The organism is Paenibacillus stellifer (assembly GCF_000758685.1).
Classification (GTDB): domain Bacteria; phylum Bacillota; class Bacilli; order Paenibacillales; family Paenibacillaceae; genus Paenibacillus_AQ; species Paenibacillus_AQ stellifer.
Genome location: NZ_CP009286.1, coordinates 2,276,684 through 2,392,026, shown reverse-complemented (window position 1 = coordinate 2,392,026; position 115,343 = coordinate 2,276,684). Strand labels below are relative to the sequence as shown.

Annotated in this window: 108 protein-coding genes, 1 tRNA gene, 1 other RNA gene and 2 pseudogenes (2 of these 112 running past the window's edge); 38 read left to right on the top strand and 74 right to left on the bottom strand. The window is 54.1% G+C overall.

Going from position 1 to position 115,343, the window contains the following annotated elements:
• Nucleotides 1-806: the final stretch of an ABC transporter ATP-binding protein gene (locus tag PSTEL_RS10785; RefSeq protein WP_038695221.1), read on the top strand. It extends 955 nt beyond the left edge of the window; the window shows 806 of its 1,761 coding nt (coding positions 956-1,761); its start codon lies beyond the left edge, outside the window; the stop codon is at nt 804-806.
• A 234-nt stretch (nt 807-1,040) separates the two neighbouring features.
• Here the strand turns inward: PSTEL_RS10785 and PSTEL_RS10780 are convergent, their stop codons facing one another.
• Both PSTEL_RS10780 and PSTEL_RS10775 read right to left on the bottom strand, forming a co-directional pair.
• A complete protein-coding gene (locus PSTEL_RS10780; RefSeq protein ID WP_425415265.1) occupies nt 1,041-3,050 on the bottom strand; it encodes a serine hydrolase domain-containing protein in 2,010 nt (669 codons plus the stop codon).
• A 370-nt stretch (nt 3,051-3,420) separates the two neighbouring features.
• Nucleotides 3,421-6,108 (bottom strand): adenosylcobalamin-dependent ribonucleoside-diphosphate reductase, encoded by a 2,688-nt coding sequence (locus PSTEL_RS10775; protein WP_038695219.1) that lies wholly within the window; start codon nt 6,106-6,108, stop codon nt 3,421-3,423.
• Nucleotides 6,109-6,438: 330 nt separating this feature from the next.
• Here PSTEL_RS10775 and PSTEL_RS10770 point away from each other — a divergent pair, with 330 nt between their 5' ends.
• The 3 genes from PSTEL_RS10770 to PSTEL_RS10760 all read left to right on the top strand — a co-directional run bounded on the left by PSTEL_RS10770 (nt 6,439) and on the right by PSTEL_RS10760 (nt 10,676).
• The gene (locus PSTEL_RS10770) at nt 6,439-8,187 is read left to right on the top strand and encodes a DEAD/DEAH box helicase (RefSeq protein ID WP_052098360.1); all 1,749 of its coding nucleotides are present in this window, start codon (nt 6,439-6,441) and stop codon (nt 8,185-8,187) included.
• The gene (locus tag PSTEL_RS10765; protein ID WP_038695217.1) at nt 8,184-9,404 is read left to right on the top strand and encodes a YqhG family protein; all 1,221 of its coding nucleotides are present in this window, start codon (nt 8,184-8,186) and stop codon (nt 9,402-9,404) included. Before PSTEL_RS10770 ends, PSTEL_RS10765 begins: the two co-directional genes overlap by 4 nt.
• Nucleotides 9,405-9,539: 135 nt before the next feature.
• Nucleotides 9,540-10,676: a hypothetical protein gene (locus PSTEL_RS10760; RefSeq protein WP_156995845.1), complete on the top strand. Its 1,137-nt coding sequence runs from the start codon at nt 9,540-9,542 to the stop codon at nt 10,674-10,676.
• An 87-nt stretch (nt 10,677-10,763) separates the two neighbouring features.
• Here the strand turns inward: PSTEL_RS10760 and PSTEL_RS10755 are convergent, their stop codons facing one another.
• On the bottom strand, nt 10,764-10,964 hold the full coding sequence (locus PSTEL_RS10755) for a YqzE family protein (RefSeq protein WP_038695212.1): 201 nt from the start codon (nt 10,962-10,964) through the stop codon (nt 10,764-10,766).
• Nucleotides 10,965-11,138: 174 nt separating this feature from the next.
• Between PSTEL_RS10755 and PSTEL_RS10750 the strand changes: the two genes are divergently transcribed.
• Nucleotides 11,139-11,861: an N-acetylmuramoyl-L-alanine amidase family protein gene (locus tag PSTEL_RS10750; protein WP_084064948.1), complete on the top strand. Its 723-nt coding sequence runs from the start codon at nt 11,139-11,141 to the stop codon at nt 11,859-11,861.
• Here the strand turns inward: PSTEL_RS10750 and PSTEL_RS10745 are convergent.
• The 8 genes and pseudogenes from PSTEL_RS10745 to PSTEL_RS28715 form a co-directional block, all read right to left on the bottom strand.
• The gene (locus PSTEL_RS10745; protein ID WP_179944925.1) at nt 11,848-12,729 is read right to left on the bottom strand and encodes a divergent polysaccharide deacetylase family protein; all 882 of its coding nucleotides are present in this window, start codon (nt 12,727-12,729) and stop codon (nt 11,848-11,850) included. The two genes, PSTEL_RS10750 and PSTEL_RS10745, sit on opposite strands and share 14 nt — an antisense overlap.
• A 183-nt stretch (nt 12,730-12,912) precedes the next feature.
• The gene (locus tag PSTEL_RS10740) at nt 12,913-14,160 is read right to left on the bottom strand and encodes an MFS transporter (RefSeq protein WP_084064946.1); all 1,248 of its coding nucleotides are present in this window, start codon (nt 14,158-14,160) and stop codon (nt 12,913-12,915) included.
• 80 nt (nt 14,161-14,240) lie between these two features.
• Nucleotides 14,241-15,248, bottom strand: coding sequence for a dTDP-glucose 4,6-dehydratase (gene rfbB / locus PSTEL_RS10735; protein WP_038695210.1), 1,008 nt, complete (start codon nt 15,246-15,248; stop codon nt 14,241-14,243).
• 12 nt (nt 15,249-15,260) lie between these two features.
• Nucleotides 15,261-15,842 carry a chorismate pyruvate-lyase family protein gene (locus tag PSTEL_RS10730; RefSeq protein WP_038695208.1) on the bottom strand — a complete coding sequence of 194 codons (582 nt, stop codon included), beginning with the start codon at nt 15,840-15,842 and terminating at the stop codon, nt 15,261-15,263.
• Between the two features lie 44 nt (nt 15,843-15,886).
• Entirely contained in the window at nt 15,887-18,130 is a 2,244-nt protein-coding gene (locus tag PSTEL_RS10725) for a prenyltransferase/squalene oxidase repeat-containing protein (protein ID WP_038695206.1), read from the bottom strand.
• A 75-nt stretch (nt 18,131-18,205) separates the two neighbouring features.
• A complete protein-coding gene (locus tag PSTEL_RS10720; protein WP_169744567.1) occupies nt 18,206-19,492 on the bottom strand; it encodes a glycosyltransferase family protein in 1,287 nt (428 codons plus the stop codon).
• Nucleotides 19,483-20,091 carry an acyltransferase gene (locus PSTEL_RS28415; protein ID WP_052098357.1) on the bottom strand — a complete coding sequence of 203 codons (609 nt, stop codon included), beginning with the start codon at nt 20,089-20,091 and terminating at the stop codon, nt 19,483-19,485. The genes PSTEL_RS10720 and PSTEL_RS28415 overlap by 10 nt, the downstream gene beginning before the upstream one ends.
• Nucleotides 20,092-20,100: 9 nt before the next feature.
• A pseudogene (locus tag PSTEL_RS28715) lies at nt 20,101-20,187 on the bottom strand (acetyltransferase); the annotation flags it as partial.
• A 115-nt stretch (nt 20,188-20,302) separates the two neighbouring features.
• Here PSTEL_RS28715 and PSTEL_RS10710 point away from each other — a divergent pair.
• On the top strand, nt 20,303-21,754 hold the full coding sequence (locus PSTEL_RS10710; RefSeq protein WP_038692958.1) for an IS1182 family transposase: 1,452 nt from the start codon (nt 20,303-20,305) through the stop codon (nt 21,752-21,754).
• Between the two features lie 536 nt (nt 21,755-22,290).
• Nucleotides 22,291-23,091 carry a PaaX family transcriptional regulator C-terminal domain-containing protein gene (locus tag PSTEL_RS10705; RefSeq protein WP_038695204.1) on the top strand — a complete coding sequence of 267 codons (801 nt, stop codon included), beginning with the start codon at nt 22,291-22,293 and terminating at the stop codon, nt 23,089-23,091.
• Between the two features lie 155 nt (nt 23,092-23,246).
• Here PSTEL_RS10705 and PSTEL_RS10700 read toward each other — a convergent pair whose 3' ends face one another.
• Nucleotides 23,247-23,573: a winged helix-turn-helix transcriptional regulator gene (locus tag PSTEL_RS10700; protein ID WP_245625127.1), complete on the bottom strand. Its 327-nt coding sequence runs from the start codon at nt 23,571-23,573 to the stop codon at nt 23,247-23,249.
• A 128-nt stretch (nt 23,574-23,701) separates the two neighbouring features.
• Here PSTEL_RS10700 and PSTEL_RS10695 point away from each other — a divergent pair.
• Nucleotides 23,702-24,892, top strand: a pseudogene (locus PSTEL_RS10695) (NADH-dependent flavin oxidoreductase).
• Nucleotides 24,893-24,951: 59 nt separating this feature from the next.
• On the opposite strand, the gene PSTEL_RS10690 reads toward PSTEL_RS10695, so the two are convergent.
• From PSTEL_RS10690 to PSTEL_RS10680, 3 genes are all read right to left on the bottom strand, one after another.
• A tRNA-Leu gene (locus PSTEL_RS10690) sits at nt 24,952-25,036 on the bottom strand.
• Nucleotides 25,037-25,229: 193 nt separating this feature from the next.
• Complete coding sequence (locus PSTEL_RS10685; RefSeq protein ID WP_038695199.1) at nt 25,230-28,415, bottom strand: S-layer homology domain-containing protein; 3,186 nt, start codon at nt 28,413-28,415, stop codon at nt 25,230-25,232.
• Between the two features lie 308 nt (nt 28,416-28,723).
• A complete protein-coding gene (locus tag PSTEL_RS10680; protein WP_038695198.1) occupies nt 28,724-29,182 on the bottom strand; it encodes a GNAT family N-acetyltransferase in 459 nt (152 codons plus the stop codon).
• A gap of 162 nt (nt 29,183-29,344) precedes the next feature.
• Here PSTEL_RS10680 and PSTEL_RS10675 point away from each other — a divergent pair, with 162 nt between their 5' ends.
• The gene (locus tag PSTEL_RS10675; RefSeq protein ID WP_245625126.1) at nt 29,345-29,830 is read left to right on the top strand and encodes a YhjD family protein; all 486 of its coding nucleotides are present in this window, start codon (nt 29,345-29,347) and stop codon (nt 29,828-29,830) included.
• Between the two features lie 345 nt (nt 29,831-30,175).
• Nucleotides 30,176-31,231: a histidinol-phosphate transaminase gene (gene hisC / locus PSTEL_RS10670; RefSeq protein ID WP_038695196.1), complete on the top strand. Its 1,056-nt coding sequence runs from the start codon at nt 30,176-30,178 to the stop codon at nt 31,229-31,231.
• A 76-nt stretch (nt 31,232-31,307) separates the two neighbouring features.
• On the opposite strand, the gene PSTEL_RS10665 is transcribed toward hisC, so the two are convergent.
• The 3 genes from PSTEL_RS10665 to PSTEL_RS10655 form a co-directional block, all read right to left on the bottom strand.
• The gene (locus PSTEL_RS10665; protein WP_038695194.1) at nt 31,308-31,523 is read right to left on the bottom strand and encodes a hypothetical protein; all 216 of its coding nucleotides are present in this window, start codon (nt 31,521-31,523) and stop codon (nt 31,308-31,310) included.
• A gap of 259 nt (nt 31,524-31,782) precedes the next feature.
• Nucleotides 31,783-32,100 carry a hypothetical protein gene (locus PSTEL_RS10660; protein ID WP_038695193.1) on the bottom strand — a complete coding sequence of 106 codons (318 nt, stop codon included), beginning with the start codon at nt 32,098-32,100 and terminating at the stop codon, nt 31,783-31,785.
• Nucleotides 32,101-32,218: 118 nt separating this feature from the next.
• Nucleotides 32,219-32,791: a xanthine phosphoribosyltransferase gene (locus PSTEL_RS10655; RefSeq protein ID WP_038695191.1), complete on the bottom strand. Its 573-nt coding sequence runs from the start codon at nt 32,789-32,791 to the stop codon at nt 32,219-32,221.
• 174 nt (nt 32,792-32,965) lie between these two features.
• Here PSTEL_RS10655 and PSTEL_RS10650 point away from each other — a divergent pair, with 174 nt between their 5' ends.
• Nucleotides 32,966-34,084, top strand: coding sequence for a YkvI family membrane protein (locus tag PSTEL_RS10650; protein ID WP_038695189.1), 1,119 nt, complete (start codon nt 32,966-32,968; stop codon nt 34,082-34,084).
• Nucleotides 34,085-34,266: 182 nt separating this feature from the next.
• Here PSTEL_RS10650 and PSTEL_RS10645 read toward each other — a convergent pair whose 3' ends face one another.
• Nucleotides 34,267-35,403, bottom strand: a complete 1,137-nt coding sequence (locus PSTEL_RS10645; protein ID WP_038695187.1) for a glycosyltransferase family 4 protein — start codon at nt 35,401-35,403, stop codon at nt 34,267-34,269.
• 281 nt (nt 35,404-35,684) lie between these two features.
• On the opposite strand from PSTEL_RS10645, the gene PSTEL_RS10640 reads away from it, so the two are divergent.
• A complete protein-coding gene (locus tag PSTEL_RS10640; RefSeq protein ID WP_038695186.1) occupies nt 35,685-37,079 on the top strand; it encodes an RsmB/NOP family class I SAM-dependent RNA methyltransferase in 1,395 nt (464 codons plus the stop codon).
• A 126-nt stretch (nt 37,080-37,205) separates the two neighbouring features.
• On the opposite strand, the gene PSTEL_RS10635 is transcribed toward PSTEL_RS10640, so the two are convergent.
• The 6 genes from PSTEL_RS10635 to PSTEL_RS10610 form a co-directional block, all read right to left on the bottom strand.
• On the bottom strand, nt 37,206-38,006 hold the full coding sequence (locus PSTEL_RS10635; protein ID WP_038695185.1) for a Cof-type HAD-IIB family hydrolase: 801 nt from the start codon (nt 38,004-38,006) through the stop codon (nt 37,206-37,208).
• Between the two features lie 74 nt (nt 38,007-38,080).
• Entirely contained in the window at nt 38,081-38,845 is a 765-nt protein-coding gene (locus tag PSTEL_RS10630; protein WP_052098354.1) for a pseudouridine synthase, read from the bottom strand.
• Nucleotides 38,846-40,411, bottom strand: coding sequence for an RsmB/NOP family class I SAM-dependent RNA methyltransferase (locus PSTEL_RS10625; protein WP_038695182.1), 1,566 nt, complete (start codon nt 40,409-40,411; stop codon nt 38,846-38,848).
• A gap of 120 nt (nt 40,412-40,531) precedes the next feature.
• The gene (locus PSTEL_RS10620; RefSeq protein WP_038695181.1) at nt 40,532-40,993 is read right to left on the bottom strand and encodes a DUF309 domain-containing protein; all 462 of its coding nucleotides are present in this window, start codon (nt 40,991-40,993) and stop codon (nt 40,532-40,534) included.
• Nucleotides 40,983-41,795 carry a GTP diphosphokinase gene (gene yjbM, locus PSTEL_RS10615; protein ID WP_038695179.1) on the bottom strand — a complete coding sequence of 271 codons (813 nt, stop codon included), beginning with the start codon at nt 41,793-41,795 and terminating at the stop codon, nt 40,983-40,985. The genes PSTEL_RS10620 and yjbM overlap by 11 nt, the downstream gene beginning before the upstream one ends.
• Before the next feature lie 62 nt (nt 41,796-41,857).
• A complete protein-coding gene (locus tag PSTEL_RS10610) occupies nt 41,858-42,952 on the bottom strand; it encodes a quinone-dependent dihydroorotate dehydrogenase (protein WP_038695177.1) in 1,095 nt (364 codons plus the stop codon).
• 183 nt (nt 42,953-43,135) lie between these two features.
• Between PSTEL_RS10610 and PSTEL_RS27920 the strand changes: the two genes are divergently transcribed.
• Nucleotides 43,136-43,273 carry a hypothetical protein gene (locus PSTEL_RS27920; protein WP_169744566.1) on the top strand — a complete coding sequence of 46 codons (138 nt, stop codon included), beginning with the start codon at nt 43,136-43,138 and terminating at the stop codon, nt 43,271-43,273.
• Nucleotides 43,274-43,361: 88 nt separating this feature from the next.
• Here the strand turns inward: PSTEL_RS27920 and PSTEL_RS10605 are convergent, their stop codons facing one another.
• The 3 genes from PSTEL_RS10605 to PSTEL_RS10595 form a co-directional block, all read right to left on the bottom strand.
• Nucleotides 43,362-44,795 (bottom strand): L,D-transpeptidase, encoded by a 1,434-nt coding sequence (locus PSTEL_RS10605; protein WP_038695175.1) that lies wholly within the window; start codon nt 44,793-44,795, stop codon nt 43,362-43,364.
• A gap of 125 nt (nt 44,796-44,920) precedes the next feature.
• Entirely contained in the window at nt 44,921-45,163 is a 243-nt protein-coding gene (locus PSTEL_RS10600) for a ferredoxin (protein ID WP_038695173.1), read from the bottom strand.
• A 151-nt stretch (nt 45,164-45,314) separates the two neighbouring features.
• Complete coding sequence (locus PSTEL_RS10595; protein ID WP_038695171.1) at nt 45,315-46,610, bottom strand: DNA polymerase IV; 1,296 nt, start codon at nt 46,608-46,610, stop codon at nt 45,315-45,317.
• A 298-nt stretch (nt 46,611-46,908) separates the two neighbouring features.
• Here PSTEL_RS10595 and PSTEL_RS10590 point away from each other — a divergent pair, with 298 nt between their 5' ends.
• Both PSTEL_RS10590 and cimA read left to right on the top strand, forming a co-directional pair.
• Nucleotides 46,909-47,508 carry a DJ-1/PfpI family protein gene (locus PSTEL_RS10590; protein WP_218917580.1) on the top strand — a complete coding sequence of 200 codons (600 nt, stop codon included), beginning with the start codon at nt 46,909-46,911 and terminating at the stop codon, nt 47,506-47,508.
• A gap of 293 nt (nt 47,509-47,801) precedes the next feature.
• Nucleotides 47,802-49,421 (top strand): citramalate synthase, encoded by a 1,620-nt coding sequence (gene cimA, locus PSTEL_RS10585; protein WP_038695169.1) that lies wholly within the window; start codon nt 47,802-47,804, stop codon nt 49,419-49,421.
• Nucleotides 49,422-49,511: 90 nt separating this feature from the next.
• Here cimA and PSTEL_RS10580 read toward each other — a convergent pair whose 3' ends face one another.
• Entirely contained in the window at nt 49,512-50,111 is a 600-nt protein-coding gene (locus tag PSTEL_RS10580) for a TlpA family protein disulfide reductase (RefSeq protein WP_245625125.1), read from the bottom strand.
• Between the two features lie 194 nt (nt 50,112-50,305).
• Between PSTEL_RS10580 and PSTEL_RS26200 the strand changes: the two genes are divergently transcribed.
• Nucleotides 50,306-50,782 carry a M67 family metallopeptidase gene (locus tag PSTEL_RS26200; RefSeq protein WP_052098353.1) on the top strand — a complete coding sequence of 159 codons (477 nt, stop codon included), beginning with the start codon at nt 50,306-50,308 and terminating at the stop codon, nt 50,780-50,782.
• Here PSTEL_RS26200 and PSTEL_RS10570 read toward each other — a convergent pair.
• Genes PSTEL_RS10570 through PSTEL_RS10560 form a run of 3 tightly spaced genes read right to left on the bottom strand, consistent with a single transcriptional unit; the run spans nt 50,764 to nt 54,011 of the window.
• Nucleotides 50,764-51,513 carry an exonuclease domain-containing protein gene (locus PSTEL_RS10570; protein WP_038695167.1) on the bottom strand — a complete coding sequence of 250 codons (750 nt, stop codon included), beginning with the start codon at nt 51,511-51,513 and terminating at the stop codon, nt 50,764-50,766. The two genes, PSTEL_RS26200 and PSTEL_RS10570, sit on opposite strands and share 19 nt — an antisense overlap.
• On the bottom strand, nt 51,510-52,580 hold the full coding sequence (locus tag PSTEL_RS10565) for a DUF294 nucleotidyltransferase-like domain-containing protein (RefSeq protein ID WP_038700623.1): 1,071 nt from the start codon (nt 52,578-52,580) through the stop codon (nt 51,510-51,512). Before PSTEL_RS10565 ends, PSTEL_RS10570 begins: the two co-directional genes overlap by 4 nt.
• 45 nt (nt 52,581-52,625) lie before the next feature.
• On the bottom strand, nt 52,626-54,011 hold the full coding sequence (locus PSTEL_RS10560) for an ammonium transporter (protein ID WP_038695165.1): 1,386 nt from the start codon (nt 54,009-54,011) through the stop codon (nt 52,626-52,628).
• Between the two features lie 315 nt (nt 54,012-54,326).
• Between PSTEL_RS10560 and PSTEL_RS10555 the strand changes: the two genes are divergently transcribed.
• On the top strand, nt 54,327-54,743 hold the full coding sequence (locus PSTEL_RS10555) for a helix-turn-helix domain-containing protein (protein WP_038695163.1): 417 nt from the start codon (nt 54,327-54,329) through the stop codon (nt 54,741-54,743).
• Nucleotides 54,744-54,768: 25 nt separating this feature from the next.
• Nucleotides 54,769-55,446 carry a zinc metallopeptidase gene (locus tag PSTEL_RS10550; RefSeq protein WP_038695161.1) on the top strand — a complete coding sequence of 226 codons (678 nt, stop codon included), beginning with the start codon at nt 54,769-54,771 and terminating at the stop codon, nt 55,444-55,446.
• 47 nt (nt 55,447-55,493) lie between these two features.
• Here the strand turns inward: PSTEL_RS10550 and gltC are convergent, their stop codons facing one another.
• Nucleotides 55,494-56,408 (bottom strand): glutamate biosynthesis transcriptional regulator GltC, encoded by a 915-nt coding sequence (gene gltC / locus PSTEL_RS10545; RefSeq protein ID WP_038695159.1) that lies wholly within the window; start codon nt 56,406-56,408, stop codon nt 55,494-55,496.
• Nucleotides 56,409-56,457: 49 nt separating this feature from the next.
• Nucleotides 56,458-57,084 (bottom strand): rhomboid family intramembrane serine protease, encoded by a 627-nt coding sequence (locus PSTEL_RS10540; RefSeq protein ID WP_038695157.1) that lies wholly within the window; start codon nt 57,082-57,084, stop codon nt 56,458-56,460.
• A gap of 134 nt (nt 57,085-57,218) precedes the next feature.
• Between PSTEL_RS10540 and tpx the strand changes: the two genes are divergently transcribed.
• The gene (gene tpx / locus PSTEL_RS10535; RefSeq protein ID WP_038695155.1) at nt 57,219-57,737 is read left to right on the top strand and encodes a thiol peroxidase; all 519 of its coding nucleotides are present in this window, start codon (nt 57,219-57,221) and stop codon (nt 57,735-57,737) included.
• Between the two features lie 167 nt (nt 57,738-57,904).
• Here tpx and PSTEL_RS10530 read toward each other — a convergent pair whose 3' ends face one another.
• From PSTEL_RS10530 to PSTEL_RS10525, 3 genes are all read right to left on the bottom strand, one after another.
• The gene (locus tag PSTEL_RS10530) at nt 57,905-58,294 is read right to left on the bottom strand and encodes a DUF1499 domain-containing protein (protein ID WP_038695153.1); all 390 of its coding nucleotides are present in this window, start codon (nt 58,292-58,294) and stop codon (nt 57,905-57,907) included.
• A 192-nt stretch (nt 58,295-58,486) separates the two neighbouring features.
• Nucleotides 58,487-58,678, bottom strand: a non-coding RNA gene (gene ssrS / locus PSTEL_RS26915) — 6S RNA.
• Nucleotides 58,679-58,749: 71 nt separating this feature from the next.
• Nucleotides 58,750-59,601 (bottom strand): YesL family protein, encoded by an 852-nt coding sequence (locus PSTEL_RS10525; protein ID WP_052098352.1) that lies wholly within the window; start codon nt 59,599-59,601, stop codon nt 58,750-58,752.
• 173 nt (nt 59,602-59,774) lie between these two features.
• On the opposite strand from PSTEL_RS10525, the gene PSTEL_RS10520 reads away from it, so the two are divergent.
• Nucleotides 59,775-59,873 carry a hypothetical protein gene (locus tag PSTEL_RS10520; RefSeq protein ID WP_038695151.1) on the top strand — a complete coding sequence of 33 codons (99 nt, stop codon included), beginning with the start codon at nt 59,775-59,777 and terminating at the stop codon, nt 59,871-59,873.
• A 119-nt stretch (nt 59,874-59,992) separates the two neighbouring features.
• Here PSTEL_RS10520 and cshA read toward each other — a convergent pair whose 3' ends face one another.
• On the bottom strand, nt 59,993-61,624 hold the full coding sequence (cshA, locus tag PSTEL_RS10515) for a degradosome RNA helicase CshA (protein WP_038695149.1): 1,632 nt from the start codon (nt 61,622-61,624) through the stop codon (nt 59,993-59,995).
• Nucleotides 61,625-61,962: 338 nt separating this feature from the next.
• Here cshA and PSTEL_RS10510 point away from each other — a divergent pair, with 338 nt between their 5' ends.
• From PSTEL_RS10510 to PSTEL_RS10495, 4 genes are all read left to right on the top strand, one after another.
• Nucleotides 61,963-62,784, top strand: a complete 822-nt coding sequence (locus tag PSTEL_RS10510; RefSeq protein WP_038695147.1) for a YitT family protein — start codon at nt 61,963-61,965, stop codon at nt 62,782-62,784.
• A gap of 175 nt (nt 62,785-62,959) precedes the next feature.
• The gene (locus PSTEL_RS10505; RefSeq protein ID WP_084065415.1) at nt 62,960-63,148 is read left to right on the top strand and encodes a hypothetical protein; all 189 of its coding nucleotides are present in this window, start codon (nt 62,960-62,962) and stop codon (nt 63,146-63,148) included.
• A gap of 290 nt (nt 63,149-63,438) precedes the next feature.
• Nucleotides 63,439-64,698 (top strand): putative glycoside hydrolase, encoded by a 1,260-nt coding sequence (locus PSTEL_RS10500; RefSeq protein ID WP_038695145.1) that lies wholly within the window; start codon nt 63,439-63,441, stop codon nt 64,696-64,698.
• Between the two features lie 122 nt (nt 64,699-64,820).
• Entirely contained in the window at nt 64,821-66,200 is a 1,380-nt protein-coding gene (locus PSTEL_RS10495; RefSeq protein ID WP_038695143.1) for an MATE family efflux transporter, read from the top strand.
• Between the two features lie 104 nt (nt 66,201-66,304).
• On the opposite strand, the gene pfkA is transcribed toward PSTEL_RS10495, so the two are convergent.
• Together pfkA and PSTEL_RS10485 are read right to left on the bottom strand one after the other, a co-directional pair.
• Nucleotides 66,305-67,276, bottom strand: coding sequence for a 6-phosphofructokinase (gene pfkA / locus PSTEL_RS10490; RefSeq protein ID WP_038695141.1), 972 nt, complete (start codon nt 67,274-67,276; stop codon nt 66,305-66,307).
• A 24-nt stretch (nt 67,277-67,300) separates the two neighbouring features.
• Nucleotides 67,301-68,383 carry a tetraprenyl-beta-curcumene synthase family protein gene (locus PSTEL_RS10485; RefSeq protein ID WP_038695138.1) on the bottom strand — a complete coding sequence of 361 codons (1,083 nt, stop codon included), beginning with the start codon at nt 68,381-68,383 and terminating at the stop codon, nt 67,301-67,303.
• Between the two features lie 244 nt (nt 68,384-68,627).
• Between PSTEL_RS10485 and PSTEL_RS10480 the strand changes: the two genes are divergently transcribed.
• Together PSTEL_RS10480 and PSTEL_RS10475 are read left to right on the top strand one after the other, a co-directional pair.
• Nucleotides 68,628-69,911: an MFS transporter gene (locus PSTEL_RS10480; protein WP_084064940.1), complete on the top strand. Its 1,284-nt coding sequence runs from the start codon at nt 68,628-68,630 to the stop codon at nt 69,909-69,911.
• 57 nt (nt 69,912-69,968) lie between these two features.
• Nucleotides 69,969-70,616: a nitroreductase family protein gene (locus PSTEL_RS10475; RefSeq protein ID WP_038695136.1), complete on the top strand. Its 648-nt coding sequence runs from the start codon at nt 69,969-69,971 to the stop codon at nt 70,614-70,616.
• Nucleotides 70,617-70,820: 204 nt separating this feature from the next.
• On the opposite strand, the gene PSTEL_RS10470 is transcribed toward PSTEL_RS10475, so the two are convergent.
• Entirely contained in the window at nt 70,821-71,018 is a 198-nt protein-coding gene (locus tag PSTEL_RS10470) for a cold shock domain-containing protein (protein ID WP_038695124.1), read from the bottom strand.
• A gap of 169 nt (nt 71,019-71,187) precedes the next feature.
• On the opposite strand from PSTEL_RS10470, the gene PSTEL_RS10465 reads away from it, so the two are divergent.
• The 5 genes from PSTEL_RS10465 to PSTEL_RS10445 all read left to right on the top strand — a co-directional run bounded on the left by PSTEL_RS10465 (nt 71,188) and on the right by PSTEL_RS10445 (nt 75,192).
• Nucleotides 71,188-71,421, top strand: a complete 234-nt coding sequence (locus tag PSTEL_RS10465) for a hypothetical protein (protein ID WP_038695122.1) — start codon at nt 71,188-71,190, stop codon at nt 71,419-71,421.
• 2 nt (nt 71,422-71,423) lie between these two features.
• A complete protein-coding gene (locus PSTEL_RS27915) occupies nt 71,424-71,597 on the top strand; it encodes a hypothetical protein (protein WP_038695120.1) in 174 nt (57 codons plus the stop codon).
• A gap of 229 nt (nt 71,598-71,826) precedes the next feature.
• Nucleotides 71,827-73,617, top strand: coding sequence for an oligoendopeptidase F (gene pepF / locus PSTEL_RS10455; protein ID WP_038700616.1), 1,791 nt, complete (start codon nt 71,827-71,829; stop codon nt 73,615-73,617).
• Between the two features lie 135 nt (nt 73,618-73,752).
• Nucleotides 73,753-74,094 carry a LapA family protein gene (locus PSTEL_RS10450; RefSeq protein ID WP_084064939.1) on the top strand — a complete coding sequence of 114 codons (342 nt, stop codon included), beginning with the start codon at nt 73,753-73,755 and terminating at the stop codon, nt 74,092-74,094.
• 81 nt (nt 74,095-74,175) lie between these two features.
• A complete protein-coding gene (locus tag PSTEL_RS10445; protein WP_038700612.1) occupies nt 74,176-75,192 on the top strand; it encodes a M42 family metallopeptidase in 1,017 nt (338 codons plus the stop codon).
• 68 nt (nt 75,193-75,260) lie between these two features.
• Here the strand turns inward: PSTEL_RS10445 and PSTEL_RS10440 are convergent, their stop codons facing one another.
• The 12 genes from PSTEL_RS10440 to hemE all read right to left on the bottom strand — a co-directional run bounded on the left by PSTEL_RS10440 (nt 75,261) and on the right by hemE (nt 88,043).
• Nucleotides 75,261-75,737 (bottom strand): DinB family protein, encoded by a 477-nt coding sequence (locus PSTEL_RS10440; RefSeq protein ID WP_052098351.1) that lies wholly within the window; start codon nt 75,735-75,737, stop codon nt 75,261-75,263.
• Between the two features lie 145 nt (nt 75,738-75,882).
• Nucleotides 75,883-77,061 (bottom strand): MalY/PatB family protein, encoded by a 1,179-nt coding sequence (locus tag PSTEL_RS10435; RefSeq protein WP_038695118.1) that lies wholly within the window; start codon nt 77,059-77,061, stop codon nt 75,883-75,885.
• Between the two features lie 56 nt (nt 77,062-77,117).
• Nucleotides 77,118-77,702, bottom strand: coding sequence for a tetratricopeptide repeat protein (locus tag PSTEL_RS10430; RefSeq protein ID WP_038695117.1), 585 nt, complete (start codon nt 77,700-77,702; stop codon nt 77,118-77,120).
• A 27-nt stretch (nt 77,703-77,729) separates the two neighbouring features.
• Nucleotides 77,730-79,688: an ABC-F family ATP-binding cassette domain-containing protein gene (locus PSTEL_RS10425; RefSeq protein WP_038695115.1), complete on the bottom strand. Its 1,959-nt coding sequence runs from the start codon at nt 79,686-79,688 to the stop codon at nt 77,730-77,732.
• A complete protein-coding gene (locus PSTEL_RS10420) occupies nt 79,685-80,308 on the bottom strand; it encodes a TetR/AcrR family transcriptional regulator (RefSeq protein ID WP_342666578.1) in 624 nt (207 codons plus the stop codon). Before PSTEL_RS10420 ends, PSTEL_RS10425 begins: the two co-directional genes overlap by 4 nt.
• Before the next feature lie 93 nt (nt 80,309-80,401).
• The gene (locus PSTEL_RS10415) at nt 80,402-81,205 is read right to left on the bottom strand and encodes a DUF92 domain-containing protein (RefSeq protein WP_038695113.1); all 804 of its coding nucleotides are present in this window, start codon (nt 81,203-81,205) and stop codon (nt 80,402-80,404) included.
• Between the two features lie 35 nt (nt 81,206-81,240).
• Nucleotides 81,241-81,864 carry a fumarylacetoacetate hydrolase family protein gene (locus tag PSTEL_RS10410; protein ID WP_038700606.1) on the bottom strand — a complete coding sequence of 208 codons (624 nt, stop codon included), beginning with the start codon at nt 81,862-81,864 and terminating at the stop codon, nt 81,241-81,243.
• A gap of 39 nt (nt 81,865-81,903) precedes the next feature.
• Nucleotides 81,904-82,638, bottom strand: coding sequence for a glycerophosphodiester phosphodiesterase (locus PSTEL_RS10405; RefSeq protein ID WP_038695111.1), 735 nt, complete (start codon nt 82,636-82,638; stop codon nt 81,904-81,906).
• 193 nt (nt 82,639-82,831) lie between these two features.
• Entirely contained in the window at nt 82,832-84,298 is a 1,467-nt protein-coding gene (locus tag PSTEL_RS10400; RefSeq protein ID WP_038695109.1) for a CapA family protein, read from the bottom strand.
• A gap of 217 nt (nt 84,299-84,515) precedes the next feature.
• The gene (hemG, locus tag PSTEL_RS10395) at nt 84,516-85,964 is read right to left on the bottom strand and encodes a protoporphyrinogen oxidase (RefSeq protein WP_038695107.1); all 1,449 of its coding nucleotides are present in this window, start codon (nt 85,962-85,964) and stop codon (nt 84,516-84,518) included.
• A complete protein-coding gene (hemH, locus tag PSTEL_RS10390; protein ID WP_038695105.1) occupies nt 85,961-86,917 on the bottom strand; it encodes a ferrochelatase in 957 nt (318 codons plus the stop codon). Before hemH ends, hemG begins: the two co-directional genes overlap by 4 nt.
• A gap of 70 nt (nt 86,918-86,987) precedes the next feature.
• The gene (gene hemE / locus PSTEL_RS10385; RefSeq protein ID WP_038695103.1) at nt 86,988-88,043 is read right to left on the bottom strand and encodes a uroporphyrinogen decarboxylase; all 1,056 of its coding nucleotides are present in this window, start codon (nt 88,041-88,043) and stop codon (nt 86,988-86,990) included.
• A gap of 210 nt (nt 88,044-88,253) precedes the next feature.
• Here hemE and PSTEL_RS10380 point away from each other — a divergent pair, with 210 nt between their 5' ends.
• Nucleotides 88,254-89,480 (top strand): MFS transporter, encoded by a 1,227-nt coding sequence (locus tag PSTEL_RS10380; protein WP_038695101.1) that lies wholly within the window; start codon nt 88,254-88,256, stop codon nt 89,478-89,480.
• A 136-nt stretch (nt 89,481-89,616) separates the two neighbouring features.
• Here PSTEL_RS10380 and PSTEL_RS10375 read toward each other — a convergent pair whose 3' ends face one another.
• Complete coding sequence (locus PSTEL_RS10375) at nt 89,617-90,264, bottom strand: O-methyltransferase (protein WP_038695099.1); 648 nt, start codon at nt 90,262-90,264, stop codon at nt 89,617-89,619.
• 279 nt (nt 90,265-90,543) lie between these two features.
• On the opposite strand from PSTEL_RS10375, the gene PSTEL_RS10370 reads away from it, so the two are divergent.
• Complete coding sequence (locus PSTEL_RS10370) at nt 90,544-91,746, top strand: THUMP domain-containing class I SAM-dependent RNA methyltransferase (RefSeq protein WP_052098350.1); 1,203 nt, start codon at nt 90,544-90,546, stop codon at nt 91,744-91,746.
• Between the two features lie 133 nt (nt 91,747-91,879).
• Here PSTEL_RS10370 and PSTEL_RS10365 read toward each other — a convergent pair whose 3' ends face one another.
• From PSTEL_RS10365 to PSTEL_RS10320, 10 genes are all read right to left on the bottom strand, one after another.
• Nucleotides 91,880-92,704 carry an aldo/keto reductase gene (locus PSTEL_RS10365; protein ID WP_038695097.1) on the bottom strand — a complete coding sequence of 275 codons (825 nt, stop codon included), beginning with the start codon at nt 92,702-92,704 and terminating at the stop codon, nt 91,880-91,882.
• A 238-nt stretch (nt 92,705-92,942) separates the two neighbouring features.
• The gene (locus PSTEL_RS10360) at nt 92,943-93,182 is read right to left on the bottom strand and encodes a YuzB family protein (RefSeq protein ID WP_038695095.1); all 240 of its coding nucleotides are present in this window, start codon (nt 93,180-93,182) and stop codon (nt 92,943-92,945) included.
• Nucleotides 93,183-93,235: 53 nt separating this feature from the next.
• A complete protein-coding gene (locus PSTEL_RS10355; protein ID WP_038695093.1) occupies nt 93,236-93,538 on the bottom strand; it encodes a HesB/IscA family protein in 303 nt (100 codons plus the stop codon).
• Between the two features lie 88 nt (nt 93,539-93,626).
• Entirely contained in the window at nt 93,627-93,872 is a 246-nt protein-coding gene (locus tag PSTEL_RS10350; RefSeq protein ID WP_038695091.1) for a hypothetical protein, read from the bottom strand.
• A 164-nt stretch (nt 93,873-94,036) separates the two neighbouring features.
• A complete protein-coding gene (locus tag PSTEL_RS10345) occupies nt 94,037-95,239 on the bottom strand; it encodes a M14 family zinc carboxypeptidase (RefSeq protein WP_038695089.1) in 1,203 nt (400 codons plus the stop codon).
• A 132-nt stretch (nt 95,240-95,371) separates the two neighbouring features.
• The gene (gene racE / locus PSTEL_RS10340) at nt 95,372-96,193 is read right to left on the bottom strand and encodes a glutamate racemase (protein ID WP_038695087.1); all 822 of its coding nucleotides are present in this window, start codon (nt 96,191-96,193) and stop codon (nt 95,372-95,374) included.
• A 212-nt stretch (nt 96,194-96,405) separates the two neighbouring features.
• On the bottom strand, nt 96,406-96,792 hold the full coding sequence (locus PSTEL_RS10335; protein WP_052098349.1) for a YtxH domain-containing protein: 387 nt from the start codon (nt 96,790-96,792) through the stop codon (nt 96,406-96,408).
• A gap of 103 nt (nt 96,793-96,895) precedes the next feature.
• Nucleotides 96,896-97,543, bottom strand: a complete 648-nt coding sequence (locus PSTEL_RS10330; RefSeq protein WP_038695085.1) for a helix-turn-helix transcriptional regulator — start codon at nt 97,541-97,543, stop codon at nt 96,896-96,898.
• Between the two features lie 57 nt (nt 97,544-97,600).
• A complete protein-coding gene (locus PSTEL_RS10325; RefSeq protein ID WP_038695083.1) occupies nt 97,601-98,044 on the bottom strand; it encodes a DUF86 domain-containing protein in 444 nt (147 codons plus the stop codon).
• 138 nt (nt 98,045-98,182) lie between these two features.
• The gene (locus PSTEL_RS10320) at nt 98,183-98,470 is read right to left on the bottom strand and encodes a Dabb family protein (protein ID WP_038695081.1); all 288 of its coding nucleotides are present in this window, start codon (nt 98,468-98,470) and stop codon (nt 98,183-98,185) included.
• Between the two features lie 205 nt (nt 98,471-98,675).
• Here PSTEL_RS10320 and PSTEL_RS10315 point away from each other — a divergent pair, with 205 nt between their 5' ends.
• Entirely contained in the window at nt 98,676-99,266 is a 591-nt protein-coding gene (locus PSTEL_RS10315; RefSeq protein ID WP_038695080.1) for a helix-turn-helix domain-containing protein, read from the top strand.
• 124 nt (nt 99,267-99,390) lie between these two features.
• Here the strand turns inward: PSTEL_RS10315 and PSTEL_RS10310 are convergent, their stop codons facing one another.
• The 3 genes from PSTEL_RS10310 to PSTEL_RS10295 form a co-directional block, all read right to left on the bottom strand.
• Nucleotides 99,391-100,014, bottom strand: coding sequence for a class I SAM-dependent methyltransferase (locus tag PSTEL_RS10310; RefSeq protein ID WP_038695078.1), 624 nt, complete (start codon nt 100,012-100,014; stop codon nt 99,391-99,393).
• Nucleotides 100,015-100,243: 229 nt separating this feature from the next.
• A complete protein-coding gene (locus tag PSTEL_RS10300) occupies nt 100,244-103,711 on the bottom strand; it encodes a PAS domain-containing hybrid sensor histidine kinase/response regulator (RefSeq protein WP_038695075.1) in 3,468 nt (1,155 codons plus the stop codon).
• A 515-nt stretch (nt 103,712-104,226) separates the two neighbouring features.
• Entirely contained in the window at nt 104,227-104,796 is a 570-nt protein-coding gene (locus tag PSTEL_RS10295; protein WP_038695073.1) for a TetR/AcrR family transcriptional regulator, read from the bottom strand.
• Between the two features lie 206 nt (nt 104,797-105,002).
• On the opposite strand from PSTEL_RS10295, the gene PSTEL_RS10290 reads away from it, so the two are divergent.
• The 4 genes from PSTEL_RS10290 (at nt 105,003) to PSTEL_RS10275 (ending at nt 109,514) form a co-directional block, all read left to right on the top strand.
• On the top strand, nt 105,003-106,202 hold the full coding sequence (locus tag PSTEL_RS10290) for an MFS transporter (RefSeq protein ID WP_038695071.1): 1,200 nt from the start codon (nt 105,003-105,005) through the stop codon (nt 106,200-106,202).
• Nucleotides 106,203-106,423: 221 nt separating this feature from the next.
• Complete coding sequence (locus PSTEL_RS10285; protein WP_038695069.1) at nt 106,424-107,431, top strand: CobW family GTP-binding protein; 1,008 nt, start codon at nt 106,424-106,426, stop codon at nt 107,429-107,431.
• 106 nt (nt 107,432-107,537) lie between these two features.
• A complete protein-coding gene (locus PSTEL_RS10280; protein WP_038695067.1) occupies nt 107,538-108,533 on the top strand; it encodes a permease in 996 nt (331 codons plus the stop codon).
• Between the two features lie 33 nt (nt 108,534-108,566).
• Entirely contained in the window at nt 108,567-109,514 is a 948-nt protein-coding gene (locus tag PSTEL_RS10275) for a TIGR03943 family putative permease subunit (protein WP_038695065.1), read from the top strand.
• Nucleotides 109,515-109,601: 87 nt separating this feature from the next.
• Here PSTEL_RS10275 and rpsN read toward each other — a convergent pair whose 3' ends face one another.
• From rpsN to PSTEL_RS10245, 7 genes are all read right to left on the bottom strand, one after another.
• The gene (rpsN, locus tag PSTEL_RS10270) at nt 109,602-109,871 is read right to left on the bottom strand and encodes a 30S ribosomal protein S14 (RefSeq protein WP_038695063.1); all 270 of its coding nucleotides are present in this window, start codon (nt 109,869-109,871) and stop codon (nt 109,602-109,604) included.
• Between the two features lie 20 nt (nt 109,872-109,891).
• Nucleotides 109,892-110,977, bottom strand: a complete 1,086-nt coding sequence (locus tag PSTEL_RS10265) for a metal ABC transporter substrate-binding protein (RefSeq protein ID WP_038695061.1) — start codon at nt 110,975-110,977, stop codon at nt 109,892-109,894.
• Entirely contained in the window at nt 110,958-111,830 is an 873-nt protein-coding gene (locus PSTEL_RS10260) for a metal ABC transporter permease (RefSeq protein WP_038695060.1), read from the bottom strand. Before PSTEL_RS10260 ends, PSTEL_RS10265 begins: the two co-directional genes overlap by 20 nt.
• Nucleotides 111,776-112,480, bottom strand: a complete 705-nt coding sequence (locus PSTEL_RS10255; RefSeq protein WP_038695058.1) for a metal ABC transporter ATP-binding protein — start codon at nt 112,478-112,480, stop codon at nt 111,776-111,778. The genes PSTEL_RS10260 and PSTEL_RS10255 overlap by 55 nt, the downstream gene beginning before the upstream one ends.
• 251 nt (nt 112,481-112,731) lie before the next feature.
• On the bottom strand, nt 112,732-112,884 hold the full coding sequence (locus PSTEL_RS27910) for a hypothetical protein (protein ID WP_169744565.1): 153 nt from the start codon (nt 112,882-112,884) through the stop codon (nt 112,732-112,734).
• Nucleotides 112,885-112,952: 68 nt separating this feature from the next.
• The gene (gene dpaL / locus PSTEL_RS10250) at nt 112,953-114,197 is read right to left on the bottom strand and encodes a diaminopropionate ammonia-lyase (protein ID WP_038695056.1); all 1,245 of its coding nucleotides are present in this window, start codon (nt 114,195-114,197) and stop codon (nt 112,953-112,955) included.
• A gap of 27 nt (nt 114,198-114,224) precedes the next feature.
• A protein-coding gene (locus tag PSTEL_RS10245) for a YgeY family selenium metabolism-linked hydrolase (protein ID WP_038695054.1) crosses the window boundary here: on the bottom strand, nt 114,225-115,343 show its 3' portion. 96 nt of this gene lie beyond the right edge of the window; the window shows 1,119 of its 1,215 coding nt (coding positions 97-1,215); its start codon lies off the right edge, out of view; it ends in the stop codon at nt 114,225-114,227.

The window sequence follows — 115,343 nt, the reverse complement described above, 5'->3', positions numbered from 1 at the left end:
GTGTTTTTGAATTCTTAGAAGCCGAGGAAATGACCGATGAGAGCCGGAAGACGGTTCAGCTGGAAGCTGCAACGGGCAAAGTGAAGTTCGAGCATGTGCAATTTGCTTACGAGGGCACGGATCATCCGGTCATCAAGGACTTCTCTACCGAGGTTCAGCCGGGGCAAAAGATCGCCATCGTCGGTCCTACCGGCGCCGGCAAAACGACGCTGGTCAATCTGCTCATCCGCTTCAATGAACTGACCGGCGGAGAGATTTACATCGACGATACTCCGATCAGCAGTCTGACCAGGGAGAACATCCATGACCAGTTCTGTATGGTGCTGCAGGATACCTGGCTCTTTGAAGGAACGATTCGGGAGAACCTGGTGTACAACCAAACCGGCATCACCGATCAGGACATTCAGGATGCCTGCAAATCGGTGGGCCTGCACCATTTCATCCAGACCTTGAGTGCCGGTTATGATACCGTATTGAACGACAAAGTCAATCTGTCCGCCGGCCAAAAACAGCAGCTGACCATCGCCCGCGCCATGCTCAAAAATGCGCCGGTGCTCATTCTTGACGAGGCAACAAGCTCGGTCGATACCCGGACAGAGCTGCTGATCCAGCAGGCGATGGACCGGCTGATGGAAGGCAGAACCTCATTCGTCATCGCCCACCGGCTCTCCACCATCAAGAATGCCGATGTCATTCTGGTGCTGAAGGACGGCGACATCCTGGAAAGCGGAAGCCACAGCGAGCTGCTGGCCAAGAACGGCTTCTACGCCGAGCTGTATAACAGCCAGTTCGAGCAGGCTTCATAAGGCGCTGGATGAAACGAACTTGACCATCACAAAAAGGATCTGTCTCTAAAGCAGCTTGTAAAAACGCAGAGGCGCTACCTTCAGCAAGCATGAGAAAAAGCAGCCAGCTCAGTTATCTGGGCTGGCTGCTCTTTGTCCTAGACTGCCGCTGTTTCATTGTATTAACGTGTCTCGTTTCGAGGGAGTTGAATGTTCGCCTATTGGAATGAATCAAGGTGTTTTTATGGAAGGTTTTTACCTGAAATTCATCCAACTTCGCGAGGACATATTTACCTTAATGACTTTGCCCCCGTCTTTTTCGCTTATCGTATACCACCTGGCGTATCCGCTGGGCGGAATCGTAACGGTTGACTTCTTAGTGAAGTTAAAAGGCTTCACGGCGTCCTCGTTCACTAAGATGAATCCACCAACATTCAAGTACTCAACGCCGTCTTGTGTAAAGAACGTAAGACTTGAGAGATCCCGCCCGTTCGCTCCCGGAATTTGCAATTCGGAGACAGCTGAATTCGGGCTGGTTATTCGTTTATCCAAAACGTACCCTGGCAATTGTTTTGACACATTCAATTGGGTGATTATCGGTATTGTCAAATAATCAATCGAAGTATACTTCTCAGTTAACAGATAATACTTCTTCCCGTCGCGCTGCATCCATGCTTCCTGGGTCTCCGCCGGAAGATCTTGGGGCTGGAGCTTCTCAGCGTTGTACATGGATATAGCCACCTGCCCAAGACCCGTGAACGAAGCGTATTGACGAAGCCATTCGTAGGTGCGGCCGTTCTCCTCCGTCACGAAGCTGATCATCCCATCCCCCTTCGCACTCCGGAACGTCCCGTCTGCCGAATACTCGTAGATCTCGGCTGGATTATCGGGCGATTGCTCCGAAGTGATGGTCATGACGCCGCCTTCGGATATTTTGATGTTCATCGTTGTTCCTGTCGCGCCATAGATTCCCGAATACTTCAGCAGGGATTCTGGCATATCAGCTTTTACCGGCGCACCGTATGACTTCTCAGGCTTGATTTCAGCAATTGTCCCTTTCTCCTTCAGCGCCTGAAGCAGGATTTCATTCGCCAGAAGCTGATCGACTGTGCTGCTCCCGCCGGAAGTGACAACAGCAGCCGCCATGTCCTGTTCGGGAAGCACAACGAGCGAAGCGTGATAGAGAAACGTGTCCCCGCCTTTGGTCAATGCCTTTATTCCGTATTCGCTGAAGGGATATAGATCGACGCTGTCCCAGCCGAGACCGTATCCGATTGAGTTGTCCGCATCGTCAGGCCACAAAGATGTCTTGTACTCGTCTTGTGCGGTAGCCGCAGCCGATTTGCCGCCCAATACTTCTCCCGCTTCCCCCGTAAAAATGGTTGAGAACCGAGCCAAATCTTCCGCCGTGGAATAAATGCCTCCCGCTCCAATCACGTTGACCGTCTCGCCAGGAAGTTGTCCTGTATAGGTTGGATAATAGAGTCCCGCCATCTTCGCTGTGTCCGGAGAATCGAGTGGCGTCTTCGTATTGACCATACCTAGAGGTTCCGTAATATATCGATGGATATAAGAGGTAAAGTCCATGCCGCTGACCTTCTCGACCAGAATCTCGGCCAACGTAAATCCGTCATTGCTGTAAACCGAATAAGCACCCGGGTCCGCCTTCAACGTCTGTCCGGCCAGTTGCTTCAGCAGTGTGTCGTGGGCGTAAGTATCGTTATCTTCGAATAAAAAGGCGTCCGTAAACGACGATCCGTTCAGACCTGAAGAATGATTCAGCAGCATACGCGGTGTAATCTGCTTGTAGCGTTCATCCTTCATCGTAAAATCGGGGATATACTGGACAACCGGCGTATCGAGATCAATTTTTCCTTGATCGACCAACTGCATGACGGCAACCGTGGTAAAGATTTTACTCGTCGAGCCGATCCCATACATCGTGTCTTTCGTGAGCGGCCTCTGTTCCTGCTCATCGTTCTTGCCGGATTGGCCGGATACGACGATGTTGCCATGATCGATAAGAGCGTATTGCACGCTGTTTGTATCGTAAGTTGTCGTGAGGAGATCGGCTTTCTCCTTTGCAGCATTCCTGGTTGCTTCGTAGGTAATTAACGCCTCGTTCGAGGGGGAGTCCATTGCCGCCGCTGGCTCATATGTATTCAGCTTCCCTGGTGTGCTCTGCGTCTCTGCTGTGTTCTGCGTCTCTACCGGTGCATTGTTGCCGTCGTCGCAGGAGGCTAGCAGCAGACACGAAATTAACACAGCTAAGATTATCCGTCGACTTTTCATCATTTGAAGTCTCCTTCCGGAGTTTTGGTAGATATGACCGTAAAGTATTGATGCCAATCATCGATAGAGTGCTCTTCGACGTTCGCTGCAGAGAGTAGAAAAAAGAACGAATAAAACGAATACGCTGACCAGGCTGTTTGGTTTCAAACGAAGTGCTTGTCTTGCTAAGGCTCCTTCAGCATGTCCGGCGTTACCTCAGTGACATTTATATTAGGGAATCTGAATAATAAAGTAATTTACTGACATGAAAAAGCAAAAAAGCCTACAGAATAGTAGATTCTGTAGGCAAGAGATTATTTTAATTCACTTTAATGGGTTGTGACGGCCTCATCATATTTAATCCTCACCCGCAGCGGCTGTATCCGCAGTTGCTGCATGTTTTGCAGCCCTCGATGTTGATCAGCGAGGCGGAGCCGCAGGACGGGCACAGGTCGCGGGACTCGCTGGAGGAGTGGCTGTGCACATGGCCTCCGTGGCCATGGTCAGCCGCTGCTGTTGCTGCCGAAGCGCCGCTGGCCTGAAGCTCCGCGTTCAGCGCGCTCTCGAAATCTTCGACCGCGAGCGTGGCCGCGATCGGAGCGGATACATGCTCCTCATGTGCATTGTTCTGCACATGGGTCTCAAGCGCCTTCGCCACCGCATCGGCGATGGACTCGACGCGGTTCGCGCCGAAGCCGATGGCGCCGGAGCCGCCGATGCCCTTGAGATGCTTGATCAGCAGCTCCACCTTCTCGCCGTGGTCCCCGTACCGGAGGAACAGCGAGCAGACGCGGCCGAGCGCTTCCGCCATGGCGAACACGTCCGAGCCGGCTTTGCCGACATTCAGGAAGATTTCAGCCGGCGTGCCGTCCAGGTCGTTGATCGTGATGTACGCCATGCCAAACGGCGTGTTGATCTTATAGGTAGCGCCGCGCAGAACCTGCGGGCGCTTCTTGTACTGCTTGTCGACGACGCTGCCGGACGGCTGTACGACAGGTGTGGCAGGTGCAGCCAGTGCTGTGGCTGGAGCCGGTGCGGCCGCTTGAGGTGCAGCTGCCTCTTCAGCCTGATCAGACGGTTCAGCACTTTCCTTCAGCGGAGCGTCCTTCTTATCTTCCTTCTTCTCGGTCTGCAGAACCTGCGTGTCACGGCTGCCGTCGCGGTAGATCGTGACGCCTTTGCAGCCGAGGTCGAATGCGAGCTCATACAGCTCTTTTGTCTCTTCAATCGTGAAGTCGTTCGGGCAGTTGGCCGTCTTGGAGATCGAGCTGTCCACCCAGCGCTGAATCGCCGCCTGCACACGGATATGATCCTTCGCGGACAGATCCATCGAGGTTACGAAATAATCCGGCAGCTCTTCGCCCGGATGGGCTTCCAGATATTCCTGGGCGATCGGCACGAACTGCTCGTCGAAGCCGAGACGGCTCTGGCGGAAATATTTAAACGCAAAGTACGGCTCAATACCGGTCGAAGTGCCGACCATTGTACCTGTGCTGCCTGTCGGAGCCTGGGTAATAACAGTAACGTTGCGCATGCCGTTCTTCGTGATGGCTTCGCCAACTTCCGGATATACCTCAGTGATATTTTTCATGAAGCCGCTCAGCAAATATTTCTCAGTGTCGAACGCTTCGAAGGAACCCTTCTCGGCCGCAATTCCGGCGGAAGCCAAATACGCCTCACGGGCCATGAAGCCGTACAACTTGTCCAGGAATTCCAGCGATTCCGGGCTGCCGTAGCGGATGTTCAGCTTGATCATCAGCTCGGCGAGACCCATCGTTCCGAGACCAACGCGGCGTTCCTTCTTCTGGTTAGCTTCGTTCTCCGGGAAATGGTACGGTGTCTTGTCGATAACATTATCGAGGAAGCGCACCGAATAGCGGGTTGTCGTGCCCAGATCGTCCCAGGCGACATCATGGTTCTCCGCGTCATAGAACTTGGAAAGGTTGATGGCCGACAGGTTGCAGACGCCCCAGCCAGGCAGCCCCTGCTCGCCGCAAGGATTCGTGCAGATAATTGGGTTGAAGTACCAGCTGTTGGACATCTGGTTATAGTATTCCATGAAGACGACGCCCGGCTCCGCCGATTTCCATGCGGATTCGATGATCGTATGCCAGATTTCGCGGGCTTTGACCGTGCGATAATGGTTCACCTTGCGGCCGGCCTCTTTCCACTTGTCGAGATCGCCGTCCCATACTTCATTGTAGTCAGGATAGGTCGTATCCGGGAACACAAGCTCCCAGTCGAGGTCTTCCTTGACGGCTTTCATGAAGCTGTTGCTCACGCATACCGACAGATTGGCGTTCGTCACCTGGCCCATCGTCTGCTTGACGGTGATGAAGTCGAGCACGTCCGGATGCCAGTCGTTGATCATGAGCATGAGCGCGCCCCGGCGGCTTCCGCCCTGCTCGATCAGACCGGTCGTGTAGCTGAACAGGCCGCCCCAGGACACGGCGCCGCTGGAGGAACCGTTCACGCCCTTAACGACCGCTCTGCGCGGACGAAGGGACGACAGATTGATACCGACGCCGCCGCCGCGGGCCATAATCTCGGTCATTTCGGACAGCGTCTCCATGATGCCGCCGCGGCTGTCCTTCGGCGAAGGAATGACATAGCAGTTGAACAGCGTAAGCTCATCGCTGGCACCCGCGCCTGCCGCAATCCGGCCGCCCGGAACCAGCTTCCAGTCATCCAGAATGCTGCGGAATTTGTCCTGCCATTGGCGCTGCAGCTCCGGCGACTTCTCAACCGAAGCCATCGCTCCGGCGAGACGGTCCCACATTTCTTCAGGGGTCTTCTCAATATTAAGCGTCAGCTTCTCCACATCGGACTTCACGAGCTCGCCGCGGCGGGTCTTCACCGTCACGATCCGGCCCTCGCGCTCGACGATCTCGCCGACTTCCTTGGTCGGGAATTTGGGGTCGTCCTTCGTCAGAACGAGAACCACATCTCCCACTTTGGCGTTATTCGTGTCGGCATCTTTCCAGGCATATCGGTCCAAAAAGATTTTTTCGCTCAAGCCTTCCAGCCGCTGACTGTGTTCCACTGTACTCAATATAAACAACCTCCTGAAAGTAAAATGATTAGTCCGATTTCCCGTTACCAGCCAATAAACGCTTTCGCTGGTTTTCAAACGGGATTTTTCATTTTTTCACAATATATTGTGTGAAATAGCTTTTAAACTATACCATATCTTGTAGATTGTGTCCCAAGTCGAAAAGAACGGACGAAGCCCCGAAATCTCCTTTCTAGCTCGCGAAATCTCTTTGTTTCTCCTTTTTTTAGAGACTCGCGCCAAAAAGGCAATTGTTATGAATTCCGCTGCTTTAGCGCATACTGGTGATACGTTCCGTAAGTATATTCCAAGCGGGAGGAGACAGCCTGCATGAAGCAAGATCTCCGCATCATAACCGGCCCGGCTCCCGGTCGAGTCCCCGAGCCGCAGCTTCCCGTCCCATTGAACTTCGACCGGAGCTGGCTTGACGATCTGAAGGCAGGTCTGCAAAAAGGCGGACCCTGGGGCGAGCTGCGTCTCGCCCGTCTCGCCGTCGAAGGCGAAGCGTCCGGCCTGATTGAGAGCTTCGAAGAGCTGCAGTGCATGAAGCATCTGCCCTCACTGTCGCCGCTTCCCCATCAGCTGGACACCGCCCGCCGGGTGCTGTTTCAGATGTCGGGACGCGCCATTCTGGCGGACGAAGTCGGTCTAGGCAAGACGATCGAAGCGGGCCTTGTGCTGAAAGAGTACCTGGTCCGCGGGCTGGTCAGAAGAGTGCTGATCCTCGTCCCGGCATCCCTGGTGCTGCAATGGGTGCGCGAGCTGAACACCAAATTCGGCATTTCGGCCGTTGCCCAGAAGAAAGCCTATTCCTGGGACAACGATATCGTGGTCGCGTCCATGGACACGGCCAAAAGGCCTCCCCATAAGGAGCGCCTGATCCAGGACGAATATGACATGCTTATCATCGACGAAGCCCATAAGCTCAAGAACAAGAAGACAACCAACTACCAGTTCGTTCAGCAGCTTCGTAAAAAATACTGCCTTCTGCTCACCGCCACACCCGTGCAGAACGATCTCGGCGAGCTGTTCAACCTCATTACGCTGCTGAAGCCGGGACAGCTCGGCAACCAGGGTGATTTTGCCGCCAATTTCGTGGTAGATAAGCGCGTGGCAAAGAATGAGGAGCAGCTACGCGGCGAGCTGTCGAAGGTCATGATCCGCAACCGCCGGGGCGAAGGGCCGGTGTCTTTTACGAAGCGGAAGGTTCGAAACGTCTCGCTTACTCTATCGCCCGAAGAACAAACATTATATGACGGCGTCACAGCTTTTGTCAAAGACCAGTATGAGGAGTCCGGGGGCAACTTAAGCAGCATGCTGTCGCTCGTCACTCTGCAGCGCGAGGTGTGCAGCAGCCGGGACGCCGTCTTTGTCACCCTGGTCAATTTGATTAAAAAGCTGCCGGAAGACTCCCCGCGCCGTGAACGGATGATCGGGCTGCTTCAGCAGATCCGGTCCGTGAAAGCGAATACGAAGGCGGAGAAGACGATTGAACTGGTCAAGGATATGAACGAGAAGGTAATCGTCTTCACCGAGTACCGGGCGACTCAGGAGTATTTGCTCGGATATTTCCGCAGCCACGGGCTGCAGGCCGTCCCCTACTCGGGCGGAATGAACCGCGGCAAGAAGGACTGGATGATGGATCTGTTCCGGGGCCGCGCCCAGGTTATGATCGCCACCGAAGCGGGCGGCGAAGGCATCAACCTGCAGTTCTGCCACCACATGGTCAATTTCGATCTGCCTTGGAACCCGATGCGGGTGGAGCAGCGGATCGGCCGGGTTCACCGGCTCGGCCAGCAGAACGACGTTCATATTCACAACCTGTCGACAGCCGGAACGATCGAGGAGCATATTCTGCATCTGCTGCATGAGAAAATCAATCTGTTCGAGAGCGTCATCGGCGGACTCGACACGATTCTCGAACGGTTCGAGAAGAAAGAATCGCTGGAGAAGAGTCTGTACAAAGTCATGCTCGAGGCTGGAAGCGACGACGAGCTGCGCCGCAGGGTCGGCAGCATCGGCCAGACCTTGGCCGACCTGAAGGACGGCATTCAGGATGAAAGCGGGGCGGCGACATGACGTTAACACCGAAGCAGGTCCAGAGCCAGGTGATGGAATATTTAATGGCGACCGACTGCCAGATTATCGAAAAATCGCCGGTCCATGTTACGGTCAAGCTGTCACCCCGCGCAGACCGGATGCTGACCGACCGGCCCTATTACTGGGGGTTCGTGGAGCGTACCGGCGCGGAGCCGGAAACGCTGTCCTTCACGTTCGTCTTCGATCCGGAGACGTACGATGCCGTCCCCGGGCCGCGCAGTGCGGGGGGCCGCGCGGGAGGCCCGGGCGGCGCGGGAACGCCGCATGGCACAGGCGGCCCGGGCAGCCCGGCACCGGTGCCCGGGCCGCAGGCTGCGGGCGGGCGTAACCCCGTAGCCGGTTTTCCGGCCCCGGGAGTGCCGGCCGCACCGGGGCCGGGCGGTGCCGGCTCCCCGCCCGGCGCTGATCGCGCAGGCGCTCCCGCGCCTCAGCCGGGCACTGCGCCCGGTGTCTCCGCCGCTCAGCAGGCGGAGCTTCCTGCCGGCGTATCCCTGAGCGGGAACACGCTGGCAGGAACACCGCAGGAGGGCATCCTGTCCCGCTACTTCGGCGTCGCCCCCCTCCTGCCCAGGCTCGGTCCCGGCCTCATCCGCCGGGAGGATGTCGTCTTCGGCAGCAAGCGCCTCCGGCAGATTTGGGCAGCGGCCCGAAGCGAGGGCCGCTGCCTCTATCTCTTCGAGGAGCCGGGCGCCGTCCAGCGGCGCACGATCTTCCCGGCGGCCTATGAGCCCTGGCTCGCCGTCTGCTTCAAAATCGAGCTGAGCTGCGATTTGAAGCGGGAGGAGCTGCATTTCATCGGCGTGTCGCTGCTGAGCGGCGAAATCCGCGAACGCTTCGAGCACACGCTGGAAGAGATCCCGATGACTCCGCGCGTTCCGGAGAACATTCATGTTCAGCCGTCCGAGCTTACGCTGGACGAAGGGGCACAGCTGCTTGAACGGCATATCACCGCAGGGCTGGCGGTCCAGGATTACAGCTGGGCGATGGAAGCCCGTAAGCGTCTGGACGCTGAGCTTCAAATCATCGACGCCTATTATCAGGAGCTGATCCGGGAGACAGACGAGGAGCGGCGCGGGCAGGTTGAGGAGCAGTATCAAAGCCGCAGACGGGAGACCAGCTGGCAGTACAAACCCCATATTGCCGTGTCGCCCGTTGTCTATGGTTTGTTCCATCTTCGAAGCCGGCCGCAGGGCTGACCGCTACAAAGCGACCCCAGTCGCTAAATGGAGTCAAAAGTCCTTCGGACCGGCGCGACAGCATGCAACAGCCTTTTCAGAGCTTGTCCGCTACAATTAAGGCGAAATGAAGCGCCGAAAGACAGGTGAACCGAGATGAATAAGGATCAACGACCGGAGGCGTCCAGCGGACGTCTTCCAGTTACCGGGAATCGCAAGACCAGATTCAAGCGCACAGCCGCTCTCAAGAGAGCATCCCTACTATTGATCGTTGGGCTGCTGACGGCGGCTTCCTTTCCGCTGCTGCCGCACGGCTTGCCGGCATTAGCCGACTCCCGCCCCGGGAAGTCGGCCGTATCCGCTGCCCCATATTCCGGCCTCACAGCTGCCTTGAATGCTAAGAGCGCCAGTTCCGCTGCCGTCTCGGCCCAGTCTCCTCTACCCAAGCGAGGAGAGGATGACGCTACCGCTTCCGTCCTCGCTTTCGCCCGCCAGGCAGCGGACAAGCTGGCGGATAGCGAGCCGTTCAAAGCCTGGAAGACCGCGAAGCAGGAAATTGAAGCGCTTGGTCCGGGTACGCATGGCTGGCTAGTACGCGTGAAGGACGGAGACAAGGAAATCGGCTATATGATCATCACCTCTTCCGAAGATGGCGGCTATATTCTTAGCGAGTATGGAGCAGCCGAGGACGGTATCCCTTATTCCCTTACAGAGCTGCGCCGGTTCCTGGCGCAGAAAGGCATCATTTCCCTAACCGGATTATCCGGAGCTTCCTTTAACGCTGCTGCGCAGTACCTCCCGTTGCTGCCTTACTGGAAGGTAACGATTGATGGAAGTGTTCTGTATCTGAACGCCCTCCATCCCGAAATTCTCCCCTGGAACGAGGAACAAGCTCAAGCGGCCGCCAAATCGGCAGCCGGAAAGGGCTCTTTCGGACTGCAGTACCGAAATCTTCGAGAAGGTTATGCGCCGAACCCGGTCGTCATTGCCAGCAATGAAGACAATCCATACAGCAACCTCGGTTGGCTGTCCTCCCCCAGCACCGCCGTGCCGGAGGCCCGGGACTTCCCCGCCCTGCTTCAATCAGGCCGGGGACTGGTGTACCGCCAGGCCGGCGGGGCCAATGAGCTGTCTGGAGGTCCGCTGCTGATTACCGGATATCAGCAGTGGAACCCTCCAGGCAGCGCTGCCACCGGAATCCTCTACGCAGCGGCTGGCGGAAGCCGCTTCCTGCCGCTGGACGCCCTGCGCAGCGGCGGGACTGTCCAGCTCTACAGCAGCCGGACCGATTGAACCGGCAGCACAAAGAGCTCTGCCCTGAAGCGGGAGAGCTCAGCCAACACAATTAGCGCCTTTGCCACTACTCTTAGCGCTTTTCCACTATTCTTTACGATCACTGCCGCCTTTTTGCCGTCTGCCGCTTCTCCAGATGGATAGCCCAAGCGGAACCATGCCGAACCAACGCTGGCTCCAGGATTGTCTGCCGCCGCGGCCGCGGTGGCGATCCTCCCGCGGACTCTCCATATATCCGACTACTCTCTCCGTAATGTACTTGACCAGTTCTTCTCCGTCAGAGGCCAACACGTCCACCTCCCCTTCTTGTTCTCATAAATAGTGTGCGTCATTTGAAGAGCTTTTAAACCAGGGGGACGGATATAACGGGCAGCTCTGGGCATTCTATCCTTCAAAAGCGCGAACCGGCTGGCGGCGGATATACAACCCCGAGTCTTCGCTTCAAGAGAGGATGGACGTTATATGAGAAGTGGCACGAGCGGAATGAAGAGAACAAGACGGCTGGCGGCGCTGCTTGCCGGAGCGCTGCTGTGCGGCAGTGGCGGTCCGGGCTACGCCGCTCCCGCTGAGGCCGAGCCGGACCGCCATACCATTCTCGGTCATAGCCACCGCCTGGTGCTGATCGACGCCGGTCACGGCGGTATCGACGGGGGCACCTCGCATGGCAACATTCTTGAGAAGGACCTGACGCTTGCGATCTCCCGCAAGCTGTTCCTGGAGCTGCGCTCGGACGGCTTCGATGCGGCGCTTAACCGCTTCGGCGATTATGCGCCGAGCGAAGAGAACATGTGGCTTAGATCCCGATCGCGCCATCTCAAAGATCTCGCCCAGCGCAAGGAGCTGGCCGAGACGCTCGACGCAGCGGTTGTGGTCAGCGTACATATCAACTGGGCTGCCTCGCCTGCCAAGCACGGCCCTGTCGTTCTGTACCGCCAGGAAGGACGCAGCTACATGCTGGCGAAAGCCATTCAGGACCGGCTGAATGGTCTGTACGGTACGAAGACGGAGGTCCGGCCCGGCAAGCCATTCTATCTCCTGAACAAAATAACCGCCCCCACGGTCATCGTGGAAGCGGGCTTTATCAGCAGTCCCGTGGACCGCGCGAAGCTGACCGTTCCGCAGGGCCAAGAGAACATCGCCGAAGCGATCTCGGAGGGCATTGCGGCTTATCTTATGGAAGTGTAAGCAGGGGACTCCATTTCCATTTTTCTTTGACAAGATCGGAAATCCCGACGAACTGAACCCGGTTCTTCAAATCCGGGAGACCGCTGCGTATTCCCGCGGCGGTTTCTTTACCATGCACGCCGACATGGCCGATCGTAATGCAGTAGTTCTGCTCCGAAGCGAGCTGAGCGGCCAGTTTCAACTGCCGGGCGACATGGCTTGACGTATGGATGTCGTCAAGAAAAATATGATTTTCTACCCGAGGCAGCCCCATTTGCTGTGCCGTCTGGCCGACGATGGAGTGGTAATTCGTCTTGCTGTCCACAAAGAAAAGTCCCCTTTTCTTGCAGACGCCAAGCACCACGCGCATAATTCGCTCGTCTCCTGTAATTCTGGAGCCCATATGATTGTTGATTCCGACCGCGTAAGGTACGGCATCCACTGCCGCCTCTACCCGCTTGTGAATTTCCTCGTTGCTCAGCGACGACAACACTGCGCCCGGCCCGAGCCACTGCGGTTTCCCGTGACGAGGTTCCATCGGCAGATGGACCAAGACATCATGGCCCCGCTTATGCGCTTCGAGCGCATCCTCCTTGGAGGTCGGCAGAAAAGGCATGACCGCTACAGTCAGTTTGATCGGCAGCGACAGCGCCTCCTCCGTTCCCTTCATGTTGTTGCCAAAATCATCGATGATAACAGCAACCTTTGGCATTTGATGCTCCGATGCATAACCTCCATTGCCTCCCGCCCCAGCAGCTTGCCCCGGAGCATTCGACGCCACGGCCGGTTCCGGCACACCGGCAAACATCAGACCGGCAATTGCAAATACCATGGCTAAATCTTTAGCGCCAGTGAATTGACGACGGCGCCAGAAATTTAATCTCCTCATCTTCAGTCCCCCTGTCCTGTAGAACTGCATGGTCTCATTGTTTGATGACAGAGGCATATTTATGTGAAGCCGCTTGAAGACAACAATTAACAGGGAGGAATACGGCGGAGTAGGTATGGCTTGAGTCAACCGGAAAAAGTGGATCTCGCATTACTCTTTTCCTGTGATTCAAGCCGTTGGTGTTTATTCTTTGTTCAGCGGAACCGTCTTCGACTCCGCAGGTGCGGCTGCAACTGCCGCTGTCGACGAGCCCGATGCCGCCGCCGTAGCGAGCTTTGGATTTTCGGCGTTTGCCACTCCGCTTCTTGCCCACAGGAAAATGGACAGTGCATAGCAAATCGCAGTAAAGATGGTTACGCTGATGAATCCATTCCATTGTGCATAGAGGATGCCTGCAAGGTAAGTGCCAAATGTTGTTGCGGCATACATCGTTGCGTTAGATAGAGCGGCAATTGTCCCTCTCGCTGTAGTAGACAACGTCTGCAACAGCGCCATCATGATCGGGAATATCGTTCCGGCGATAATGTACAAGAGGAAATAGGAGACTTTTACCAGCGGTGTGGAAGTTGTCAAGTTAAGCAAAAGATACAACGCCCCCATAATCGCGATCCCAGACAGCAGCGTGGCCCGCTTGCCGAGCTTTGCAACGACGTTGCTGCCAAAGAAGCTGCCGATGATGTTGCCCAGACCCATGAAAATCAGCACATTGCCGATTTCCGAAACGGTCAGGTCAAATTTGTCGGCTAGCCAGGTTCCGAGAAAGCTGAATACGGCGAAGTTGCCTGACTGGAATACAAAGTAGGCCAGGAAGGACTGCTTCGCTTTCCCTCCATGCAGCAGTGTAACATAACGACTGACAATGGAAGGCTGCTTGCCTGAGATCGCCGGCTTGATGTCCGGTACGATGAATATAATCAGAAGGAACAGCAGGAAAGCACAGCCTCCAATGATGTAGAACGGCGTTTTCCAAGAATGAACGGCCAAATAGGTGCCGATTGGCACTCCCAAGGTTTGCGACACCGCAAGACCGGCCGTTGCGATTCCCATGGATCTCATAATTTTCTGCGGCGGGACTAGGATCGGGATCGTTGCCCAAACCTGCGGAGACGTGAAAGCGGCGAAGATGCCCGCCAAGGCTCGGAATAAAAACATCGTCCAGAAACCACTGGCAAATCCGCACAGGAAAGTGGAAACCGCAAATCCAAGAATGCCGAACAGCATCACTTTCTTTCGGTTCAAGCTGTCCGAGATGGGCCCAGCAATAAGTGCGAACAACGCGAATCCCAGGGCATACGCCCCCACCAACCACCCTGATGCCTCGACGCTAATATTGAATTCATGCCGTAACGTCGGTAATAGCGGCGAAGTCAAGAACGTGTCCGTTCCGATAATGAACATAATCAAGAAATACAAGCTTAATATTTTTTTCATAATTAACCGTTTGCTCCTTCTTTATGAAGAAAAATAGTTTCTATGAATGAGCAGTATTGATGTTGACCTCATACTATTCTTCATACAAGCTCTCTGGTTTCGAAATGGAGAGGATTTGACAGGTACCACTGGACCGTTTTACGAAGTCCGCTCTCAATCGTTTCCCGCGGCGACCAGCCAAGCTCCTTTTTGATTTTGTCTGCTTCCAAAGCATACCGCTGATCATGCCCCGGTCGGTCGGTGACGAACGTAATGAGGCTTTTATACGTCTCCGTCTCCTTGCCCGTATAATCCGCCATCAGCTCGCACAAGTGTAGGGCCAACTCAAGATTGGTCTTCTCGTTATTGCCGCCAACCAGATAAGTATCCCCGAGGCGACCGTCCTGCATGACCTTCCAGATCGCATCGCAATGATCCTCTACATAGAGCCAATCGCGAACGTTGCTGCCATCTCCGTAAATCGGCACCGGCTGTTCATTCCAAAGCTGCTGAAGAACTTTTGGAATCAGTTTCTCGACATGCTGATAAGGGCCGTAGTTGTTGGAGCAGTTCGTGATCGTCACCGGCACACCATAGGTATGATGATAGGCTCTTACCAGATGATCGCTGCTCGCCTTCGATGCAGAATACGGGCTGTTCGGCGAGTACGCCGTCTCTTCGGAGAAAAAGCCCTCCTTACCAAGCGAACCGAACACTTCGTCGGTGCTGACATGATGGAACCGGTGAGGGTCCTCCGGATTCCAAAACTTTCTGGCCAGCTCCAGAAGCTCATACGTCCCCCAGATGTTAGTCCGCAGAAACTCGCCGGGGCCTTGAATACTTCGGTCCACATGGCTCTCAGCCGCAAAATGAATGATTGTATCGGGATTGTACTTCAGAAAGACGCGCTCAATCTGCTGCCGCTCCGCAATATCCGCTTGTTCAAAGAAGTAATTATCCGCCGTCTGTATATCGCGTAAATTTTCCGGATTTCCGGCATAAGTCAGACTGTCCACATTAATAAAGTCGTGAAGGGGAAAGAGCGGGACGTACCGATTCAAAAAGTTGGAGCCGATAAAACCGGCACCGCCTGTAACCATTATTCTCATACTTCATCTCCCTCAAATAATCTGCTTGTTCAGATCCGACTCCATGTGGGACAAAATGGTTTTCATATGAAACACTTCCATGATGTAAAACCACCATTGTCCGTCCCGGATCATCAGGTACTTCTTGATCGGATATCCGTCCTCAGGCAGCAAGCCGGGAGGGTAGACAGAACGGATTTGGTCGCTTTCCTGATAATCGGCAAAAAGAATGTCCCGACGGTATTCAATCTCCTTAATCAGTTTTCCAATCGGCAGAGTGCCTTGAATGAGCCTTTCTTGCAAATCTGCACTAATGGCATCCGGATTACCGAACACAAGATTGGAAGAAATGACTTCGTCCTGATAATAAAGCGATGTCACACGCCGGATGAACGGACCAGAACCTTCGATCGGGAAGAAAAAACCAAGTGGCAGCTCTTTTCGGAAAATCCAGTCTTGATCGTGAACCTTGATCGTTACCTCTCCGCCAATAATCAGTTCCAGCATCTTGGTCGTGGAACCATCGTTCTGCAGAAGAATATCCTCAAACCGCCTGCCTACCGTCTTTTCTCTATCTCCTCTGTACCCAAACAAATGGTCAGTATTGGCTCCCATCCCTCTGTCCCTCCATTTTCTTCGCAAAATTATTCCGAATCCAATCAAGAAACTATAGCGACCCAATATCGGCTTAAGGCATTATCCAACATATAGGTACTATGCAGGCAAATGAAGCCTTCATCAGTAGTATCGGAAATTCCTCCAAGCTGTCTGCCGAATCCTCCGTCCGGGTTTTGGTGATCGGCCATCCACTTTTTGCAAGCCGTCACGTTAGCGGGAAGCTCACCCAAGAGATACAGCGCCGCGATGGCATGGTAGCTGCCCACGAAACTCAAAGATCGGCCCGTGCTATAGACAAAGCCGCCATCTGTCGTCTGTTGAGATTTCAACCAATTCGCCGTTTTCTCCTGTTGTGGCGGATGATAGCCAAGCAGATAGAGCGAGCTGATGGCACGGTAGGCTGAAAAGGTATCAACGGGGGCGCCGGGATGAATACTATATGCCCCCTGATCATCTGAGCAAGATACGATGAAGCCGACGCATGCCGCCGGATCGGCCGGACTTGACCCAAGCGCCTGAAGCGCGGCGACAGACAGATTCGTATGCCACACATCGCTGCGATAACCGGGTGCGTTGCCAAAACCGCCATCTTGATTCTGGCAACTGCGCAAGTAATTGATGCAAGCGTCAGGATTAGTCGGAGCTTCTCCCAGAATATGCAAAGACAACACACCGCAATAGGTTGTAAAAGCCTCACTCGGATGACCCGGCTGTTCGCCAAAGCCCCCATCGGGATTTTGGCACAAGCGAATGGTGTCCACCAAGATCGATTTATCTACTACTTCCTTCTTCAACACATGAAAATCTGCGAGTACATGCAGCGTCGAAAACACTTGGCTTGATCGGTCAGAACGGTAGCCAAGGGGCGAACGATAAGGTGTCAATCCATAGCCGCCGCCGCTTTTCGTCTGCTCCAGCCATTGAATATAATGAGGAATGTCGATCAGGGGGTCTTCAAGACTCTTGATACTGCTTGTGAGATTGTCTTCCAGATAATCTTCTTCAATCCGTAATGCTTCGGAAGCTGAGACAGGACCGGAAACATCACCGTTTGAGCCCACCTTCAGCACGGTATCGGCCGATGCTTCCAGAGCAAATCCGGTCCACGCCTGCGTAAGGGCTTGTTTTTGCTGAAGAGGCAAATAAGCGAAATTTCCTGCATGAAATGATCCGGGGGTAAAAGGAGGCACCCAAAAATGTCGGCCCAGAGGAACTGTCGGGTCCACAGGTGTCGAGAACCAGTTCCCTTGCCCAAGGAAAGTCCCTCCAAGCCGCTGATCGGTGTAATTCCGGATTACAGCCGTAGCAACTCGAGCAACCTCCAGAACAGTATCCTTCTTTGCCTGTACTCCGATTTCGTGAGCGGCAAGCAGCAAAATCGCATGATCGCTTACCTTCAATACCGGAAATGGAGATACATTTCCGTAATAGCCTTGAATACCGTCTACTTGCACCTTGCCATCCGTAGCCGATCGATCCCAATAGCCGCCAAACATCGGATGAAGCATATGCGCATGGATAAACTCAAGGATTTGCTCTGCCTTATCCAGGAATGCGGACGAGTTCAGCGATTTCCCCAGACGGGCCAACGCGTAGGCGGCCAGCGCCATGGAATCAAGCCGTTTTCCCGCAATCAGATTTGGCCTTCCTTCTGAAGTGAGCAGATCATGCACGCCTCCGTGCTCCTCGTCAACGAACCTTGTCAGGTGTTCAGTGACAAAATCCCAATCTTCGGAATAGTTCCTGCTTTTATTGAATCTCCCTGCCCGCTCCAATACAAGGGAGGCTGCAGCGACTGTCTTGAGATCGCGATGGTCGTCAAGTACAGTACCCCAATCCCGGTCAATCAGCCGTGCGAACTTGTGCGTTCGCGCCGCTTGCAAAATATCGTCCAGCAGCAGGTAAGCTTCCTGTACCTCCTGCTCACGGTTAAAGCGAATGCCGTATTCCAAGAGCGCCAGCGTAGTAAATAACTGGTGACTGAGTGTCTTGACAAAGCCGGCTGCGTGCGGTCGCCAATACCGGTCTGTCAGTTCCAGATACCCCGGATATTGCGGATCTCGAAGGTTCAATAAACTCTGAGCAATCGAATGTGCGCGTTCAGGATAGCGTGAAGTTCCGGCAAATGCTAACAGCGCCAAGGCTTGATCTTCCAGCCGCTTGTCGTCGCAGATGAAATCTGCGCCATTTGCGTCTACGGAGGTCAGTACGCCGCCATACTCCCGATCCACTAATGAATCCCATAAAAAGTCCAATTGACTCTTGCTTTCCACCAATAGGCTCATACGGTCACCTTTCCTCTTATCTAAATTTCAAACCAAAATTGATAGGGTCAGAATGGCATGAAGCAAATATGGGCGCTATGGCGTTGAGACAATTTCGGGACGGCCGGTTATGCCGGTTTCAGCCGCTTGTACAATCAATTCAGCGGCCCGCAAAGCCCCATTGGCATCGGGAGCAACTTTTCGGTATGCAATCAAGAGTTTGTCCTTCTCCGAAGGATCGTGAAGCTGTAAAATATGCTCCGTCAATCCATTCACATCTCTTCCCATCTGAATTCTATAGCCTAGAAGTTCCAGTCGTCTGTAAGCCTCCAGCTCGTGATATTCTTTGGCAGAACTTAGCAGAAACACCGTCGGGACTCCCAGCGCCGAGACTTCGGTAACCGTAATCCAGCCTGGATGCGCAAGCAGAACATTCGCAGCACGCAGGAGCGGAATCCAGTTAGGTACATAGGTCAAGCAAATGATTCCATCCGGAACTTCAACATTTTCTCTTGCGATAAGGATCATTCGTGCATTTGGAATCTGCCGCTTCAAGCTCTCAAAGGTTTGGATATACGCCTCCTGCATGGCCAACATGTTCTCCCGAAACATGGAGGTGCCGCCCATCGTCGCCACAACAAGAAACTCCGATTCCTTAATACCAAACGATTCTCGGACCGCATAGTTGTTGAATTCTTTGTCAATAGGCCGTATCATGGGACCAACGAATTTCATCTTTCCCGATTCCATTAATTCTTCCGCGAGTGTATCACGGTCAATCTGCTCCACAAAGGGCTTGTCTGTCAACACATAAGCGGTGGAAGAAGCAAGCTTCTCGAAAAGCTGGTTAAGCACAATACGGACATCTTTCAGCTCATCGGTATGAACCTCAAAGCCCGCATTCGTTAATTCATCATCCGTAATGCCTGTGATCGTAAAATTGTATCTCTCTGTAATCAACACACTGGGTATACGGGCTATATCCGCTGCGGCAAGGGCACTGAAATCGTAATCTGCAACGACCACATCAGGACGAGATTCCAGAAATAGCCGGGTTAGCCGGAGAATCCGCTGTGAGTTGTAGAAGGTAGGTGAGAGATAATCTTCGAGCATAGTTTTCCAATTGAGAAAGTCGGATAAATGCGAGTGCTTGGAGTGGTCAACAGCCTGTTTGGGGGACATATCAATTACACGAACGCCAATTTCTTCGAACATCGGGGTAAAAATGGTTTGCAGCGAACCCAGATAAACTTCCAGCTCCAGGTTAGGGTCAATTTGCCTCAAGGCGCGCGCCAACGAATAAATACGCATGTTGTGACCGGAACCCGTTACAATCGGGACCAATGAAATAAGCACTAGATCATCTCCTTCTATCAATTCCATGAATTCATTCCATCATGCAGACAGGGGCGAGCTGGTACTCCGGAAACTGTTTCATTTGTTTTGACATCCCGAATAACGAGAGAGCCAGGAAGAATGGTCGCTCCGTTACCGATAGTTACTCCTCCAATCACGATGCTTCCGTGTCCGATTTCCACGTTGGAGCCAATAGAGACAGGCCTGCGCAACTGCGGTAAACTGAGCAGTCCATAGTCATGCGTTGTTGTCATAATCAGAACATCATCACCAATGCGGGTGGCATCACCGATCCGAATTCCACCTAGAGCCTCAAGAATTACCTGCTTGCCCAGTGATACATGTTGTCCGGCAACAATTCCGCCTTCATTATTCTCATTTTTCTGTCCGATCAGAATACCGTCCTCTCCCATACGGAAGTCGGTACCGGCAGAAAGACAAGCCGTGATGAACGCTCGCTGTCCAATTTGTGCCCCGACTGCATTAGGAGCCGAAATCGGCTGGTTGCGGATATGGGCAAGGAAATCTGAGAAGCCTGGCGCTTCATCCCTTTCGATTTCTCTCACCTTCAAGACTTTGGCTGGCTGCCCGACAGCAATCGTATAGGCGGGTATATCCGAGATCACATGGCTGCCTGCGCCGATAATCGCGCCTTCACCAATGTGAACACCCTTCTCTACAATTACACCGCCGCCAAGCCAACAGAAAGAGCCTACTGTAATTGGAGGCCACTGAAAAAGTCCATCTCATAGAAAAAGGTACAGTCTTTCAATTAAATTGAAGAGGCTGTACCTTTTTCTGTATAATGGAGTCATAACGAAAAGCGGGTGAGTGCGGATGATACGGCAACAACAAACTTTAATCCTGAGTCCTTACGCGGCATTGTATGACATCGTTGTACCAAAGGACAATATGCTTCGTCAAATTAACGATTTGGTGGACTTCACTTTCATATACGAGGAACTCGAAAAGAAATACTGCTTGGACAATGGACGCAACGCCATTGACCCTATTCGCATGTTTAAATACTTGCTTCTGAAGGCAATCTTTGAATTGTCTGACGTAGATATTGTTGAGCGTTCAAAGTACGACCTCTCGTTCAAATTTTTTCTTGGCATGGCACCAGAAGACTCGGTAATCGACCCCAGTTCTCTGACGAAATTCCGTAAACTGCGGTTGAAAGACATGAATCTCTTGGACATGCTCATTGGTAAGACCGTAGAACTTGCCATCGAGCAGAATATCCTGAAGAGCAACTCCATCATCGTCGACGCAACGCATACGAAAGCACGCTACAACCAAAAAACGCCCCAAGAAATTTTGCAAGACCGTGCACGTAAATTACGAAAAGCCGTGTATACCATGGATGAATCGGCCAAGGCCAAGATGCCGGCAAAGAATACGACGAGCGAACTCGAGGATGAACTTACATACTGCCAAAAACTCGTCCACTTCATCGAAAACGAGAGCGGCATTGCACAGGTGCCCAAAATTCTGGAGCCGCTCAACCTGCTAAAAGAAACGGTTGCGGATGATGTTGAGCAGCTTCGTTTGGCGGCAGATCCGGATGCGCGCGTGGGACATAAGAGTGCAGATTCCGCGTTTTTTGGATACAAAACTCATCTTGCGATGACCGAAGAACGGATCATTACAGCGGCTGTAATTACAACAGGCGAACAGAATGACGGCAAGCAATTGCAGACGCTCATCGAAAAGAGCGTAGCGGCTGGCATGCAGGTCAAAACGGTGATTGGGGATACAGCCTATTCAGAAAAAGGAAATATTGCTTACACGAAAACAAATGAAATTGAACTGGTTTCCAAACTAAATCCGCTCATTACGCAGGGCGCGCGAAAGAAAGAAGACGAATTTTTGTTCAACAAAGATGCAGGCATGTACGTATGTCCAGCTGGACACATGGCCATTCGGAAGGCTCGGCAAGGCAAGAAGGGCGAGGGCCAAAACCAGCAGACTACCTATTATTTTGATGTGGATCAATGCAAGCGTTGCCCGCTTAGGGAAGGCTGCTACAAAGAAGGAGCCAAGAGCAAGACCTACTCCGTAACGATTAAATCTGAAGAGCACACGGAGCAGATGGCGTTCCAGGAAACGGAGTATTTTAAGACAAAAGCGAAGGAACGTTACAAAATTGAAGCGAAGAACAGTGAGCTTAAACATGGACACGGGTATGATGTAGCGATATCCTCGGGTCTGCTTGGCATGCAGTTACAAGGTGCGATGGCCATATTTGCTGTAAACCTAAAACGAATATTAAAGATAGCAGAGTAAGGATAAGGAGCAATACGCCCCTAAAAAGAAGACACCCTCCCCCATATACTGGGAATGGATGTCTTTTTTACGTATTCACTTCTCACCAAGATTGAAAAACTGTAAGTTCTTCAGCGGCCTCCTGTAATTGGCGACTCTTTCGTTCCAAGCAGCAAACATCGAGCGCCTAACATCAATGAATGCTGAAGCCGGGTGTGCTCTACCCGACATCGAAAGCCGACAAAAACTCCTTCCTCAATGATCGACTGAACGATCCGTGTTCCTCTTCGTATCCACGTTGAGTTCTCGCCAATAATAGAGCTTTCCGCTACGACATTTGACTCAACCCAAGAACAGGCAGTTTGACGCATCTCTCCCCTCCGATCCACTATATACTGTAATTGGATATTATTGTTTCTGTAGACGAGAGTAACATCAAGGAGTGCGCTAGTCAATATTTTTGTTATAGAATACTCAGTCCTTGCATGAAACCGTTTGCTGCTGCGTAACACATTAGGTATAATTAGAAATACATATGTATAAATCGAGGTGTCTGCATGGTCTCTTTAGAGAAACAAATCCTGTACATGATCCAGCATCGCCACGAAATTACAGCATCTGAACTGATTCATATCTACAAGGATCGGGGTAAATCAAAACAAACGATTCGTAACGCCCTTTCCACGCTTAAGCAAAAAGGATATATCCTTTCAAAGGATCGGAAATATACGCTCACAGAATCGGGTGCGGGCGTTATACGGAGCCTCCAGCTTAAGATCTCCGGCGAGAATAAGGCCTGGGATGGGCGCTGGCATTTTGTCATGTTCAGCATTCCCGAACAGCTTCGCTCCCTGCGGAACACCTTTCGGCGGGAGCTGGTACAAATCGGCTACGGTCTGTTATACGACGGCGTGTTCATTTGTCCCTATAATCGGAACACATCTGTACTGGAGGTTGCCAAACGAACCGGGTTGGAAGAATGGATTCGGATGGGCAGCGTTGAACTTGAATATGGCCCGATCACAGCCTCCCTTGCCGAGCAAATTTGGCCAGTCCAAACCATTCATGAAAAATACGATCAATTTATCGAGTGGGCGAACGTTAAGTTAGAAGAATGGTCGGCTTTACTCAATCCGTTCACGGTGGTATCCCCATGGAATGTGTTGCTGCAGGTTTTGGAGCTTGGGGAGAGATTCGGTGAAATTTTGCTGGAAGACCCTTTTTTGCCGAAAGAATTATTGCCGGAAAATTGGCTGATGGAGAAAGCCTGGGACTTATACGATAAGCATTTAAATCAGCTTATTCCCTTGCTTCGAAGCGATAGCCATTTATTTTCCTTAATCGTTCCGGTGGATTGAACGTTGAATCCGTTATCAGAATATTAGCGGATTATAACTCATAGGATCGGAAACTAAAACCCGTTAAAAGCCTTGTAAAACCAAGGATCTTAACGGGTTTTTTCGTCCGTAAATTCAAACAACAGGTATATATCAGAATTGATCGTTCGTTAGATCTATTTATCATCCATATGATCGGTACCCCAGGTACAAAGTGTTTGCAAGACAGGCATCAGCGTTTGACCTTTTTGTGACAGCTTATATTCTACTTTCGGCGGCACTTGCGGATACTCTTTGCGGATGACCAGATCATCTTTTTCTAATTCCTTAAGCTGGCCGCTTAGCATTTTGTGTGTAATAGTGCCCAAAGCTCTTTTCAACTCACCATATCGTAATATTTCTTTTTTCCATAACCAAAACAAGATAAGCACTTTCCATTTCCCGTCAATTAATGACATGGCATATGCAAACGGTCTAACGTTAACAAGATCTTCTTCGATCATTTCCATACTCTCCTGTTTGATAGTACCTATCTTAAAAGTGCACACTATCTTTTTATTATACTTCACTTCACGATTAGGACGAAATGAATGCAAAGACATGAAAGCTATTGAATAAGGAGGAAGCAACGATGGAAACAAGAAATTTTCTACAACCGTATCATTTTGCAAATGGTTTGACTCTGAAGAACAGAGTCGTAATGGCGCCAATGACAGCGATGTCCAGCTTTTATGATGGTTCTATCACAAATGATGAAGTGGACTACTACGCAGAACGCGCTGGCGGCCCTGGAATGATAATCACAGGAGTAGCCTATGTAACCGAAGGGGGACGAGGCTTTGAAGGTGAGTTATCCATTGCTGATGATTCTAAGATCAAAGGTCTCTCCAAAATTTCAAGAGCGATCCACAAGGACGGCACAAAAGCGGTTGTGCAAATCTTCCATGCGGGGCGCAAATCAAACTCAAAAATATAACGCGGTGCACAGCCGCAGAGTGCAAGTGCAATTGCAGCAGCCTACCCAAAGGATTCTGAAACACCACGCGAATTAACGAGTGAGGAGATCGAAAGCATTATTGAAGATTTTGGGGATGCTACTGAACGAGCCATTAAAGCTGGCTTTGACGGCGTTGAACTTCATGGAGCTAACACCTATCTTCTGCAGCAATTTTTTTCCGAGAATTCCAATCACAGATCAGACAAATGGGGCGGGAGCTTTGAAAATCGGATGAGATTTCCTTTGTCCGTAATTAACAAGGTCACTTCTGTCGTGAAAAAATACGCTGACAAACCGTTTATCGTGGGTTATCGGATTTCTCCTGAAGAAATTGAAACACCTGGAATTCGCTTAGATGATTCTTTAGCTTTTGCTAAAGCGCTTATTGACACTTCTATTGATTACATTCACTTGTCTATAGGAAGCTATAAAAGAACCTCATTAAATAATTCTGATGATAAAGAACCCATGTTAACCAAATTCGTACAAACCCTGGACAACAAGATTCCGCTTATTGGAGTCGGCTCAGTTGAACGGTCTGAAGATGCTGAAGAAGTAATTACTTCTAGAGCTGCCCTTGTGGCAATCGGCCGAGAATTTATTCGAGAGCCAAAGTGGGTACAAAAGGTTGAGTCAGATGATTTTGGCAGTATTCGTTATAAAATTTCTCCTAATGAAATGAATGAACTACGAATTCCATTGGCAATGCAAGCTTACTTGGAAGGTTCATTTAAAGAAGTGATCCACTTAACTACTGATGCCCAGGAAGTAAAGAATTATCATAATTCCCTTGCACCGATGGAAGGCTTCGAAAAGAAGCTATAAAAAAACAGGCTCTTGATGGCTTTAAGCCACTTCAAGAGCCTGTAAGTTATTATATGGAATGCGGTCGAGAGGACTCGAACCTCCACGGGGGGTTAGCCCACACGGACCTGAACCGTGCGCGTCTGCCAATTCCGCCACGACCGCATATTTGAACCGCTTCATTTCGCGGCCACAAGATAGATCATACCATGTAGGGAGTTTGAAGTCAATTCTTTTTCTAAATTAACTATTTGAATAGTTGAAAAAGGCATTTATGCGGGATTAATCATTCGCATAAATGCCTTATCAATGCCTTATTTCGGTTCTGGTTGGTTCGGCTTACTATCCAATGCCAAACCTAGATCAAACCCGCCGCTTTCAGTGCGCGGTTGAGCAGCGCAGCCGTCTCTTCACGAGTAACGCCGGCTTTCAGGTTCAGATAACCGGCTTCGCCCCGAAGAAGATTGAGCTGAACCCCGAGTGCTGCGGCGTCACGCGCAAAGGCGGGAACAGATGCGCCGTCCTTGAACTTGGACAGCTCCGTCTGCACTGCGGCTTCACTGCTGGCAGCTTCAAGGTTAGCCAGCTTCAACGCACGGGCAAGCACGACGGCGGCCTCGGCGCGGCTGATCGGGCTGTCCGGCTGGAAAGCGCCGTTCTCATAGCCGGTGAGGAGGCCATACCCGGCGGCAACCGATACCGGGTTCGCGTACCAGGCGGTTCCGGACACATCCGTAAAGGAAGCCGGCTTGCCTGTCCCGGAGACACCCTCTGCCCGCAGGCCGAATGCTCTGACTACAGCAGCCGCGTACTCTGCGCGCGAAATCGCACGCTGCGGTTCGAATCGATCATTGCCTGTTCCTTCCAAAACGTAACGGGAATCCATCTCTTCGATATCCTGCCGGCTCCAGCGCCGTTCTGTATCCAGATATGCGGTAGCCGACTTCCACACGAGCGCGTAAGTGCTGTTCGTCAAGCTATTGATCGCCGCCGTATAGCGACCGTTCACAACAGACACCCTGGTCGGAATATGAGAAACCGTTCCGTCACTATTCAGGACGACAGCCGTAGTGATTTTGGAGCCGTCCATACCTTGAGGCAGGATGATGGAACGTTCAGCATATGCGTTGAACCGGTTGATATTCACACTTTGGCCGTTATAGATCGCCTTGATGTTGAAGTCGATCGCCGGACCAAGGAGCGTATAAGCCTGCTTGCCAGCCGATGCCTTTAGCGCCTGCTCGTCGGCTGGCGCCGCGCTGCCAAGCTCGATGCTGAACTTGATATCGGATAACAGCTGCGGATTGCCTAGGCTTGACGAAATCTCATCAATTCTTAACAGATTCGCAGGCAGATTGTACACCGCTTTGTCCGTTACAATCTGCAGAGTGGATTGTCTAGCCTCAAGCAGCTTGACCAGTTGTCCATTAAGCTCGACAACAACGGAATCCGCAGAAGCCGGATACTCGATCAGCACATTTTGCTTGTTCTCAATCAACCCTTGAATGACCTTATCATTGTCAACCTCAATAACTGCTTGCGTTCTGCCATTTTGTTCATTTACGCGTACCGTTGCCGACAATTCCTGAGGAACATTGCCGATAACAACCTTAATGCCTGCGGCTGTGGGCGAAGCGGAAGGATTCGGTGCTACAGTCGGAGACGGCGTAGGACTCGCTTCCGGTGTAGAGCTTGCTTCCGGTGAAGGAGTCGCTTCCGGCGTAGGACTCGCAGGTAACGATTCCTCCTCACGTTCGATCTCGATCCGGTACTGTTTCTCCGTTACACCATCCTGGGCAAGTGCCGAAACCGTTATGACATTGGCGCCGACCTCCAGCCCGATAGACTCTCCATTGTAAGGAAGGCCGTTAACCAGCAATTTCGCCCCGCTGCCGTACACCGTAGCAGTAACTGTCGTGCTGTACACGCTGTTGGCTACGGTTGCCGAGTAAGAGAGAATATCCGGGTCAAAATCTGGAGCAAGGGAGACCGATTGCAGTTGAAGCGCCGTCAATCCTGCCGCACCTGAAGGCAGAATGGTCACCAGCACCGTTCCCGCTACTGGCACAGATTTGCCGTCGGTAACCGTATAGGTGAAGCTGTCGCTGCCAATCGCACCCAATTCAGGCGTATAGGTAAAGGCACCGCTTCCTGCCTGCGACTGACTGACCGTCCCCTGGGTCCCTTGCGAGGTAATCGTGTAAGTCAGAGCATCTCCATCCAGGTCGCTCCCTGGAAGCTCGCCCTCGAAGTAAGTTCCAGATGTAACGCTGACGCTCAAATTGCCAGCGGACGGAATCCGGTTCGGTTCAAGAGTCGTGAACGAAATCTCGGAGCCGTAGGAGACCCCGACCTCATTAACGGCATAAGCTCTGGCATAATAGACGGTGTTTTCGTCCAGCCCGTTAAGGGTAGCGCTGAACGTCCCCGCTTCGGCAGACAGTCCGGCCACAGCCTTTGCATCGCTGGTTGTCGGATCCGGAACGGTTCCGTACACAACGCCGCGCTCCGTAACCGGATCACTGCCGACGGAAGTTACTTCACCTTCGATCACGACCGAATCGGAGGTTATGTCCGTTACTGCTCCAGTAACGATCACTGGCCGCGATGCAGGCACACGTTTATAGACGCCATCCCGGGAGCAGATAAAGAATGTTCCGTCTTTAAAAAATGCTGTTCTCAACGAAGCGGAAGAAAGTGATGTCGTACTCCACTGCAAACCATTGTTGGAGAAAGCCACAACGCCATTATTGGAGGATACGGCCATATATTGTCCTGCTCCGAACGCGAAAGAAACGAAGTTGGCGGCATAAGCGGTGCCATTCATCAAATCTCCGCTTATTGACGCTTCAATAGTTGGAATATCCGATCCCTGCGGGCTCTTGTAAATTTTCCCCTGACTTCCGCCTGCCAAAACCAGGCTGCCGTCCGAGTACAAGCGGTTGAGATTGCTTCCAATGCCCGAGGTATTTGTCGTCCAGGACGTTCCATTGGCTGAGGTTACAATGTTGCTAGTGACATAATCAGCTGTCGTAAGTCCGATAAAGCCACCGTTCAAATATTGCAGATCACTGATTCTGCCAAGGGCACCGGTTCCGGAGATGTTTGTCCAAGATACGCCGTCTGGGGACTTGAGAAGGTCGCCTCCATTGGAGGAAGACAGCAAATAGTTACCGTTCCCATAGGCAACCGTTGAGAAAGCATAGTTGGAATAATTCGTTGCGCCCGTCCCCGCCGTCCAGTGTCTGCCATCATCCGAGATTAAGACAAAGGCTTTGGGGCTCGTCTCGGGCACTGAGTCTCCCCGGTACGTCCCGGCGAAAAACTTGCCGTTGACAAAGGTAACGAAAGCAAATGACCGAAGGGATAACGCGGACACGTCAAGCGCTTCCCACGTCAGCAAGTCGTCAGAAACCGCTAGCTTTCCCGCCGATGTTACACCCACATAAACCCCGTTGCCGTACGCCACGCTCTCCAGTCCAGTTGTCGAGACTTTGCTCCACTTGTATAGGCTTGCTGCCTTAACGTCAGCGGTCTGAAACATGGATATTAATCCCAGAAATAAGGTAAAAAGAAGAACCAGTGAATAATTTCTACGCTGCCTAATCATCATGCTTGCCATGCTGCCCCTTTCACTTCCGTACCGGATGATTTCTTCTTCACTTCTTGTTTCACTGCCGTTCTTCTGTTCTTAATCAGCTTCTCCCCTTCCTGTATCATTTGCCTTGCGACACTATAAATAGTGCCAATGGCCTAAGTTTTAAGAACATAATATATTTATCGACACTTTCGTTTTTAAATTAAGTTATTTTTGATAGTCCTTGCATTTTTATCTAAAAAAGCTGCTGTCTACTAGGAAAGACTGAGACGCAAGCACTTCATATTCGAGTATTGATAGCCTGCAGCCTCGTAGAACGCCAGCGCGCGTGCATTGCCGGAGTCGGCCAGCAGAGATATGCGCAGAAATCCATGGGACTTAGCATATTCCACAATCTGTTCCATAAAAAAACGACCGCTTCCCTTTCCCCTTTCATCCCCTGCCACAATAAAATCCTCCAGCTGGATGACAGAGCCTCCTTCTACTGTGCTGAAGACAAACACCAAATTGACCATTCCGACAACCCGATCCTCCCGCTTAAGGAGCAGCAGCCTGCCCCGGTCAGGGTGATGCAGAATCAATTTCAATCCCTTTCTCTGCTTCTCAACATCGCGAATACCGGCAAAATCCTGTTCTATGGCAAATAATTCGTCAAGAAGCAGGCACATCTCCTCCACATTCTCCTCACAAGCTTCCTCTAGCCGCAGCATCATTGATACCCCCTGATCTTTATTGTTTCATGCTTGCCATTGGTTGGCTGCTTTTTGTCGATCCTAACATAAATCATCTCCCCAGCACCATTACGTCTCACCAGACTAACATTTTTTTCATAAAATAGCGGTTAAATCTTGCCTAGGATAACACCAGCATGTATAATGAGAACAAAGGTTCGTATCCTATATAACGAGGTGATTCAGATGGCGGCAACAGCCAAGATCAATCGCAATCAGGAAGCAAACCAGGAGGAACTGTCTCTAGTCAGAAGTTATCTGCTGCTAACGTTCATTCATAAAGTTTTCGAACGTGATTGCCGTGTTATCGGCAAGAGCGGCCTCTTCAAGATGCCTCAGCTATATATGGAAATGGTCTCCATCGGAGCCAAGAAGACGGCCTTGATGCTTCAGGAAGTGAAACGTGAACTAGAGAGTGCAGACATTGTCATTTCGACCGTCCGCCAGGATCAGCACGGAGTGGAAGCCCAGTACAAATGCCGGGGAACCTCAGGGGATATATGCATTGAATGGCCGAGCTTCCGCCGGGAAATGACGGTTCGCATGCGCGCCTATTTAGGTTTAGCCGGCGAATTCCCAACTGCCGCCCGTGATGAGAAGGTTATTCCATTCGCTCTATCCATCAGATAGAGTGATTTCTGTTTGAGATGATGATGACCGATATGATGATCCTCAATATTTACACACAGGCAGCCCTTGCATTCGCAGGAGCTGCCTGTGTAGTTTCTGCGTATTCTGCTTATATGGTAAACGGTCAACAATTCAGGCTGATCAGCAAATGCATTATAAGCACAGCACCTCTGCATGCTGCAGTATCGGATAGAGCAAAATTTACTTCCCGCCGTTCGCCGATAACACGTCTGTGACATTGCGGGATTTGCCCTTGGATTCAAACCGGTTCCTCCATCCGCCCGGTTAACATATACATATTTAAAACCCGACTCCGTGCCGGATGCGGGGATTGGAGGGGTTATCATGAACAAATACTGGAGCGAGACGATCAAGGGCATTATCCCTTATGTTCCGGGAGAGCAGCCGCGCACGGGCAGGTTGGTGAAGCTGAATACGAACGAGAACCCGTATCCTCCTTCCGAAGCTGTTCTGGAAGCCATGAAGTCCGCCGTTACCGAAAGGCTGAAATTGTATCCCGATCCGAACTGCACGCTTCTTCGGCAGGCGGCGGCAAGTTATTATGGCACATCACCGGAAATGGTTTTTGCAGGCAATGGCTCGGATGAAATCCTCGCCTTCTGTTATAAAGCGTTCTTCGATCCCGGCGATTGGCTGCTAATTCCCGATATTACGTACAATTTCTACGAGGTGTATGCGGATCTCTTCGGAATCAGCTACCAGACAATTCCACTGACACCGGAGTTTGAGGTTTCGGTTCAGGCTTTTGCTGAGCCATGCGATGGCATTATTCTGGCAAATCCGAATGCACCGACAGGCAAAGCGCTGCCCCTCATAGAGATTGAAGCTCTGGCCAAGAACCATCCGGAGGCAGTTGTCATTGTGGATGAAGCCTACGTCGATTTCGGCGGCGAGTCCGCGATCCCGCTGCTCCCGTTCTACGATAACCTCCTTGTCATTCGCACATTTTCCAAATCCCGCTCATTGGCCGGTTTGCGCATCGGGCTTGCCTTTGGCCATCCTGATTTGATCGAAGCACTGATCCGGGTCAGAGACTGTGTGAATTGCTTCACCGTCGACTGGATCGCACAGGCGGGAGCCATCGCGTCGCTACGGGATGAGACGACCTTCCGGAGCAATCTTGCATCCATCGTGAACACCCGAAGCAAGGCAACCTCCCTGCTGCGCGCTGCCGGCTTTGAGGTCATTGCTTCCAGCACGAACTTTCTGATGGCCTCCTATCCGGGCCTGCCCGCAAAAGGATTATACGAAGCGCTGCGGAGCCGCAACATTTTTGTCCGCTTTTTTCCAAAGCCGCGCATTGATCAATACCTGCGTATTACGGTCGGAACAGACGAAGACATGAGCATCCTGCTTGATGCCTTGACTGACCTGACGTAGACTCACGAAAGAAATCAAATAGCCGAAACTACAAAAAGACGGCCGGGGAGTTCGGGCTCCACAGCCGTCTTTCACATTAACCAAAGATGTTGGGCCGATTATCGGAAAATGGCTGAATGATGTAACTCCGGTCCAGCTTGACGACCCGGCGGTTGGGCCGGCGGATCATAACCTGGCTGTCGTCCCAGGCGATGACGATGCCAACAACATCGTTGCTCTCCAGCGCATCGCGGACAACACGGACCTTCTCGCCCGACAGACGATACTCATTCAGCTGCTCGTCGCTGATCATACGGAGTTCTCCTTTCATCCGGTTTCTCTTTCTTCAGGTGAAATCAGGGGGCGATATTATAAGAAAAACTCTAATCGAAGCCTTCTCGAAGAAGTTGCCGAATCCCTCTTTAGCGGTAGTTTTTCTTGCAATATCGGGGAGCCAAGCCATTGAAGATTATTCATTCCGATATTATAAAAAAGACCTCAATGAAGGTCTCATTGGGGTCTTTTCAAATAACGAGATTGACATGAAGGCATGCATCTCGAACGTGTTTGACCTATATCAGCGCTTCGTTCTTCTCGAACCAGAAGTCCAACACTTTGGCGGACATCACTCGTTGTTCCAGATACTCCACTTGTTTGGCTGTGAAATTCGCTCTCCAGTCGAATTCGAGCTCTTCGCACAGACCCGCGATTGTCAGAAGCTCCGACCACGCAACATAGCGTTTGTACCAAAAGAATTGAGGATGTTCAATCATATAGGGATACAGATCGTCAAACTCCGTGTGCTTGCAATCGAGCGCACGCTCGAAGTGATCCTTAGCCTCGGCTAATTTATCAATAAAGAATTGTTCTGTCACCGGTTCTTTCCCCATTGTGACGCCTCCTCTCCTATGTCTGCCCTTATTATAAAGGAAAATGATTAAGGTGGAAAGCAATTGTTAGAAAATTAGGCTTTGTTCGCTGTTTCGTCACGATTTGTAACTTATCAGGTTACGACTCGAATTCAACTCTTCCGCCTGCAAGCGATTTGATCTTCACTAGCGATTCCAGCCGGACGCCCTGCTCCCGGATTGTCCGCGCTCCGGCCTCGAAACATTTCTCCACCACGACGCCCATACCTACCAGCTCAGCGCCTGAACGGTTAATGATCTTGATCAGTCCGCGGGCCGCGTCGCCGTTGGCAATGATATCGTCAATGAACAGGATTTTGTCATCCGGCGAAATGAACTGTCGGCTGATCATAATATCCGTGACGATCCCCTTGGTGAAGGAAGGCACCCGTTCGCAAAGCGCATCAGGATCGGCCAGCAGCGTCTTTTTGCGTCGGGCGAATACGAGCGGCACTTTCATCTCGTAAGCGGTGGCAAAAGCGGCTGCAATCCCCGACGATTCCACCGTTACTACCCGGGTTACCCCTTGATCGGCAAAAAGTCTCGCGAACTCCCGTCCCATTTCCATCGTGAGCTCAGGGTCGACCTGATGATTCAACAACCCGTCGAGCTTCAGCACCTGATCGGAGATGACGACCCCTTCCTCCAAAATCCGTTTCTTCAATATTTCCATGACGCTAACGCCTCCATTATCCATTGTTCTGCACCGGTCGTCTCCGCAAGCGAAGGTAACAGCGGAGTCATGTCCTTCTGCTCATCATCATAACCTGTACTATGCGCATGACACAAGCATATCCGCCAGCATTGACGCAAATTGCACCCGCTTTGAGCCGTTGAGGAGGACAAAATGAGACAAACGCTGCGAACGCTGCAAATTGCTTTTACCTATATAGGCACCATCGTCGGGGCCGGATTCGCCACCGGCCAGGAAATTCTTCAATTCTTCACCCAATACGGGCGATGGGCCGTGCTGACGATTCTGCTCTCGATGGGATTCTTCATATGGCTGGGCACGAAAATGATGATTCTCGCCCGCCGGATCGGGGCCGAGTCGTATGAAGACTTCAACCGGCATCTGTTCGGCCGGAATACCGGCTCCGTCATCAGTCTGTTCACACTCGTCATTCTGATTGGAGTGAACAGCATCATGCTGGCTGGAGCGGGAGCAATTTTTCAGGAGCATTTGGGACTGCACTATCAGACCGGTCTCATTCTGACTGTCATTGGATCATACTTGCTGCTCAAACGCGGCATATCCGGCATTTTGCAAATGAACAGTATTGTTGTTCCGCTTATGATGACGCTGTCGCTTCTCATTATCTTCAATACAGTGGGGCATCCCGGCGCACACCGCTTCATGACCCTCGTAACCGAACGGAGTCCTGTCGTCGCTTGGATGTCGCCCTTTCTCTATACAGCATTCAACCTCGGCATGGCACAGGCTGTGCTTGTCCCAATGGCGCGCCAATCGGATAGCGAGCGCCCGCTCATATGGGGAGGCATTATCGGAGGTCTCGGCATCGGCTTCATGCTGATGGCTGCGCATTATGCGATGAGCGCACATATGCCGGGCATCCTGCAGTTTGAAATCCCGATGGGCAGCATCGCCTTCGGACTCGGTCCTCTGGTGAGCCTGGTGTATCTGCTGCTGATCTTCCTGGAAATATTCAGCACCTTTGTCGCCGATATTTACGGCGTCACACTGCAGCTTGAGCAGCGCACCCGTTTTTCCCGTTCGGCCATCACACCCGTTGTCATGCTGCTCTGCTACATCTTCAGCCAATTCGGCTTCAGTTCGCTGCTTTCGCTGTTTTACCCCATGTTCGGAGCGCTCTCGCTGGTTTGGGCCATCAAGCTGATCCTTACCCCTTCGCAGCCACCTGGCGCTTCAGACGGACCGGAGGAGGCAGCCTCCCACTCTACCTCTTCCGTTAAAGACGTTGTGCCAGGTCCAGCCCGGAAATAACGAAGACGCAACCGGCCGAAGAAACCGGATTGAGCCCGTGCAGACAACAAGCCGCCCTGAGGCGGCCAAATGTCGTTTGAGATTTTTACATGATGATCCATATTGTATCCCCAAGAGACACAGATTAGTTGGAACCTAATAGGGTTCGGCCCGAAATCCTACGCCGTTCTAAAGCTAAAGTTCTACTTGCCTGCCTCCGACTTTATCTGGAGATATGTCTTCTTGAGCTCGTTGGCGATCCGGGTAAGCGAGTATTGGTTCTTCGCCTTCTCCCAGGCCGACCGGGACAGCTCATAACGGTAGGAAGGATCGGTGATGACCTTCTCCAGCGCATCGGCCAGAGCCGTGACATCATCGGGCTGGACCAGGAGGCCGTTCACACCATCCTCGATCTGCTCGGGTATGCCTCCGACCTCGGTTCCGACCAGTGCCAGGCAGCTTAGCGCCGCCTCCGCGAAGACGGAGCCAAAGGCCTCCGCCCGGGATGGAAGTACAAAAATATCGAAGAAGGGCATAAATTCCTCGGGATGCAGCGTATACCCGTAGAAGATCGTTTCATTGTATATGCCGAGCGATCTGGCCAGATTCTCAAGATCCGCACGGGACGGTCCGTCTCCGATAATATGCAGCACATATTCAAGTCCCCGCTGCTTCAGTTCAGCGCATGCCCGGAACAGCACGTCAATCCCCTTAGCGGGAACAAGCCGTGTAACGGTCACCAGCTGTGGAACATCGTTCTCGTGGGGGACCGGCTTGAAGCGCTTCTCGTCGAATCCGTTCGGGATGACTTGGATGCGCTCAGGGTTATCCGTATAATGAGACATATAATCTGCAAAATTGCGGGATACCGTCATCAGGCGGTCGCTGACATGCTCCAATTCTCTGTAAATGGAAGTCAGGAACTGATGCTCCGGCCCGTTCTCGGCGATTTTACCGTTAAGGATCAGCTCGCGTTCGTAACTGGAGTGGAAGGTCTGGACGAGCGGCACGTCCGGGAACACCTTCTTCATCGCCAAGCCGGCGATCGGATGATGCGCGTGGATTAAATCATAGTGCTTGTTCAGGCGCAGCTTCGTCCACCATAAATAATCACGGTACGTCTGGATATATTTTTGTACGACCGGGCTGTCTCCATACGGGGTCCAGTCAAAGGTTTCAAACACGACTTCCTCCGTGCCTTTGCCGCGGATTCGTTTGGGCAGCCAGAACAGCTCCATGTCCCAGCGGCTGGAATGAAAGCGTTCCTGCAAGTAGGGAATCATCGAGGATACGCCGCCGGGCTGTTCCGGCGGGAAGAATAGCGCTTGCAGCAGATTCATTGGTAAGTCCCCTTTTCTCTTATATGAAGCGAAGGCCTCCCCGGGCTGCGGCAGGTAAATAGCGGCAATCCCGCTTCAGCTCTTATTCGTCTGGTTAAGAAGCGGTGGATCAAACGCCGGGTGCCCGAACAAGCAAGGCTAGCGGAACTTGCCCGGTCGTTTCGATATAGTTTAGCATATGTACGTTGACCCTTGTTTCAGTTCCTTTATTCAATTTTATCGGCATCTCATCCAAACGGCAACACACAAAACCCTACCCATTGTTCAAAGGAGATCATGCAATGACAACAGCAGGCCTTCCCGGCGCCTATACAGAGATGATTGAAACCCAACTGGGAAGCGAAACCGGCGCTTTTTTGGCCACCTATAAAGAGCCCCGCACCCAGGGACTGAGAATAAACGGTTTAAAGACCCGCACCGAACAAGGCATCTCGGCTGCATATAGAGCCAGCAAGATTTTCAGCCTCTCTCCCGTGCCCTGGTGTCCCGGCGGTTATTACTATGAAGAACCCGCAAGACCGGGGCGCCATCCGTATCATGCGGCCGGTCTGTACTATATCCAGGAGCCGTCGGCGATGTCCGCCGCCGTAATGCTGAACCCGCAGCCTGGCGAGACGGTACTGGATCTGGCCGCCGCGCCGGGAGGCAAAACCACGCATATCGCCTCTCTCATGCAGGGCCAGGGACTGCTCGTCTCCAATGAAATCCATCCGGAGCGTGCCAGAATTTTGTCGGAGAACGCAGAGCGGCTCGGCGTTCCGAACGTTCTTGTCACGAGCGCCGCTCCGGACGAGCTTGTTGCCCGGTTCCCGGAAGCCTTCGACCGGATTATGCTGGACGCCCCCTGCTCGGGAGAAGGGATGTTCCGCAAGGACCCGGACGCCATCTCCGAATGGTCGCCGGAGCATGTGGAGATGTGCGCCGCGAGACAGTGGGATATTATCCAGGATGCCTATGCCATGCTGAAGCCCGGCGGCATCATGGCCTATTCCACCTGCACCTTCAACCGGCAGGAGAACGAGGAGCTGATCGCCAGAGTGACCGCCCGATATCCCGGAATGCAACTGCTGGAGACGAAGCGTCTGTGGCCGCATCACGAGAAAGGTGAAGGGCATTTTGTCGCGCTTCTCCGGAAGGAAGCAGCAGGCTCCGAAGAGGCGGAGCCTTCCGCTGCACGCAAGCGGTCCGGCAGACGGGAGAACCGTCCCGGCAGAGGTTCCGCCACCGGAGCAGCCGCCGCCCAGTCGGCGCTCCGCCAGTTCCGGGAATGGGCTGAGGCCGAGCTACCCGGCTTCCCGGTTCAGGGACAACCGGTCCTGTTCGGTGACTCTCTCTACCTGCTGCCGCCCGAATTCGGCACTTCCTTCTCGCCGGACGTATTGAATGGCCTGCGTGTTCCGAGGGCCGGTCTGCATCTCGCCCATTTGAAGAAGAACCGGATCGAGCCGGCTCATGCGCTGGCGATGGCGCTCCGACCTGATCAGGCCGGACGCGCCCTGAACCTTGCTTCGGACGGACCCGAAGCTGCCGCATGGCTGCGCGGCGAGAGCCTGAATGTGCCGCCGGACCTGCAGGGCTGGACGCTCGTAACCGTGGACGGCCTGCCACTCGGCTGGGGCAAGGCGAGCGGCGGCCAGCTTAAGAATCATTATCCGAAGGGGCTGCGCCAGCCCTGACGCAGTCTTAATTTCCCTTAAAGACAAGCAACAGCGGCAGCCATGGACAAGCTTCTGTCTCAGGTCTGCCGCTGTATTTTTTATAGATATGATCCGCCGTTGGCCTGGCCTTGACACTCTTCCTTCTTAAGACAGGCAGTACTTCTTCAGCGCAGCCGATACGCCATGCTCATTGTTCGTCCCGGTGACGACGGCGGCAGCAGCCTTGACCTCGAGCGGGGAATTGTCCATCGCCACGCCCAGACCGGCGAACGTCAGCATTGAAATATCGTTATAGTAGTTGCCGACCGCCAGCACTTCCTCGCGCTTGATGTCGAGACGCTCAGCCAGCATTTTGACAGCGTTGCCCTTGGATGCCTCGGGATGCATGAAATCGATGAAGAAATCCCCGCTGCGCTGTATGCTGAACGCCGGACCCCATGTGCCCCACTCCCGCTCGGCTTCCGTAATCTGCTCGATTGTGGAGAAGACGGTGAATTTGACAATTGGCTCCCGGAATTCCTCCCAGGCCGGCAGAGATGCTGGCTCCAGATCGAGCCGTTCATACATATACAGCGCTTCCTTCGCCAAATACTCCACATTGTCCACGTAAAGATCGAAAGCCGTGTTCACGTCAAAGTGCATGCCATGTTCCCGGCAATAGGCGATGTAAGGGTCAAGCCCGCGCCCGTCCAGCCCGTATTGATGAAGAACCGTCAAATCGTCGCTCTGCAGCAGAACGGCTCCGTTGTCGGCAATGACATAACCGGAAAGTCCCAGTTCCTTCATGATCGGGATTACGTTCTTCGGGTTTCTGCCCGTGCACAGCACGATCCGTGCTCCCTGCCGGATTACCTCCGCCACGGTCTCTTTATTCTCCTCGCTCAGCAGATGGTCGTCATTCAACAGCGTTCCGTCAACATCCAGCGCAATCAGTTTGTATTTCATGCTCCACCATCCTTGTATCTTCTCTCATGTCCGCTCATTATAACCCGATGTGTCCCGGTCTGCGGCGTCATTTGTTATAGGCTAGCGCCCAGCAGCTTCAGCTCCGCCTCCGTCAGCTCCCGGTACTTCCCTTCGGGCAGACTCTCGTCCAGAGACAAATCGCCCATAGATATCCGTTTTAAAAAGACGACTTTTTTGCCGACTGCCTGGAACATCCGCTTGACCTGATGGAACTTCCCTTCGGTAATCGTCAGGGAGATGTGCGAAATGACAACATTCCGGCGCTCCCGGCTCAGAACGGTCAGCTTGGCCGGAAGTGTCATATAACCATCGTCCAGTTCCACCCCATGGGCAAAAGCTTCCACATCGCTCTGTCCGACCTCGCCCTCAACCGTCGCCAGATAGGTCTTCGGCACATGCTTGCGTGGAGACAGCAGTTCATGAGCAAGCGCCCCGTCATTCGTCAGCAGCAAAAGCCCGACCGTATCCTTATCCAGACGGCCTACGGGAAACGGCTCAAACGCCGCATCTTTTTCGTCCAGCAGGTCCAGCACCGTCCGGTCCCGGCGGTCCTCTGTCGCTGACAGGACGCCGGGCGGCTTGTTCATCATCAAATAAATATGCTTGCGGTAAAAGACCCGCTCTCCGGCAATCTCGATCACATCCTGGTAAGGATCGACATGCGCCCCGCTGTCTTTGACGATCTCGCCGTTCACCGTAATCAGTCCCATCTTCGCCTGTTTGCGAAGCTCGGTGCGGCTTCCGTAGCCGAGGTTTCCCAGCACCTTGTCCAGTCTCTGTGTGCCATTATTGCCGCCCTTGTCTTTCTTAGCTGCCATCTATGTCCACCTCCATCCTGCGGGATATTCGTTCTTGAGCATCCCGTCCTGCCATTTGCCCCAGCCAAGGCTGTATCCGTCGACACAGACAAGCACATAGCCTTTGGGCGAAGCTCCTGGCGCCACATTCAGCCGTTCTGCCGGGACCGACAGCGTCTCACCCTTCAGATACGAGACCGCTTCGGGTCCGTCCCCATCCAGCTGCAGACTTCGCAGGCATTCCTCCGGAGTCAGCGCTGTTGCCAGCGGATGACCCGGCACAAAACGGCCCGACCGGTTCTGTCCCATATACCAGCCGGGACGAACGGTCTTGAGTCCGTTCAGCGCCTCCCCCGGCAGCGGGGACAGATACAGATGCTCCCCGAACCAGACGGGGAAGCCCTCCGGCTCCCGGGCGAGCTGGTCCCGGAGAAAAGCGCCATAGGCGGCCAGGCCGTCTCCGCCTGCCGCAGCTCCGCTTCTCCGGGCATCCCCGTGCCCGGAGGAGGACCGGCCGGCAGCGCCGCGCCCTGCCGGAGTCTTGTCCCGGCGGGCCGGGCCGGAGCCGCCGGTGTCCCTACCGCGTCCGCCGCCCGAGCGGGGCGGCGCAGACGCCAATGCGCGGCCGCGCCGGCTGGCCGCGCTCTCCCCGTCCGCCGCGCTAGCTGAGGCGACGGCGTTCGCGCCTTCCGCCGTGCCGCCATGCTTCAGCACGGCGATAAAGTGGCCCTCGCCCTTCACTTTATGGGGCCACAGCCGGGCCGCGCCCGGGACAGGATCAAATCCGGGCGAGAAAGATCCGGTTCCGCCCACGGGAACGACCTCAAACTCCCGATGGGCCGACAGGAATTCGAATATCCCGCCTTCATTCTCCTCCGGCGAGAAGGTGCAGGTGGAATAGACAATCGTTCCACCTGGCTTCAGCGCGAGAGCTGCAGCAGCCAGAATCTCCCGCTGCATGTCCGCATATTTGCGCGGAGACTGCTCGTTCCACTGGCGCACCATGTCCTCGTCCTTGCGGAACATGCCTTCACCCGAACAAGGAGCATCGATCAGAATGCGGTCAAATCCGTGTCGGAAAGCCGCCGCAATCCGCTCGGGGCTTTCATTGAGCACAATCGCGTTCCGCACTCCGGCAAGCTCCAGATTTTTGGCCAAAGCCTTCGTGCGCTCCGCATTCAGATCATTGCTGACCAGAAGGCCCTTGCCCTGCAGCTTGGCCGCTATTTGCGTCGACTTGCCTCCCGGCGCGGCGCATAGATCGAGTACATGGTCGCCGGGGGTGACGCCGAGCAGTTCGACCGGAGACATGGCGCTGGGCTCTTGAATATAGTACAGCCCGGCATGGTAATACGGATGCTTGCCGGGTCTGGCTCCTTCCTCCGTATAGAAGCCTGTCCCGCACCAGGGAATGGGCTCCACCGGAAACGGCAGCAGCCCTGGCAGGACTGTAGCCGATATTTTCAAAGTATTAACCCGGATACCTGTATGGGGAGCCTCGTTGTAAGTCTCCGCGAAATCTTCGTATTCCGGTCCCAGCAGTTCCTTCATCCGTTCGGTGAAGGAGCGGGGAAGTTGTGCCGCCATTTAGCCGCCTCCCGGTTATGTTGTTAATGTAAATAAGCATTAACGGTTTGAATCTTTTGAATAGCTTAAGGAACACCCGAATCCGGGTGTTCCTTAGCCGTAGGATATGAATAATCGCGCTTATCGCCGCTCCACTGCCGGTACGGAAGGCGTCCGGCGCGGCCCCCGCCGCTGCGGAAGATTGGGCTTAAGCTCAGCTCCGGCGGAAATGACCGCCGCTCTTAAGTCTTCATCCACAATCCGAATGGTCAGATCATAATAGTCGAAAGGTTCCACGGTGAAGTCCCTCAGCTTCCCGATATACGCCCTGACCTCCTGGAGCAGCGCCTCCAGCTTGATGCCCAGCGTCACGGAGGGGTACTCCCGCAGTCTTGCTTCGGCACTCTCCAGCATCAGCATCGCGCCCCGAATATTACCGTCCCGGAAATGATACAATCCTACTGCTACCTGGAGAAGCCCCTTGTACAAAGGATTCCGTTCCGTGGCCAGCCACAGCTCCTCCAGCACTTCATGGCACTCGAAGTAATCGCGGTCCCGGTTGAAGTAGACGAGATAGGCCACATACAGCGGATCATACGCCATCTGTGTTCTCGCCTTTCTTCGCCCGTGATATCATGCCTCGAACACGCTCCAGAAGCACCTTCATCGCCACCATATCCTGACGCTGCCAGATGACGTTGAATTCCTCCTGGCAGCGGATCGCTTCGTTGACCAGGTGATAAAAATACAGCTGATGGATCGCCTGCAGCACCTGCGTCGTCGTATTGGAATTATCCTCGAACGTCCGCTGGGCATCCAGAATTTCCTCCCGGATGCTGGACATTTCGGAATCCAGGATGGAAGCAGCCTCCGCCGCCGTCTTCAGACGGAGCCTGATTTCATCAGGCAGACTCTCCCGGTATTTATAATTCAGAGAATGCTCGATGGTTGCCCAGAAATTCATGGCGAGCGTCCGGATTTGAATTTCGGCGAGCACGATCTTCTGCCCGAGCGCTGTCTGAACCGGATACCGGATAATCATATGGAAGCTGCGATAGCCGCTCTCTTTGTAATTGGTAATATAATCCTTCTCATAGACCACTTCCAGATCCTTGCGCGCCCGGATATATTCCGCCACCCGCCGGATATCCTCCACGAACTGGCACATAATCCGAATGCCTGCAATATCCTCGATCCCCTGTTCCAGGTCTTCCATCTTGACATTCAGCCGTTTAGCTTTTTCCAGAATGCTGGACAACCGTTTGACACGTCCGGTTACGAATTCGATCGGCGTATATTCCTCACGCTTCTTGAGCTCCGAGCGCATCGTCTTGAATTTGACCTTTAATTCTTCCACTGTCTGTTCATAAGGAAGCAAAAACGTAGCCCAATCCCTGCCGTCCATCGTCCATCCTCCTGTCCCTAACTCTTTGTGCCGGAATAGACCCCAGGCCTATTCAAAGGCGGTCACTGAACATCCGCGCCCACCGCTTCGGAAATATGCCGGAATCCGTCTCGCCGAAGAAGATTGCGCAGTCCGGCATGCAGCCGGCGGTTCACCTCGGGACCTTCGTAAATAAGCGCCGTATAGATTTCAACAAGACTGGCTCCGGCCTTGATTTTGTCGTAGGCGTCCTGCGGAGTGAAAATTCCGCCCGAGCCGATAATCGGAAGCTGTCCTCTGGTTTGGCGGTAAATAGCCGAGATGATCTCCGTCGAACGGTCCCGGAGCGGCTTGCCGCTAAGGCCTCCGGTCTCCGATGCCCGCTCATGACTCAGACCGTTACGGGAAATCGTCGTGTTGGTGGCGATAATGCCGTCAACTCCCGCTTCAGCGATGGTATTCACCATATATTCAAGTTCAGACGCGCTGACATCCGGCGCAATCTTGACCAGAATGCTCTTCTTGGCTCCGCTCTTCCCGCGCTGAATCTCCATCTCTTCCTTAACCTCGGTTAGCAGCCGGGAGAGCTCGCTGCCGTGCTGAAGACTCCGGAGATCCGGTGTATTCGGCGAACTGATATTGACTACAAAAAAATCACCGTACGGATACAGCGTACGGATACACTTCCTGTAATCCTCGTGGGCATCTTCATTGGGGGTCGTCTTGTTCTTGCCGATATTGACGGCTACCGGAATGCTGCGGCGCCCTGCTTTCTTGAGCCGATTCGCCATCGAGTCGGCGCCCTCGTTGTTGAAGCCCATCCGGTTGATCAGCGCTTCGTCGCTTGGAAGACGGAAGAGACGCGGCTGTTCATTGCCGGGCTGCCCCTTCGGGGTTACCGTTCCAACTTCCATAAAGCCGAAGCCGATCGAGGAGAAGCCTCCAACCGCCTGGGCGTTCTTATCCAGTCCGGCTGCAAGTCCCACCGGTGTATGAAAATGTAATCCGAAAAGATCGACCGCAAGCTCCGGACTCTCCGGAACACCGTACATCATGCGCAGCGATGCTTTCCCGCCCGGCAGGGCGGCTGACTTTTGCAGTCCCCCGATAACGAGATGGTGTGCCGCTTCCGGGTCCATTTTAAAGAAAAAAGGCTTGGCAAAATTTCGATACAGCACCGTACTCGCTCCTTCAGGCATAGGGTTTCATAATGATTTTAGCTTTTTCCGGGCGAAAAGAAAAGTTCCATGCCTGTGAGGATGAGCCGAAGCGTCTCGCAGAGTATAGTATTTTTCATGTAAACGCATTACAATGAAAGGGTAAAACCTATATGAACTGATAGAAAAGGAAGGTCGAATCCTATGTCAGCCAAACGCAAACCGCCAACCATTCAACAGAAGAAAGAAGAAGTCAACCGCAAGGCGATTATCTGGGTCGGCATCAGCATCGCCCTGCTGGTTATTCTGTTCGTTGTGCTGTTCCTCGTTACCGGCAGCTAATACGCGCGATCGCCTGGAAGCACGGGATTCATCCATTTTGCGCCGCGATGAACACCGCTTTATCTTCAGTTATGTGCCCTCACGGGTACTAATTCAGCCAGTGGTATTCTTCATGGGGGTTGGTCTGGTCACTGGCAGGTTTCGTCTTGAACGGCTCCAGCGGAACCACTTCGGTATCAGGCAAAAGCCCCCCTTCGGCGATATGCACCGGCGTTCCTTTGGGGACCAGGTTGAATAATTCCTCGATATCCTCACGCTTCATACGGATGCATCCGAGCGATTCGTCCTTGCCGATGCTGTCCGGTTCATTCGTTCCGTGAATGGCGTAATTCGTGTCGGACAGCTGCATGCCCCGGCTGCCGAATTCGCCGTTATCGTGACCGTTGGGATTCACGACTTTGATGGAAATGATGAAGTCGCCCACTGGCGTATTGCCACCTCCGAGACCAACTTCATAGCTTCGCAGGATTACCCCGCCGCTGGCTACCGCCAAGCGGTGTTTTTGCTTGTCGACGAAGATGGTCAGCGGGCCGGACAGGTACGGGATCTCCTTCCCTCCTTCAGCGGTCGACGGAATGCTGCCCGGCGCATCAGGCGAACCGGCTGAGCCTTGAGCAAGCCCGCCTTCTCCGTTCTGGGCCAGCGCCTTCAATGAGCCGAAGGCTTTCTCCATCAGCGGCGTTGTCCCGGACAGCCAATTTCCTGGGAAATCCCCGGTTAACTGCTCCAGCGATTCCGGGTAGCTGCCTTTCGCCGTCTTATAAGCCGCCAAGGCGCTCCAGAGCGAGGCCAGCTGTTCCTGCCGCTGCTGCCATTCTGCCCCGGACTTCTTCAGCGTTCCGGCATCGTCCGGCTTACAGCCGCAGAGGGCGGCGTTATAGGACTGAATCACGGACCGGCCGTTCTTCTGCTGATCCACGGTATAATCCACCGGCAGTCCTCCCTGCCAGAGCAGCCACTTGCCATCCCGCTGCATGCCCAGCACTGCGGTCTTGGCAGAAGCATCGGCCGAGAGGTCGCCGAGCATTGAGGCAATGTTGCGGCGCACAGCTGCCGCGCCGGTCTCCCGGGCGGTGAAGCGCAGTACCTTCACCGCTGTATCTGCGGCCGCGTCCCCCTGCTGCGCGGCCTGCTCTTCCGGCCGCGTCTCCTCCGCGGCCGTCCCTCCGCCGCCGTAACCATCGGCGGTTACGGCATCCGTGCTTCTGCCCGGCGCCGAAGCGCCGGCGGGCAGAAGCACCAGCAGCAGCAGCGCGAGGCTCAGCAGCAGCTTGCGGATTCGCGCCGAGCGCAGCGCGCGCTCGCGGGCGCTGCGGAGCAGGCCTTCCTCGTAATCCCGGAACATGTCCGCCGGAATTTTGCTCTGCTCGAAGGCCTCGTACACGCCCCCTGCCCGGTTAAAGCAATAATTTGCTTTGCCTTCCTGCCCGCTTCTTTTATATTCTCTGCCCAGCAAGTACCATGCCATTTTATTGTCGTGGTGCTTCTCCACGTAATCTTTGAGATACTGCAGATTCTTCATCTTGGCCTCCGTCGATATGCATAGAGCTGCTTCACTATTTATATCGGCCTTCGGAAGGCAAAAAGAAACCCCGCTCCATCAATTCGGAACGAGGTTCTTCTACACTGTGTGATCTGTCTAAAGGTTTAGCCTTCCTTATTGAAAGGCGCGTCCGCCACCTTGATGGAATCCGTCGGGCAGCCATCAGCTGCATCCTGCATATCGTCAAGCAGATCTTCCGGGATCTCGGTAACGCCGCGGTTGCTGTCGCTCTCATAGATAACCTCGGCCAATCCCTCATCGTCGTAATCATAAATATCCGGTGCTGTCGCACCACAGGCACCGCATGCGATGCAAGTATCTTTCTCTACCCAAGTGTACTTAGCCATAAACTGTCTGCCTCCTGTTAACCGGTAAGCTCCGCCTGTACGGCAGGCTTAATCTAAATAACGATTGTCCGTTTCTTCTTGTCATATTAATATAAAAAGTCGCCAATTTCAATCGAAGCCTGTTTCTTTTTTAGCAAAAACGTCCAAGCGCCTAGTCTTCATCCCCCTGCGGCAGCCGCAGCCGATCCTTCTGCAGAGAGGTTCCGCGCTCTTTGTGATTCCGCAGTAGAGCCGCATGGGGGTCATTCAGCATGCCTGCGGTCAGGACGGCATTTTCGCCGAATTTGTTCCGGAGCATGTCCATCGTCTTGTTCAACAATTCCTTCTTCGGCTGGCGCTCGTATTCGAACAGGTCGAGCTGAATCGCGGATTCATCCTTTGGCATGAGGCCGTAGAGCGTTACCCCGAGCAGCCGGACCGGACGGTCCTCGCTCCAATGCTTCCTGAACAGGCTGCAAGCGGCTTTATACACATCCTCCGCCGACTCGGTCGGAACATCAAGCTGGCTCGATCTTGTGATCGTCTTCATTTCCGGAGTCCGGACGGTCAGCTGGACCCCTGAAGCAACCAGCTTCTGACGTCTCAGACGCCTCGCGACCTGATCGCTCAGGGAGAGCAGCACCGGGCGCGCTTCGCCTATACCGGTTATATCGCCGGGAAGGGTCGTCGTATGCCCGATCGATTTGTTCGCTTCCCTTTCCGGGTTGACGGGAGCCTCGTCGAGGCCGTTCGCCGCACGTTTCAGCCATGTGCCCAAGACTCCGAAGACCTCCCGCAGCATGTTCTCGTCGGCGGCGGCCAGTTGGCCGATACTTAAAATGCCGAGGCGCTTCAGCTTCTCGGCGGTCTTCCCGCCAATGCCGAACATCTCGCCGCATGGCCTGTCCCACAGCACCGACGGTACGTCGCGCAGCCGCAGAATCGAAATGCCGTTCGGCTTCTTGAGATCCGAAGCCATCTTGGCCAACAGCTTGTTCGGCGCGATCCCGACTGAGCATGGGAGACCGAGCTCATCCTGGATTCGCCGCTGGATCTCCTCCGCAATCTCCGGAGGCGTTCCGAACTGCCGGGACCCGGTAATATCGAGGTAGCACTCGTCGATGGACACAGCTTCCAGAAGCGGCGAGTAGTTGTATGCAATTTCCATGAAGGCCGAGGAATAACGCCGGTACAAATGGAAGTCGGGCTTAATGATAATAAGCTCGGGACAAATTCGCAGCGCCCGCTGCACCTGCATCCCTGTCGAGATTCCCCGTCTCCGGGCCGGATATGAGCAGGTTACAATGATCCCCTTGCGGAGCTCGACGCTGCCGGCGACGGCGGTCGGCCGTCCCTTATAGGCGTCCGGATTCTCCGCCTCGTGAACCGAACAGTAGAAGGCGTTCATATCGATATGCAGAATGACCCGTCCACTGGACGGATAATACCGGTCCACCCTTTCGTTCACGCTCTCCCACTTCCTTCATTTAATAACCATTCTTTTTAAGCATCCCTAACGTCAGAGAATCATTCCTTACTGTCAGCATACCCCTTGCAGAGAAGCCGGGTCAATTGTCTGAAATATTGAAACATAGAAGCAGCGCTTCCTGCCTGTGTCCCGTTCATCGCAGATTTACGAATCAGCCGATTCGATGAACGCATGCTGCCTGCTGCACCTGCGGGCTTTTTATGAAAATCGGACATTTGCAGGAGTTACAGCCGTATAGATTGAATTAGGTAAGGAATGAAGAGGAGGGATTTGCAGCATGTTTATCAGAAAGAATGTGGGGATTTTCTTATTTCATGAAGTGGAAGTTTTGGATTTTGCAGGTCCCTTCGAAGTGTTCTCCCTAACCGAATTTCCCCAGACCAACGAAAAGGCTTTTACCGTTAAAACTGTTTCACAGGACGGAGGTCTGATAAAGGCCCGCAACGGACTCACGGTCCAGCCTGATTACAGCTTTGGAACAGCTCCGTCATTTGATATACTCATCATTCCCGGCGGTTATGGCGCAGAGAAGATTGAAATCCAAAATGAAGTGGTCATCAGATGGATTCAAGAACAGTATTTCAGGGTGGATCTGCTTGCTTCCGTTTGTACAGGAGCGCTTCTGTTAGCCAAAGCCGGACTGCTCGACGGCAAATCAGCTACAACGCATTGGATGGATATCCCTCGCCTAGCCGCCGAATTTCCAAACATTAATGTGTTAAGCAACACGCGATATGTTGATGAAGGCCGCCTTATTACTTCCGGGGGCATCTCATCCGGCATCCACATGTCTCTGCATGTCATTCGTCGTTTGATAAGCGAAGAGGCCGCCATAGACACTGCAAGACGGATGGAGTACGACATTACCGGTATCTAAAAAAGAGCGAATCGGCTAGCCTCCCCAACAGCATCAATCCACGTTAAGCCGTGTTTTCTGTGCTTTTTCATGATTTTCACGTTATTCTGTCCATGAAGTGTGACTTCTCTGTTACATTCCCGCGTAAAAATGATATAATATAAAAATTCATTCCGATTTTTTACGTTTCCGCTGCGCATTGGCGAAGCGGACTCGTTTCAGCATACGACAAAAACCAAGCCCGAGCTTTCGAAGCCAGTTTTGCGAAGTCGATCAAAGAAGCTTATGCTATCAAAACTTTTAGGAGGACGCACATGTCTAAGTCCATCACCATCTTCGATACCACACTGCGCGACGGCACTCAAGGCGAAGGGATCAGTCTGTCGGCGGACGACAAGCTGAAAATCGCCAAAAAACTCGACGATCTGGGTGTGCACTATATTGAAGGTGGCATTCCTGGAAGCAATATGAAAGATATCGAATTTTTCAATAGAGTAAAAGATCTCCGGCTGAACGCCAAGATTACCGCATTCGGCAGCACCCGCCGCAAGAACTCCCTCGCGGAGCAGGACGACAATCTTCAGCGCATGCTGGCAGCAGGCGTACCGGCGGCTACCCTTGTCGGGAAATCATGGGATTTCCATGTGCATACCGCCTTGCAAACTACGCTGGAAGAGAACCTGGCCATGATCGGCGATTCCATCGCCTTTTTGAAGAGCAAGGGGCTTGAGGTCATTTTTGATGCCGAGCATTTCTTTGACGGCTACAAGAACAATCCCGAGTATGCAGCAGCCGTTATGGCCCGGGCACGCGAAGCGGGCGCGGATTGGCTCGTTATGTGCGATACGAACGGCGGCACACTGCCTCATGAAATCCAGGATATTGTGACATCCTTGACGCAGCGGATTCCCGGCGCCCACTTCGGCATCCATACCCACAACGACTGCGAGCTGGCCGTAGCGAACGCGCTCAGCGCGATTCAGGCGGGAGCCCGTCAGGTTCAGGGTACGATCAATGGCTACGGCGAGCGCTGCGGCAACGCCAATCTCTGCTCCATCATTCCGACTCTGCAGCTTAAGATGGGCTATTCCTGCATCCCGGAGGAGAGCCTGCCACAGCTGACCAACACGGCCCGCTACGTCAGCGAGGTCGCCAATGTCAACATGCCGGTGAATCAGCCGTATGTCGGAAGCGCCGCGTTCGCGCATAAGGGCGGCATCCACGTCTCGGCAATCCTCCGCGATTCGCGCACCTATGAGCACATCGCACCCGAACTGGTCGGGAACAAGCAGCGTGTGCTGGTGTCGGAGCTGGCCGGACAGAGCAACGTGCTCTCGAAGGCGCAGGAAATGGGCCTCAACCTTGACCCTAGCAGCGAACAGGCCCGCAAGGTGATCGACAAAATCAAGGACCTGGAGCATCAGGGCTACCAGTTCGAGGGCGCGGACGCCTCGCTGGAGCTTCTGCTGCGCGAAGCGACCGGCGAGATGAACGAGCTGTTCACGTTCGAATCGTTCAAAATGCTGGTGGAAAAATCAGCGGGCAAACCGGTCGTCTCCGAGGCATTCGTCAAATTGAAGGTTGGCGGCGAGACGCTGTATACGGCGGGCGAAGGCAACGGCCCTGTCAACGCGCTAGACAATGCGCTGCGCAAAGCGCTGCTGGCCCATTTTCCACAGCTTAAAGACATGCATCTCTCCGACTACAAGGTCCGTGTGCTGGACGAGAAAGATCAGACGGCCGCCAAGGTTCGCGTGCTGATCGAATCCAAGGACTATAGCGACACGTGGAGCACCGTCGGCATGTCCACCAACGTCATCGAAGCAAGCTGGGAAGCGCTGGTTGACAGTATGCGGTATGCGCTGCTGGGCCAGATTTCCCCGGAGAACACCGATCTGCTTGATGTCGGACAGCGGGGACTCGTCAATCACTAGTTGAATATTATGCCCCGTCTCATCGGCAGCGCCAATAAGCCGCTCCTTCGCTCGCAGCGAATGGAAGCGGCTTTTGTTATAGCTGGATATTTACCGATCAAGCAGCTTCAGCTTATCCTCCAGTTGCTCTGCCGTGATTCCTCCCAGGATCACTTCCTTAACAACGCCATCCCGTCCTATCAGCACATTTGTCGGAAAGACAGCCCCGTTGTATTTCTCGAAAATATCCCCTTTCATATCGTACATGACGGGAAAAGTTAGCTTGTACTTATCTGCAAATCGCTGCGCATTGGTTTTATTGTCATAGCTCGTCACATTGATGCCGTAAATATCGAGACGATCGCCCAGCGATGCTGCAATCCGGTTCAGCTCGGGAGCCTCCGCCTTGCAGGGATCGCACCAGGACGCCCAGAAATTGAGAAGCACCGCTTTATCCCGGACTCCATCTACCTTGTAGACGCTGCCGTCATCCCCAGTCGTGCTGAAAGAAGGTGCCCGGAATCCAGGCTCGGGTCTGTCTTCAGACGAAGGATCTGATGCCTCCCAAGCGGCGGCGAATACCGGAGCGCTGTTCGCTGCAATCGTCAGGTCCGCAGGTTGTGCCGATGCTCCCCCTCCGTTGTTTACGTACAGAATGGCTGTAACCCCTAGCAGGCTAATAGCCGTATTTCGAAAGATTGCCCTCTTCATCGCAGGTTTCCTTTGCTGGTGGAGTGATTTGGTTCTATTGTGCCCTACGAAAAGCGTGTTTTATACCGGGGATATAACGGAGATATGATACAATACAATCAGCTTGCGCGGACTACGGTTTACATCGAATTATCCCATAACAAAAAAAGGGATTTCGTCCAAGACGAAATCCAATGAAGAGAGAGGGGTGAACAATGACAGCATACCAGGGAACAGCTCCGACCATCAGGCTGAGGCCTTCCGTCTATCAAGCGCTGGGGAAGCACTTGGCATCCAATCTTCCGCACGAAGCGTGCGGCGTCCTGCTGGGTGCTGCCGCAGCGGGCGGCATGCGCATCGACACTTATGTGCCCATGCGCAACGTAGCGCCTGACCCGCTGCATGCATTCGTGCCGCATCCGGCTGACTGGGTGTCGGCGCTGTTCATGACGCCGCCTCCCGTAGGCCTGTTTCACTCCCATCCACGTTCCGCCCCACTCCCCTCTGCCGCCGATTACGCCGGTCTGCAAGGGTTAGAGGAGCATTTCGCGGTCTATTTGATTGGTGCGCCGGGGTCCGCCGCTGGCGAATTTATCCGACTCAATGGTTACGGAATTACCCGCACCCGGACCGGGCAAGGGTCCTTGAGCTTAGGTCTCGCTGAAGCGCAGCTTCAGCTTCTGCTCAAGTAAGCGTAAAGATCGCCAAGCGTCTCGACCTGCTTGCGGTTAGCGATCTCACGCAGATAAGAGACCCACAGCTCTGCTGTCATCTTGGAATCCTCAAGGGCATGATGCCGGCCGTGGATCGGAATTCCGTGAACCGCGAGCAGCTCGTCTAGCGTGTAATTACTGCGGTTCGGTTCAAGCCAGCGAGCCAGCATCATCGTGTCCAGCACGCGATGGGTCAGCTGAACCTTGGAGGTCTTCCAAAGTGCAGCGTTGAGAAAGGCTTTATCATGAGCGCTGGCGTGAGCGATCAGCACTCTTTTTTCCACAAAAGACATGAAACTATGAAGTCCGTCAATCAGCGAAGGAGCCTTGTCGCACATTTCATTCGTGATCCCGGTCAGTTCGGTGATGTTTGCCGGAATGGCCGTCTGGCAGTTAACCAGTGTGTAGAAGCATTCCTCTTCCTGAATCTCCTCACCAACGACCTTGATCGCGCCAATCGACAGAATCTCGTCGCCGTGCTGGCTGGAGAAGCCTGTCGTCTCAAGATCAAACACAACCGTCTCGAGCTCGGACAGCGGCGTGTGCAGAACTTCGGGACGGCGTTTCTCTCTCATTAGCGACCGAATGAACGCAAGCTGCTGGGCAGTCTGCTGTCCCGTCTCGCCGCCACGCATCGAAGCGAGCGCAGACGGCATCCCGCCATGTCTTAGGCTGTTCCAGAATCCGCCGCCTTTGTTCGGCTCCTTCATAGCTGTCTCCTTTCCGCCAGGCGGAGCTGCCGCTGCAGAATGCGGTGAATCCGCCGGACAAGAAGCAGGCTCTTCCTCAAATCGGACATCAACTGCCTGCTCTTCAATTCATTCTCCGATGCATAATCGCTGCCTGTCAGCAGCCCGTCTTGTTCCGTGAACGGAGTGCTCGACCGCATGCTAAGCGCCGTCAGAAACGCTTTATGGACGCCTTCCGGCAAATGATGATACTCGTCGCTTAACGATTTCAGCCGCTTCAGCGTCGAGGTCTCGCGTATCCCGTTCTGCAACGAAAAGTACCGGACTCCATTCACAAGCGGGATGTACAGACCGTATTTGACGTCAAAACCGCCTGCATTGTCCCCGAACCGCTCCGTAAGCACCTGTCCGAGCAAATTCAGCGTAGCCTTATGTCTGACGGTATTACGCAGAACCGCTGCCAGCAGCTTGTCGTTACTTTGAAACCCTTCATGAAAATAATCAAGCCAGGACTTCGACAGCTCCTGGTCACCGGCAATATGACGCATATCGGACGATATGATTAAATACCGGATCGGCTCCCACTCAAGCGTAGAACTCCATGATGCTAGCTGCTCCTTCCACTCCTGGAGCGTCTTGCACCACAGCGTTTCGGAGCACATGACTTTTCCTTCGCATTTCTCGTATCCGGCTTGTTCCAGCATAGCGGACAGCACAGATCCGAATTCCTCAAAATAAAGCTTCTTGGCTTCTTCCGGTTCCCCCTCGATAATCAGCCCGTTATCCTGATCGCTCCAAAGCGTTGATTCCTCCCGCCCGGCGCTGCCGAATACGATAAAGGAATAAGCGCAGGGAGGCGGGCCATAGCCCGCCTCAATCATCTGCGCCTCGGATAAGGTCACCGCTCGTCTTGCAACGGCGTCATGCATTGTGTTGACATGGACCATCCATTCCTCGATCGGGATAACATGAAGTTGATTCAGGAGAGCCTTCTGACAGGCAATCCGCCTTGTCTTTAGCTCCTGCGGCGAACCGGAGGCTGCGATGGACTGATATGCTGCATCATAGTCCCAATCGTCGATTTCCATCGGTGTCACTCGGTCCGCCCTCCTATGTTAAGCAAGTTAGAGTTTTTACTTTTTCTCGGAATCCGTGATCAGCTTCATTTGCTCAGGATATCCGTAAGTACCGTGTTCGCTGATGTCCAGACCCATCAGTTCTTCTTCTTCCGTTACACGCAGGCCGATAACCAGCTTGATGATGTACAGGCAGATGAAGGACATGACGGCAACGAATACGAAGGTACCGACAACACCGAGAACTTGCACACCCAACTGGTGAAGGCCGCCGCCATAGAACAGACCAGCTTTACCAACCAGAGCGTTAGCTTCGATAAGATCAGGATCTGCGAACAGACCAGTGGATACTGCACCCCACATACCAGCAATGCCGTGAACGGAGAAAGCATAGATCGGATCGTCAAGTCCAGCACGTTCCAGCCATTGTGCCGTCATGAAAGTGAATGCACCGGCGATCAGACCGATGATGATGGCAGCCCAAGGTTGAACGAATGCGCAGGCGCCGGTAATGGCAACCAGAGCGGCGAGTACGCCATTCAGCATAGCCGGAATGTCAGATTTGCCGAAGTACAGCCAGGAAGCGACAAGTGCTGCAAGACCGCCGGCCGCAGCCGCGATATTCGTTGTCAGAGCAACGTGGCCGAAGAAACCGCCCATAGGGGACAATGCGCTGCCGGGGTTGAAGCCGAACCAGCCAAACCAGAGAATGATTACACCAAGAACCGTCAATACTTGGTTATGACCCGGAATGATAACCGGCTTGCCTTCTTTGTTGAACTTGCCAAGGCGCGGTTTCAACAGGATCGTAGCGACTACCGCCGCTGTAGCACCTGTCAGATGGACGACAGTGGAACCTGCATAGTCCTGCATACCTTTTGTTGCCAGCCAGCCGCCGCCCCATACCCAGTGAGCAACAACCGGATAAATGATTACCGAGAACAGGATACCAAAGATAATGTATACACTCAGCTTCGCGCGTTCAGCCATACCGCCGGAGACGATGGCAAGGGAAACTGCCGCGAACGCCATCTGGAACAGGAATTTCACATTCATCGTTACGTCGGAGAAGCCCAATGCGTTCGCATAATGAGATGCTGCTGAATCACCGCCGTAGAAGAAGCCGGTAGTACCAATAATATTGTTGCCGTCACCGAAGCCGAATGCGAAGCCGATTGCCCAGAAGCACAAGCTTGCAATCGCCAGCGTCAGAACCGTCTTGCCGGCTACGTGACCAGCATTCTTCATGCGGACCGAACCGGCCTCAAGAAGGGCAAAACCTGCTTGCATAAAGAATACCAGAATGAACGCCAAGAATGTAAATGCCGTGTCCAGACCGATCTGTAGGTCTGCCGGCGCAGGAGCATCGGCCGCGAATGCGCTGACCGGATAAATCATTAATGTCAGCATCGCTAACACAAAACAAAGCCATTTTCTTTTCATGAATCCCCACTCCCCTATGTAATATATTCTAACAAAGCGTGAAACTCTTAATGTCATTATAAGCAATAGTCAGCAATGTTGACAAGACAATTTTTCACGAATCGGGAAATTAATTTTCCTGCCGTTTTCACGGCTACCAAATGGCAATATTCCATTCCGTACAGCATAAGTTAGTCCAAAGTGTAACGTTTGACTGTATGGTTTTGCGTTTGATATCATTATAAATGAATATATTCCCTTTCCTGCCCCGCTAGACTGGCTAGGGGTACTTTCATGAACTGAGGTGAACACTATGGGGATACGAAGCTTTACCGGATCGGCGAGTTAGCGAAGGCCGCGGGCTTGAGCGAACGAACCATCGATTATTACACCAAACTGGGACTTATCGATCCGCAAACGCGCAGCGAGAAGAACTATAGACTGTACAGCCATGAAACCGTAGTCCTATTGGAACGTATTAATGAATGGAAGCAGGACAAATACTCATTGGAGGAAATCCGGTCACTGATCGGCAAATGGAAGGCAGCCACCGCAGAAGCAGCAGTCTCCGGCAAGCTTGCTGAGCTGGAGGTACACATGCAGAAGCTTCAGCGAGAACTCAAGGAGCTCGAGCCGGCGCTAAGCCAGCTTAAGCCGAACCAGGCCAGACGGGCGCTAGCTCATCTCGTCCCGCAGGGACTTGCCTGCATTGAAGCCATCCGGATTATGATGACGCAGGGTCCTTCGATGTAACTACACAAAGTGGAGGAATATACGAATGATGGGATTTATGTATCTATTAATTATTGTCGCCTTTATTTTTTCACTATGGGCGCAGTTTAGAGTCAAAGGATCTTTCAACCGATGGTCTCAGGTGCCCAACCAGAACGGACTGACCGGCTATGAAGCCGCCAGAAGAATGCTGGACGTCAATGGACTCAGCGACATTCCGATCGAACCGGTACGTGGCACGCTCACTGACCACTATGACCCGATTCATCGTGTTGTCCGCCTTTCGGAGCCGGTCTATTACGAACGCTCCATCTCGGCTGTTTCCGTCGCCTGCCACGAGGTCGGCCACGCCATCCAACACAAGGTGCATTATCCGATGCTGGTGCTGCGCCACCGGATGTTTCCGGTAGTCAACTTCGCCTCCGGCGTTGCGCCGTTCATGCTGATCGCCGGCTTCCTGTTCAGTTCGCTGAACCTTATCGGCCTCGGTATCATCTTCTTCTCGGCGGCCGTTGCCTTCCAGCTTGTAACGCTTCCGGTCGAATTCAACGCCAGCAACCGGGCGCGCCAGGTCATGGTAGAGCAGGGCTTTATCCGCAATGAGGAAGAACGCGGCGTTGCCAAGGTGCTCAATGCAGCTGCACTGACCTATGTCGCCGCAGCGCTCGTATCCGTGCTTGAACTGCTTCGTCTGATTCTCGTCTACACAAGCAGCCGCGACTAACATACCGGACGAAACAACATTTAAACCAAACAATACCCCGGAAGGCTCTAGGAGCCGACCGGGGTATTGTTTTGTCTCATGCGGAAGTAGGTCAACAGAAACGCCCTGAACGAACGGGCCACCAATGGCAGCTTGCCGTCCGATCGATGGATAAGGCCGATTGTACGGGTCACTGCAGGCTCTATAACCCTGACCTGGGCCGGCTGCAGCGAACCCGTCTGGAACAACGCCATTTCGGGCAGCAGACTCACGCCCATGCCGGCCGCCACCAGTCCGCGTATCGTATCCGTCTCTCCTCCCTCGAAAGCGATCTGCGGCGTGAAACCGGCCTTCTGGCAAGCCTGCCACACGATCGGCCGAAGAGAGTAGCCCTGACTGAACAGCACGAACTGCTCTTCTTTCAGCTGCTCCAGGGAAATTACCTGCTCCTGGGCGAGCGGATGGTTTCGGGGCAGGATGGCGAACAGCTCCTCGGTCATCACCACATCTCCTACCAGTTGCTCATCGCTCTCCGGGCATGGAGAGGTGAACGCCAGATCGACCTCGCCTGACAGCACATCCTTGATTAACGAAGGGTATGTCCCCTGCTTGAACCGGAACTTCACATGGGGGTAATGCTTGCGGAACTCGGAGACGATCGCAGGAATGAGATGGGTCCCCAGACTATGAGGAAATCCGATCCGGATTTCCCCGCGCTCGGGATCCAGAAATTCATGGACTTCGGCCACCGACCGGTCCAGATCCTTCAGGATGGATTCCACCCTTTTGCAGAACAGCTGTCCCACCGGAGTCAGATACAGATTTCGTCCCTTCTGCATGAACAAGTCTACGCCAAGCTCCTCCTCAAGCAAGTGGATCTGGCGGCTGACTGCCGACTGCGCCACATGCAGCTCCTCCGCAGCCCGGGTGACGTGTTCTTTTTGAGCAACCTTCAGAAAATATTGCAGCTGTCTAAGCTCCATGTCGCACACCTCTCCCTTTCGCCATATCCAGCAGCCCTCTCCCGCCTTATTAACGGCTTCTTCGCGGTGAAGAGAGCCTGATGATTAGCCCGTACAGTATAAACCCGGCAATCAGCCCGCCGATATGCGCTTCCCAGCCTACATTCGGCGTGATAAACGAGGATATGATCCCGACCACCAGCAGCGAGTATAGCGTTTTGCGCGAATTCTCGTCCATCAGAGAGCGCTGAAACAGCGCAATGTACAGATATGCCCCATAGGCGGCAAAAATGGCTCCCGAGGCGCCTACGGACAGCGTAGGCTCGCTCATCGCACCACCCCATACGCCTGCGGCGGCCAAATTGCCGGCAATGCCTCCGAGCAGGTACAGCAGCGCATAGCGCCACCAGCCCATCAGGCGCTCCAGCGGAGGAATGAAGACCAGCAGCGCGAAGCAGTTGAACAGCAGATGCTCGAAACCGTTATGCAGAAAAATAGCCGCGATATATCGCCATGCCTCTCCCCGCTCCACTCCAAAATTGACAATGGCGCCGTAGCGAAGCAGCGTATCACTGTTGGTGGAACCGCCATTAAAGGTCAGCACCAGGAACATGATCAGATTTATGAGCAGAATGATGCTGGTTACGGGATAATATTTGAGATAGCTTCTCCAGTTCTCATAACGAATGAATATCATGGCGTCACCCTTCTCTTAGTCCGATCTGTCTTCCCCGTAATTTTATCCTCCGAGTTGGACAGGATCTCGTCAATATGATTATAATTTACTTTGGCAGGAACAATCCAATTTCCCAATTTCGAGGAGGAATTATCGTGACGCAGGAAAGAACAGGCATTGCCGCTTTTAAAGGAAGTCCCATCACGCTCGTGGGACCGGAGCTCCGTCCCGGCGATCAGGCTCCCGATTTTGTACTCAGCAAAAATCTGCTGGAAGATGCCACGCTGAAGGATTACAGCGGTAAAGTAAAGCTGATCAGCGTCGTCCCTTCCCTGGACACCGGCGTATGCGATGCGCAGACCCGGCGGTTCAACACTGAAGCAGCCGAGCTTGGCGATGAAGTAGTCATTCTTACGGTAAGCGCCGATCTTCCATTTGCCCAGGCACGCTGGTGCGGAGCGGCCGGCATCGACCGCGTCATCACGCTCTCCGATTATAAGGAGAATTCGTTCGGCACAGCTTACGGCGTACTGATCAAGGAATTCAAGCTGGATATGCGGTCCATCTTCGTGCTGGACAAGAACGATAAAATCGTCTATGTCGAGTATTTGGCCGAAATGTCCGAGCATCCGAACTACGAAGCCGCGATCAACGCGGTGAAAGCTCTCCTCTGAGAAGCCATTTAACAGGTCCATGTTAAAAATCATGTTTAAAAGCGGAAGAAGGCCAGGCCTTCCTCCGCTTTTGTTGTGGATTTAGAGCATCAGCCGGACGACGGATTACTTTTTCCAAAGAAGCGCATACAAAAGAATGCCGGAATCAGCCGGCCGTCGGTATTTCCTCAATCCAGCTTATGCTTGCCGAGTTTCTTGTCGAGAGAGTCGTAGAGCCGCATAATGACTCTGTAATTGGCGCCCAGGTCTCCAAGCGAACCGCGGGAAGCCGAATAGATGTCGACGGCGCATCGCGACGGAGAGGTGTTCAGAACCGATACGGTAATGTCGAGCGTGCGGCCGAAAGCCGTCTTCTTCTCCAGGATAATCTCCCCTACGGACTGAACCTCGTGAAGGACCTTGTAGCCAGGAATTTTCTTCAGAGTGGAGGAGACTTCCTCCCAACCTTTATCTTTGGTGAGGTTGTAATACCGCGTTTTGAGTGCAGGTTCTTTGGCACGGTCGCTCGTTCCTTCATGACTGCGGAACAAGCCGACCAAGGTTCTTTTTAGAGACAACTTACTTCCTCCTCATATCCCAAGTTCACTATTGTTAGTGTAACATTCTTACCTGCGGAATCAAAGGGATTCCGTCTCCATTCCTTCAAAAAACGTGATGTCAACGCGCGGATTCGGCAATATCGGACATAACGTCCACAAAGAAGCGCCCAGTCTTCGATCTGAAGAACTGGACGCTTCGTAATGTTTGGAAGGAAACCCGCCTATGCCGTCCGACTGCATTGTCTTCTGAACCTGCAATAGCAGGTGGGTGATCGCAGTTGCGGTTTTGAAGTCCCCATGTCATATAGACAGGGCCTTTCAGCTGCGCTTCATGTAGATCTCCCAAGACATTATCATTGGTTCAAAACAACGAGCAGCCAATAACGAACATCGCAGGATTTGTTCTTATTATATTGCGTTTTTACGAAAAAGTAAACCTTGTATGCGCTTTATTTTACACTAGACCTTCTGCATTATACTCTTGGACGATCCTCACCCTCTACATCCTTGTCGGGACGGGCTTTTTCTGTGTCATCCTCCGGTTCGCCGCCGTCCTCCCCTTCCGCGCTTTCTGCTTCAAGCGCTTCCGCTGCTTCTTCCTCTTCCCGCCGCTTCTTCTCTTCAGCCTGCAGCTGCAGCTTGTTGTACGTCGCGTAGAAGTTGAAGAAAGCGAACAACGCAATCAAAGACGGAATACCGACAAAGAAGAGAGCCGGATACTTCGTCCCGATGAAGGCGAGGACGACAGCTCCGATCAGTGTGCTGAACACCCGGATCGGACGGGCGATTGTCAGCAGAATCGAGTTGATCATCACCTGCTTGAAGGCCATCTGGTAATGCACGACGATCGAGAAGAAATTGAACATTGAAATCGTCATGATGATCATGAGCACCAGCATCAGAATACCGACGATTCTGAAATTGGGCATTCGGTTCATGTACACCGTTACGTCGACGTACATCACTACGAACATCAGCGTATAAATGACGCCTCCACCCATGCTCTTCTTGTAGTTCTCTTTATAGCCCGAGAAGAAGGTCTTGAACGTGCCGACATCCGTATTGCCCATTACCCATTTGCGCACAACCGTGAACAAAGCCGAGGTTGCGGGAAATACGGTAAACGGCGCCGACAGGGCAATCGCCCAGTTCATCGTGATCTGCTCGTCCGCCCCCCCTTGGCCGGAGGCCATCAAGATCAATTTCATTACCAGAAAAAAGATAAACGGAGATGAACATAACACCCACAGCACATTGCTGAACGCGATTCGGGATATCCATTCCGTAAGGCGGTACAGCCCGCCCATAGCTCCTTTAAACTCCACAATTCTTCCCCCTGTCTGATCACTACTGCATAATCTAACTATACCTTATTTAAAGGGACTATTTCCATAGCCCATGTTTCGCCGGATAGGCTACCATCTAGGCAGACCGTGTAATCCGGCCATATATTAGAACCGTAACCCCCATAAATCCGCTTTTGAAGGAGGATAATCTCATGACAGCACCCGCTGGATACTATGGCTTCACATCGACCGGCACGATCTTGGTTCTGTTCATTCTTCTGGTAATTGTCAGCCGCACGTTCTTCATCTAGGACCATTCCCGCAGCTAATCAAACATAAGGTTTCCAAGTAAAAAAAGACGGTACGCTGAATTGCGCACCGTCTTTTGCTTCGTAATGAACGCTTCCGCTAAGGCAGCGGAACCCGTTCTTTAGATATCGTAAGAGTCCTCACGCTTCGGCGCGCGGCGTTCTCCGCCCTCCGGACGCTGGAATTTGTTGCGGTCGCCGCTTCCCCGGTAGCTCGAGCCTTCGCGGCTTCCGCCTTCACGGTTGCCCTTGTAACCGCCGCTGCTGTATCCGCCGCGGTTCCCGCCATCACGGCTGCCGCTATCACGGTTGCCGCCTTCACGGTTGCCACCGCGATATCCGCCGCTGCCGCTGCCGTATCCGCCGCGTCCGCTATAGCCGCCATTCGGCTTGCGGCCGCTGCGCAGATCATGCTTGCCTCCGCGACGCTTCACGCGGATCGGTTCTTCCGGAGTCAGTTGGATCTCCGAGTCCTTCTTCTCACCGGTCAGCAGCTTCATGGCTGCGGACAGCAGCTGAACGGAGTCGTACTGCTCCAGCAGCTGGATGGCGATGCCTTTGTATTCATTCAGCTCGGCATTCTCCAACGTATCCATCAGACGCTCGGCTGTGACGCGCTGCTTGCCTTCGATCGCTTCAGCCATCGTAGGCAGTGGCTTACGGGTAATCCGGTGACGGGTTACCCGTTCGATCAGACGAAGATGGTCGATTTCGCGAGGAGTCACGAACGACCAGGCGGTGCCTTCTTTGCCTGCGCGGCCCGTACGGCCGATCCGGTGAACGTAGCTCTCCGGATCCTGCGGCAGGTCGAAGTTGATAACATGTGTTACGCCGGACACGTCCAGACCGCGTGCTGCAACGTCAGTCGCTACAAGCACGTCGATGCTGCCGTCGCGGAATTTGCGCATAACGGCGTCGCGCTGATTCTGCGACAGGTCGCCATGAAGACCGTCGGCAGAGTAGCCGCGCTTCTGCAGAGCTTCGGACAGCTCGTCAACCCGGCGCTTCGTGCGTCCGAATACGATTGCCAGTTCAGGCGATTCCATGTCGATCAGACGGCTGAGCGCTTCGAACTTCTGGCGCTCCGGAACTTCTACATACGCCTGGTCGATCAGCGGCGCGCTGACCTGCTTCGGAATTACGGAGACATGCTCCGGATTCTTCAGGAACTGCTGGGCAAGACGCTGGATGTTCGGCGGCATTGTGGCCGAGAACAGCATCGTCTGGCGCTCTTCCGGAACTAGCTTCAGGATGGACTGGATGTCTTCCATGAAGCCCATATCCAGCATTTCGTCCGCTTCGTCAAGTACAACGGTCTTCACGTCATCAAGACGGATCGTTTTGCGGTTAATGTGGTCAAGTAGACGTCCCGGTGTACCGATGATGATCTGCGGTTTCTTCTTCAGTCCGCGGATTTGTCGGCCGATGTCTTGTCCGCCGTAGATCGGCAGGGAACGGATACCCTTGAAACGGCTCAGCTTGCCGATTTCTTCCGCCACCTGAATAGCCAGCTCACGGGTCGGGGTCATAATGAGAGCCACGATTTTTTCTTCCTCGCGGGCGATTTTAGAGATAAGAGGGATACCAAAAGCGGCCGTCTTGCCTGTACCGGTCTGAGCTTGTCCAATCAGGTCGCTTCCGGTGAGAGCGATCGGGATGGACTGGGATTGAATCGGGGTTGCCTCCTCAAATCCAAGCTCTGTAATAGCTTGCAACACCTTCGGTTCCAAGTCGAATTCTGCGAATGTTTTCAAATTATCCATGCTCCTTCTATATAGTGGACATTCCACATACTTGTCTGTATTCTTAAGTAGCGGCAATCGTTTATAGACTGTCCAATCTTGTCGGAAACTCTGCATAGTTTCGCGTTAAGGGGGCGGCTAACCGCCCAATCATCGGGTGCTTCAATAAGTCCGAGTCCGCTCGCGGCTTATATATCGAAACAATGCAAAATGTTCATTGTAACGCTCTACTCAAGAATATCCTATACATTATATCACAACAATAAAGAGGAAAGCCAGTGTGTTCCTTTCAATGATTTTTGCATGTTTTACATTTTTGTTTACATCTATATACGGAAGGTGAATTCTGCTTGCCAAGATACCTCTTAAGCCTTCTTGCCGTTGTATTCGGCTCTGCGTTGATCGCGGCCGGCTTCAATCTGTTCCTCATTCCGGTGCGCCTGCTCAGCGGCGGCGTATCCGGTCTGGCCATGCTGGCCAGCTATTTCACACCCTTAAGCGTCAGCCTGCTCTACCTGCTTCTCAACATTCCGCTGCTCCTCGCAGGCTGGTTCCAGCTCGGGCGGCGGTTCATCACACTGAGCATAGCCTCCGTCACCGCAGCAACTTGGCTGATTGAGCTGATCCCGGTCAAGCCGCTGGTTTCGGATACACTGCTCGCCTCCGTATTCGGCGGTGTTCTCGTCGGGATCGGAAGCGGCATTTCGTTTCGGGCCGGCGGTTCGTCCGGAGGATTCGATATTCTGGGCTCGATCATCAGCCGGCGCCGGGACTTCCCGATCGGAAGCGTGCTCGTATCGCTTAATGCGCTAGTCATTCTGGCGGCGGGCTATCTGGAGAACAACTGGAATATCGCGCTGGCTTCCATGCTGTCCATGTATGTAACCGGACGCGTGGTTGATTTTATTCACATCAGCCACATCAAGGTGACGGTATTTATCGTGACGAACCGAACCGATGAAATGCTCCAGGAGCTGCTCGCCCTTCAGCGGGGTGTCACGAAGATCCGGACCGAGGGCGCGTACTCGCATACGGAGAAGGACATGCTGATGACCGTAACGACCCGCTACGAGCTGGCCGAGCTGAAGCGGATCGTCAAGAAGAGCGATCCTCAAGCCTTTGTCAATATTGTTGAAACCGTCGGCGTTATGGGTTCTTTCCGCAAAGGATGAAGCTTAATGGATGCACTTGATTAAAAATTGTGATATATTAATACTGTTCAGACGCAATACAATAATCATGAAGATTCTGCTTTGCCCTCTATTCCAGGCACTTGTCGTTTTTCTGGGTGAAACCTGAATGCAAGTTCAGCAACATTCGAAAAAGGAAAGGGTGATTACTGTGGAAATGGAAACGGTAAAACTGTCAGCAATCGTCATGAAGTGGTATCCGGATATGATGCCGTTTCTCAAGCAGGACGAACTCGATTCCATGATCGTTCTGCGGGATGGGCTAAGCATCTTGGACCCTGCTGATGCGATGGACATCATTCAGTACAGCATTTGCGAGCATCAGGATTCTGCTTATCTTCATTAAAAGTAACAGCAAGCAGTATGAGCTTTAGGTTGCCGCCTTGACCGGCTGAAGAACCGGTTAGGCGGCTTTTACTTTGTCAGGGACATTTTTCCATCCGAGATATTTAAGTAAGTAGCGTTTATCCTCCCTCAACCGGGTTTAAAGAACACAATGGACTGATAAATGGGACGGTCTTCAGGAGCCTTGCAGAATCGACATTATTTTCTGCTTTTTTGATGACAAAGTTGTTCTTTAAAAAGGAAACCGTTCTTATATAATTTAATCAACGTACATAAAAGGAGAGAGAACGAATGAACATCACATGGGCTATATTGATGGTGGCCCTGGGGGGTGTCGGTGTGCAGCATCCGGCTCATGACGCGGAAGTTGCATCCGTACTAAAGTCCGCCACCAATACAGCCGTTGCCGTCAGCCAGACTGTAACTCCGGAGGCTTCGGCTTCAGCAGCCGGCACAGCAATCGCCGCTGGAAGCGCTACTTCCGCTCCCTCAGCTTCGCCTGCTGCATCACCGGACGCTGGCTCCGCCGCACCGCTTCCCGATCCCCAGCCCGACGCACCCAAGGTCAAGGGCATTTACGTAACAGCCTACAGCGCGGGCGGATCGAGGATGGATACACTGATGGACCTGATCGACAAGACGGAACTCAACGCCATGGTTATTGATATCAAGGATGACGCCGGATATATCACGTACAAGACGGATAATGCAGAACTGCAGAAGCTGGGCAAGCCGCAGCCCTTCATCGGCGATATCAACAAGCTGATGGAACGGCTCAAGAAGCATGATGTATACCCGATCGCCCGGATTGTGGTGTTCAAGGACACCGTGCTGGCGAAGAAGAATCCCGAATTGTCCTTCGTCAAGAGCGACGGCTCCGTCTGGAGCAACAGCAAGGGAGACAGCTTCGTCAATCCATATAATGAAACGGTATGGAAATACAATGTCGATATCGCGAAGGAAGCAGTCAAGTTGGGCTTCAAGGAAATCCAGTTCGATTATGTCCGGTTCCCGGAAGGCTTCGAGAAGCGGGCCGATTCGCTGAAATATACGAAGGTCCCGGGCAAGAGCCGGGTGGATATCGTAGGCGACTTCGTGAAATATGCCAAGCAGGAGCTGAATCCGCTCGGTGTGAGAGTATCGGTTGATATCTTTGGCTATGCCGCTTCGGTACCTGCCGCGGAAGGCATCGGCCAGGACTTTGTGAAGATCTCCAAGAACGTCGATGTCATCAGTCCGATGGTCTATCCGAGCCATTATACGACAGGCTGGTTCAATGTGAAGGATCCGGATAAGAATCCTTACGCGACGATCAAAGGCTCCATGGTGGACACCCACAAGAAGCTGGACCCGCTTGGCAGCTATAAACCGACGATCAGGCCATGGATTCAGGACTTCACCGCCAGTTGGCTTGGCAGTGGCCACTATGTCAAATACGGCAAGCAGCAGGTTGAGGATCAGATCCGCGCCCTGAAGGAAGAGAATGTTGACGAATTCCTGCTCTGGAATGCAAATAACCGGTATAGCGCCGGTGTCGATTACGAAAAATAAAGCTTACCGCTCTTTATCCCAAGCTTATCCTTTCATTCACAGGATTTGACCCGGAACCCGGCGACGCAGCCGGGTTCTTTGCTGGGTAATCCGCAAATCTCTTAGATAACGAGGCATAATTTATGAAATCCGCATCATCTTTGTCGCAAAAAATCATCCAGTTTCTGCATATTTTCTTTCCAATCTTCGTCAGCCAAATTGCGCTGTCAGCGATTACGTTCTTCGATACGAATATGTCGGGACGCTTCGGCACCGCCGATCTGGCGGGTGTCGCCATCGGCACAAGCCTGTGGGTCCCCGTTCAGACAGGTCTGAACGGGATTCTGATCGGTCTGACGCCGATCGTCTCCCAGCTGCTCGGCAAAAACCGCGAAAGCGATGTAGCCCCCAAAGTCATGCAAGGCATCTGGCTGTCACTTGCTGTATCGGTGATTGTGCTGGTAGGAGGAGCGCTTGCGCTCAGACCGGTTCTGGACTTCATGAATCTGGAGCCGGATGTACGCAGCATCGCTTTCCGCTTTCTTACAGCCATCTCTTTCGGAGTTGTACCGCTGTTCGCCTATACCGTTCTGCGCAGCTTCATTGACGCCACCGGGCAGACCCGTGTGTCCATGTTCATTACGCTGATCGCCCTGCCTGTCAACGTTGGTCTGAACGCCCTGTTGATCTTCGGCTATTGGGGCTTTCCACAGCTTGGCGGGGTCGGAGCCGGTATCGCTTCGGCTATCACTTACTGGGTGATCTTCGCCGTGGCGCTGCTGTTCGTATACTGGGCGGAGCCTTTCAAGAGCCTGCAGGTGCTGCGCCGCTTCCATGTTCCTTCCCTCTCGGCATTCAAGGAGCAGTTGAAGATCGGCGTGCCTATCGGCTTCTCCATCTTCTTCGAGACGGCCGTCTTCTCCGCGGTTACCCTGCTCATGAGCCGGTTCGATACGGTGACGATCGCCGCCCACCAGGCCGCGATCAATTTCGCATCGACCCTGTATATGATTCCGCTCAGCATCTGCATGAGCCTGACAATACTGGTCGGCTTCGAAGCTGGCTCCGGAAGATTGAAGGACGCCCGTCAATACGGCGTTCTCGGGATCGGCTGCGCTGCCGCCATGTCCCTTGTGACAGCTCTCGTGCTGTTATTCGCCGGAAAGCATGTGGCCGGTTTATATTCAACCGATCCCAAGGTGATCTCCCTGATCAAGCAATTTCTGATCTATGCGATCTTCTTCCAGATTTCGGACGCCATCGCCACCCCGACCCAGGGCGTTCTGCGCGGTTATAAAGACGTGAATCCGGCCTTCATCATCTGCTTCGTAGCCTACTGGATTCTCGGGCTTCCGATCGGCTATGTGCTGGCCGAGCATACTTCAATGGGCGCTTTCGGCTACTGGATCGGCCTGATCACCGGACTCGCCATCGGCGCCGTATTGCTGCTTGGACGCTTGGTGAGGGTACAGCGGCGCTTCGCCTCGGAGTACACAACGGTGTCAGCAGCCAGACAGGTATAACCCCCTGCTTGCTCCTGGCTTCATAAGGGTTCGAACGAAAAAAGGGCCTGTCCGGGCACCCAAGGTGACGGACAGGTCCTTCCTGTTCAGATCCGAAGATATTCTTATTGAGAAAGACGGGAGGCCAGGTTGTACAGCTCTACATTGAAATCCTTCTTCGTGTTCACGACCTTATCGATATCCGTAAGAACAAGCTCGCCCTTGATCATGCCGCAGGCTTTGCCGGATTCTCCTTCGATCAGCTTGCGGACAGCGAAATCGGCAAGACGGCTCGCCAGGTTGCGGTCGGCCGGAGTCGGACTGCCGCCGCGCTGGATATGGCCCAGCACCGTAACGCGGGCGTCGATGGAAGCATGGCGTTCCTTGAGCGCCTGAGCGATATCTTCCCCTTTGCCTACGCCTTCGGCTACGATAACGATACTGTGGCGCTTGCCTTTGGCAAAGTTATCCTTCATCCGGTCGGCCACTTCATCCAAATCGAATGGCATTTCCGGCACCAGAATTGTCTCGGCTCCCGAAGCCAGTCCCGCGTGGAGAGCAATGTCGCCGCAATGGCGTCCCATTACTTCGACAACGGAAGAGCGTTCATGAGAGGACATGGTGTCGCGCAGTTTGTTGATGGCGTCAACTACAATGCTGACAGCCGTGTCGAAACCGATGGTGTAGTCGGTGAACGAGATATCATTGTCGATAGTGCCCGGCAGACCCATGGTCTTGATGCCGAGCTTGCTCAATTTGTTGGCGCCGTTATAAGAACCATCGCCTCCGATAACAACGAGTCCGTCGATTCCGTACTCGCGCAAGATTTCGGCGCCTTTCTCCTGGCCTTCCGGCTTCAGGAATTCCAGACATCGCGCGGACTGCAGAATAGTGCCCCCGCGCTGAATGATGTCACCAACGCTGCGGATATCCATCGGGAAAATATCCCGGTTCAGAAGCCCCTGATACCCCCGCTGAATGCCGTACACTTCAACCCCGAAGAAAAGGGCGCTGCGCACAACGGCGCGAACGGCGGCATTCATGCCCTGCGAGTCTCCGCCGCTGGTCAAAACTGCGATTTTTTTTACTTCTGCCATACGAATGATTTCCTCCTTAAAATGCTAATACAAATGCTTGCGAATCCAGCGGCTGTTCGCGAAGAAGAAGAGCCGGGTCAGCGGGCTTCTCTTCATCAGCTTCTTGGATACAGTGCGAACCTCCCGTTGTTCGCTTACTTTCGGATCGGATAGATACAATGCCAGCAGCCCCTCAATGACCATGCGGTGCAGGGGCGTGTCAGGAATGTTCCGGACATCTTTACGAGCCCACTCCACTATGGAAGCAATCCGATTCAGCATGGTTTCCGTACTGTCGTAGTAGTTGCAAAAATTCAGATCTCCGCCAGCGCGGTCCTCATCCTGGTCGATCAAATAATCCAGCATAATATGCAGGCAGCACAAATGCGGGAAATAGCCGGCCCGGATCTGGGAAGCGTCCTCCTTCTTTAGTCTAGGATCGCAGGAAGCCAAGAACAGCATGAAGACGCCCAGCGTCGAGCCTGTCGCCGCCGCAAATTCGTTCCAATATAAATGCGGTGCCCGGCCTCGCTTCTCCTCCCACCATTTCTGAAGTGCGGATTCCCTTAAATCCGGACGAATATGCTTATATACCTGCAGATCGGTATACAGTTCGGCCAAATCATAAATCTCCTGGGCCGCAGAAGCATAACCGGGAAGCTTATCAATCATATCCTGGCAGTTGCGGACCAGACGGTGCAGGTAACCGCCGTCGTCTTGTTCGGCGCGAAGCGCGTAATAATTAACGGGCTCGGCTCCAGGAGTTACGGCGTCCAGCATCGACCGGTGCAGCAGCCGGAAATCCTCAGGGTCCATGGATGTGCTTCGGTCGCACAGGTTGTCCAGGTAATCGCTGATCGTCTGGTACGACACAATTAGCGAAATGAGGATATGTCTCATGGGCAGATTGCCCACTGCATACACGCCTCCGCCCTGACAATGAAACTTCTTCGTCTCGATACTTGCAAGCGCTTGTCTTCGAAGCTCGGGATCGGGAATCCCTTCCGCATCTTTGCGCCAGAGATTCAGGCAGTTCTCCACCTCAGGCAGGACGTATTTGTAGACTCTGCTCATTAACCCAATCGGGCCGCGCGGGCTTGAGGGACGGCCTTGCTCAAATTCACTCAATGACGGTGCCTCCACATTGTTGTCTCCTTATCCAAATCATAATCATTATAATATGACTCAAACGTTAGTACAAACAACAAAATCACTTTTGAAAGCACCCTGCAAAATCAAAGATAATGGAAAGCGCCTCCCCTAATCCAAAGTACTTTATGTTATACTAACCGTATTTCATTCCAGGGAGTGCAATTTACATGAATTTTACTACGTGTTTACACAACAGGCGAATTTCGGGAAGGTGTATGTAATGGAACACCAAAACGGAGCCTTCGCCGACCAGAACTGGCTGCGGATCTTCATGTTCGCCATTTACGGGATTGGTGTGCTCGCACTATCCTATTTCCCGCTCTTCTACAGTCATCTTGGCTTCAGCAGTACGCAGGTCGGACTACTGTACTCCACCGGTCCGATGATCTCCATCTTGTCCAATCTCTTCTGGAGCATGCTGAGCGACCGGCTGGGAACTGTCCGCAAGATCATGTTCATTCTGCTGGCGGGTCAGCTTGTTACGGCGCTGCTCCTTTCACAAGCAAGAGAATTCCCACTCGTTATGGTTATCCTTTCCTGTTTTTATTTTTTCTATTACCCCCTCTATCCGCTCGCGGATACGATGGCCATCCAGACTGCAGAACGACGCGGCCGCAATTTCATTACCATTCGTCTCTTCGGTTCTTTTGGATACGCATTTTTCGCGTTGTCCATGGGCTACCTGCTGCTCGCACTAGGCATATCCTGGAGCATAGCGCTGTGCTCGATCATAATAACTATATCTCTGTGTGTCGCCTTTCTGCTGCGAGATGCCGGACCAAAGCGTTCTCGGAGAATAGCAGACGAAGCAGGCAGCACCCCGGACGCTGCGAAGGGGCTGCGGGCTATTTTGCTTAACAGGGAAGTTATATGGTTCTTCGGATGCGTCTTTGTGCTCGCGCTCAGCTATCGCATGAACGACGCCTTTCTGACAGTGAGCATGAAGCGCCTGGGCGCGGGAGAAGAATTGATCGGCTGGGCACTGCTTGCATCCGCCCTGTCCGAGATACCAGTGCTGTTTCTGCTCGGCAAATACGGCGACAAATTCAAGGAAGTCCCTCTGCTCGCTTTGGCATGCCTGATGTTCGGCGTCAGATTTCTGCTGATCTCATCCGTAGAGCAGCCTGTCTACATTATTTTTATTCAGCTTATGCACAGCGTCACCTTCGGCATCTTCTATGTAACCTCTGTCCGCTACATTACACGCCTGATCCCGGATCATCTGCGCGCAACCGGGATGGCTGTCTATACGGTTATGTGGTCCAGTTTATCGGGGCTGTTAAGCGGAGCTTTCGGCGGGGTGGTTTATCAGCAATGGGGAATGACCGCATTTTACCGCGTAGCCACTCTGCTAGCGGTGATCGCCGCCGCAGGGTTCATGGCCCGGCGCTGGCTGGCGGGTCCGACAGCCTTAACGGCTGAAGTGGTGACGCCCTTTGCCGAAGGCCTTCCTGAGTCCTCCGAACAGTTCGAAGCTTCTCACCAGGAGAAAGTTACGCTATAATAGTCTTAAGCATCAGGTATTAGTACCTGGTAACAACCTCGGAAGGAGCATCCGGTCATGACCTTTGAAGAATTCAGGCAGCTTGCCGTATCGCGCCGCAGCATCCGTGATTTCAGCGATGACGATGTCCTGCTGGAAGATGTCCGGGATATTATCGATTGCGCAAGGTATGCGCCGAGCGATACCAATTCGCAGACCTGGGAGTTCATTGCGGTTCTGAACCGCGACAAGATTAAAGCTATCGAAGCCTTTACCTGGGAGCGGCTTCGTGAAATCGCAGCTTCTGCGGAGGAACGCGGCTTGGCCCGGGAAGCGAAGCTGATGGTCAAATCCTTCGGCCCCTATGCAACAGCATTCGGCAGCGCTCCGGCTCTGATCGTCTGCCTGGCTACCCCTTATACATCAAAGTTCCGCGAACGGATCTTCGATCCGCTGGAATTCGGATCTCCGGACATTTGGGCGGAGGAAGGCATCAAGAGCAGCAGCCTTGCGGTCCAGAATCTGATGCTCGCCGCCCACGCCAAAGGATTGGCCACCTGTCCGATGACAGGGCCTGTACTGCTCGCTGAATCCGATCTTCGGGACTATCTCGACATCCCGGAGAGCCGGCAGATCAATATGGTCGTAGCGCTCGGACATCCTGCCGTTCATCCCAAAGCTGTTGCCCGCAAAGAAATCGACGAGATCCTGACTGTGATTCAATAAGCGACGGTACTTGGCGGCACCATAACAAACTAAGGCCCCAATCCTCTTCAATCAAAAGGATTGGGGATTTTACTCAATTAAACAAACAAAAGACACAGTTCCTGGGAACTGTGTCTCGAGCGTACGTTGCGAGATAACGCCTTGTTCAGAAGCCTATTCAATCAAGTATATTCAGAGCGAAGGTATTACCCCTTCGGCTTTGGCTTACAGTTTGATTACGTTAGCTGCTTGCGGTCCGCGGTTGCCTTCCGTGATTTCGAACTCAACGGATTGGCCTTCTTCCAAAGTCTTGAAGCCGTCTCCCTGGATTGCGGAGAAATGTACGAATACGTCTTCGCCGCCTTCTACTTGGATGAAGCCATAGCCTTTTTCTGCATTAAACCATTTAACTGTACCTTTCAAGTGAACAACCTCCTAAAAATACCGCCATATATGGCGAATATCTACATTATACTTCAACCTTTCAGGTAAAGCAATCCATTGGCGGGAGGCGCGGTGAATTTATTTGCTTTTCCCTTCTCGGGTGCGTTATCATTTACCCAAAACCAAATATCGCCAGGGTGGGACTGCTATGATCAAAAAACATGAAATCTACAAAACGGACAAATGGAACATGATGACGGTGGAAGTCCAGGGACGTTACATTATCCTCCGTGAAATTTCGGACCAGTGGGGCGAAGAAACGCATACCTTCATGAGCCGGCCGGCGATGATGCAGTGGGTGCACAACCGGTTCAACAAAGAATCCTATAAAGATAATGAAGAAGAATACACCCGCATTATCGCGGCATTCAAGCAGGTGTAAGAATGAACGGCGAAAGTCTGGCTATTTATATCGTCGCCGTCCTTTGTCTTGGCGCTGTGCTCATTTTGACCAAAGACCGTCTGGATCCTAAATGGAGACGGATTTTGGCACTTATAAGTGTAATTATGATTGCGCTGGCTTTTGTCTTTGTCATCGTCGCCTTTCTGGCGGGTTGATCCCGCCGGCGGCCCGGCCTTGCCAATGACTGCTTATACCGATTCATAACCGGCGGACTGCAGGGAATACTAGGAGGACCAATAGAAACGGGAGGCCGCCAGTATGTCCTTCGCCGCCAAATCTTGTACCATTCTGCTTGCGCTCTCGCTGCTGCCGGGGAATATCACCCCTGCCTTTGCCAGACCGCAGTCCGCGCAGAACTCATCCCACCATTTAAGGAGGATTCCCATGGAACAATTATTGAAGAGAAGTGAAGTGCCCGCAGAGAACCGCTGGAAGCTGGAAGATATGTTCGCGAACCAGCAGGAGTGGGACCGGACTTATGATGAGACCAAGAAGCTGATCGAGGAAGCCTCCAAATTCCAGGGCAAGTTGACCGATGCAGCCGCCCTTAAGGAATGTTTCGAGCTGGACGACGAGCTCTCCCTCAAGACCGAACGCCTCTATGTGTACGCGCATATGCGCCAGGATGAAGATACGGCCGATCCTGTCTATCAGGCGCTGTCCCAGAAAGCGAAGAAGCTCAGCGTTGATGCGGGCGAAGCCCTCTCCTATGTAACGCCGGAAATTCTGGCCCTGCCGGTCGAGAAGCTTGATCAGTTTATCGCGGACCCTTCCCTGTCGGATTACACTTTTACGCTGACCGAAATGAAGCGGCAAAAGGCGCATATCCTGTCCAAAGCGGAGGAAGCGCTGCTCGCGCAGGTCGGTACGCTGTCACAGGCGCCGCAAAATATTTTTGGCATGCTGAACAACGCCGATCTCAAGTTCCCCAAGATTAAGGACGAGGACGGCAAGGAAGTGGAGCTGACCCACGGCAGCTATATCAAATTCCTGGAGAGCCCGGACCGTGAAGTGCGCCGCAGCGCATTTAAAGCGGTGTACGACACTTATGCCAAGCAGAAGAACACCATCGCCGCCACGCTCAGCGCGAATGTCAACAAGAACGTCTTCTACTCGCGGGTGCGCAAATACCCGTCCGTTCTGGAGATGTCCCTGTTCGGCGACAACATTTCCAAAGAGGTATACACGAACCTCATCGACACGATTCATGAGAGCCTGCCGCTGATGCACCGCTACATGAAGCTGCGCCAGAAGCTTCTCGGCGTCGACGAGCTGCATATGTACGATCTGTTCGCGCCGCTGGTGGACGAATACAAGCTGGACATTCCTTTTGAAGAAGCCAAGAAAATTACGAAGGAAGGCCTGAAGCCGCTCGGCGAGGACTATCTCAAGACGCTGCAGGAAGGCTATGACAAGGGTTGGATCGACGTGTATGAGAACGAGAACAAGCGTACCGGCGCGTATAGCTGGGGAGCCTATGGCACACATCCGTACGTGCTGCTCAACCATAACGACAACCTGAACAGCATGTTCACGCTGGCGCATGAAATGGGTCACGCGCTCCACTCTTATTATTCGGACACTACGCTGAAATACCGTGACGCGCAGTATACAATTTTCCTGGCAGAGGTGGCCTCGACTACGAACGAAGCGCTGCTGATGCACTATCTGCTGGAGAAATCGACCGACAAGAAGGAGAAAATGTATCTGCTCACCTACTATGCCGATCAATTCCGCACGACGGTGTTCCGCCAGACCATGTTCGCCGAGTTCGAGAAAATCGTGCATGAACGCGCCGAGAAGGGTGAATCGCTCACGCCGCAGGATCTGTCGGCCATCTATTACAAGCTGAACGAGCAGTACTACGGCAAGGACATGGTCGTGGATAAAGACATCGAGATGGAATGGGCCCGTATCCCCCATTTCTACAACAGCTTCTATGTCTACAAATATGCGACGGGCTTCTCCGCGGCTACCAGCTTCTCGAAGCAGATTCTGGAGGAAGGCAAGCCGGCGGTCGACCGCTACTTAGGCTTCCTGAAGAGCGGCGGCAGCGACTACTCGATCAATATTTTGAAAAAAGCGGGCGTCGACATGTCGTCTCCGGAACCGATCCGCGAGGCAATGAGCGTCTTCGAGAATGTAATCGAGCAGATGGAAGAGCTGACCAAGTAATACTGTCGTCCGGCCGGGTTCGCCCGGACCGGCGTCATGATCGCGTCCCTTACCCCGGATTGGGGTAAGGGTTTTAAGAATGGGCTTTTTCCAGGATAGTGCCTGCGAGAATGCCGCCCTCAAGGAGGTTCGTATATGAGAAATCAATGGTCCATTATTTTGGGTCTGGTCTTCGCCCTGCTGGTTGCACTCTTTGCCGTGATTAATGTCGATCCCGTGCAGGTCAATTTCGGCTTCAGCCTGATCTCAATCCCGCTAATTCTCGTTATCCTCGGCTGTGCTCTAATCGGTGCCATTATCGCCGGTTTCTATGGAATCTTCAGGGGGTACAAGCAGCAGCGGAGGATTAAAACCCTCACTGCCGAGCTTACGGAAGCACAGGGAAGAATTGCCGTATTGGAGACGGCACATCCGGCTCCTTCCGAGATGCCGCCGGCAGAGGGATTCGCCCCGGATGCCAAGACCACCTACAACTGACGCAATAGATGATTTCATCCCAGATCCAGATTGGAGGCTGTTATTGTGCCTGTATTAACGATTCAACCCAATGAAACCTATATGCTCTCGCTTCTCAAGAAGCTGCTGGAAACGCCGAGCCCGACCGGCTACACCCATACGATTCTGAAGCTGTTGGCCGAAGAAGCTGCCGCGCTAGGCGCCGCCTTGTCCTGGAATGAAAAAGGCGGCCTGATCCTGAGCGTAGACGGGCTTGACCCATCCCGGACCATCGGACTGAGCGCCCATGTCGATACGCTCGGGGCAATGGTCCGTTCAATCCGTTCGGACGGCACGCTCCGACTGACCTCGGTAGGAGGGTTCACGATGTACAGCATTGAGAACGAGTACTGTCAGATCCACACTCGGAGCGGCTTGACCTACACGGGAACCATCCTCTCCACTCGTCCTTCCGCCCATGCCTATCCCGCCGAAGCAAGGGACATCAAGCGGGCGGAAGAGAATATGATGGTCCGCATCGACGAAATCGTAACGAGCAAGGACGATGTGCTGAAGCTCGGCATCGGACATGGGGATTTCGTGTCGTTCGAAGCGCGGCCGGTCTTTACCCCCAGCGGCTTCATCAAGTCCCGCCATCTAGACGACAAAGCCAGCGTAGCGGCGCTGTTCGGCCTGCTGGAGAGCATCAAGCGGGAGGGCTGGAAGCCGCTGCATAATCTGAAGCTGCTCATCTCGAATTACGAGGAAGTCGGGCACGGCGCCTCCTGGATACCCGGCGAAATCAGCGAGCTGATCGCCGTCGATATGGGCGTTCTCGGCGACGACCTGAACTGCAAGGAGACGGACGTCTCGATCTGTGCCAAGGATTCCTCGGGCCCGTACGATTACGTCATGACGGGCAAGCTTATCGACCTGGCTCACGGTCTCGGCATCGCCCATGCGGTGGACATCTACCCGCATTACGGGTCTGATGCTTCCGCCGCTCTGCGCGCCGGAGCGAACATCCGGGCCGCGCTGATTGGCCCTGGCGTCCATGCCTCCCACTCCATGGAGCGGACGCATAAGCAGGCCGTGCTCAATACGGCCAAGCTGCTCGCCGCCTACGTGGGAGCGAACTAAATCATGCCAAACAGCCCGGCCTGCTCGCAGCGGCCGGGCTGTTTTTTGTCACAAACCCCTTAATCTCTTCAATCTCCCAAATCCCAGCGGTCACCGGGGAAAATCTGCTCCAGATGATGCTTCAGATGGTCCACATAGTCCCCGATCAGCCATTCAAGCGTAACCTCGGTCCCGTCAGGAAGGCGGCAGAGATGCGACAGAACCGCTTCAGACAGGCCGGACACCACGCGCAGCACCGATTGATTGAGACTTACCCACAGCGCCAGAATCTCTTCGGCAGACGCTTCGTTATATCGCCCGGCTTCTACCCAGACGTTCTGGTTATAAGAGGCTATTACCAGCGGCTCGGATTGGCCCTGAATCGATACGAAGCGATTGAGATTGTTAATGGCGGAATCGCACACATGCCCCAATACTTGAAGGCGCGACCATTTGCCCTCAGCGCGGGGCTTCTTCACTTCCTCATCGCCAAACTGCCGAAATCTTCGCGGGACTTCATGCAGCAGATTTTGCAGATCGGATACCGCTTGCAACGCCAACGCCATGTTATAAGCTCCTCTCCTTCTCTTCCCGTTACTTAATCTCAGATCATTCCCGATATACGCAAAGGGCATCCGGCTCTTGACGGGCCGAATGCCTTTCGATAACCGCAGCCGAAACCCGGCCGGGGATTTCCCTTATCCTTATCCCTTATTTCACGTAAGTCCCGGCCGCCTTGCAGAAGCGCTCCAGCGCCTCTTTCAGAATGGATCTCGGGCAGGCCACATTGATCCGCAAGTAGCCTTCTCCCGCGCTGCCATATACCGAGCCTTCGTTGAACGCGACCCCTGCTTCACGGTACATCAGTTTCTTCAATCCTGCACCGTCCAGGCCGAGAGCCCGGCAATCCACCCATAACAGATAGGTAGCTTCAGGCTTCATCGGCTTGACTTGAGGCAGATGCTGAGCCAGATAATCAACTGCATATTCGATATTGGCATTCAGATACGCGATCAATTCATCCAGCCATTCTCCGCCTTCGCGGTAGGCCGCCTCGACGGCATCCTGAGCGAAATAGCTGGCCATATGCAAGCTCAGTGTCTTGATCCGCGCCTCAAATTTGCGCTTCAACTCGGGATTGGAGGCCACAATGAATGAGGAATGAATGCCGGGCAGATTGAATGTCTTCGTGGGGGCGAGCGCCATCAGTGTGATATCCGATATTTCCTTGGACAGAGATGCGAATGGAATATGACGGTGGCCAGGCAGCGCCAGATCACAGTGAATCTCGTCGGAGACAACGGTCACACCGTACTGCAGGCAGAGCTCGCCCAGACGAAGCAGCTCCTCGCGCTCCCATACCCGGCCTCCCGGATTGTGGGGGCTGCACAGCAGCAGCAGCTTGGCGCCGTTCTTCATCAGTCCTTCCAGCTGCTCGTAATCCATCTCATAACGGCCGTTCCGGATGACGAGCGGGTTGTCGGCTACCTTGCGTCCGTTCAGTTTGATCACATCATAGAACGGGTAGTAGACCGGAGACTGAAGAATCACCTCGGCTCCCGGCTCGCTGAACAGATCGACTGCAAGGCTCAGCGTCGTCACAATCCCCGGAGACTGGGAGATCCACTGCGACGGAATGTTCCAGTCATGCCGGGATTCGAACCAGCCTTGAATCGATTCGATATACGATTCGCTGCTGATGCTATAGCCGTAAATGCCTTGTTCAGCACGGCGGACAAGAGCTTCCTTGACCGCAGGCGGGCTTTCAAAATCCATATCCGCTACCCACAGCGGCAAAATATCCTTGCTTCCGAACAGCTTCTCGGCCTGGTCCCATTTGTAGGAATGCGTGTTGGTCCGGTCCAGAACACGGTCAAAATCATACTTCAAAGCAGCCACCTCTTTTTCTGATTTTCTTGTCTTCCAAAAGCTCGGAAGCTATGGTTCTACTCCCATATCCGATCGAGATTGTCGGCATAGAAGGCAATCGCCTTCGCATATTCCGCAATTCCCGGATCTGCGGAGGTGCCGGCAAGCAGATGAAGAAGAATGCTCATCGCCTGCTCATGCTCCCCCAGATTATACAGCGTCATGGCATAAAAAACGCGAAGCTCGCGGTGCGCCGGGTGTTCGGCCGCAGCATGCTCAAACAGGCATTTGGCCTTCTCATATTCGCCAAGCGTCCGGTATGTACTCCCCAGCCCCAAAAAGGCGCCGGGTCTAAGGTGATCGGCCAATCCGGCGGACAGGCTCCCCTCATAGTAAGGCACCGCCTGGTGCTCTAATCCAAGAACATCATGGCACCAGGCAATTTGATACAGCAGCTCCGCATACAGGTGATCCTGTCCCAAAGCCCGGTTCTTGCCTGGCAGGCCGTTGCCGGGGCCGCTGTTAGCAGGGTTCGCAGCCGTTACGCCTTGCGATGTACGGCAGGCTTCGTATTCCTCCAGCAATGACAGCAGCTGCGCTTTTGCTTCATCCGCGCGCCCCGCTTCGCGCAGCCGAACCGCTTCTTCCAGCTTCAAACGCATTGTAAATCTCCCTTCCGGCAGGGCCAGCTAGGATTTGCTTGCGGCAATTCGTTCCGCCAGCTCATTCAGGTAGGTCCAGCGGTCCATCAGCCGCTCCAGCTCCGCCTCCGCAGCCTGCTGCTCCTGCATAAGCTCCTGAAGCTTGGCGGAATCTGCAAAAGCGGCCTCCATCTGAGCCGCGATGGAAACAAGCCGCGCCTCCGCCTTCTCGACGAGACTGTCGATCTCATCGTACTCCCGCTGCTCATTGAACGAGAATTTCAGCTTCTCCTTCGCAGGCGCGGCGGGAGCCTTCGTCTCCCCGTCTCCCGTTGTTCCTGAAGCCTGGACTCCTCCGCTCTGCGCGGCCGGAACACTCTTGCCCGCAGGAGCAGCGCTCCGGGCCGGTACATTGGCCACAACCCATTCCTCATACTCGCTGTAGTCGCCGACATGCACCCGGATGCTTCCGTCTTCAAAGGCAATGATCTTGTCCACCGTCCGGTCGAGGAAGAACCGGTCATGCGAAACGGTCAGCACGACACCTGGAAATTCATCCAGGTAGTCTTCCAGAATAGCCAGCGTGCCGATATCGAGATCATTGGTCGGCTCGTCCAGCAGCAGCACATTGGGCGCCCCCATCAGCACACGAAGCAGGTAGAGCCGCCGCTTCTCGCCGCCCGACAGGCGGGAAATCGGCGTCCACTGCATGGCGGGAGGGAACAGGAAGCGTTCCAGCATCTGGGCCGCCGTAATAGAGGACCCGTCGGCGGTCTTCACGACCTCTGCTTCCTCCTTGATGTACTCGATCACCCGGAGGGTATCATCCATCTCCTGATGCTCCTGCGTGAAATAGCCGAGCTTGACGGTCGGCCCCAGAACGACCTCCCCGCTGTCCGGCTGAAGTCTTCCGGCGATCAGGTTCAAGAGCGTCGATTTGCCGCTGCCATTCGGGCCGACGATACCGACGCGGTCCCGAGGAACCGCGATGTAGCTTAAGTCCGGGATCAAAGTCCGGCTGCCCAGCGACTTGGCCAGATGATCCAGCTCCAGAATTTTCCGGCCCAGCCGGGTTGATGCCGCAGAGATTTCCAACTGGCCCGTAGGCGAAACGCCCGTCTGCTCCTTCAAATTCTCGAAGCGCTCGATTCGCGCCTTCTGCTTCGTAGAACGCGCCTTCGCGCCCCGCCGAATCCAGGCAAGCTCGCTGCGCAGCAGATTGCGGCGCTTCTGCTCCGATGCCGCCTCCCTCTCCTCGCGTTCAGCCTTGAGCTCCAGGAAGCGGGAATAATTCGCCTCATAGCGGAATACACGCCCCTGATCCAGCTCCAGCATAACCCCGGCGACCCGCTCCAGAAAATAGCGGTCATGGGTAACCATCAGCAGTGCACCGCGCCGCTTCTGCAAATACTGCTCCAGCCAGGCGACGGAGGCCGTGTCGATATGGTTGGTAGGCTCGTCAAGAATCAGCAGCTCCGACGGTGTGATCAGCGCCGCTGCAAGCGCGACACGCTTGCGCTGTCCGCCGGATAGCGCGCCCATCTTCTCGTCAAAGCGCTGAATTCCAAGCTTGGAGAGGACGCTCTTCGCTTCGCTCTCGAGGTGCCAGACGCCTGCCGCATCAATCTCCTGGCTGCGGCGCACCAGCTCCTGCTCCAGCTTGGCATTGCCCGGATCGGCCTCCAGCAGGGCCGAAGTCTCCATATACCGTCTCATTACTTCAAGCTCCGGATTGTCTTCTGCGAACACTTGCTGCAGCACGGTATAATCGGGATTGAAAGGTGGATTCTGCGCCAGATACTGGACGCGGACATCGTTGCCGATGGCAATCTGCCCCGCGTCGGCTGTCTCGGCTCCGGCAATGATCCGCAGCAGCGTCGACTTGCCTGTCCCGTTGACGCCGATCACTCCGATCTTGTCGCGGTCATCCATCCCGAACGACGCGTCGTCAAACAGTACTTTCTCTCCGTAGCTCTTGACCAGATGTTCAACGGTCATTATATTCATGATGATTTCTCGCCTTCCGTGCCATAAATTGGGGACTCCGGTCCCTGTCCGGCGCCATTCTCACCCTCACCGGACGACGCATTGCCCGTACCGCCGCCAGCTCCCCGAAGGAACAGACCAGCTGCGAACTCTGCCCGCTTGACCACATCGTCTTCCGTGAAGGTCGGCTCCAGCAAAATATCCATCTTCAGCCTGTCCAGCGAGCCGATATAAGCCTGGGCCGTCAGCTGCGGGTCATCCGTCCCGGCCTCCTTTAGCACCTCCATCACAACTTCCATATAGGCTTTGATGAAGGAAGCCATGTACTCCATCAGTTCCGGGCTGCTGCCCGGAGTCCGGAAGAAGAGCTTCGTATGGCGCTTTCGTTCATAATAATACATCAGATGATGGGCCGCAATCAGTGACAGACATCCGGCCAGATCCCGCCGACCGCCCAGCCGCTCCCGCAGCCCGTTCAAAAATTCGTCGCAGTCCCTGCGGGTCACGGCCATGAACAGCTCTTCCTTGCTCGAAAAATACAGATAAACCGTGCCCTTGGCGATTCCCGCGAGCTCGGCCACCTGAGATATCTTCGCGTCATGGAACCCTTCGGTTCCAAACACTTCATATGCCGCATCCAGAATCGCCGCATGCTTTTGATCGGATATTTTTCTCAGAGCGGCTCACCTCCTCGCCAGCAAAACATTGAAATTACAAAATAAAAAGCCCCCTGCTCAGAACAGGCCGCCGATCAACAGAGCGGCGGCGCCGCCAGCAAGGGAGCTAAGCGCGTTCACGGCATCGTTGCTCATCCAGCGCCAGCCTCTGGCATGAACCGTTGCCTGCCCGCAATGCGCGGAGTTCTCCACCTCGCGGCCACATACGGTGCAGCGGTTCATCTTCTGGACTGTCGCGCCGAGGAATGAATCGGTGAAAGCGCCGACCAATCCGCCGACAAGCCCGGCAGCAGTCCAAACGATCAAGCTCCCGTTCTCCAAGCCGGACCAGATTCCGAGAAGCCAGGAGGCGGCACCGATCATCAGCCCGCCTGCCGCGGCTGCCAGCGTACCCGGCAGCGACACGCCTCCGGACGCGCCTGTCGGCAGCACCTTGCCGGTCAGAACCGACCGGGGCGGCTTCGCGCTGAGGGTCCCGCATTCCGTCGCCCAAGTATCCGCCGTCACGGTCGCCATCACGCCGACGAACAGCCACTGCCAGACCGGCTGCGGCGCGACCGCGTGCAGCAGCACGAACAGCATGCCGAGTCCGCCGTTCGCGAATACCTGGCCAGCATCACGCCGGCCGGTCTTCGCGTAATCCCGTTCCAGTTCCTCCTTGCGGTCCGTCTTAAGCTTTGACAGCAGGCTGGAGGAGATGAAGAACAGCAGCAGGATGCCGAACCAGAAGGCGCTGCCTGCCCCGAAATAAATCGTGCCCATAAGAATGGCGGCAATCATTCCGGACAAGCTCAATGAGCCTTTCAGATAAGCCGCTCCGGCTACCACCAAAGCGCCAAGCAGGCCGATGATCCACAGCATGTCGTCAACTCACTTTCAGATCCATTAAAGAGCTGTCAGCCGATCAGGCATGTGCCCATCAGCCGGTCGCCCCAATACAGCTCAAAAGAATCTCCCGCAACCGTTGGCCCTACGCCAGCAGGTGTGCCGGTGAAGATAACATCGCCTTTGCCCAGTCCATAGCGGGTACCGACGAAATCCACAATAGTCTGCAGTGAAAAAATCATGTTCTTGACGTTCCCGCGCTGCACTTCCTCGCCGTTCTTGATCACGGTGAAATCAGTCGCTTCCAGATCATCCAATGAAGGAAAATCGATGAACGGAGTAAGAGGCGCCGCGTTTCGGAAGCCCTTGGCCGGAGTCCAGGGAAGACCCTTCTTCTGAAGGTCGTTATGGATATCCCGCAGCGTAAAGTCCAGGCCAAGCGCCATGGCATCCACCAGCTCGGCTACGGTTATGCCCGGCTTGTAATCGCGAGCGATCCGGATGACCAGCTCGCCTTCGTAATGGACTTGTCCGGAAGTCTTGGGCAGCTGAATGGTTTCTTTGTCGAGAGGTACGGCCGCATGGGAGGGTTTCATGAAAATAAGCGGTTCGGTCGGCACTTTGTTGCCAAGCTCCTCCGCATGAAGCTTATAATTTCTTCCCACACAGTACAGGTTGTTTACAGCAGCACACATGAACATTCAGCTCTCTTTCCGTCGGTATTTGGTTATGCTTCAAGCTTCCAAGAACGTCTCGCCCCAAACATCCGGACGGTTCGTACAAATCATTATATCAGAATGCATGTCCGCCAGGCGACGCATCTCTTTTGCTTTATTGACCGTCCAAGCCATAATGCCGACTCCGCGTCCGGACAGGAACCGGGCAAGACCAGGCGTCAGACGGGAGAAGCTGATGGACAAAAAAGTACAGCCAAGCGCCCGTACACGGCCCGCCGGATCGCCCCATCTGGAATCAAAGATAAGTCCTCTCTGTACGGACGGGTCCGCTTCTCCGATCCGGTCAAGCGTGCCGGTATCGAACGAAGTCAGCACCACCTCATCCTTCATCCCGCAGGCAGCCAGCATTTCCGACACTTTGCGTTCGATGCCGGGATACAGATTCCCCGCATTTTTCAGCTCGATGTTGAGCTTCAGCCTCCCCCGGCACAGCTCCAGCACTTCCTCAAGTGCAGGGATGCGTTCGCCGCGGAAATCCCGGCTCTTCCAGGACCCGGCGTCGAGCCGCCGGATGTGGCTGTAGATCATATCCTTTACTTTGCCGTGCCCGTTCGTGGTGCGGTCCAGCGTATAGTCGTGAATGACGACGGGAATCCCGTCCTTGGTCAGTTGGACGTCGATCTCCATCCAGGTCACGAAGGGCAGCTCCATTGCCTTGTGGATGGCTGCCAGCGTGTTCTCCGGCGCTCTGCCGGAGAATCCCCGATGGGCAACGCATAAATTTTGGTTCATCTCGAAGCCCTCCCGTCTGGATGGTGGCAGCCTCTCTTACGGATGCATTCCGCCTGCGCCTTGGTGGCAGGTCGGAAGGATGGCAGCTCCGGTGCGCAGAAGACAAAAGGCCCGGCCATTGTCTCATAGGCTCAAGCGGCCTGCCCGCGCCCGTTGCTTGCGCATTCCAGCATCAGTTATCCTCCGGCACCCGTTACCTTCCGGCCTCCGTTACCATGCCGTCTTTACTGATCTTTACCCTTCCCACAGACAGTGATTCCATGCGTTTCAGCAGCGCCTGACTGCTGGTCGCATTCATTGGCACAGGCCGTCCCAGCTCGGCGTCCACCGGAACGAGCTTCATGGAGCATTGGCCTGTGGTCGTGCATTTCGCCTGGAACACCGCGCTTTCCCAGGTTGTCTTCGTTGCTGAACGGGTAAAAATGAAATTGCCCGTACTATAGGCAATCCATTTGCCCTTGTAAGGTTCAATGCCCTGAAGCACATGCGGATGCCCGCCGATGACCAGATCGGCCCCCGCATCGATGAAGATATGGCCCATCGACTGCTGCAGCTCGCTGTAATTGTCCACGCGTTCCTGGCCCCAGTGCACGACAACCGCGACGATGTCCGCTTTCTTCTTGGCGGCGGCAATGGCCTGAACCGCTGCATCCAGCGAGTAAGCCGACGCGACGCCCGGCTTGCTCTTGCCTGCCGCCCAGCTTGCTTCCGGCATCACCCGTGTGAAACCGAGAAGCGCAATCATAACCCCGTTACGCTTGAAATACTGTGCCGAGTAGGCTTCGGAGGCGTTTTTTCCGGCGCCGACATAAGGAATGCCGGCCTTGTTCAGGTTGTTCAAAGTGTCCAGCAGCCCCTGCTCGCCCTTGTCGAGCGTATGATTGTTCGCCAGATTGACGGCGTCAATACCCGCCGCCTTAAGCGGACCCAGCGCCTGGGGCGAGGACTGGTACACATACGTCTTGTTCGCCGCTGTGCCCCGTGTCGTCACCGGCGTCTCCAGATTGACGATCGACAGATCGTCGCGCTGGAAGAGACCATTCAAGGCGCCGTACGGATAGCCGTAGCCCTGCTTGCCCAGCAGTTCGCCGACCTTGCCGGCGAACATGACGTCACCGGCGAAGCTGATCGTGACGGCGCCCTTCTCGCCGGCCGGCAGCCCGGCGATCTCTCCAACGCCGCCGGAGCCTTCGTCCGGCGGCGCAGCGTCAGCCGAAGCGGGGGCTTCGCCCGCATCGGCTGGCGTCTGAGGCGTGTCCGCAGGTGACGGACTCGCCTCAGACGCGGTTGCGTCCGCCGCCTGATCGGCGGACGCAGGCGGTGCAGCGGAGGGCGAAGCCTCCGCTGAAGGGGCGGCCGCAGGCGAAGCGGCGGCCGGGGATGGTTTCGCCGTCGCCTTCGGAGACGGCGACGGAGCGGCGGCGATGGCGGACGCCGCCGGGGACGCCTGCGGCGGCGGGCTGACAGCCGCCGCGGGCGTCTCTTGCGCGCCGGAGTCGGGCGGCGCGCCGTCGACCCGGGCATTCCCGCTGTAGAAATAATAGATCAACAGAATCGTGATCAGCACCATGAGGCTGATATTGATCCAGGACCATATCCGGCTGCGGCGCTGCTTGCGTGTTGTTTTGCTTCTTTTTTTGCTGGATCTGGGGGAATACATAATAATTAGAGCTCCTTTTCCTGCTAAACTCGTTCCATTATATCACAATCTATTAAGTAGAATCCCCCGCCCGGGCATGGCAAAGAGCCGGCCCGTTCAGCCGGGCCGGCTCTTCATACAGGTAACTTCACAAAGGTACAGCATATGACGAACTCTAATGAGAGTTTGATAGATTCACAGACATAGTGCGGCCTTAAGGCAGCCGTTCAGACTCACTTCACAGATTCTCCGCCGCCGCCTTCGCCGTCAGCTTGGCATATTTGATGCAGTCCGGCATGCCGATGCCGTCATAGCCGGCTCCGAACACATGCACGCCCGGCAGCAGGGCAGCCAGATCCTGCCGCAGCCCGGCGATGTTCCCCGGATGTCCGACCGGATACTGCGGCATCGACTTCGGCAGCCGCGTGATTTCCGTGAACAGCGGCTTCGCCGTAACGCCCATCACCTCGCGCAGATCCTTGCGGACGAGCTCCTCGAGCGCCTCATCCGGCAGCATCGCATTCTGCTCGTCCCCCGACCGGCCGACATAGCAGCGGAGCAGCACATTGCCTTCGGGGCTTGTGTGCAGCCATTTGGCCGAAGTCCATGTACAGGCCGTAATGTTCCGGTTCTCCTTTCGGGGAACTAGGAAGCCCGAGCCATCGAAGTTGCCGTCCATCTCCTTGCCGGAGAATGCCATCACTACATTGGCAACCGACACATAATTGACGGCTTCGAGCGCCGCCACATTGACATGCGGGCGAAGCAGCTCCGCCGCTGCGAAGTTCGGCACCGTTATGTAGATCTCGTCGGCAGACAGAAGCTCTCCGCCTTCCAGCTCTACCTCATAACGCGAACGGGCTTCGCTGCCCGGAGCGTAGACGGCGGTTTCGGCCACCCGGTCATGGATCGCAAATACAGGCGCCTGCGTCCTTAAGTCCACATCATGCAGCTCGTGGATCAAAGCGTGGACCAGGCTCTGCAGACCCTGGCGGAACGTCAGAAACGCGCTTTTCTTCGTGCCGGTATGCGTCTCCTGCGGCTTTCTGCCCGTTCTCATGCCGCGGATCAGACTGCCGTACTGCCGCTCGATCTCGCCGAACTGCGGAAAGGTGGACTGCAGGCTGATCTTGCGCATGTCACCGGCATAGATGCCCGCAAGAAGCGGCTCCGTCATGTTCTCCAGCACTTCCGTGCCAAGCCGCCGCTCAATGAGGTCGCCCAGCGATTCATCCTCCTCCGATCTGCGGGCCGGAAGCACGTAATCCATCAAGGCCCGCATTTTACCGGAGAAGGAGACCAGTCCGCTGGACAGGAACGGCCGAAGCTCCGTCGGAATGCCGAGAACAAGCCCGGCCGGCATCGGGTGCAGCTTGCCCCGCTGCAGGATATAGGTCTTTTTCGCGTTCGGATTCGTCGTGACCAGATCATGGTCGAGCTCCAGCTCTTTGGCGAGGTCGGTCATTTCCGACTTGCGGGCCAGATAGGAGTCCGGCCCTTTCTCGATGACGAAGCCCTCTTTGTGCAGAGTCTCGATCTTGCCTCCGAGCGTCCGCTCCTTCTCCAGAATCGTGATGACCGGCTGTACGCCGGCCTCCTTGTAGAACTTGCGGACATAGAAGGCGGCGCTAAGTCCGCTGAGTCCGCCTCCTATGATCACGACCTTGCGGCTCTTTCCCCCGCTCATGAACGGTCCGCCTTCCATTGATCCGCCTTGCTTCTGACAACATCGCTCAGAACTTCCATATAGCCCGGATCGCTGTTCAGCGACTCGATGCGCATCAGCCGCATGTCGAGCTCAGCTGCAATGTTCTGCGCCTCGATATCGAGGTCGTACAGCACCTCCAGATGATCGGATACGAAGCCGATGGGCGCGGAGAGCACGTATTTGACCTGTTCCTTGCTCAGCTCGCGAAGTGTGTCGAGAATATCCGGCCCGAGCCACGGCTCGGCCGTTCTGCCTGCGCTCTGCCAGGTGAACTGCCAGCTCTTCACACCTGTCTTGTCCGCAATTGCCTGCGACGTCTCCAGCAGCTGGTCGCGGTACGGATCGCCCGTGGCAAGAATCCGCTCCGGAAGGCTGTGCGCGCTGAACAGCACCCGGACCTCATCACGATTCGCTCCTGCTTCCTCGAACTCGTCCAGACGCCGGGAGAGGCGATTGGCGAGCACCTCGATCAGCTTCGGGTGGAGATGATAGCTTTCGACAAAAGCCATCTCAATACCCATACTCTCCGCCTTCTCCTTGGCGCGCTTGATGTAGCCGCCGACGCTCATGGCTGAATAATGCGGCGCGAGCACGACTCCCACCGACCGCGTAATGCCCTGATCCGCCATGGCTTGAACGCCGTCCTCGATAAATGGATGGGCATGCTTAAGCCCCTGGAAGCAGACATACTCCACTTCAGGGTCCCTGTTATCCTTATTCAGCGCTTCCTGGAGCGCCTCCACCTGGCGGTCCGTGTTCTCCCTCAGCGGAAACACGCCGCCGACAATGGCTTCGTACCGGTCCTTCAATTCCTTAAGCTGCTCGGGCGAAGGCGGGTTGCCCCGCCGGATATGCGTATAGTAGGCTTCGACACCGTCCAGACTTTCTGGAGTGCCATAGGACATCACGAGAACGCCGATTTGGGTTGTCACCTTGAATCACCTCATGCAATTTTTGTATATCAGCAGTATTCTTTTCAGCAGTCAGCCCGGTCCGAACCGGTTATAGGGGAGCACGTCCGGCCAGCGCGGCCCGCGAATATTCATGGATATAATCCGTCAGCTCCCGAAGAACGTCCAGCGAAGCCTCGGGGAACAGCCCATGTCCCAGATTGAAAATATAGCCCGGTTCGGTAATCCCCTCGTCGATCAGCGCCTTCGCACGCTCCTTGATCAGGTCCATCGGCGCGGTAAGAATGTACGGGTCCAGATTGCCCTGCACGGCGAATCCGCCGCCCGTTCTGCGGCGCCCTTCCGTCAGGGATACCCGCCAGTCCAGGCCGATCACATCAGCCTGAAGCCCGCTAAGCGCCGGCAGAAGCTCGCCGGAACTGACGCCGGGGAAATAAATCTTCGGTACATCCAAATGACTCAATTCGGCAAAAATACGGGTGATCGTCGGCAGCACAAATGTTTCGAAATCCTGCGGCGCAAGCGCTCCGACCCAGCTGTCGAACAACTGGAAGGCTTTGCCCCCATTGGCGATGTGAGCCTTCAGGTAAGCGATCACCATATCGCCGAGCTTGTCCATCAGCATATGCCACACCTTGGGCTGTGTATACATCAGCTCTTTGGTCCGGAAATAGCTCTTGGACGGCCGTCCTTCGATCAGATAGCTGGCGATTGTAAAAGGAGCGCCGGCGAACGTGATCAGCGGAACATCCAGCTCCCGGTCCAGAATCCGGATCGTCTCCAGAATATGGCCGAGATCGCCCTCGACATCAATCGGCTTGAGCCGTTCCACGTCCGCCGCGCTGCGGATCGGCTGCTCGATGACCGGTCCGGTATTTTTGACAATATCGAACTTCACGCCGAGGGACGCGACCGGATTCATGATGTCCGAGTACAGAATCGCGGCATCTACACCCAACTTGTGAACCGGCATCAAGGTGACCCTTGCTGCAAGCTCGGGCTGGCGGCATATTTCAAGAAGCGAGTATTTCTCTTTGATCTTGCGGTATTCCGGGTCGTAGCGGCCCGCCTGCCGCATGTACCATACGGGGACATAGTCCGTCTCCTGCTTCTTGCAGGCGCGGATAAAAGTATCGTTATAGGTCATAATCGAATCTCCATATGATTTAGTAAAAATTTTCTCAAAGTATATTATGCCCTTTTTCAAAGGCTGTAACAATAGTCACACCTGACAAGCCATGACAAAACCATGACATTAACCGGGGGCTTTCGCAGGTTCCATGTCAAACTATGGTATACTATGGGAATGTCGCCTTCGTGAACTCTTTGAATTTTGAAAGGAAGTGAAACAAGCACATTGAACAAACGCAAATCATGGGAAACCTGGCAGATCAATCTCTATGTGCTTTGGTTCGGGCAATTTCTGGTCAACGCCGGCATGACGATGATTACCCCGTTCCTGTCCTTGTATCTGGCGCAGGATCTGGGTGTGACGGGAGATGCGGTCGGTGTCTGGGCGGGGATTATTTTTTCGGCCAATTTTATGACATCCTTCCTGTTCCAGCCGCTTTGGGGCTCCCTATCGGACAAATACGGCCGCAAAATCATGCTGCTCCGCTCCGGCTTCGGCATGGCTATCGTCATCACGCTCATGGGCTTCGCCCAGACGCCTTGGCAGCTTCTGCTACTCCGGCTTCTCAACGGTACGATTTCGGGCTTTAACCCCGCCTCCATCTCGCTGGTCTCCGGAACGACGCCGAAGAAGCGCATGGGCTTCGCCATGGGACTGATGCAGTCGGGCTCCGTAGCCGGAACGATTCTCGGACCGCTGATCGGAGGAGCGCTGGCGGACTGGATCGGCTTCCGTCCGATTTTCTATGTCATTGGCGCGCTGCTCTTCTTAGCCTCCCTGCTTGCGCTCTTTCTCGTGCGGGAGAATTTCGACCGTGAGGAGGCTGCGCACAAGCCGCAGGTATCCACCATGGATGGGCTTAAGGATCTCGTGAAAGTGCCCCAGCTTCCGGCCCTGTTTACCGTGACCTTCCTGATTCAATTTGCCATGATCAGCCCGATGGCCCTGCTTCCGCTCTATGTGGAGAAGCTGCACGGAACGGCCGTCAATATTGCATTCTGGGCCGGGGTCGTCAGCGCGGTAACGGGGATATCGAATATGATCGCCTCACCGGTGCTCGGCAAGCTCAGCGACAGGGTCGGCGCTCACCGGATACTGACCTATGCCCTGATCGGAGCTTCTCTGTTCCTGATCCCCCAGGCTTTCGTCGGAACCGTCTGGCAGCTGATTCTCGTGCGCTTCCTGATGGGGGTGTTCATGGGCGGACTGCTCCCGAGCGTCAATGCGCTGATCCGCTCCTATACCCCGGACGGCAAGGAGAGCCGGGCCTTCGGGTTCAACAGCAGCACGCTGGCGCTTGGCAACATGACCGGCTCCCTGATCGGCGGCTTTCTGGCCGGATATATCGGAATCGAGGGGCTGTTCATCGTATCCGGCGCAATGCTGCTGATCAACACCGTCTGGGTCCGGTTCAAATTGTATGATGCCACACCGCTTCGTCTGTTCCGTTAAAAAGGCAAGACGGAACAAGCCCCGTTCGTCTAAACGGGGCTGTAGGATATCTCCTGTAAAATTTGACTTGACGCTTGACCGGGCTGCTATCCAGCAAGAAAAGACTGCCGGGCCATGCGCTTCCTTCGTGCTGCCGCTATTTCACGACAGCCAGAACAAGCCCGTCATAAGCGGGCAGCATCGTGCTGGTCAGACGGCTGTCGCCGGCGATGGTTTCATTAAAGCGTCTCATCGCCTGCACGGCCGGCCCGTTCTTCTCGGGATTCAGCGTACGTCCCCGCAGAAACACATTGTCACCCGCGATCACCGCTCCGGGGCGGGCCAGTCTGATGGCGTATTCCAGGTAATTTGGATAGTTCTCCTTGTCGGCATCGATGAAGAAGAAATCGAAGGTCCGGCCTTCCCGCTCCAGTTCGGCCAGGCTCTCCATGGCCGGCCCGACACGGTACTCCACCTTATCCCCGAAGCCGGCTAGCTTGAGATGCCGGTACGCCATCTCCGCATATTCCGTCTTCAGCTCAAGAGTAGTCAGTGTTCCGGCTGATGACAGCCCACGAGCCAGACAGATTCCGCTGTATCCGCCCAGCGCTCCGATTTCAAGAACCGCCTCCGCGCGGGAGAGCGCAACGAGCATGCTCAGCAGCCGGCCGTAGCCCGGCGCCACGGACACCTCCGGCATTCCGCTCTCCCGAATCGCTTCCTTGACCTTAAGCAGCAGCTCATCCTCCTCATACAGCTGCTCGCTGTAATGCTCCTGTCTTTGATATTCATCCTGATTCAGCATGATGCGTCTTCTCCTTTAATTACGGTTTGTATGCATGGCTCGATGTTCCGCCTTGTTCATAAGCGCACACAGCTCTCGGCGCGGTGCTCTGATTTCCATCTCGCCACATTCCGTCACATTCGACCTGCTTCATTTAATGAACGTTGTGATGTCCCTTGCCTTCGCCTATACTAAGAGAGCCGGAAATTGACGGAAACGCCGGAAATCGCCGGCCCATGATTACTTTTAAATTGTAAAGGCATTAACCAACTATTCACAAGCAATGGAGTTGAGATTCTTTTGAGCAAACTGCAGTTGATCGCCACCGCCCCGATGGGTCTGGAGGCTGTTGTCGCCCGCGAACTGAACGAGCTTGGCTACGAGACGGTCACCGAGAACGGCCGTGTCCTCTTTAGCGGGGATTATATCGATATTTGCCGCTGCAATCTGTGGCTGCGCACCTCGGACCGGGTGCTGGTCAAGATGGGCCAATTTGCGGCCGCTACCTTCGACGAACTGTTCGAGGGTGTCAAGGCACTGCCTTGGCAGGACTGGATTCCGGAACACGGCGAATTCCCCGTGGAGGGACGTTCGCATAAATCCAAGCTCACCAGCGTTCCCGCCGCGCAAGGCATCGTGAAGAAAGCCGTTGTCGAGAAGCTAAAGATGAAGTACCACACCGATTGGTTCCCCGAGAACGGTCCTCGTTATGTTATTGAAATGACGCTGCTGAACGATATCGCACTGATCACGCTGGACACGACGGGACCCGCGCTGCACAAGCGGGGCTACCGCAAGCTCGTTACCGAGGCTCCGTTGAAGGAGACAATGGCCGCAGCCATGCTGCAGCTGAGCCGCTGGAATGGCAGCCGCCCCCTCTACGACCCCTGCTGCGGCTCGGGGACGTTCCTGATCGAGGCCGCCATGATGGCCTGGAATATCGCGCCGGGCCTGCGGCGGTCGTTCCCGTCCGAGCATTGGCCCGCCATCCCGGAGGAAGCCTGGACACAGGCCCGGGAAGAGGCCTTCGACGCCGTGAAGGACGATCTTCCACTGCAGCTTGCGGGCAGCGACATCGATCCGAAGGCGATCGAAGTCGCCAGGGCCGCCGCCAAGAGCGCGGGCCTGTCCGGCGAGATCGCTTTCTCCGTCCTGCCGGCCGCCAAGGCGAAGCCGGAAGGTGAATACGGCTGCATCATTACGAATCCGCCTTACGGCGAGCGGCTCAGCGACAAGGAAGAGGTCGAGAAGCTGATCCGGCAGTTCGGCATGATGATGGCCCAGCTGCCGACCTGGTCCTTCTTCGCACTGAGTCCGGCCAAGCAGTTCGAGCATTACTTCGGACGGAAGGCGGACAAGCGGCGGAAGCTGTATAACGGCCGGATCGAATGCCAGTTATATCAGTATCTCGGCCCGCTGCCTCCCAGGGAAAAAGGAACAGCGCAAAGTTCAGCCTTGCCCGCCCGCTTCAGCACGATAAGCCCCGGGAGAAAAGGACTATAGCATTTCTCCCGCAAAGTAACAGGCAGACCGCATTCAGCGCGGTCTGCCTGTTTAATGTTAGCGAGTATCGGGTATGTTCGCGAAAATCGGACATGTCCCTTGAACCGGATGGAGCGGGGTCCGCGCTGCAATCCTAGAACAGCAGGTCGTCCGGATGGGTACCGGTGCGGATTCCCTTGTCCATGGAATCAAGGATCTCTATTTCTTCGGGAAGCAGCTCAAAATCAAAGATTTCGCTGTTCTCCTTGATCCGGGAAGGAGTGACGGATTTGGGAATCGTCACAATATCGGATTGCAGCTGCCAGCGCAGAATGACCTGAGCCGGGGATTTGCCGTATTTGTCCGCGATCGGCTTAAGCTCGACCAGTTCCTCCAGCCCCCCTCGCATCAGCGGAGACCATGCCTCAATCTGGATATTGTTGAGCAGGCAGAAATCATGCAGCTGGCGCTGTCTGAGGCGGGGATGCAGTTCGACCTGATTGACAGCGGGAACTGTATCGCTTACCTGCATGAGCGCCTCCAGATGATGAATCTGAAAGTTGCTGACACCGATCGCCCGAACACTGCCTTCTTGAAGCAGCCGCTCCAGCGCACGCCAGGTGTCCTTGTATTTCGTTACGCCAGGCCAGTGGATCATATACAGATCGACCACTTCCAGACCAAGCGCCGCCCGGCTTCGTTCAAAAGCAGTCAGTGTCTTGTCATAGCCCTGATCTTCGTTCCAGACCTTCGTCGTGATGAACAGCTCGTCTCTGTGGATGCCCGAACTCCGGACTGCCCGTCCGACCTGAGTTTCATTTCCGTACAGGGATGCCGTATCAATGCTTCGATAACCTATTTCCAGCGCGGCCTCAACCGCACGTTCCACTTCATCGCCCGACGCCTTATAGGTTCCAAGTCCAAAGCGGGGCATAGCCACGCCATTATTCAGCAGGATCGTATCCGTTAAACCTTTCATGTAGGGTCCCTCCTTCTATGTATACGATGCGCACCCGAACGCATGGTCAGCACCGACATTATACCATGTTCCTATGATTACCCGAAACACGGGTACCGCAAGTCATTTCTTGCATTACCTCCTCATTCCGGCGGCGGCCTGACAGCGAATATATGCAAAACGGCCGTCACCGCGGAATCTATACCGCAGGTAACGGCCGGAATTGGGCCAGTCAGAAACCTGAATTTGCCTTACAATCTTAATTCTTCACAGCGGGCTGCTTGATGAACGGCTCCACTTTCTTCAGAACTTCATCCTCAGTCGGTGCGCTGATATAGCGCCCGTTGATGTAGATGAATGCACGCTTGCCGCAGGGACCGCAATAAGACTTGCAGCCGATTTGGATCTCGGCGTCCGGAGCCATTTTGCGGAGCTTGGGGACTACACTCTTGATGCTCATATAATTGCATTTGTCGCAGATGCGGATATCGTTAGCCATTGTAATTCCTTTCTATGACGGTCGGACGATCTCGGCAGCGGCGAAGACTGGAATTAGTGATCGCCGTGATTACCCTGCGAAGGATTCGTAATGACGAAGCCTTCCTGCGGGAAGTACAGATAATCGATCTTGACTCCATCCAGCAGCGGCTGGTTCTTCTCGATGATGACGTCGATGTCCTTGTCCGTAGGGATCACTTCGTCGTTCTCTTTGGGCGTGTCCAAATCCAGGCCATAATGGGCATGATCGCCATGGGCGTGCGTAATCAGCACACGGAGCTTCAAATCCTTGTTCTCTTCGAGATCCATCTGTTTCTTTATCACTTTAGCCGCATTGCGGGTAATTTTAACATTCATGATCCGTCCATCTCCTGACAACTGTATTGAAATACTCAGTACTTTATTTTAAAGGAACTCCACTTGAAAATGCAACTCCAAAAAATGATCAGCTTCGAAGCGACGGATATTTGCGGTCCATTCTGGAGACGAACCAGGCCATCAGCAGCATCGAGACCCCGATGTCGTCAATCGGCATAAAGGGCATGACATCCGGCAGCACCCAATACAGGGCGACCGGGACCGTGAACAGCAGCTTGTCCAACAGCGCCACCCGGGGAGACGCCACATAACGCCAGGTGCCGCGCAGCACATTGGACCAGCCCTTGAGCGACAGCAATTTCTTCAGTTTCAAATGGGTTCTCCTTCCGCATCCTGTCCTCCCGGTTCCCGGCAGGACAGGATTTAGCCGTAATTTATTGAAGAAGGGGAACTCCCGCTCCCCCTCTCACAATACGCGTCTTACGCCAAAATGTTTCAAATTCCGTTGATTCGGACTTGTCATCGATCAGGCTTGCATCAACCGGATAACAGCGAAGCCAAAATTTGTCCCGTCTCGGTTGTCATATCCTCAAATTCCTCCAGAGGCAGCGGATTTCTGCCAAATCCCAGCTCCACCGTAAATCCGGGCTTACGGAATTCCTGGATGAACCAATCCTTGAAGCCCGCGTCGCTTCCCTCGAGGAACACCGCACGGTAGCCGCTGGCCGCGCCCATCGCTTCCGCCATGGAGCGGCTCTCCGGCGGCTCGAATCCCCGGTAATTCCAGTAGATCTCCTGCCCCTGGCTGTGCAGAGACACCGCCGCCTCAAAGGGCGTGCGGAAGCATAGTTCTGCCAGAGCAGCAGCTTCAGGCTCGCTTAGCGGAGCAGGCCCGCCGTAGTCTCTCGGAGATGGCCCCGATCTTCCCCGGCGGGCCTGCTCCTCCTCCCAGTACGCGGGGAACTGATCGCCGAGGTCGACTCCGCGGATATTGGCCTTCCAATGGCGGAAGCTGCGGCGGCCGCCGTTCCATTCCTCCAGCTCCAGACGGCGGGGATGCCAGTGACCAGCGCCCTCCTGAACAAGCTCGACCCCGTCCGGATTGGCCATGGGAACAGCCCACACCGTCCATTCATCATGCCAGCGCCGCACATCATGGCCCTGCCAGTTCCGTCCTTCGGCATATGCCGCCGCATACTGCTCCAGGAAGGACAGCAGGGATGGGGAGGTCAGCCATTCATTGGCATGCAGGGCCGCATTGACATGCAGATGGCGGGAGCCGGTTCCTAGACGAAGCACATTGAGCGGTCTGCCAAGCACGCTGCTGCCAATCGTCTCTCTATGAATGAAGGGATATTTGACCGTCAGCAGGTCGATGTCCTCTTCAAGTTCCCTCGGCCCGTATTCCCCTCTAAGCTCGACAATCCTCGGCCGTCTTCTCGCCGGGATGACCAGCATGCGTCCGGGAACACAGAATCCGTCCGCCGGGAGGCCGGAATTCAGCACCTGCAGCGCTTCCGGCTCGACGCCGAACCATTCCGCCACCTCCCGGACCCGCACCCCCTCTCCGGGGGTATAACGCCGCCGCTGGACCGAAGGAAGGAACAGCACCTGGCCCGGCACCAGATAGGGCCGGTCAGCCGCCCAGGGATTGCCCTGAATCACATGACCTGGCGTTATTCCGAAAGCGGCGGCGACCCTTGCCACCGTATCCCCCTTGCGCACCACATATTCAAGCATTTCACTCATCCTCTCCGTTATACAGGAGTTGTTCCTCTATTGTATGCGATTGCTCTTGTCCTCCATGACGGCAGAAGAACGGCCGGGCTATCGCCGCCCGGCCGTTCCAGAATGAATATAAGGATAAGTTCGTTACACATCACTCGGCTCGAGTGAAGATACTTGCCAGACAACCGGAGTGCGTCTGATCTGCTCGCCCAGCCAGTCCATCGCGATTCTTTGAAAAATGCCGGCATCGCCGCTGCAGAAGAACTGGTGCACGGGAGTCTCATCCCCACGGGCCAGCTTCCCTTTGTCATACAGAATGGTGCTGATCTCCCGGGCCGTTTCATCGGCTGAGCTGATCAGCTTGACGCCGGCTCCCATCGCCCGGCCGATCGGCTCGACGAGAAACGGATAATGCGTGCAGCCGAGAATCAGCGTATCGATAGGCTCATGTTTGATGCCGTTCAGCGATTCGCGAACGGCGGGATCGCATTTCTCCGAGCGAAACATTCCCTGCTCCACGAGGGGGACAAGCGCTGGACACGCCTGACTGACCACCTCGATATATGGCGACAGCTGCTTGAGCGCGGTAGTATATGCGCCGCTGTTGATCGTGCCGACAGTGCCGATGACGCCGACACGGCCGGTCTTGGTTGCGCTGATCGCGGCCCGGGCGCCGGGGTGAATGACGCCGATGACCGGAATGTCCATTTTGGCGGTTATATCGTCAAGAGCGGCCGCTGTCGCGGTATTGCAGGCAATCACAATCATTTTGGGATCGAACTGCAGCAGATAATCAACGATCTGCTCCGTGAACATTTTAACTTCCCCGGAAGAGCGGGGACCGTACGGGGCTCGCGCGGTGTCTCCGTAGTAAATGATTTTCTCGCGGGGGAGCTGCCTCATAACTTCCTTGACAACTGTAAGTCCCCCCACGCCTGAATCCAGTATGGCAATTGCTTGCTGCACGGGCACACCGCTTCCTTCGTCATGTTTTGAAATAGCTTATGTAAGGCGGAAGCAAAGCGTACCGGGCTTCCTGTCCCAATTGCAGATCATACTCCTTTTGCTTCCGGAGTTCAAGAGCGAAGCAGAAGGAGACAGAAATGCCCCTGATAACCGGCTGCGGCATCTGTGCAGGCTGGCCGGTTATCCTGGGGCATGAAGACCGGTTCGGCCGGTCAGTTCTTGTCGCTTACTTCATCGGCTACGGAAGTGGTGTCTGCCGTGTTCTCGGTGATTTCCAGAGAGGCGGCCGCTTCCTTGGCAGCATCGTCAGCCGAACTGACCGTTACTTTCTCATCTTCGGCTTCTACTGATTTTCCCCAGTCAGAAATCTCGTGTACGATCGTCTGAGCGGATTCTTTGACGATTCCCGCCCATTCCGCACCTTTATCCGTCACCTGCTGAATCAGCTCTTGCGCTTTATCCTTTGCCTCCACTGCGCCATCCGAAATATCCTTACGCAGCTCTTTGCCAGATTTGGGTGCGAAGAGCAGTGCGGTCACCGAGCCGATTACGCTTCCTGCAGCGATACCCCACAGCAGGCTTTTCGTGTTCTTCTTCATCGTTCATCTCTCCTTTGCGGGCGAATGCCTAGTTCCTGATTTATCATAAGCATCGGCAGTCCGTCCCGTGACTGTAAAGGCAAGAAATATTTCGCGGAAGCCGCTATTCTGCAGATTGATTTTTAGGCTTGATCGTATAATTGCAGCATTGGTTGCCTTCAGCCATGCACTCGGTTCGCGTTACTTTGGCTCCCAGCAAGTCCTCGAACAGATGCTGCTCGCACTGGCAGGCTTTGCTGTATTGGGACGCCACCTGGCGAATCGGACAATTGTATTCCCGCATCGAATAGGAGCCGTCCTCCCATTTCTCCCACTCGGCCATGTAGCCGCCCGAATTCTGGATCGCGGTCAGCTCGGCAACCCGTTCTTCGAGGTTTCGCCGCTCCATCATGGGACTGTACTGGGCATGCAGCCGTCGGCGGCGGCCTTCAAACAGAACATTGACTGCCTCCGTCCCGCTGCTGTGATCCAATTCCCGGAGCAATTCTAGTGCCAGATTATGGTAATTTTTCGGAAAATGATCGTCCGCTCTCTCCGTCAGCGAATACATATGCATCGGGCGGCCCATCGGCTGACGGACGACTTTGTTGCGCGCAAGTCCTTCACTTTCCAGCTGCAGGACATGACGTCTGACGCCCATCTCGGTAATGCCAAGCTCTTCGGCCAGCGCGCCAATGGTCAGCGGCCCCTTCATCTTCAGAAGCGTCATAATCGTACGCCTTGTTGTGCCGCTCTCCTGCCCCCTCTTCATGGGCTCCCTCCTCTCCCTGTGATTGCATGCTCTGTCTTGATCCACAATCGGATTCTTCTATCGCACCGGTTGTACAGCTCCCAGTTCCCGGTTCAGATAAGCCCGCGTCTCCTCGGCAAAAGCGGTCAGCAGCTCCGGAAGCAGCGGTGTCAAGGGATGCAGTGCTTCCCGGTTCCAATTGCTATAGTCCTGTACCAGCGGTCTTCTTAACGATACAAGCTCGAGCAGACGTCCGTACAGCTCCTTGTCCGTAAAGACCGACTCTTCGTGGATAATCGTAACGATATCTTCATAACTGCCGGCGTCGCGCATAATGAATCCGTCGATCAGACAGCTTCCGGTGTCGGTTACAACTTCAATAGCAAGATGCAGACAGCGCTCCTGTACGAGACCCCAGATGATGCCGCCGTCCCAGGAAGCAGCTGCCTGCCGCAGCCCCTCCGTGATATCGGGAATCACCTGAAGAATGCGTTCGATTTGATCACGATTGACATAGTACATGCCAAGAGTTCTCCTTTCATATCGGCGCCCACACCCCCGGGATTCGGCCATAGTGTCAACCGCAATGCCAGCATTGGCAAATACCGGGAATAGGCGGGTGTCTTTTTAAAATGGAGATTTGGAAAATGTTAACGCGTACTAGAGCTCGTAATCGACCGCATACGAGACTTCCTTGACTTCATTAATGTGAGCGATAACTTCCTTATGTGCCGGATGCACCTGATAGGCGTTCAGATCGTCAAGATTGGCCACCGTCGCGGTAAGGGCGATATCGAAGGACCGCTCGCTTCGCAAAATATCGGCGCCGATTTCCAGCGAAATCAACTGCGGGATTTTGCCATCCATATTGCGCAGCACAGCCACAGTCTTCTCTACACTTGACTCCGAACCGTCCTTCAGCTTGAAAAACACGATATGTTTAATCATTTTGGCATAATCCTTCCTATTTCAATAATGGGTACGAACATTTATATAAAAAATATATCATAACCCTCCATTTTCTGAAAGGAATGTGCAGGCCGCTATAGGGTTACCCATTGCCTTGAAAAGGACAAATATTGTAATATCAGAAGAAACGGCTTGCGCCTCCTGTAACGGGGGCACCCGTTGCTCTCAGAAATCGGAGGATGTTATGCCTACAAATCAGTCAGAGCCCTACATGATACAGGCCTGGTCTCTTGTCAACCGGAAATACCTCGGCAAGGGAGTACGAATCAAGAGATTTCGCCGTCCCCAAAAAAGCCAAATCCGCAACCGCGTGCTTCTCGCTGTCCTGATGGCCCGCGACATCAAGCTCTCCCGGCTTGCGGAGGAACTGTCGGTCTCCTCTCGGAGCGTCAGCGCCTGGGTATACGAGAGCCGTATTCCCTCAAAGACCAATATCGAGAAGGTATGCCGGTATCTCGGCTACCCGCAGCATGTTCTGTTCAACGAAGCCCTGCTTCGGCAGAGCCCGATCCTGTGCCAGCCTGCGCCTTCCCGCTATATGAAGCGGACCGCCGTACAGCCTAGACGGAGCGACATTCTGACCGGACTGTGCATGGTGCATGATATTTCCGTGACGGATGCCAGCCGCTGGATCGGCGTTCATCCCGGCACCTTCCGCAAATGGCTTCACCACAGCGTTCTGCCGGCTCCCGCGCTTCAGGAGAAAGCGGAGATTTTCTTCCGGATTCCGCGAAGCATTCTGTTCGCGGACTGCAGTTCAAGTTCAATCAAATGAGATCCGAGAAACTACGCTCTTCCTCATAACGGGAAGAGCTTTTTTCGCGTGGGAAATGCCGGCAGAAGAGACTGCCCTTCCATCACCACGGATCAATCATGAACCTGTCATAGAAGCAGTGAAGCTATGTTTTTCTCGCCAGAATAAACCGGAGGCAGTACTCGTGAACCCCGTCAGGGCCGCTTGTCAGCACTTCGCGCAGCTCCCCGGTTTCAAGTACTTCCGTGTCATGGAAATGGTCCCGAAGATCGCTCTCGGAAAAGAAGTGGGCATATTTGCCTTGTTTATACTCAAAGGTTCCGGGTTCCATCTCCATTCCCTGGCCGTTCTGAACGTCGTTGTCCGAGAAGCAGGTGAAGAACAGGAGTCCACCGGGACGGAGCTGCTCCAGCGCAGACGAGATCAGAATCCGCCGATCGCGTTCAAGGAACAGATGCAGGACATCATAGCAGAATACCGCATCATATAACCGGCCCGGACGACTGTCCAGCACCGATCCAAGCTTGATCCTGCTGCCAGGGTCCCACAGCTTCGCCATATCCACGGCTGCTTCGCTAAGCTCCATACCCTCGACCTCGAATTCACGGGAGAAAGCCCTTGTATTGCGCCCGTAACCGGCTCCGGGTACCCATATCCGTCTGACGCCGTGCTCATGGAACCTCTCGCGGGCGATATTCGCCGTCGGACTCGGTTCCGTTCCCCATATCATGCCTTCCTTCGCAAACCGGTCATTCCAATATGAAGACAACAGTTAGCCTCCTTTCGATGTCATAATTTCGGAAGCGCCATTCTCGGATTCCAATCTTTCTTTATTTCCCTGCAAGCCCTTGAAATTCCTTCTGCCAGAAGCGGCGTGTTTACCTGCCGCCTTTGCCTGATATACGAACAGCAGCCAGAGACCCCGGTTATGCCGGAATCCCTGGCTGCTTGATAAATGCAGAGCCTCGGTGAAGCGAAATACATGAACAGCCGCCCGCCTAGTATTTGCCGGTAACGGCACCCCACTGCCTCAGCACCCGGTCCAGTTCCTCGCCATGTATCGGCTTGGAGATGAAGTCCTGCATGCCGGCATTCAGACACATCTCACGGTCATCCTTTCGCGCAAACGCCGTAACGGCAATAATCGCCGGATGGCGGTTCCGTATCTGGCGGATGCGGGCCGTTGCTTCCAGCCCGTCCATAACAGGCATTTGGATGTCCATGAAGATCAAATCATATTCCTTCGTCTCGGCCGCTTCTACAGCCTGAAGGCCGTTCTCGGCGAAATCCGCCTCGTACCCCCGCTTCCTTAGGTATGTTCCGAGCAGGTGGCGGTTGACCGGCTGGTCCTCCGCGACCAGGATCGATATGGCGCCGGGGCTCGCGGCGGAAGACAGCCGTTCATCCGTACCGACATCCATAGGATCAGGAACGGTACTCTCATCATTCCCCGCCAAATCGTCAGAGAGAGCGGCTTCAATTGTGAAGCAGAAGGTCGATCCTTGCCCTTCGACACTGTCCACGCCGATCGAGCCTCCCAGCAGCTCGGCAAGCTTCTTGCTGATGGCAAGTCCTAGCCCCGTACCCCCGTACTTGCGGTTAATGGAGGGATGCAGCTGGGTGAAGGACTGGAACAACAGCCCCTGCTTATTCACCGGGATTCCGATTCCCGTGTCCTGAACCGAGAAATGGAGGATCATCTGGTTGGTGCTGCGGACAGAGCCCAGTCTCACCCGGAACTCGATCCGGCCTGAATCCGTGAATTTGACCGCATTGCCCACGAGATTGACCAGAATCTGGCGAAGTCTTGCCCCGTCCGTAACCAGCTTCTCCGGAAGGAAGGGATCGATGTCAAATTCAAGCTGAAGAGACTTGTCCAGCACCTTCGGATAGAATAAATCCTTGACGCTCTGCATAAGGGTCCGCAGGTTCACTTCCCCCAGTTCCAGCGTCATCTTGCCCGCTTCGATCTTGCTGAAATCGAGCACCTCGTTCAGCAGATGCAGCAGCGCCTCACCGCTCTGGCTGATGATATCGGCATAGCTGCGCTGTTCATCGTCAAGTTTCGTATCCTTTAGCAGATCCGACATGCCGATAATCCCGTTCATCGGCGTCCGCAGCTCGTGGCTTACCATGGCCAGGAATTCAGACTTGGCCCGGTCGGCTCGCTCCGCCGACTCCTTGGCACGGCGGATTTCCTTCTCCTCCGTAATATCCTTAAAGACGACGACCGCGCCTTTCTTAACCCCGTCATCATACAAAGGCGTCATATGGTACTTGACCAGAATGCTGGAGCCGTCCCTCTTCCAAAGAATGCCTTCGTGTTCTTCGTACATCTCGTTCTGCGACAGCTCGGCGACCAGAGATCGCTGGCCTCCTTCATATGTGTCACCGATCAGTCTCGTCAGCTGGATGGAATCCTCCAGGCGATCCCCTGACCATTCCCCTTCGTCATAACCCAGCATCCTGGAGGCAGACGGATTGATGAATATGGTGTTCCCTTCCAGATCGATGCCGAAGATACCTTCGGACACCGAGTTGAGAATAAGCGCATGTTCATAGCTGAGCTTCTCAATCTGCCGCAAGTGGCTCTTATGCTCCGTAATATCGCTAGTTATACCGAATACCCCGGCCACATCGCCATGAACGAGAATCGGGACGAACATGACGCTGACCTCCACCCTCTGCCCGTCCCGATGGACCATCCGGCTTTCAAAGGTTTGGGCAATCCCTCCAACTGCACGGCGGAACCGCTCGTTCACATGATCCAGCTCCTCCGGGTCCATCACTTCGGCGAAATGGGTCATCAGCAGCTCGGAACTGGTGTAGCCGGTCAAATATTCAAGGCTGGCGTTGACGGACAGCGTTCTTCCCTGAAGATCCATCGCGCTGATGGCGGACGGATTGAATTCGAAGAGAGATTTATACCGGTTCTGGCTCTCCTCCAGCTTCATTTCATACTGCTTGCGCTCACTGGCATCCCGGGAGACGGCGACGGTCTCCCATTCTCCGCTGTCCTCGGAGTATACGCTGCGAACCGTCGTTTCGATCCACATATAGGTGCCGTCTTTACGCCGGAAACGGCACTGTGCAGCTGTAACTCCTTTTCCATCTCTGCTGTCTTCGAGTACAGCCCGGATATAGTCGATGTCGTCGGGATGAACATAGTCCAGCCCCCCTGTCCCAATCATTTCATCGGGCGAGTAGCCAAACATGGTATGACAGATCGAGGAAGCGTACAAATAGGTCGCCTTCTCGTCGAACGCATTGCGGGCGATGAAGTCCAGCGAATTCTCGGAGATCAGCCGATAATTCCGCTCGCTGATCCGCAGCTTCTCCTCCATCCGGTATTTCTCCGTCACGTCCTGCATCGTTCCACTGACCGACAGCACCTTGCCCTCCGAGTCAGTTATCCCTTCCCAATGACAGTCGATATTCGTAAGCTGGCCTTCCGTCGCGATGCAGATCAGCACATTGCCGGAAGTGCCCCGCTCCGTCGCGTCACACATGGCCTTCCTGAAGCTCTCCCTGTCGGCAGGCACAACGACGGGCAGGAAGGCTTCCAATTCGATATCCTGCCGGGTTGAAGGAGATGTTCCTGCCTGCGCGGGGAAGAAGATGCGCCGAAGCTCCTCCGACACCGTCAGCTTCCCGGTCGCCGCGTCCCAATCCCAGGAGCCCATGCGAGCCATGCGCTGCGCTTTTGCCAGCATGTCCTCATATTTCTTGCGCTCCGATATATCCCGGGCGATGGTCATATATTGCATCGGCTCGCCCGCTTCGTTCGTAATCACCTTGATGCTGCTCTCGATCCAGACATAACAGCCATCCTTGTGCCGGATTCTTCCGGTGAACACATCGGTAGGATGTGTGCTGTCGTACAATCCTTTCAATACGCCAACGTCGTCAGGATGATAAAATTGGATGCGGTTCTTGCCGATAAGCTCCTCCGCCGTAAAGCCCATTAGCTGATGAATGGAAGGCGACACATACAGCAGCTTCCCATCCAGCGCGCTGATGGAGATCAGATCCGGACTGTTCTGGCTGATCAGGCTGTTGAACTGTTCGTTCTCATGAAGCTTCTGCTCGGCGATCTTCCGGTCGGTAACATCCGTCATTTCCACAATCATATATTCCGGCCCCTCAACCTCGTCCGTCCTTAAGACAAACAGGTGAAGCTCCACCCACAGCAGGCTGCCGTCCTTGCGGAGAAATTTTTTCTCTTTATATATCTCTTCCCCGGGCTGCTTCAGCAGTATGCCTAGAATGGCAGCCGGATCCGAAAGAAAGCCCTCGCCGGGAAGAATATGATCGGCGTAGCCGAGCTTCTTCAACTCTTCCTCGGTATAACCGAACATTCGGCACAAAGCCGGATTGCAGCGTATCATCTGTCCTTCCTTCAAGGAAACCATGGCGATTCCGCTGGAGGAACGGGAGTAGATCTGTTCAAATAAATCTTTGGACATAGAAGCCCCCCTCTGCAATCAACGGCATGAATGAGCATAATCAATAACTATTCTAAGTATATCGGGTTTTGACACAATAATCTAAATGATCCTCGCAAAAGTCGAAAATTTAATTATTTAACATCCGGAATGCTTGCTGCCGCTTTCAGGTTTGTTTTGGAGTAGGATCTACGTGGGCGCGTAAGAAGGACGCTCCACGAACGGACCGTTGTTTCAATCGCTGTTGTGTCCAGATTTTATTTATTCTCCTTAGCGGTGAAAATCCGGACACAAAGGCGACCGCTGCCGCTTTTCCGCGGGTCGTTCCGTCCTCTCCGCTGCTTTAAGCGGGAACAGTTTCTACACAATTAAAAAAAACGCAAGGCAGCGATTCCCCAATAACAGGAGAATCGCTGCTCTGATGTCTTTTTATCAACATTCAGAATCAAGATGATCTTTTCCTTCGTAGAATATTTACTTATGAAACAGCCCCGTTCAGCTCTGACACAATCTGTTCATCTATACCTGTCTCCAAACTAAAAACCTTTAAAAGCGGTCGTCACCAATTGGCGGACATAGTCATCGTCCAGCTTCTCTCCGGTCAGCAGCATCCGGTAAAAGATCGGCCCATAGATGAGGTCCAGCGCAATCGCGATATCGAGCCCTTCCTTCAGCTCTCCCCGCTCCGCCCCTCTCTCCAGAAGCTTGCGGGCATCGCGCCGCCGGGGCTGAAAGTAGCGAGTGCGGTACGCTTCGGCAATGGCAGGGTCGGACTGCCCCTCCCCGATAATCTCCGCGAGCATCTTCCCTTCGCGACTAATCATAAATCTGGCGAAATTAGTAGCATGAAGCAGAACATCTTCATATACGCTGCCCGTATCCGGCAGAGGTATTCTTTCCGTGGCAGCGGAGAGAAATCCGTCAATCACGACCGCGGCCTTATTCGGCCACCATTTATAGATCGTAGCTTTACTGACTCCGGCGCGCTCCGCGATCTTCTCAACCGTCACCGAGCCGAAGCCTTCCTCCTGCAGCAGGTCGTATGAAGCGGACAGAATCGACTGCTGGGTTTCGATATTTCTCGGGCGTCCTCTCTTGGTGTTCATTTGAATCCTCCCTTTATAACCCTTTAAAAAACCATACGTTTATTATACTAAAAAAAATTAGGCGGCGAAAACGAAAATGCCTATTTACAAAACGATACGTTCAGTATATTATTAACTCATGAATTAGTGAACGATACGTTCAGTATTTATTTAAGGGATTGAGATCCACTTCATGGACCGGCCAATCCAATCTAAGGAGGATTACCATGAAAATTGAGCATGCGGTAAAGGTTAAGGAAGCTTCGCTCTCGAACGGGATGACCGTTCTGCTGGCCGCAGCCTGCGGCCTCATCGTCGCCAATCTGTATTATGCCCAGACACTTGTAGGACCTATCAGCAGTGCTACCGGCATCCCGTCATCGGCAGCAGGATTGATCGTCACCATCACCCAGATCGGCTATGTACTCGGACTGCTGTTCATCGTACCGCTCAGCGATCTGTTGGAGAACCGCCGTCTCGCCTCCGCGGCTCTCGTTGTTGCCGGAGTCGCGCTGCTGGCCGCCGCCTTCGCCCGCAGCTCCGCGATGTTCCTTATTGCCGCGCTGTTCATCGGCCTTGGCTCTGTAGTAGCCCAGATTCTCGTACCCTTTGCCACCTATATGTCGTCTGAAGAACAGCGCGGCCGGGTAGTCGGCAATGTAATGAGCGGTCTTCTGCTCGGAATCATGCTCGCCCGTCCTGTCGCCAGCTTCATCGCCAGCTCATTCGGATGGCAGGCGGTTTTCGCCTTCTCAGCAATTGTGATCATGCTTCTGGCCACACTGTTATCCCGTGTTCTGCCTGAACGAAAGCCCGCTCCAACTGTCCAGTACGGTAAACTGATTGCTTCCTTGGGCACTCTGCTTCGTCACACGCCCATCCTGCGCCGCCGGGCTTTCTATCAAGCTTGTCTGTTCGGAGCCTTCAGCCTGTTCTGGACATCGGTTCCTCTGCGGCTGGCGCATGATTTCGGAATGTCCCAACAGGGTATCGCCTGGTTCGCTCTCGTCGGTGTCGGCGGAGCAATTGCAGCTCCGATTACCGGCAGACTGGCGGACAAAGGCTTGACTAGACCGATGACCGGCCTTGCTTTCATCCTCGCCTCGTTGTGCTTCCTGCTGACGCTGATCATTCCCGGACACTCTACTGGCTCACTCGTACTGCTCTGTCTGTCCGCGATCGGACTCGATATGGCTGTATCCGGCAATCTGGTGCTTGGACAGCGGGCAATTTACTCTTTGGGAAGCGAAGCCAGAGGTCGGCTTAACGGATTGTTCATGGCAATCTTCTTTATCGGCGGCGCGATCGGTTCATCTCTGGCGGGCTGGTCTTACTCCGTAGGCGGCTGGCATTTAACGGCGCTTATCGGTCTGGCGCTGCCGCTTGTCGCATTGCTGTATTTTCTTACCGAGAGAAAAGGCCAATAAATAGAAACTGAAGAGAATGTTTCACCTTAATGAAGAGGGGCCGTGCAAGCTGCAGATCGAGCAGCCTGCACGGCCCTTATTCACGTCTTCCGGCAACGAAGCCGGAGTCAAGAAATCGGAAAGGTAATCGAATGGCCGGACAAACCATATACATAGATGTACAGCCTTGATTGTCTAATCAAGTGCATTCCCCATTTATATGAGACGTAAGGAGAATCCCAATGAAAAAAATACCCGTAATCATTATCAGCGGTTTCCTGGGCAGCGGCAAAACCACACTGCTGATCGAGCTTATCCAAGTCCTGCAAGACCGTAAGATCAAGCCGGCGATCCTGATGAACGAATTGGGCAAAGCGGATGTGGACGGCATGATCCTGTCTGAAGCTGCCGGAGGGCTTCCTCTGGAAAAGCTGTTTGACGGCTGCATCTGCTGCAGCAAAAAGTGTGAAATCTCCGGTTCTCTCAAGAGCCTGCTGGAGCTGGCCCCTGATGTAATACTGGTCGAGTTGACGGGAGTAGCCAATCCGGAGGAGGTCGTCGACGCTATGGCTGAGCCTGAACTGCTTGACCGGATTATTCTGCATAAAGTCGTCACCGTGATTGATGCAGAGAATGTATTGGAATACGGCAGCATCTTCTCTTCCGACAAGCAGCTCGTCCACACGCTTCGCCGGCAGCTGGAAGTCGCGGACGTAATCCTTGTGAACAAGCAGGACCTCGTATCCCGTTCCCATTTGTCCAAAGTGGATCGCTTGATTATCAAGCATAACGAACAAGCTCTTATCCTCAATACAAGCTTCGGCATATGCAATCCGGAAGCTCTCATCGAAGGAATTGAGCCTCTGGATCTTCAAGCGAAGGCACCGGGCCGATTCAAAATCATTCCCGGCGGGCACCACGATCATAGCGCAGATTCCGGTGCGTCCAGCGAACGGGGCCAGGCTTCTTTTTCCCGTATACAAAGCCTTCTTATCCCGATTAGCGGACACAAGCCGCTGTCCTTGCGCAAGCTGACCAAGTGGCTGAACGCCAAGGGGCAGCGTGTGCTGCGCGCAAAAGGTTATGTTCCCCTGGAGGGCTCCCCCCACACCTCGCTGATCCAGTTCTCGGGAAGACAGCTGCAGCATGCGCGTACAGCATACAAGGGAGCTTATTACTTGGTTATTATCGGTTACGAACTGGATGAAACCTCCTTAATGGAAGAGTGGCGGACCGGCGTTATTCTTTGAATCTCACATTCGTAATGATTCTGATTAATTTCAATGGGTGCGTCATTTGTTGATCGTCCGGGCATAGAATGGGGATATATACCAGTTCTATCACAGGAGGATTTCGATGAAAGCTTCAACGCTCTATAAGATTCCGCCCCTATTTCTTCCCGTAATTTTGCTCGTTCCCGCTCTGACGGTCCGGCTTCACAGCAAATCCGGCCTTCTCGTAAATCCGCAGCTGCAGCAGATCAAGACGATTTTCATAGCGATTATCCTGGAGGCCCTGCCTTTTATCTTATTGAGCGTACTCTTGTCGTCGCTTGTCCAAGTATTCCTGAAGGATCAGTGGATCAGCCGCCTGAATCCCAAGAATCCTCTGGTTGGCGTACTTCTGGCTTCCTCGCTGGGTATCGTCCTGCCATTGTGCGAATGCGGCATGATCCCCGTCGTACGGAGATTAATGGTAAAAGGGATGCCTGCGTATATCGCGATCACCTTTATTCTTAGCGCTCCCATCCTGAATCCGGTCGTATTGACATCAACCCTTGTCGCGTTCCGTTCGCATCCCGAAGTGGTATGGGGCCGAATGGGACTGGCCCTTGCCGTCTCGATCTCGACAGGCTTGATTGTGTACTTGCTCTGTCCGAAGAATCCCTTGAAGCAATCCTTGCTCACATTCAAGCTCCAGAGCGGAAGCGCGTCTTCTCATGAGCACCCCCGTTCATGGGAAGGTTATTTTGTCCATGCGGGAAATGAATTGATCGAAATGAGCAAATATTTGGCGCTCGGCGCTTTCGTAACCGCCTGCATTCAATCCTTCATCCCCCGTGACCAGCTATTCGCCTTAGGGAATGGCGCTGTCTCATCCTACTTTTTCATGATGGGTTTTGCTTTTGTCTTGTCGCTGTGCTCAACCTCCGACGCTTTCGTTGCATCCGCGTTCACACATACCTTTTCAGCCGGTCCGCTTATTGCCTTTCTGGTGCTGGGGCCAATGCTGGATTTCAAAGGTTTGCTCATGCTGTTCGCTACGTTCAAGACCAGGTTTGTCATAGGTCTCAGCCTGCTGCTTATTGTCTTGATACTCTTCGGTTCGGTTGCCGCCAATTATCTGATCTAAAGCCTGGATTTAGGGAAAGGAGCTGACCGATTAATGGCCATTACCTTGAGAATCCGCTGCCATTATCTCCTTCGCGCTCTGCTGCTTGCCGCCTTGTCCTTCTATATCATTCACTTGAATGAGACGGATTCCTTGCACTATTATTTGGCTCCGCGGATGCAGAAGTTGCTGCTGCTGTGCCCGGTGCCGCTTCTGTTCATCGCGATCGGGATGCTGTGGCATACCATGACAGGTACTTCGGAGCAGCTATGCGACTGCGAGCATCCGTTGCCTGCGGGTTTCCTTAAAAATGCAACCGTCTATGGTCTGTTCGCGCTGCCGCTGCTATTCGGACTTCTTTTACCCGATCAAGCGCTTGGGAGCGATATGGCCCTCAAAAAAGGAATCATCTACTCTATCTCCGATTCCGGGTTGGGGCGCGAACGGGAGCAGGATGACCAACCCTCTCAAGCCGCGATCGCCTCACAAACAACGGGAACAACGAAGTCTGAGCCAAGCGATCCGAACAAGCTGTTCATTGCGAAGGATATTTATGGCGTGGAGTTTGCGGAGTTAGCCAAGCGGCTCTACACACTGCCGGTAATCCAGGTTGATCCGTCCATCTACTCGGAAACAATCGGTGCTATTGACAAGTACAAGCAAGCCTTTGTGAATCGAAAAATCTCCTTGCAGGGCTTTATCGTCCGGCAGAAAGATATGGATGATCATGTATTTGCTGTAAGCCGGTTTTTGGTGATGTGCTGCACGGCCGATGCGGTTCCGTTCGCCACACTTGTTCATAGCCCCAACGTCTCTTCTATCAAGAATGATACATGGGTCCGGATTGATGGAACGATTCAGACCGCGAAGGTTAACGGAAAAGAAGCTTTGCAGATTGAAGCCGGACAGATCCAGGTGATCAAGCAGCCGGCATCTCCTTATATTTTTACCAATCCCGATTCGGTGGCCGAATTTGATAAACAGCATCCACAACGTAAATAGCAAGCGCAATCCCGTCCTCTCTCCTATAGAAAAAAGGCGCCATAAATGGCGCCCGAAACGGACAGCGTATGCGCCGGATGTGTCTGATTACCAGCTTGCTTTGGTCACGCCGGGAATTTGGCCTTTGTGAGCCAATTCGCGAAATACAATCCGGGATACCCCAAACTTGCTGATATATCCTCTGGGACGTCCTGTAACCGAGCAGCGGTTATGCTGACGGGTTGGCGATGAATCACGGGGCAGCTTCTGCAGAGCCGCATAATCCCCTTGTTCTTTCAACTCTCTGCGCTTATCGGCATACTTGTCAACCAGAGCTTGCCTCTTCTGCTCTTTAACAATCTTCGATTTCTTGGCCATGAATCTTCCCTCCTTGTCTATTATTCGTTCAGCGCCGCCTTCAAAGCTTCAAGATTTTGGTGCATGACTCCGATATAGTCAAGACCGGCGGCGATTTCATCATCCGTCAAACCTTCAATCGGATTCAGTACCGCGGACTTGGCTCCGATCTCCTTGGCTATCGTGTCGGCAACTTTGGAGGATACCAGCGTCTCAAAAAAGATTGTCTTCACGTTATGCTCCTTCGCAAACTTGACAATCCCGGCCATTTGGGCGGCCGACGGCTCCTGTTCAGGCGATAGACCGGCGATCGGAACCTGCGTCAATCCATATTCCTTGGCAAGATAACCAAAAGCGGCATGCTGTGTAATAAAATCCTTGCGTTTGCTGTCTTTCAAAGCTTCGGCATATTCCTTATCAAGGGCTTCCAGTTCGGACACATAGGCATCGGCATTGGTCTTGAACTGCTCTTTGTATTGCGGAGCCGCTTCGGACAGCCCCTTCTCAATATTCCGAACCTCCTGGATCGCCAGCGCCGGGGATAGCCATACATGCGGGTCCAGACCTCCATGGTCATGATCATGTCCGCTCTCTTCATGCTCTCCTTCATCATGAGCGTGTTCACCGTCTTCATGAGTCTCTTCGCCATGTTCAGACTCTTCTTCCGCGCCTTCCATAATCTCGATTCCATGACTGGCCTCGACGCTCTTAAGCCCGGTTCCTGTGGCGCTATCCACCACCTGATCCACCCAGCCCTCCATGCCCGCGCCGTTATAGATAAGTACGTCTGCCTTGCTGATGGAAGCCATGTCCTGGGCAGTCGGCTCCCAATCATGCGGCTCCATTCCGGCCGGAACGAGATTTTCCACATGGGCGAGATCCCCTGCAACATGACGCGTGAACTCATACATCGGATAAAAGCTCGTCCTGATCTCCAGCGTTTCCTTTACCGGTGTAGTGGGGGATGCTCCCGGTGCTGCCGATTCGCCGTTATTTGCCGCAGTATTATTTCCCGCCGCATTACTTCCTGCCGCATTATTTCCCGTACTGGCATTCGAGCCGCAGCCCGCCACAATCAGCATCACCGACAGGGACAAAACAGTTAAACTACGATTCCAATATTTCATGTTTCATGAACTCCTTCTTTTGAACATTTTTTTTGGTGCTCCGTCGTCCATACATCCGAAGCAGTTTTTGCAGCAGCAGCGTTGTCAGCAGGAATACAAGCAGAACTAGCGCAATCGTTCCTCCCGGCGGTGTATCTATGTAATAGGAAAGACTCAAAGAGGAAAAAACACCGACCCAGCCGGTACCGATGGAAATCAAAATCGCCGCTGTGAAGCCGGGAGCAATCCGCAGAGCCAGCGAGGCGGGCAGTACGATCAGCGCTGAAACCAGAAGGACGCCCACAACAGGCATGGCGGCAGCGACCGTCATCCCGGTTAGCACGGCAAAAGAGAAGGACAGCAGTTTGGCATGACCGCCGGATATCGCAGCCGTCTCCTCGTCAAAGGTCAGAATATACAGCGGGCGCCGCAGGATCACAAAATACAGCAGCCCGAGGAACGTAACAATGGCCATTAACAGCAATTGAGTATCGCTGACCGCTACAATGGAGCCGAAGAGATAGGAGCTGAAGCTTTTGCTCCAGTTCTGTTTCAAGCTCATCAATACGACGGCAAGCGCCAATCCCGAGGTCATAATGATGGCTACCGGCAGTTCACTGTATGTACGATAGGAGCGCCGCAGCTGCTCGATGACAATCCCTCCGGCAACGGCCACCGCGAACCCGCCGAGGGCGGGATCAAGATGGATAACCGAGCCCAGGGCAACCCCGGCAAGGGATACATGGGACAACGTATCCGCCATTAGCGCCTGCCTGCGAAGCATGAGATACACTCCAAGCAATGGAGCAATCACGCCGATCATCGCTCCTGCCCAAAAGGCGCGCTGCATGAATTCGTAACCGAACATCGCCATCCCTCCTCCTTCCGTTCCAGCTGGATCAGGGTATCCAGATACTTCGCCGTTTCACCAAGTTCATGGGTGACCATAATAACGGTTAATCCCCGCTGCGATACCTCATGTCTGAGAAACTCGTACAGCTGAGTCCGGCCCGCCGAATCCATGCCCGTAGCCGGCTCATCCAATACGAGCACCTGAGGCTCCTGAGCGAGTGCGCGAGCGATACAGACGCGCTGTTTTTGACCTCCCGACAATTCCCCGATCTTACGGTCCCGGTACTCCCACATGCCTACCTGTTTCAGGCTCCGCTCTACAACCAGCCGCTGTTCTTCATTGAAACGGCCGAACGGTCCAAGACGGGTATAACACCCCGAACGGACCAGCTCGATAACCTTGCTCGGAAAGCCTGCATTGAAAGAAGACACCTGCTGCGGCACATAGCCCACAACCACCTTCGTACCGTCTTTCCTTGAGCCATTAAACATAACTGAACCGCTCCAGGGCTTGAGCAGCCCCAGCATCAGCTTCAGCACAGTCGACTTGGACGTTCCGTTCGCTCCCGTGATCCCGATAAATTGTCCGGTATGGATATCAAGCGAGAGGTTTTCGATAACCGGCTCATTTCCATAACCAAAAACGACATCACGCATGGACGATAAAATCAAATCAACCTCTTCCTTCGTTGTTTAATCGTAATCATTACGCTTTTACCCAACACACTATATCGTAATTATTACGATTTGTAAACCCTGAACTTTGTAAAAACCGGCAAATCAAAAAGGCTCCTGACCTGTCTCAAGGACAAATTCAGGAGCCGCAAGGCAATCTGATTTTTTATGCTTCGGTTAACGCGCTACACGAATTATACGCCAGGCATAATGCTGCGTCCGCGCACGGATAACCACGACAAACCCGATCACATCGTGCCAATAATACTGCCAAGCCCCATCAATGTACCCATCAATATAAAAGTAAAAAGTAATCGCGGTATCACTTCTACGCGGATAATGAAATAAATGCCATGACGGTTGGATAAATCAATTGCTGTCTTGACATCTTGTAGCACCATAATCTGGGCGAAAAACAAAAGCGGCAAAAAACCTGCAGTGAGGTTTTGCCGCTTTAACTGTCAGAAACTTAATTCTCGGCCGGATAATGACCATCCCAAACGATCCGGCGGTAATGCTCCGGGTCGGTATCTCCTTCGGTGCTGATCAGCAGTACATGCGAGTTTGCGTTCAAGCCTAGCCGCTCCTTGGCTTCGGCAAGCTCCGGCCGCGTCATGAGCAGACTCAGCGCACCAGCCGTTACTGCTCCTGACTCGCCCGATATGACGGGCTTGTCTTGTCCAATCGGATTGCCGAGAATGCGCATCCCATTTGCCGCCACGTAATCCGGGCAAGAAATAAACATGTCCGTATATTCATGCAAAACATCCCATGCCGCAGGGTTCGGTTCGCCGCAAGCAAGACCTGCCATAATCGTATCCATGTCGCCCGTTACGAAACGCGGCCTGCCATCTCCGGCTGCGGCCGAGCGGAACAGGCAGTCCGCCTTGTTCGGCTCCACTACGGCTGTAACCGGCCGTTCGTCTCCGCAAGCCCCGGCGAACAGTCCTTGCACGGCTCCCGCGAACGAGCCGACACCGGCTTGAAGGAACAGGTGAGTCGGCTTGCCCGCGCCGTATGCCTCCAGTTGATCCATCGCTTCTAGCGCCAGCGTGGCGTACCCCTGCATAATCCATGAGGGAATTTTCTCGTATCCTTCCCAGGCCGTATCCTGAATAACGATCCAACCCCGTTCCTTCGCGAGCTTCGCACAATGCCGGACGCATTCATCATAATTCCATTCCGTTATATACGCTTCAGCCCCGGTCGCCCGTATATTGTCGAGGCGAATCCGCGATGAGCCTTTCGGCATGTACACGATCGCCTGCTGGCCGAGCTGCTGCGCCGCCCAGGCGACGCCGCGGCCGTGATTGCCGTCGGTAGCTGTAATAAACGTCAATTCGCCAAGCATCACCTTCACCTCGGGAGAACGAAGAACGTCAAACGACAGTTCCGAGATCTCTCGGCCCAGCCGCTCGGCCAAATACATCCCGATCGCATACGCCCCGCCGAGCACCTTAAAGGCGTTAAGCCCAAACCGGTAGGACTCATCCTTGACGTAAATGCCCGCCACGCCCAGATGCGTGGCCAAACCGGGCAGGCTCGTCAATGGAGTCTCGGCGTAATCGGTGAAAGTCCGGTGAAACCTTCTTGCCTTTTCCGCTTCCTCTACGGTCAAGCACCCCATCATATCCGCAGGCGCGGGCCGCTCTATGCTGCGCGCTCGTTCGTTTGCCGTCCACTTGAAGGCTTTCGTTCGGGTCAATCTATCCATTATATAACCTCCCTCCGGGACCGTCGCTCACCGATTCGCAAACCCGTCGCGGGTCAAATTCGTTATCGCCGATGCCAGCGCATAATACCCTTCGGCCGCTTGAATCAGTTGATCAAGCTCGATGTACTCGTCCACAATATGGGCGACATGCTCGTAAGACGGCCCAAATCCGATCGTCGGCACTCCTGCCGTTCCTGCCGAATAGCTGCCATTCGTGCAGAAGCTGTATGCCGACAGCTCCGGGGATAAGCCGATAGCCTCCAGCGCCGAAACCGTATGTTCGACAAGCGGATGCCCTTCTACCAACATCCAGGCCGGAAAAAAGCGCTTTCCGCCCAGAGTGCTTCCCGTGTAACATTTCAGCTCGGCTTCCGCCACGGTTACTTCGTATTTTCCTTCCGCTGGCAGAAGCGCTTCATATTGTTCCGTGACGAGCGCTTCGTCTTCCCCGACGAGCAGCCTGCGGTCAATCGTTACGCGGCACAGGTCTGGAACGACCGATGCGCCCGGATATGGCGAGGAAACGATGTCGGTGACAACCGAGATTCCTTGGCCGAGCTTGTCATGCCGGGTAGGCTTGAGCGCAATGAGGCCGGCTATGACCGGGTTCATGGCGTACACGGCATTGATGCCCCGCGAAGGATTCGAGGAATGGGCTGATTTACCGTGCGCTGTAATGTTTACCTCGGCGCGTCCCCGCTGTCCGATGTTGACGTTTAACGCCGTAGACTCCATAATGACGACACAATCGGGCTTCACAGCATCCATGACCTTGCCGAGCGCTACGCCTTCGAACAGCTCTTCATATACGGTGCAGGACACCCATACGTCGCCCTTCGGCCGAATGCCCGTACGTTTTGCATTGCGGGCCAGCTCGCCAACGGCCACGATCGCGGCGCACACTGCGCCTTTCATATCGGTCGTACCGCGCCCGTACATAACACCGTCTACGATTTCCCCGCCAAACGGGTCATATGTCCACTTCTCCGGACTGTTGACCGGTACCGTATCGATATGGCCGTCAAACAGGATGCTTATTCCTTCGCCGGTCCCGCCTACCTTCCCGATGACACTGCCGTAGGGATCGATCCAGGCTTCGTCGTAGCCCATCTCGATCATTTTGCTCTTCAGCAGTTCTGCTACTTC

Coding starts and splice junctions, on each gene's coding strand:
- PSTEL_RS10570 (WP_038695167.1), bottom strand. CDS start 51,513: ATGAAGGAGCCGAACAAAGGCGGCGGATTCTGGAACAGCCTAAGACAT.
- PSTEL_RS10650 (WP_038695189.1), top strand. CDS start 32,966: ATGAGACAAACGCTGCGAACGCTGCAAATTGCTTTTACCTATATAGGC.
- PSTEL_RS10655 (WP_038695191.1), bottom strand. CDS start 32,791: ATGGAAATATTGAAGAAACGGATTTTGGAGGAAGGGGTCGTCATCTCC.
- PSTEL_RS10415 (WP_038695113.1), bottom strand. CDS start 81,205: ATGCTGTGGATCATCGGCCTGCTTGGCGCTTTGGTGGTAGCCGGAGCG.
- PSTEL_RS10295 (WP_038695073.1), bottom strand. CDS start 104,796: ATGAACACCAAGAGAGGACGCCCGAGAAATATCGAAACCCAGCAGTCG.
- PSTEL_RS10560 (WP_038695165.1), bottom strand. CDS start 54,011: ATGAAAAGAAAATGGCTTTGTTTTGTGTTAGCGATGCTGACATTAATG.
- pfkA (WP_038695141.1), bottom strand. CDS start 67,276: ATGGCAGAAGTAAAAAAAATCGCAGTTTTGACCAGCGGCGGAGACTCG.
- PSTEL_RS10730 (WP_038695208.1), bottom strand. CDS start 15,842: ATGGGAGCCAATACTGACCATTTGTTTGGGTACAGAGGAGATAGAGAA.
- PSTEL_RS10480 (WP_084064940.1), top strand. CDS start 68,628: ATGGAACACCAAAACGGAGCCTTCGCCGACCAGAACTGGCTGCGGATC.
- PSTEL_RS10375 (WP_038695099.1), bottom strand. CDS start 90,264: ATGCTGAATCAGGATGAATATCAAAGACAGGAGCATTACAGCGAGCAG.
- dpaL (WP_038695056.1), bottom strand. CDS start 114,197: ATGGATAGATTGACCCGAACGAAAGCCTTCAAGTGGACGGCAAACGAA.
- PSTEL_RS10630 (WP_052098354.1), bottom strand. CDS start 38,845: ATGGCAGCTAAGAAAGACAAGGGCGGCAATAATGGCACACAGAGACTG.
- PSTEL_RS10405 (WP_038695111.1), bottom strand. CDS start 82,638: ATGAACCAAAATTTATGCGTTGCCCATCGGGGATTCTCCGGCAGAGCG.
- PSTEL_RS10265 (WP_038695061.1), bottom strand. CDS start 110,977: ATGAAATATTGGAATCGTAGTTTAACTGTTTTGTCCCTGTCGGTGATG.
- PSTEL_RS10260 (WP_038695060.1), bottom strand. CDS start 111,830: ATGGCGATGTTCGGTTACGAATTCATGCAGCGCGCCTTTTGGGCAGGA.
- PSTEL_RS10700 (WP_245625127.1), bottom strand. CDS start 23,573: ATGATCGAAGAAGATCTTGTTAACGTTAGACCGTTTGCATATGCCATG.
- PSTEL_RS26200 (WP_052098353.1), top strand. CDS start 50,306: ATGACAGCATACCAGGGAACAGCTCCGACCATCAGGCTGAGGCCTTCC.
- PSTEL_RS27915 (WP_038695120.1), top strand. CDS start 71,424: ATGAACGGCGAAAGTCTGGCTATTTATATCGTCGCCGTCCTTTGTCTT.
- PSTEL_RS10300 (WP_038695075.1), bottom strand. CDS start 103,711: ATGTCCAAAGATTTATTTGAACAGATCTACTCCCGTTCCTCCAGCGGA.
- PSTEL_RS10770 (WP_052098360.1), top strand. CDS start 6,439: ATGAAGCAAGATCTCCGCATCATAACCGGCCCGGCTCCCGGTCGAGTC.
- PSTEL_RS10685 (WP_038695199.1), bottom strand. CDS start 28,415: ATGTTTCAGACCGCTGACGTTAAGGCAGCAAGCCTATACAAGTGGAGC.
- PSTEL_RS10500 (WP_038695145.1), top strand. CDS start 63,439: ATGAACATCACATGGGCTATATTGATGGTGGCCCTGGGGGGTGTCGGT.
- PSTEL_RS10285 (WP_038695069.1), top strand. CDS start 106,424: ATGAAAAAAATACCCGTAATCATTATCAGCGGTTTCCTGGGCAGCGGC.
- PSTEL_RS10605 (WP_038695175.1), bottom strand. CDS start 44,795: ATGAAGAATCTGCAGTATCTCAAAGATTACGTGGAGAAGCACCACGAC.
- rpsN (WP_038695063.1), bottom strand. CDS start 109,871: ATGGCCAAGAAATCGAAGATTGTTAAAGAGCAGAAGAGGCAAGCTCTG.
- PSTEL_RS10745 (WP_179944925.1), bottom strand. CDS start 12,729: ATGAGGAGATTAAATTTCTGGCGCCGTCGTCAATTCACTGGCGCTAAA.
- PSTEL_RS10580 (WP_245625125.1), bottom strand. CDS start 50,111: ATGAAGAGGGCAATCTTTCGAAATACGGCTATTAGCCTGCTAGGGGTT.
- pepF (WP_038700616.1), top strand. CDS start 71,827: ATGGAACAATTATTGAAGAGAAGTGAAGTGCCCGCAGAGAACCGCTGG.
- PSTEL_RS27920 (WP_169744566.1), top strand. CDS start 43,136: ATGTCAGCCAAACGCAAACCGCCAACCATTCAACAGAAGAAAGAAGAA.
- PSTEL_RS10590 (WP_218917580.1), top strand. CDS start 46,909: ATGTTTATCAGAAAGAATGTGGGGATTTTCTTATTTCATGAAGTGGAA.
- PSTEL_RS10550 (WP_038695161.1), top strand. CDS start 54,769: ATGATGGGATTTATGTATCTATTAATTATTGTCGCCTTTATTTTTTCA.
- PSTEL_RS10740 (WP_084064946.1), bottom strand. CDS start 14,160: ATGAAAAAAATATTAAGCTTGTATTTCTTGATTATGTTCATTATCGGA.
- PSTEL_RS10520 (WP_038695151.1), top strand. CDS start 59,775: ATGACAGCACCCGCTGGATACTATGGCTTCACATCGACCGGCACGATC.
- PSTEL_RS10410 (WP_038700606.1), bottom strand. CDS start 81,864: ATGTGTGCTGCTGTAAACAACCTGTACTGTGTGGGAAGAAATTATAAG.
- PSTEL_RS10275 (WP_038695065.1), top strand. CDS start 108,567: ATGGCCATTACCTTGAGAATCCGCTGCCATTATCTCCTTCGCGCTCTG.
- PSTEL_RS10315 (WP_038695080.1), top strand. CDS start 98,676: ATGCCTACAAATCAGTCAGAGCCCTACATGATACAGGCCTGGTCTCTT.
- PSTEL_RS10665 (WP_038695194.1), bottom strand. CDS start 31,523: ATGATCAGCGACGAGCAGCTGAATGAGTATCGTCTGTCGGGCGAGAAG.
- PSTEL_RS10360 (WP_038695095.1), bottom strand. CDS start 93,182: ATGGCTAACGATATCCGCATCTGCGACAAATGCAATTATATGAGCATC.
- PSTEL_RS10750 (WP_084064948.1), top strand. CDS start 11,139: ATGAGAAGTGGCACGAGCGGAATGAAGAGAACAAGACGGCTGGCGGCG.
- hemG (WP_038695107.1), bottom strand. CDS start 85,964: ATGAGCGGGGGAAAGAGCCGCAAGGTCGTGATCATAGGAGGCGGACTC.
- PSTEL_RS10675 (WP_245625126.1), top strand. CDS start 29,345: ATGAGAACAAAGGTTCGTATCCTATATAACGAGGTGATTCAGATGGCG.
- PSTEL_RS10725 (WP_038695206.1), bottom strand. CDS start 18,130: ATGAGCCTATTGGTGGAAAGCAAGAGTCAATTGGACTTTTTATGGGAT.
- PSTEL_RS10280 (WP_038695067.1), top strand. CDS start 107,538: ATGAAAGCTTCAACGCTCTATAAGATTCCGCCCCTATTTCTTCCCGTA.
- PSTEL_RS10445 (WP_038700612.1), top strand. CDS start 74,176: ATGCTCTCGCTTCTCAAGAAGCTGCTGGAAACGCCGAGCCCGACCGGC.
- PSTEL_RS10475 (WP_038695136.1), top strand. CDS start 69,969: ATGACCTTTGAAGAATTCAGGCAGCTTGCCGTATCGCGCCGCAGCATC.
- PSTEL_RS10645 (WP_038695187.1), bottom strand. CDS start 35,403: ATGAATCTGCTGCAAGCGCTATTCTTCCCGCCGGAACAGCCCGGCGGC.
- cimA (WP_038695169.1), top strand. CDS start 47,802: ATGTCTAAGTCCATCACCATCTTCGATACCACACTGCGCGACGGCACT.
- PSTEL_RS10620 (WP_038695181.1), bottom strand. CDS start 40,993: ATGGCGTATGATCCGCTGTATGTGGCCTATCTCGTCTACTTCAACCGG.
- PSTEL_RS10345 (WP_038695089.1), bottom strand. CDS start 95,239: ATGCTTGAATATGTGGTGCGCAAGGGGGATACGGTGGCAAGGGTCGCC.
- PSTEL_RS10720 (WP_169744567.1), bottom strand. CDS start 19,492: ATGGAATTGATAGAAGGAGATGATCTAGTGCTTATTTCATTGGTCCCG.
- PSTEL_RS10710 (WP_038692958.1), top strand. CDS start 20,303: ATGATACGGCAACAACAAACTTTAATCCTGAGTCCTTACGCGGCATTG.
- PSTEL_RS10430 (WP_038695117.1), bottom strand. CDS start 77,702: ATGCGTTTGAAGCTGGAAGAAGCGGTTCGGCTGCGCGAAGCGGGGCGC.
- PSTEL_RS10400 (WP_038695109.1), bottom strand. CDS start 84,298: ATGTATTCCCCCAGATCCAGCAAAAAAAGAAGCAAAACAACACGCAAG.
- PSTEL_RS10425 (WP_038695115.1), bottom strand. CDS start 79,688: ATGAATATAATGACCGTTGAACATCTGGTCAAGAGCTACGGAGAGAAA.
- PSTEL_RS10600 (WP_038695173.1), bottom strand. CDS start 45,163: ATGGCTAAGTACACTTGGGTAGAGAAAGATACTTGCATCGCATGCGGT.
- PSTEL_RS10540 (WP_038695157.1), bottom strand. CDS start 57,084: ATGATATTCATTCGTTATGAGAACTGGAGAAGCTATCTCAAATATTAT.
- gltC (WP_038695159.1), bottom strand. CDS start 56,408: ATGGAGCTTAGACAGCTGCAATATTTTCTGAAGGTTGCTCAAAAAGAA.
- PSTEL_RS10440 (WP_052098351.1), bottom strand. CDS start 75,737: ATGGCGTTGGCGTTGCAAGCGGTATCCGATCTGCAAAATCTGCTGCAT.
- PSTEL_RS10705 (WP_038695204.1), top strand. CDS start 22,291: ATGGTCTCTTTAGAGAAACAAATCCTGTACATGATCCAGCATCGCCAC.
- PSTEL_RS10355 (WP_038695093.1), bottom strand. CDS start 93,538: ATGAATGTTAAAATTACCCGCAATGCGGCTAAAGTGATAAAGAAACAG.
- PSTEL_RS10660 (WP_038695193.1), bottom strand. CDS start 32,100: ATGGGGAAAGAACCGGTGACAGAACAATTCTTTATTGATAAATTAGCC.
- PSTEL_RS10365 (WP_038695097.1), bottom strand. CDS start 92,704: ATGAAAGGTTTAACGGATACGATCCTGCTGAATAATGGCGTGGCTATG.
- PSTEL_RS10450 (WP_084064939.1), top strand. CDS start 73,753: ATGAGAAATCAATGGTCCATTATTTTGGGTCTGGTCTTCGCCCTGCTG.
- PSTEL_RS10625 (WP_038695182.1), bottom strand. CDS start 40,411: ATGGCGGCACAACTTCCCCGCTCCTTCACCGAACGGATGAAGGAACTG.
- PSTEL_RS10290 (WP_038695071.1), top strand. CDS start 105,003: ATGAAAATTGAGCATGCGGTAAAGGTTAAGGAAGCTTCGCTCTCGAAC.
- PSTEL_RS10330 (WP_038695085.1), bottom strand. CDS start 97,543: ATGAAGAGGGGGCAGGAGAGCGGCACAACAAGGCGTACGATTATGACG.
- PSTEL_RS27910 (WP_169744565.1), bottom strand. CDS start 112,884: ATGGTGCTACAAGATGTCAAGACAGCAATTGATTTATCCAACCGTCAT.
- PSTEL_RS10765 (WP_038695217.1), top strand. CDS start 8,184: ATGACGTTAACACCGAAGCAGGTCCAGAGCCAGGTGATGGAATATTTA.
- PSTEL_RS10680 (WP_038695198.1), bottom strand. CDS start 29,182: ATGATGCTGCGGCTAGAGGAAGCTTGTGAGGAGAATGTGGAGGAGATG.
- PSTEL_RS10320 (WP_038695081.1), bottom strand. CDS start 98,470: ATGATTAAACATATCGTGTTTTTCAAGCTGAAGGACGGTTCGGAGTCA.
- PSTEL_RS10640 (WP_038695186.1), top strand. CDS start 35,685: ATGACAACAGCAGGCCTTCCCGGCGCCTATACAGAGATGATTGAAACC.
- PSTEL_RS10335 (WP_052098349.1), bottom strand. CDS start 96,792: ATGAAGAAGAACACGAAAAGCCTGCTGTGGGGTATCGCTGCAGGAAGC.
- PSTEL_RS10760 (WP_156995845.1), top strand. CDS start 9,540: ATGAATAAGGATCAACGACCGGAGGCGTCCAGCGGACGTCTTCCAGTT.
- PSTEL_RS10325 (WP_038695083.1), bottom strand. CDS start 98,044: ATGTACTATGTCAATCGTGATCAAATCGAACGCATTCTTCAGGTGATT.
- rfbB (WP_038695210.1), bottom strand. CDS start 15,248: ATGAGAATAATGGTTACAGGCGGTGCCGGTTTTATCGGCTCCAACTTT.
- yjbM (WP_038695179.1), bottom strand. CDS start 41,795: ATGGACGGCAGGGATTGGGCTACGTTTTTGCTTCCTTATGAACAGACA.
- PSTEL_RS10465 (WP_038695122.1), top strand. CDS start 71,188: ATGATCAAAAAACATGAAATCTACAAAACGGACAAATGGAACATGATG.
- PSTEL_RS10565 (WP_038700623.1), bottom strand. CDS start 52,580: ATGGAAATCGACGATTGGGACTATGATGCAGCATATCAGTCCATCGCA.
- PSTEL_RS10495 (WP_038695143.1), top strand. CDS start 64,821: ATGAAATCCGCATCATCTTTGTCGCAAAAAATCATCCAGTTTCTGCAT.
- PSTEL_RS10635 (WP_038695185.1), bottom strand. CDS start 38,006: ATGAAATACAAACTGATTGCGCTGGATGTTGACGGAACGCTGTTGAAT.
- PSTEL_RS10505 (WP_084065415.1), top strand. CDS start 62,960: ATGGAAACGGTAAAACTGTCAGCAATCGTCATGAAGTGGTATCCGGAT.
- hisC (WP_038695196.1), top strand. CDS start 30,176: ATGAACAAATACTGGAGCGAGACGATCAAGGGCATTATCCCTTATGTT.
- hemE (WP_038695103.1), bottom strand. CDS start 88,043: ATGACCTATAACGATACTTTTATCCGCGCCTGCAAGAAGCAGGAGACG.